General features: G+C 64.6%; 122 protein-coding genes and 1 other annotated feature (1 of these 123 running past the window's edge). Of the genes, 53 read left to right on the forward strand and 69 right to left on the reverse strand.

Annotation, left to right across the window (positions count from 1 at the left end):
- Positions 1–120 precede the first annotated feature (120 nt).
- The gene (locus ACT17R_RS08705) at positions 121–732 is read left to right on the forward strand and encodes a murein L,D-transpeptidase catalytic domain family protein (protein ID WP_062901327.1); all 612 of its coding nucleotides are present in this window, start codon (positions 121–123) and stop codon (positions 730–732) included.
- A gap of 250 nt (positions 733–982) precedes the next feature.
- Here the strand turns inward: ACT17R_RS08705 and ACT17R_RS08710 are convergent, their stop codons facing one another.
- The 13 genes from ACT17R_RS08710 to ACT17R_RS08770 form a co-directional block, all read right to left on the reverse strand.
- Positions 983–1,882, reverse strand: coding sequence for a carbamate kinase (locus tag ACT17R_RS08710; RefSeq protein WP_444809273.1), 900 nt, complete (start codon positions 1,880–1,882; stop codon positions 983–985).
- Positions 1,883–1,884: 2 nt separating this feature from the next.
- Positions 1,885–3,009 (reverse strand): agmatine deiminase, encoded by a 1,125-nt coding sequence (gene aguA, locus ACT17R_RS08715; protein ID WP_444809274.1) that lies wholly within the window; start codon positions 3,007–3,009, stop codon positions 1,885–1,887.
- A complete protein-coding gene (locus ACT17R_RS08720; protein WP_444809275.1) occupies positions 3,002–4,417 on the reverse strand; it encodes an APC family permease in 1,416 nt (471 codons plus the stop codon). Before ACT17R_RS08720 ends, aguA begins: the two co-directional genes overlap by 8 nt.
- 15 nt (positions 4,418–4,432) lie before the next feature.
- On the reverse strand, positions 4,433–5,446 hold the full coding sequence (gene ptcA, locus ACT17R_RS08725; RefSeq protein ID WP_444809276.1) for a putrescine carbamoyltransferase: 1,014 nt from the start codon (positions 5,444–5,446) through the stop codon (positions 4,433–4,435).
- Positions 5,439–5,585, reverse strand: a complete 147-nt coding sequence (locus tag ACT17R_RS08730) for a hypothetical protein (protein WP_444809277.1) — start codon at positions 5,583–5,585, stop codon at positions 5,439–5,441. The genes ptcA and ACT17R_RS08730 overlap by 8 nt, the downstream gene beginning before the upstream one ends.
- A gap of 205 nt (positions 5,586–5,790) precedes the next feature.
- On the reverse strand, positions 5,791–5,970 hold the full coding sequence (locus tag ACT17R_RS08735; protein WP_444809278.1) for a hypothetical protein: 180 nt from the start codon (positions 5,968–5,970) through the stop codon (positions 5,791–5,793).
- 99 nt (positions 5,971–6,069) lie between these two features.
- Complete coding sequence (locus ACT17R_RS08740) at positions 6,070–6,309, reverse strand: hypothetical protein (protein WP_444809279.1); 240 nt, start codon at positions 6,307–6,309, stop codon at positions 6,070–6,072.
- A gap of 76 nt (positions 6,310–6,385) precedes the next feature.
- On the reverse strand, positions 6,386–7,378 hold the full coding sequence (locus ACT17R_RS08745; RefSeq protein ID WP_444809280.1) for a zinc-dependent alcohol dehydrogenase family protein: 993 nt from the start codon (positions 7,376–7,378) through the stop codon (positions 6,386–6,388).
- 96 nt (positions 7,379–7,474) lie between these two features.
- Complete coding sequence (locus tag ACT17R_RS08750) at positions 7,475–8,029, reverse strand: GNAT family N-acetyltransferase (protein ID WP_444809281.1); 555 nt, start codon at positions 8,027–8,029, stop codon at positions 7,475–7,477.
- Positions 8,030–8,394: 365 nt separating this feature from the next.
- On the reverse strand, positions 8,395–9,549 hold the full coding sequence (locus ACT17R_RS08755; protein ID WP_444809282.1) for an efflux RND transporter periplasmic adaptor subunit: 1,155 nt from the start codon (positions 9,547–9,549) through the stop codon (positions 8,395–8,397).
- Positions 9,546–11,912 (reverse strand): ABC transporter permease, encoded by a 2,367-nt coding sequence (locus ACT17R_RS08760; protein WP_444809283.1) that lies wholly within the window; start codon positions 11,910–11,912, stop codon positions 9,546–9,548. The genes ACT17R_RS08755 and ACT17R_RS08760 overlap by 4 nt, the downstream gene beginning before the upstream one ends.
- A complete protein-coding gene (locus ACT17R_RS08765; RefSeq protein WP_444809284.1) occupies positions 11,906–12,634 on the reverse strand; it encodes an ABC transporter ATP-binding protein in 729 nt (242 codons plus the stop codon). Before ACT17R_RS08765 ends, ACT17R_RS08760 begins: the two co-directional genes overlap by 7 nt.
- The gene (locus ACT17R_RS08770) at positions 12,631–12,852 is read right to left on the reverse strand and encodes a hypothetical protein (protein ID WP_444809285.1); all 222 of its coding nucleotides are present in this window, start codon (positions 12,850–12,852) and stop codon (positions 12,631–12,633) included. The genes ACT17R_RS08765 and ACT17R_RS08770 overlap by 4 nt, the downstream gene beginning before the upstream one ends.
- 394 nt (positions 12,853–13,246) lie before the next feature.
- Between ACT17R_RS08770 and trxC the strand changes: the two genes are divergently transcribed.
- Positions 13,247–13,687 carry a thioredoxin TrxC gene (gene trxC, locus ACT17R_RS08775; protein WP_444809286.1) on the forward strand — a complete coding sequence of 147 codons (441 nt, stop codon included), beginning with the start codon at positions 13,247–13,249 and terminating at the stop codon, positions 13,685–13,687.
- Here the strand turns inward: trxC and ACT17R_RS08780 are convergent.
- The 6 genes from ACT17R_RS08780 to ACT17R_RS08805 form a co-directional block, all read right to left on the reverse strand.
- A complete protein-coding gene (locus tag ACT17R_RS08780; protein ID WP_444809287.1) occupies positions 13,635–16,262 on the reverse strand; it encodes a cation-translocating P-type ATPase in 2,628 nt (875 codons plus the stop codon). The two genes, trxC and ACT17R_RS08780, sit on opposite strands and share 53 nt — an antisense overlap.
- 28 nt (positions 16,263–16,290) lie before the next feature.
- The gene (locus ACT17R_RS08785) at positions 16,291–16,710 is read right to left on the reverse strand and encodes a universal stress protein (RefSeq protein WP_444809288.1); all 420 of its coding nucleotides are present in this window, start codon (positions 16,708–16,710) and stop codon (positions 16,291–16,293) included.
- A 168-nt stretch (positions 16,711–16,878) separates the two neighbouring features.
- Complete coding sequence (locus ACT17R_RS08790; RefSeq protein WP_444809289.1) at positions 16,879–17,679, reverse strand: universal stress protein; 801 nt, start codon at positions 17,677–17,679, stop codon at positions 16,879–16,881.
- 290 nt (positions 17,680–17,969) lie between these two features.
- On the reverse strand, positions 17,970–18,368 hold the full coding sequence (locus ACT17R_RS08795) for a response regulator (protein WP_444809290.1): 399 nt from the start codon (positions 18,366–18,368) through the stop codon (positions 17,970–17,972).
- A gap of 142 nt (positions 18,369–18,510) precedes the next feature.
- The gene (locus ACT17R_RS08800) at positions 18,511–19,317 is read right to left on the reverse strand and encodes a universal stress protein (protein WP_444809291.1); all 807 of its coding nucleotides are present in this window, start codon (positions 19,315–19,317) and stop codon (positions 18,511–18,513) included.
- Positions 19,318–19,449: 132 nt separating this feature from the next.
- The gene (locus tag ACT17R_RS08805; protein ID WP_444809292.1) at positions 19,450–20,106 is read right to left on the reverse strand and encodes a BON domain-containing protein; all 657 of its coding nucleotides are present in this window, start codon (positions 20,104–20,106) and stop codon (positions 19,450–19,452) included.
- A 494-nt stretch (positions 20,107–20,600) separates the two neighbouring features.
- On the opposite strand from ACT17R_RS08805, the gene ACT17R_RS08810 reads away from it, so the two are divergent.
- Complete coding sequence (locus ACT17R_RS08810) at positions 20,601–21,095, forward strand: Hsp20/alpha crystallin family protein (protein WP_444809293.1); 495 nt, start codon at positions 20,601–20,603, stop codon at positions 21,093–21,095.
- A 250-nt stretch (positions 21,096–21,345) separates the two neighbouring features.
- Here the strand turns inward: ACT17R_RS08810 and ACT17R_RS08815 are convergent, their stop codons facing one another.
- A complete protein-coding gene (locus tag ACT17R_RS08815) occupies positions 21,346–22,311 on the reverse strand; it encodes a L,D-transpeptidase family protein (RefSeq protein WP_444809294.1) in 966 nt (321 codons plus the stop codon).
- Positions 22,312–22,354: 43 nt separating this feature from the next.
- Positions 22,355–23,047 (reverse strand): Crp/Fnr family transcriptional regulator, encoded by a 693-nt coding sequence (locus ACT17R_RS08820; protein WP_444809295.1) that lies wholly within the window; start codon positions 23,045–23,047, stop codon positions 22,355–22,357.
- A 189-nt stretch (positions 23,048–23,236) separates the two neighbouring features.
- Between ACT17R_RS08820 and ACT17R_RS08825 the strand changes: the two genes are divergently transcribed.
- From ACT17R_RS08825 to ACT17R_RS08835, 3 genes are all read left to right on the forward strand, one after another.
- Entirely contained in the window at positions 23,237–24,844 is a 1,608-nt protein-coding gene (locus tag ACT17R_RS08825; RefSeq protein ID WP_444809296.1) for an MBL fold metallo-hydrolase RNA specificity domain-containing protein, read from the forward strand.
- A 260-nt stretch (positions 24,845–25,104) separates the two neighbouring features.
- Entirely contained in the window at positions 25,105–26,397 is a 1,293-nt protein-coding gene (locus ACT17R_RS08830) for an MgtC/SapB family protein (protein WP_444809297.1), read from the forward strand.
- Positions 26,398–26,603: 206 nt separating this feature from the next.
- Entirely contained in the window at positions 26,604–27,860 is a 1,257-nt protein-coding gene (locus ACT17R_RS08835) for an NRAMP family divalent metal transporter (protein WP_238929748.1), read from the forward strand.
- A gap of 33 nt (positions 27,861–27,893) precedes the next feature.
- Here the strand turns inward: ACT17R_RS08835 and ACT17R_RS08840 are convergent, their stop codons facing one another.
- From ACT17R_RS08840 to ACT17R_RS08850, 3 genes are all read right to left on the reverse strand, one after another.
- Positions 27,894–28,139 (reverse strand): response regulator transcription factor, encoded by a 246-nt coding sequence (locus ACT17R_RS08840; RefSeq protein ID WP_062901308.1) that lies wholly within the window; start codon positions 28,137–28,139, stop codon positions 27,894–27,896.
- Between the two features lie 76 nt (positions 28,140–28,215).
- On the reverse strand, positions 28,216–28,830 hold the full coding sequence (locus ACT17R_RS08845; protein ID WP_440511713.1) for a response regulator transcription factor: 615 nt from the start codon (positions 28,828–28,830) through the stop codon (positions 28,216–28,218).
- Positions 28,820–30,367, reverse strand: coding sequence for a PAS domain-containing sensor histidine kinase (locus ACT17R_RS08850; RefSeq protein WP_444809298.1), 1,548 nt, complete (start codon positions 30,365–30,367; stop codon positions 28,820–28,822). The genes ACT17R_RS08845 and ACT17R_RS08850 overlap by 11 nt, the downstream gene beginning before the upstream one ends.
- Before the next feature lie 15 nt (positions 30,368–30,382).
- On the opposite strand from ACT17R_RS08850, the gene ACT17R_RS08855 reads away from it, so the two are divergent.
- Entirely contained in the window at positions 30,383–30,676 is a 294-nt protein-coding gene (locus ACT17R_RS08855) for a hypothetical protein (RefSeq protein ID WP_238929747.1), read from the forward strand.
- A gap of 258 nt (positions 30,677–30,934) precedes the next feature.
- Here the strand turns inward: ACT17R_RS08855 and ACT17R_RS08860 are convergent, their stop codons facing one another.
- From ACT17R_RS08860 to ACT17R_RS08870, 3 genes are all read right to left on the reverse strand, one after another.
- Complete coding sequence (locus tag ACT17R_RS08860) at positions 30,935–31,420, reverse strand: hypothetical protein (RefSeq protein ID WP_062901306.1); 486 nt, start codon at positions 31,418–31,420, stop codon at positions 30,935–30,937.
- Between the two features lie 235 nt (positions 31,421–31,655).
- Entirely contained in the window at positions 31,656–32,249 is a 594-nt protein-coding gene (locus tag ACT17R_RS08865; protein WP_062901305.1) for a CC0125/CC1285 family lipoprotein, read from the reverse strand.
- Between the two features lie 12 nt (positions 32,250–32,261).
- Complete coding sequence (locus ACT17R_RS08870; protein ID WP_202988427.1) at positions 32,262–32,399, reverse strand: hypothetical protein; 138 nt, start codon at positions 32,397–32,399, stop codon at positions 32,262–32,264.
- 219 nt (positions 32,400–32,618) lie between these two features.
- Here ACT17R_RS08870 and ACT17R_RS08875 point away from each other — a divergent pair, with 219 nt between their 5' ends.
- Complete coding sequence (locus tag ACT17R_RS08875) at positions 32,619–32,903, forward strand: hypothetical protein (protein WP_202988426.1); 285 nt, start codon at positions 32,619–32,621, stop codon at positions 32,901–32,903.
- On the forward strand, positions 32,900–33,484 hold the full coding sequence (locus ACT17R_RS08880) for an NAD(P)H-dependent oxidoreductase (protein WP_062901304.1): 585 nt from the start codon (positions 32,900–32,902) through the stop codon (positions 33,482–33,484). The genes ACT17R_RS08875 and ACT17R_RS08880 overlap by 4 nt, the downstream gene beginning before the upstream one ends.
- Positions 33,485–33,673: 189 nt before the next feature.
- Here the strand turns inward: ACT17R_RS08880 and ACT17R_RS08885 are convergent, their stop codons facing one another.
- From ACT17R_RS08885 to ACT17R_RS08900, 4 genes are all read right to left on the reverse strand, one after another.
- Positions 33,674–34,312 (reverse strand): hypothetical protein, encoded by a 639-nt coding sequence (locus ACT17R_RS08885; protein ID WP_062901303.1) that lies wholly within the window; start codon positions 34,310–34,312, stop codon positions 33,674–33,676.
- A 189-nt stretch (positions 34,313–34,501) separates the two neighbouring features.
- Positions 34,502–35,164: a phosphoribosyltransferase gene (locus ACT17R_RS08890; RefSeq protein WP_062901302.1), complete on the reverse strand. Its 663-nt coding sequence runs from the start codon at positions 35,162–35,164 to the stop codon at positions 34,502–34,504.
- Positions 35,161–35,820 carry a dienelactone hydrolase family protein gene (locus ACT17R_RS08895; RefSeq protein ID WP_062901301.1) on the reverse strand — a complete coding sequence of 220 codons (660 nt, stop codon included), beginning with the start codon at positions 35,818–35,820 and terminating at the stop codon, positions 35,161–35,163. The genes ACT17R_RS08890 and ACT17R_RS08895 overlap by 4 nt, the downstream gene beginning before the upstream one ends.
- On the reverse strand, positions 35,817–37,106 hold the full coding sequence (locus tag ACT17R_RS08900; RefSeq protein ID WP_444809299.1) for an erythromycin esterase family protein: 1,290 nt from the start codon (positions 37,104–37,106) through the stop codon (positions 35,817–35,819). The genes ACT17R_RS08895 and ACT17R_RS08900 overlap by 4 nt, the downstream gene beginning before the upstream one ends.
- A gap of 306 nt (positions 37,107–37,412) precedes the next feature.
- Between ACT17R_RS08900 and ACT17R_RS08905 the strand changes: the two genes are divergently transcribed.
- Positions 37,413–37,655: a hypothetical protein gene (locus tag ACT17R_RS08905; protein ID WP_444809300.1), complete on the forward strand. Its 243-nt coding sequence runs from the start codon at positions 37,413–37,415 to the stop codon at positions 37,653–37,655.
- Positions 37,595–38,044, forward strand: a complete 450-nt coding sequence (locus tag ACT17R_RS08910) for a hypothetical protein (RefSeq protein ID WP_444809301.1) — start codon at positions 37,595–37,597, stop codon at positions 38,042–38,044. The genes ACT17R_RS08905 and ACT17R_RS08910 overlap by 61 nt, the downstream gene beginning before the upstream one ends.
- Positions 38,045–38,234: 190 nt before the next feature.
- Here ACT17R_RS08910 and ACT17R_RS08915 read toward each other — a convergent pair whose 3' ends face one another.
- The 7 genes from ACT17R_RS08915 to ACT17R_RS08945 all read right to left on the reverse strand — a co-directional run bounded on the left by ACT17R_RS08915 (position 38,235) and on the right by ACT17R_RS08945 (position 43,877).
- Positions 38,235–39,731, reverse strand: a complete 1,497-nt coding sequence (locus tag ACT17R_RS08915; RefSeq protein WP_444809302.1) for a SulP family inorganic anion transporter — start codon at positions 39,729–39,731, stop codon at positions 38,235–38,237.
- A gap of 60 nt (positions 39,732–39,791) precedes the next feature.
- Positions 39,792–39,847 (reverse strand) — a sequence feature (sul1 is cis-regulatory element that is thought to sense ions involved in sulfur or methionine metabolism; They are found in Alphaproteobacteria).
- Between the two features lie 127 nt (positions 39,848–39,974).
- Positions 39,975–40,469, reverse strand: coding sequence for a helix-turn-helix transcriptional regulator (locus ACT17R_RS08920; RefSeq protein WP_444809303.1), 495 nt, complete (start codon positions 40,467–40,469; stop codon positions 39,975–39,977).
- 9 nt (positions 40,470–40,478) lie between these two features.
- Positions 40,479–41,138 carry a cytochrome b/b6 domain-containing protein gene (locus tag ACT17R_RS08925; protein WP_444809304.1) on the reverse strand — a complete coding sequence of 220 codons (660 nt, stop codon included), beginning with the start codon at positions 41,136–41,138 and terminating at the stop codon, positions 40,479–40,481.
- 141 nt (positions 41,139–41,279) lie between these two features.
- Entirely contained in the window at positions 41,280–42,035 is a 756-nt protein-coding gene (gene arsH / locus ACT17R_RS08930; protein ID WP_444809305.1) for an arsenical resistance protein ArsH, read from the reverse strand.
- A gap of 8 nt (positions 42,036–42,043) precedes the next feature.
- Positions 42,044–43,102: an ACR3 family arsenite efflux transporter gene (gene arsB, locus ACT17R_RS08935; protein ID WP_263588099.1), complete on the reverse strand. Its 1,059-nt coding sequence runs from the start codon at positions 43,100–43,102 to the stop codon at positions 42,044–42,046.
- Positions 43,103–43,105: 3 nt separating this feature from the next.
- Positions 43,106–43,534, reverse strand: coding sequence for an arsenate reductase (glutaredoxin) (gene arsC / locus ACT17R_RS08940; protein ID WP_263588100.1), 429 nt, complete (start codon positions 43,532–43,534; stop codon positions 43,106–43,108).
- Positions 43,535–43,547: 13 nt separating this feature from the next.
- Entirely contained in the window at positions 43,548–43,877 is a 330-nt protein-coding gene (locus ACT17R_RS08945; RefSeq protein WP_086457539.1) for an ArsR/SmtB family transcription factor, read from the reverse strand.
- A 357-nt stretch (positions 43,878–44,234) separates the two neighbouring features.
- Between ACT17R_RS08945 and ACT17R_RS08950 the strand changes: the two genes are divergently transcribed.
- From ACT17R_RS08950 to ACT17R_RS08970, 5 genes are all read left to right on the forward strand, one after another.
- Entirely contained in the window at positions 44,235–45,317 is a 1,083-nt protein-coding gene (locus ACT17R_RS08950; RefSeq protein ID WP_234179363.1) for a helix-turn-helix transcriptional regulator, read from the forward strand.
- Between the two features lie 443 nt (positions 45,318–45,760).
- Complete coding sequence (locus tag ACT17R_RS08955) at positions 45,761–46,393, forward strand: TetR/AcrR family transcriptional regulator (protein WP_234179362.1); 633 nt, start codon at positions 45,761–45,763, stop codon at positions 46,391–46,393.
- A 119-nt stretch (positions 46,394–46,512) separates the two neighbouring features.
- Complete coding sequence (locus ACT17R_RS08960) at positions 46,513–48,795, forward strand: TonB-dependent receptor (protein ID WP_062901290.1); 2,283 nt, start codon at positions 46,513–46,515, stop codon at positions 48,793–48,795.
- Positions 48,796–48,810: 15 nt separating this feature from the next.
- Positions 48,811–49,698, forward strand: coding sequence for an MBL fold metallo-hydrolase (locus ACT17R_RS08965; protein ID WP_062901289.1), 888 nt, complete (start codon positions 48,811–48,813; stop codon positions 49,696–49,698).
- A gap of 19 nt (positions 49,699–49,717) precedes the next feature.
- A complete protein-coding gene (locus ACT17R_RS08970; RefSeq protein WP_444809306.1) occupies positions 49,718–50,950 on the forward strand; it encodes a cytochrome P450 in 1,233 nt (410 codons plus the stop codon).
- Between the two features lie 4 nt (positions 50,951–50,954).
- Here ACT17R_RS08970 and ACT17R_RS08975 read toward each other — a convergent pair whose 3' ends face one another.
- From ACT17R_RS08975 to ACT17R_RS08990, 4 genes are all read right to left on the reverse strand, one after another.
- Complete coding sequence (locus ACT17R_RS08975; protein ID WP_444809307.1) at positions 50,955–51,929, reverse strand: NADPH:quinone oxidoreductase family protein; 975 nt, start codon at positions 51,927–51,929, stop codon at positions 50,955–50,957.
- A gap of 21 nt (positions 51,930–51,950) precedes the next feature.
- Positions 51,951–53,912 carry a flavin-containing monooxygenase gene (locus ACT17R_RS08980; protein ID WP_444809308.1) on the reverse strand — a complete coding sequence of 654 codons (1,962 nt, stop codon included), beginning with the start codon at positions 53,910–53,912 and terminating at the stop codon, positions 51,951–51,953.
- Positions 53,913–54,015: 103 nt separating this feature from the next.
- Positions 54,016–55,650, reverse strand: coding sequence for an AMP-binding protein (locus ACT17R_RS08985; protein ID WP_444809400.1), 1,635 nt, complete (start codon positions 55,648–55,650; stop codon positions 54,016–54,018).
- A 47-nt stretch (positions 55,651–55,697) separates the two neighbouring features.
- The gene (locus ACT17R_RS08990; protein ID WP_040590218.1) at positions 55,698–56,876 is read right to left on the reverse strand and encodes an iron-containing alcohol dehydrogenase; all 1,179 of its coding nucleotides are present in this window, start codon (positions 56,874–56,876) and stop codon (positions 55,698–55,700) included.
- A 142-nt stretch (positions 56,877–57,018) separates the two neighbouring features.
- Between ACT17R_RS08990 and ACT17R_RS08995 the strand changes: the two genes are divergently transcribed.
- On the forward strand, positions 57,019–58,179 hold the full coding sequence (locus ACT17R_RS08995) for a CaiB/BaiF CoA transferase family protein (RefSeq protein ID WP_263588107.1): 1,161 nt from the start codon (positions 57,019–57,021) through the stop codon (positions 58,177–58,179).
- A 182-nt stretch (positions 58,180–58,361) separates the two neighbouring features.
- On the opposite strand, the gene ACT17R_RS09000 is transcribed toward ACT17R_RS08995, so the two are convergent.
- From ACT17R_RS09000 to ACT17R_RS09010, 3 genes are all read right to left on the reverse strand, one after another.
- Positions 58,362–60,416, reverse strand: a complete 2,055-nt coding sequence (locus ACT17R_RS09000) for an alkaline phosphatase D family protein (protein WP_444809309.1) — start codon at positions 60,414–60,416, stop codon at positions 58,362–58,364.
- Positions 60,417–60,786: 370 nt separating this feature from the next.
- The gene (locus tag ACT17R_RS09005) at positions 60,787–61,041 is read right to left on the reverse strand and encodes a YciI family protein (protein ID WP_263588109.1); all 255 of its coding nucleotides are present in this window, start codon (positions 61,039–61,041) and stop codon (positions 60,787–60,789) included.
- Between the two features lie 70 nt (positions 61,042–61,111).
- On the reverse strand, positions 61,112–62,068 hold the full coding sequence (locus ACT17R_RS09010) for a quinone oxidoreductase family protein (RefSeq protein ID WP_234179378.1): 957 nt from the start codon (positions 62,066–62,068) through the stop codon (positions 61,112–61,114).
- A 115-nt stretch (positions 62,069–62,183) separates the two neighbouring features.
- Here ACT17R_RS09010 and ACT17R_RS09015 point away from each other — a divergent pair, with 115 nt between their 5' ends.
- A complete protein-coding gene (locus ACT17R_RS09015; protein WP_234179352.1) occupies positions 62,184–63,068 on the forward strand; it encodes a LysR family transcriptional regulator in 885 nt (294 codons plus the stop codon).
- On the opposite strand, the gene ACT17R_RS09020 is transcribed toward ACT17R_RS09015, so the two are convergent.
- The 3 genes from ACT17R_RS09020 to ACT17R_RS09030 all read right to left on the reverse strand — a co-directional run bounded on the left by ACT17R_RS09020 (position 63,065) and on the right by ACT17R_RS09030 (position 66,608).
- Complete coding sequence (locus ACT17R_RS09020) at positions 63,065–64,249, reverse strand: M23 family metallopeptidase (RefSeq protein WP_234179351.1); 1,185 nt, start codon at positions 64,247–64,249, stop codon at positions 63,065–63,067. The genes ACT17R_RS09015 and ACT17R_RS09020 overlap by 4 nt on opposite strands.
- Before the next feature lie 43 nt (positions 64,250–64,292).
- Positions 64,293–66,014 (reverse strand): hypothetical protein, encoded by a 1,722-nt coding sequence (locus tag ACT17R_RS09025; protein WP_444809310.1) that lies wholly within the window; start codon positions 66,012–66,014, stop codon positions 64,293–64,295.
- A gap of 84 nt (positions 66,015–66,098) precedes the next feature.
- Positions 66,099–66,608 (reverse strand): DUF4402 domain-containing protein, encoded by a 510-nt coding sequence (locus ACT17R_RS09030; RefSeq protein ID WP_263588112.1) that lies wholly within the window; start codon positions 66,606–66,608, stop codon positions 66,099–66,101.
- A 148-nt stretch (positions 66,609–66,756) separates the two neighbouring features.
- On the opposite strand from ACT17R_RS09030, the gene msrB reads away from it, so the two are divergent.
- Positions 66,757–67,152: a peptide-methionine (R)-S-oxide reductase MsrB gene (gene msrB / locus ACT17R_RS09035; RefSeq protein ID WP_003046857.1), complete on the forward strand. Its 396-nt coding sequence runs from the start codon at positions 66,757–66,759 to the stop codon at positions 67,150–67,152.
- Positions 67,153–67,206: 54 nt separating this feature from the next.
- Entirely contained in the window at positions 67,207–69,417 is a 2,211-nt protein-coding gene (locus tag ACT17R_RS09040) for a transglycosylase domain-containing protein (RefSeq protein WP_412072801.1), read from the forward strand.
- 3 nt (positions 69,418–69,420) lie between these two features.
- Here the strand turns inward: ACT17R_RS09040 and ACT17R_RS09045 are convergent, their stop codons facing one another.
- Genes ACT17R_RS09045 through ACT17R_RS09055 form a run of 3 tightly spaced genes read right to left on the reverse strand, consistent with a single transcriptional unit; the run spans position 69,421 to position 71,224 of the window.
- Positions 69,421–70,143: a M48 family metallopeptidase gene (locus ACT17R_RS09045; protein ID WP_263588113.1), complete on the reverse strand. Its 723-nt coding sequence runs from the start codon at positions 70,141–70,143 to the stop codon at positions 69,421–69,423.
- Positions 70,143–70,583, reverse strand: a complete 441-nt coding sequence (locus ACT17R_RS09050; RefSeq protein WP_263588999.1) for a YcgN family cysteine cluster protein — start codon at positions 70,581–70,583, stop codon at positions 70,143–70,145. The genes ACT17R_RS09045 and ACT17R_RS09050 overlap by 1 nt, the downstream gene beginning before the upstream one ends.
- Positions 70,580–71,224, reverse strand: coding sequence for an SCO family protein (locus tag ACT17R_RS09055; protein ID WP_263588114.1), 645 nt, complete (start codon positions 71,222–71,224; stop codon positions 70,580–70,582). Before ACT17R_RS09055 ends, ACT17R_RS09050 begins: the two co-directional genes overlap by 4 nt.
- A gap of 84 nt (positions 71,225–71,308) precedes the next feature.
- Between ACT17R_RS09055 and ACT17R_RS09060 the strand changes: the two genes are divergently transcribed.
- The 4 genes from ACT17R_RS09060 to ACT17R_RS09075 are packed head-to-tail and all read left to right on the forward strand — an operon-like array spanning position 71,309 to position 74,340.
- Complete coding sequence (locus tag ACT17R_RS09060) at positions 71,309–71,929, forward strand: ankyrin repeat domain-containing protein (RefSeq protein WP_003046841.1); 621 nt, start codon at positions 71,309–71,311, stop codon at positions 71,927–71,929.
- A 56-nt stretch (positions 71,930–71,985) separates the two neighbouring features.
- Positions 71,986–73,260, forward strand: coding sequence for a 3,4-dihydroxy-2-butanone-4-phosphate synthase (gene ribB / locus ACT17R_RS09065; protein ID WP_062901273.1), 1,275 nt, complete (start codon positions 71,986–71,988; stop codon positions 73,258–73,260).
- Positions 73,260–73,685, forward strand: coding sequence for a 6,7-dimethyl-8-ribityllumazine synthase (gene ribH / locus ACT17R_RS09070; protein ID WP_062901272.1), 426 nt, complete (start codon positions 73,260–73,262; stop codon positions 73,683–73,685). Before ribB ends, ribH begins: the two co-directional genes overlap by 1 nt.
- Positions 73,678–74,340 carry a hypothetical protein gene (locus ACT17R_RS09075; protein WP_263588115.1) on the forward strand — a complete coding sequence of 221 codons (663 nt, stop codon included), beginning with the start codon at positions 73,678–73,680 and terminating at the stop codon, positions 74,338–74,340. The genes ribH and ACT17R_RS09075 overlap by 8 nt, the downstream gene beginning before the upstream one ends.
- Before the next feature lie 128 nt (positions 74,341–74,468).
- Here ACT17R_RS09075 and ACT17R_RS09080 read toward each other — a convergent pair whose 3' ends face one another.
- On the reverse strand, positions 74,469–75,554 hold the full coding sequence (locus tag ACT17R_RS09080; RefSeq protein WP_444809311.1) for an alkene reductase: 1,086 nt from the start codon (positions 75,552–75,554) through the stop codon (positions 74,469–74,471).
- A gap of 111 nt (positions 75,555–75,665) precedes the next feature.
- Between ACT17R_RS09080 and ACT17R_RS09085 the strand changes: the two genes are divergently transcribed.
- The 6 genes from ACT17R_RS09085 to ACT17R_RS09110 all read left to right on the forward strand — a co-directional run bounded on the left by ACT17R_RS09085 (position 75,666) and on the right by ACT17R_RS09110 (position 80,510).
- On the forward strand, positions 75,666–76,598 hold the full coding sequence (locus tag ACT17R_RS09085) for a DMT family transporter (protein WP_062901269.1): 933 nt from the start codon (positions 75,666–75,668) through the stop codon (positions 76,596–76,598).
- Complete coding sequence (locus tag ACT17R_RS09090; protein ID WP_202988420.1) at positions 76,598–77,284, forward strand: COQ9 family protein; 687 nt, start codon at positions 76,598–76,600, stop codon at positions 77,282–77,284. The genes ACT17R_RS09085 and ACT17R_RS09090 overlap by 1 nt, the downstream gene beginning before the upstream one ends.
- Positions 77,285–77,347: 63 nt before the next feature.
- Positions 77,348–77,599: a FeoA family protein gene (locus tag ACT17R_RS09095; RefSeq protein ID WP_003046824.1), complete on the forward strand. Its 252-nt coding sequence runs from the start codon at positions 77,348–77,350 to the stop codon at positions 77,597–77,599.
- On the forward strand, positions 77,596–79,467 hold the full coding sequence (gene feoB / locus ACT17R_RS09100; protein WP_062901268.1) for a ferrous iron transporter B: 1,872 nt from the start codon (positions 77,596–77,598) through the stop codon (positions 79,465–79,467). The genes ACT17R_RS09095 and feoB overlap by 4 nt, the downstream gene beginning before the upstream one ends.
- Positions 79,468–79,498: 31 nt before the next feature.
- A complete protein-coding gene (gene ssb, locus ACT17R_RS09105) occupies positions 79,499–80,026 on the forward strand; it encodes a single-stranded DNA-binding protein (RefSeq protein WP_444809312.1) in 528 nt (175 codons plus the stop codon).
- A 13-nt stretch (positions 80,027–80,039) separates the two neighbouring features.
- On the forward strand, positions 80,040–80,510 hold the full coding sequence (locus ACT17R_RS09110) for an MmcB family DNA repair protein (RefSeq protein WP_003046818.1): 471 nt from the start codon (positions 80,040–80,042) through the stop codon (positions 80,508–80,510).
- A gap of 9 nt (positions 80,511–80,519) precedes the next feature.
- On the opposite strand, the gene ACT17R_RS09115 is transcribed toward ACT17R_RS09110, so the two are convergent.
- From ACT17R_RS09115 to ACT17R_RS09140, 6 genes are all read right to left on the reverse strand, one after another.
- Complete coding sequence (locus tag ACT17R_RS09115) at positions 80,520–80,882, reverse strand: hypothetical protein (RefSeq protein WP_062901266.1); 363 nt, start codon at positions 80,880–80,882, stop codon at positions 80,520–80,522.
- The gene (locus ACT17R_RS09120) at positions 80,879–81,505 is read right to left on the reverse strand and encodes a riboflavin synthase (protein WP_062901265.1); all 627 of its coding nucleotides are present in this window, start codon (positions 81,503–81,505) and stop codon (positions 80,879–80,881) included. The genes ACT17R_RS09115 and ACT17R_RS09120 overlap by 4 nt, the downstream gene beginning before the upstream one ends.
- A gap of 8 nt (positions 81,506–81,513) precedes the next feature.
- Complete coding sequence (gene ribD / locus ACT17R_RS09125; protein ID WP_062903051.1) at positions 81,514–82,464, reverse strand: bifunctional diaminohydroxyphosphoribosylaminopyrimidine deaminase/5-amino-6-(5-phosphoribosylamino)uracil reductase RibD; 951 nt, start codon at positions 82,462–82,464, stop codon at positions 81,514–81,516.
- A gap of 26 nt (positions 82,465–82,490) precedes the next feature.
- The gene (locus ACT17R_RS09130) at positions 82,491–82,955 is read right to left on the reverse strand and encodes a hypothetical protein (RefSeq protein WP_234179347.1); all 465 of its coding nucleotides are present in this window, start codon (positions 82,953–82,955) and stop codon (positions 82,491–82,493) included.
- A 276-nt stretch (positions 82,956–83,231) separates the two neighbouring features.
- Positions 83,232–83,693: an acyl-CoA thioesterase gene (locus tag ACT17R_RS09135; protein WP_062901263.1), complete on the reverse strand. Its 462-nt coding sequence runs from the start codon at positions 83,691–83,693 to the stop codon at positions 83,232–83,234.
- Positions 83,694–83,703: 10 nt separating this feature from the next.
- Positions 83,704–85,530: an aminopeptidase P family protein gene (locus ACT17R_RS09140; RefSeq protein ID WP_444809313.1), complete on the reverse strand. Its 1,827-nt coding sequence runs from the start codon at positions 85,528–85,530 to the stop codon at positions 83,704–83,706.
- A 70-nt stretch (positions 85,531–85,600) separates the two neighbouring features.
- Between ACT17R_RS09140 and ACT17R_RS09145 the strand changes: the two genes are divergently transcribed.
- Positions 85,601–87,757: a S9 family peptidase gene (locus ACT17R_RS09145; RefSeq protein ID WP_444809314.1), complete on the forward strand. Its 2,157-nt coding sequence runs from the start codon at positions 85,601–85,603 to the stop codon at positions 87,755–87,757.
- Between the two features lie 8 nt (positions 87,758–87,765).
- The gene (locus tag ACT17R_RS09150) at positions 87,766–88,203 is read left to right on the forward strand and encodes a DUF4279 domain-containing protein (RefSeq protein WP_062901261.1); all 438 of its coding nucleotides are present in this window, start codon (positions 87,766–87,768) and stop codon (positions 88,201–88,203) included.
- Here ACT17R_RS09150 and ACT17R_RS09155 read toward each other — a convergent pair.
- From ACT17R_RS09155 to ACT17R_RS09180, 6 genes are all read right to left on the reverse strand, one after another.
- Positions 88,185–88,799 (reverse strand): HAD family hydrolase, encoded by a 615-nt coding sequence (locus ACT17R_RS09155; protein ID WP_062901260.1) that lies wholly within the window; start codon positions 88,797–88,799, stop codon positions 88,185–88,187. The genes ACT17R_RS09150 and ACT17R_RS09155 overlap by 19 nt on opposite strands.
- 94 nt (positions 88,800–88,893) lie before the next feature.
- Entirely contained in the window at positions 88,894–89,019 is a 126-nt protein-coding gene (gene ykgO / locus ACT17R_RS09160; protein ID WP_003046794.1) for a type B 50S ribosomal protein L36, read from the reverse strand.
- Between the two features lie 184 nt (positions 89,020–89,203).
- Positions 89,204–90,658: an RNA polymerase factor sigma-54 gene (gene rpoN, locus ACT17R_RS09165; RefSeq protein WP_062901259.1), complete on the reverse strand. Its 1,455-nt coding sequence runs from the start codon at positions 90,656–90,658 to the stop codon at positions 89,204–89,206.
- A gap of 14 nt (positions 90,659–90,672) precedes the next feature.
- Positions 90,673–91,485 carry an LPS export ABC transporter ATP-binding protein gene (lptB, locus tag ACT17R_RS09170; protein WP_062901258.1) on the reverse strand — a complete coding sequence of 271 codons (813 nt, stop codon included), beginning with the start codon at positions 91,483–91,485 and terminating at the stop codon, positions 90,673–90,675.
- A 107-nt stretch (positions 91,486–91,592) separates the two neighbouring features.
- Positions 91,593–92,987 (reverse strand): phosphoglucomutase/phosphomannomutase PgmG, encoded by a 1,395-nt coding sequence (pgmG, locus tag ACT17R_RS09175; protein ID WP_444809315.1) that lies wholly within the window; start codon positions 92,985–92,987, stop codon positions 91,593–91,595.
- A gap of 25 nt (positions 92,988–93,012) precedes the next feature.
- Complete coding sequence (locus tag ACT17R_RS09180) at positions 93,013–93,822, reverse strand: division plane positioning ATPase MipZ (RefSeq protein ID WP_062901256.1); 810 nt, start codon at positions 93,820–93,822, stop codon at positions 93,013–93,015.
- Positions 93,823–93,906: 84 nt separating this feature from the next.
- On the opposite strand from ACT17R_RS09180, the gene panC reads away from it, so the two are divergent.
- Positions 93,907–94,746, forward strand: a complete 840-nt coding sequence (gene panC / locus ACT17R_RS09185; RefSeq protein ID WP_062901255.1) for a pantoate--beta-alanine ligase — start codon at positions 93,907–93,909, stop codon at positions 94,744–94,746.
- 142 nt (positions 94,747–94,888) lie between these two features.
- Positions 94,889–95,203, forward strand: coding sequence for a sel1 repeat family protein (locus ACT17R_RS09190; protein WP_062901254.1), 315 nt, complete (start codon positions 94,889–94,891; stop codon positions 95,201–95,203).
- A gap of 4 nt (positions 95,204–95,207) precedes the next feature.
- On the opposite strand, the gene ACT17R_RS09195 is transcribed toward ACT17R_RS09190, so the two are convergent.
- Genes ACT17R_RS09195 through ACT17R_RS09210 form a run of 4 tightly spaced genes read right to left on the reverse strand, consistent with a single transcriptional unit; the run spans position 95,208 to position 97,768 of the window.
- On the reverse strand, positions 95,208–96,356 hold the full coding sequence (locus tag ACT17R_RS09195; protein ID WP_062901253.1) for a GNAT family N-acetyltransferase: 1,149 nt from the start codon (positions 96,354–96,356) through the stop codon (positions 95,208–95,210).
- A 7-nt stretch (positions 96,357–96,363) separates the two neighbouring features.
- Positions 96,364–96,828, reverse strand: a complete 465-nt coding sequence (locus ACT17R_RS09200) for a RidA family protein (protein ID WP_003046743.1) — start codon at positions 96,826–96,828, stop codon at positions 96,364–96,366.
- Positions 96,829–96,857: 29 nt separating this feature from the next.
- Positions 96,858–97,499 (reverse strand): hypothetical protein, encoded by a 642-nt coding sequence (locus ACT17R_RS09205; RefSeq protein ID WP_062901252.1) that lies wholly within the window; start codon positions 97,497–97,499, stop codon positions 96,858–96,860.
- The gene (locus tag ACT17R_RS09210) at positions 97,496–97,768 is read right to left on the reverse strand and encodes a DUF3572 family protein (protein ID WP_082819850.1); all 273 of its coding nucleotides are present in this window, start codon (positions 97,766–97,768) and stop codon (positions 97,496–97,498) included. Before ACT17R_RS09210 ends, ACT17R_RS09205 begins: the two co-directional genes overlap by 4 nt.
- An 89-nt stretch (positions 97,769–97,857) precedes the next feature.
- On the opposite strand from ACT17R_RS09210, the gene ACT17R_RS09215 reads away from it, so the two are divergent.
- On the forward strand, positions 97,858–98,220 hold the full coding sequence (locus ACT17R_RS09215) for a response regulator (protein ID WP_003046733.1): 363 nt from the start codon (positions 97,858–97,860) through the stop codon (positions 98,218–98,220).
- Between the two features lie 30 nt (positions 98,221–98,250).
- Here the strand turns inward: ACT17R_RS09215 and ACT17R_RS09220 are convergent, their stop codons facing one another.
- Positions 98,251–98,592, reverse strand: a complete 342-nt coding sequence (locus ACT17R_RS09220; RefSeq protein ID WP_412072802.1) for a hypothetical protein — start codon at positions 98,590–98,592, stop codon at positions 98,251–98,253.
- Here ACT17R_RS09220 and ACT17R_RS09225 point away from each other — a divergent pair.
- The 18 genes from ACT17R_RS09225 to yihA form a co-directional block, all read left to right on the forward strand.
- Positions 98,503–99,144 (forward strand): TetR/AcrR family transcriptional regulator, encoded by a 642-nt coding sequence (locus ACT17R_RS09225; protein WP_062901250.1) that lies wholly within the window; start codon positions 98,503–98,505, stop codon positions 99,142–99,144. The genes ACT17R_RS09220 and ACT17R_RS09225 overlap by 90 nt on opposite strands.
- Before the next feature lie 33 nt (positions 99,145–99,177).
- Positions 99,178–99,609, forward strand: a complete 432-nt coding sequence (locus ACT17R_RS09230) for a VOC family protein (RefSeq protein WP_062901249.1) — start codon at positions 99,178–99,180, stop codon at positions 99,607–99,609.
- A 24-nt stretch (positions 99,610–99,633) separates the two neighbouring features.
- Complete coding sequence (locus tag ACT17R_RS09235) at positions 99,634–100,317, forward strand: glutathione S-transferase family protein (protein ID WP_062901248.1); 684 nt, start codon at positions 99,634–99,636, stop codon at positions 100,315–100,317.
- On the forward strand, positions 100,314–100,532 hold the full coding sequence (locus ACT17R_RS09240; protein WP_062901247.1) for a DUF4287 domain-containing protein: 219 nt from the start codon (positions 100,314–100,316) through the stop codon (positions 100,530–100,532). Before ACT17R_RS09235 ends, ACT17R_RS09240 begins: the two co-directional genes overlap by 4 nt.
- A gap of 4 nt (positions 100,533–100,536) precedes the next feature.
- Entirely contained in the window at positions 100,537–101,205 is a 669-nt protein-coding gene (locus tag ACT17R_RS09245; RefSeq protein ID WP_062901246.1) for a glutathione S-transferase family protein, read from the forward strand.
- Between the two features lie 35 nt (positions 101,206–101,240).
- Positions 101,241–101,960: a DUF1428 domain-containing protein gene (locus ACT17R_RS09250; RefSeq protein WP_444809316.1), complete on the forward strand. Its 720-nt coding sequence runs from the start codon at positions 101,241–101,243 to the stop codon at positions 101,958–101,960.
- Positions 101,961–102,003: 43 nt separating this feature from the next.
- Positions 102,004–102,804, forward strand: a complete 801-nt coding sequence (locus ACT17R_RS09255; protein WP_062903049.1) for a VOC family protein — start codon at positions 102,004–102,006, stop codon at positions 102,802–102,804.
- Between the two features lie 23 nt (positions 102,805–102,827).
- Positions 102,828–103,241, forward strand: coding sequence for a VOC family protein (locus ACT17R_RS09260; RefSeq protein ID WP_062901245.1), 414 nt, complete (start codon positions 102,828–102,830; stop codon positions 103,239–103,241).
- The gene (locus ACT17R_RS09265; RefSeq protein WP_217372946.1) at positions 103,238–103,741 is read left to right on the forward strand and encodes a VOC family protein; all 504 of its coding nucleotides are present in this window, start codon (positions 103,238–103,240) and stop codon (positions 103,739–103,741) included. The genes ACT17R_RS09260 and ACT17R_RS09265 overlap by 4 nt, the downstream gene beginning before the upstream one ends.
- A complete protein-coding gene (locus ACT17R_RS09270) occupies positions 103,728–104,183 on the forward strand; it encodes a hypothetical protein (RefSeq protein ID WP_062901243.1) in 456 nt (151 codons plus the stop codon). Before ACT17R_RS09265 ends, ACT17R_RS09270 begins: the two co-directional genes overlap by 14 nt.
- Complete coding sequence (locus ACT17R_RS09275; protein ID WP_186401372.1) at positions 104,180–104,839, forward strand: glutathione S-transferase family protein; 660 nt, start codon at positions 104,180–104,182, stop codon at positions 104,837–104,839. Before ACT17R_RS09270 ends, ACT17R_RS09275 begins: the two co-directional genes overlap by 4 nt.
- A 105-nt stretch (positions 104,840–104,944) precedes the next feature.
- Positions 104,945–105,781: an alpha/beta hydrolase gene (locus tag ACT17R_RS09280; RefSeq protein ID WP_444809317.1), complete on the forward strand. Its 837-nt coding sequence runs from the start codon at positions 104,945–104,947 to the stop codon at positions 105,779–105,781.
- A 92-nt stretch (positions 105,782–105,873) separates the two neighbouring features.
- Entirely contained in the window at positions 105,874–106,182 is a 309-nt protein-coding gene (locus ACT17R_RS09285) for a PGPGW domain-containing protein (protein ID WP_051066415.1), read from the forward strand.
- 128 nt (positions 106,183–106,310) lie between these two features.
- Positions 106,311–106,445 (forward strand): 50S ribosomal protein L34, encoded by a 135-nt coding sequence (rpmH, locus tag ACT17R_RS09290; RefSeq protein WP_003046693.1) that lies wholly within the window; start codon positions 106,311–106,313, stop codon positions 106,443–106,445.
- A 41-nt stretch (positions 106,446–106,486) separates the two neighbouring features.
- Positions 106,487–106,825, forward strand: a complete 339-nt coding sequence (gene rnpA, locus ACT17R_RS09295) for a ribonuclease P protein component (RefSeq protein WP_062901240.1) — start codon at positions 106,487–106,489, stop codon at positions 106,823–106,825.
- A gap of 195 nt (positions 106,826–107,020) precedes the next feature.
- Positions 107,021–107,233: a membrane protein insertion efficiency factor YidD gene (gene yidD / locus ACT17R_RS09300; RefSeq protein WP_003046687.1), complete on the forward strand. Its 213-nt coding sequence runs from the start codon at positions 107,021–107,023 to the stop codon at positions 107,231–107,233.
- A 42-nt stretch (positions 107,234–107,275) separates the two neighbouring features.
- Positions 107,276–109,027 (forward strand): membrane protein insertase YidC, encoded by a 1,752-nt coding sequence (yidC, locus tag ACT17R_RS09305; protein WP_062901239.1) that lies wholly within the window; start codon positions 107,276–107,278, stop codon positions 109,025–109,027.
- Positions 109,024–109,031 carry the 5' end (the start) of a ribosome biogenesis GTP-binding protein YihA/YsxC gene (gene yihA / locus ACT17R_RS09310; protein ID WP_003046680.1) on the forward strand. It continues 643 nt past the right edge of the window, so only the first 8 of its 651 coding nucleotides appear in the window; its start codon is at positions 109,024–109,026; its stop codon lies beyond the right edge, outside the window. The genes yidC and yihA overlap by 4 nt, the downstream gene beginning before the upstream one ends.

Consider the following 109,031-nt stretch of genomic DNA (forward strand, 5'->3'; position numbering starts at 1 on the left):
GCGCAGGATCGATGAACCCCCGCCCGGCGAGCACGTATAGGGTTAGTACCTATCTGGAATTGCGCCTCGCAAGCGCCCACTTCTTGCGTCAATCGTGGTAAGATGGGTCGATAGAAAATTATGGCACTTTCCAGGCGCCACCTACTTGGCGGTGGCGGCGCACTGGCCCTGAGCTTCTTCGGGCCAACGTCCAAAGGTCTTGCAGCGCTTCCTGCATTGAGCGAAAATCCGGATCCCCGCCTTTTACGGCGTGCATTGGATGCGCTCGACCGACATCGAGGCGCGATTAGGTACCGCGACGTCGTGGGTCTCGTCGATTTCACCCGGGCCTCTCACGTCCCCCGCTTTCACATCCTCGATTTGATGAGCGGCAGGCACTTTAGCCATCTCGTTGCGCACGGTCGCGGATCGGATCCCGATCACAGCGGCTGGGTGCGCCGTTTGTCCAATGCGCCCGGGTCGGCCGCTTCGTCGGGTGGGGCATATCTCGTCGGCGAGGATTATTACGGCAAGCATGGGCGATCGCGCCGGCTCATCGGCCTCGACCCTGAGAACAGCAATGCCGAGGTTCGCCATATCGTCATTCACGCAGCGGGCTATGTCTCGCCCGCGATCGCGCGTGATGGCAAACTCGGACGAAGTGAGGGCTGTTTGGCAGTGGCAAAGGCGGATATCGCGCAGGTGCTTGAGCGTCTCGGACCAGGCCGGATGATCTATGCGGCAAAATTATAGGCACCCGCGCGCGCCGTATCGCTGAGGAGAATAGCTACCGTCCCTTGTCGCGGCAGAGCTGTAATGTCCGCGCCTGTGGCTGACTTGTGCGCTTATGCTGTGCCAAAGGAGCCTGGCGGAATGATCTGTGCGATGTCCAGCCGCCGATAATGACGATCAGGCTTGAACGCGGGCGGCGCACGCTTCGCGCTCGGCTCACCCCCAAGTTGGCGCGCGGATTTGCCGGTTCGCCGGATACGGCGCTCGAGCGTCACCGACATATGGTGGTTCCGGCATGCCCGCCAACCACCGCGGCGACATCGGAGAGGGCGCCGATCACCGCCGATCGCCCGGTCGCCTCGACGAACCGGACAGCCGCCTCGACCTTCGGCCGCATCGACCCTTCGGCCAGATCGTCGGCGGAAAATCCGGATGCGCTGATCGTCGCGATCGGGCGCTGGGTCGGCTGCCCCCAGTCGGCCTGGACGGCACCGACGTCGGTGAGAATGATAAGGCGGTCGGCGTCGAGTTCGATCGCCAGCAAAGCTGCGGTGAAGTCCTTGTCAATCACCGCCTCGACACCTTCGAGACGGCCTTGCCTGCGGATAACCGGTATGCCGCCGCCGCCGCCGCAGATCGTTACGACCCCGTCGCGGACCAAGCGCTCGATCTCGCTGAATTCCACGACGCCGGTGGGACGTGGTGAGGGAACGACGCGGCGATAGCCACTGCCTTCGGCCGCAAAGATCCAGTCGGGCGGCGAGCTGCGCCGCCCCTCTTCGAGCGAGGCATAGACCGGCCCGATAGGCTTGGTCGGGCGTTCGAACGCCGGGTCGGACGCGTCGATCAGCGTTTGCGTCAGAAGGCAGACGACCCCGCGCGGCGCAACGGCATTTCGCAATTCCTGCGCGACGACATAGCCGATCATTCCCTGCGATTCGGCGTTCAACACGTCGAGCGGGTAGGGAGCCACCGCCGTATAGGCTGCGGCTGTAAGCGCGAGCAGCCCCACCTGCGGCCCGTTGCCATGGACGATCGCCACCTCCTTGCCGGCGCAGGCCCGCGCTAGTGCCGCTGCCGCGGACCGCATGTTGCTTCGCTGGTTGGCTGCAGTCGGGTTTTCTCGCCTTTTGAGCAGGGCGTTGCCGCCCAGTGCGATAACAAGGCGCATGGCTAGGCGCCTCGCTTGCCGACGTCTTTGGGCCGCCCGCGAGGCTCCTGCTGGGTAATGCAATGGACGTTGCCGCCGCCGAGCAAGATCTCGCGACCGGGGAGGGTGATAATATGGCGCGTAGGGAAGAGTGCAGCCAGCGTCTGCCGGGCCCGTGCGTCCTGCGGATCGCCGTAGACGGGCATGACGATCGCATTGTTGGCGATATAGAAATTGACATAGGAAGCTGCGAGCCGGTCGCCCGCCTGTCGAGGCAGAGTGCCAGGGACATGATCGACCTCGGCGGCCTCCTCGGCGGTGATCAGCACGGGGCTCGGTTGGTGCAGCTTGTGAATCTTGAGCGCGCGACCTTTCGCGTCGCGCATCGAGGCGAGCAGGTCGAACGCCTCGGCGGAAATCGCATGTTGCGGATCGGCGGCGTCGTCGGTCCAGGTCAGCACCACCTCGCCCGGCGCGACGAAGCGGCAGAAATTGTCGATATGCCCGTCCGTCTCGTCGAGATACACACCTTTGGGCAGCCAGAGCACGGAGTCGACATTCAGATAGTCGCGCAGCATCCGCTCGATGTCCGCACGGCCAAGGTTCGGGTTGCGGTTCGCGTTGAGCAGGCATTCTTCGGTTGTAATAACCGTGCCCTCGCCATCGACATCGATCGACCCGCCCTCGAGGACGAAATCAGGAGCGTAGCGATCGTCGCGCTCGAGTTCGAGGACCTTCTCGCCAACGAGGTCGTCCTGGTCCCATGGGAAATAGAGCCCATCGTCGAGCCCGCCCCAGGCATTGAATTTCCAGTCGATGCCGCGCACTGCGCCCTTGTCGTCGACTACGAAGGTTGGTCCGCAGTCGCGAATCCAGCTGTCGTTGCTCGTCATCTCGACGACGCGGATCGCGGGATCGAGCATCTCGCGGGCAATCACATATTGGGCGGGCGAGACACAGACCGTCACGGGCTCGCCCTGGGCAATTGCTGCGGCCACCGCCGCAAAGGCGTGCTGCGCGGGTTTGGCGCCTCTCCGCCAGTTGTCGGATCGCTCGGGCCACAGCATCCAGCAACCGCTATGGGGTTCCCACTCGGCAGGCATGCGAAAGCCATCGGACCGCGGCGTGGTCAGAAGCACCCTAGCCATTCGCTGGCGCTTCGGAGACCGGGCGCGTGCCGACACGCACCATGACTTCGCCGACGAGCAGGGTCAGCAGCGTGCCGCCGCCGACTGCGAGCGCGTAGCTCGGGTCGAAGGCGCCCGGCTGGTAAATGAAAAACACAACGGCCTGCGCGATGAACAGCATACAGATCGCACTCAGCGCCGCTGCGGTTCCGTGCCCGCCAGGCACGCGATAGGGTCGCGGAGTGTCGGGGTCCGCGCGGCGCAGTTTGAGGAACGACAGGAACAACAGGAAGTAAGGCAGCAGAAAGACCACCGAGGAGAAAGCAAAGATCGTCCAGAACAAATCCTCTGCGCTCGATGCCAGGAGCGCGTAAAGAATAAGCACGGCGGACGCGATGATGCCGGTCAGGATCGCGGCGCTTACCGGGGTCTGGAAGCGGGAATGCATTCTGGCGAAGATTTCGGGCAGGTCGCCGCGCTGCGCTGCTTCCGCGGCCGAGCGATTGGCGCCGATCGTCCAGGTGACCATATTGGCGACGAAGGTGTAGAGCGCCATCATGATGAGGATCGTCACGATCGTGCTGCCACCGGGACCGCTCCCGAAAAGCTGGCCGAACGTATCCGGCAATCCTTCGATAAGTCCGATCTGCTCTACCGGCAGGGCGAGTAGGATGCCGAGGGTCGCGAGGATATAGAAGAAGGAAATGAGCAGACCGGAAGAGATGATCGCGCGCGGCACGTCGCGCGCCGGATTCTCCATCTCCTCGCCCGCGCCCGACATCAGTTCAAAGCCGAGGAAATTATAGACGATCACCGGAAGGAAGGCGAGGCTGGCCCCCCAGCTTGGGCTTAGCGCCTGCAGATTGAATTCGTTCGCGACGCCATGCCGAGCAGCAAAGGCGATGCCACCAAGGCCGATCGAGAGCATGATGACCGCCTTGAAGACGGCGCCGACGTTCGGCACCCATTTGCCGAGGTTCAGCGTGACGATGCTGATCCCCACCGTGAGCCAGGTAAGGCCCAGCGTGATGAGCAGCTTCGTGGTGAGACGCATGTCCGGCGCGACGAGCTCGGCGAGCAGCCCCGCGAACAGGATATAGACCGACGGCATCCAGAAAGCGACGTTGACCCACCAGAGCCACGCCGTCCGCCCGGCCCATCGCTGGCCATAGGCGCGTCGGACCCAGGCATAGATGCCGCCTTCCTCCGGATAGGCGCTGCCGAGCTCCGATGTGATCAACCCATAAGGGATGAAGAAGAGGATCAAGGTCAACACCCACCAGAAGATCGACTGGACCCCGATCGCGGCAGATGCCGCCAGCTGATCCACGATCAGGATCGCGCAGACGGTGAACAGCGTCATGTCGAGGCGCCGCAGCACCCTGCGGAAGCGCGGTCGGGCGGTAACGGGGGCGACGGTCGTGGCCATGGCGGCCTCCTTTACTCAGACGCTGAGGAAGCTTTCGATCCGACCCCGATGATAGGAGGCGAGCTCGGGCGAAGGCGTTTTCAGCCGTGGGTGCATGAAATGGACGAGGAGGCCCTTCTCGGCGTGCAGACGGTTTTCCGCCTGATCGAAGATGATCGAGCGCGGCCCGTCCATCACCGCATCGGTCACTTCGACGCCGCGCGACGCGGGCAGGCAGTGCATGAATTTGGCGTGCGAAGGCGCGCGGGCCAGCAAGGCGTCGTTGACCTGATACTCGGGCATGAAAGCCGCTTTGCGATCGGGAATCTCATTTTCCTGACCGATCCACCACCACAAGTCGGTATAGATGAAGTCGGCATCGCGCACCGCCGAGACCACATCGTCGGTGACGGTAAGCGCACCGCCGCTTTGCGCGATATTGGCGCGGGCGATCGCTTGCCAGGCGTCGGGTGCCTGATAGCGTCTTGGTGCGGCGTGGGTGAAATGCATCCCCATCCGGGTGCACATCATCATCAACGACGAGCAGACATTGGTTGCGTCGCCGACGAATACGATCTTGAGTTCGGCAAGCGTCTTGCCGGGGGGAGCATGCTCGATCATCGTGAAGAGATCGCACATCACCTGCGTGGGATGATTATAGTCGGTCAGCCCGTTGATGACGGGCACGGTGGCATGGGCCGCGAGATCGAGGACGGTCTGATGCTTCAGCGTGCGCGCCTCGATCACATCGACCATTCGGCTGATTACCTGCGCGGTGTCGCCCGTGCTTTCGCGCGCGCCCAGGTGAATTTCGCCGGGCTTGAGATAGAGCGCGTGCCCGCCCAATTTGGTCATTGCGACTTCGAACGAGACGCGGGTGCGGGTCGACGGTTCCTCGAAGATCATGCCGAGCGAGGCGCCCGTGAGCAACTTCGGGCAGGCGCCATCCTTGTCCGCTTCCTTCAGCAGGCCGATCAGGTCGATGATCCGCAGCAGTTCCTCGCGGGAGAAATCCTGCGTATCGATGAAATGCCGGAGCGGTTCAGACATGGACCGTAGCTCGGAAGGCAAACGGAAGCGTGTCGAGGACGATGTCGGCCAAAAAGGATGCGCCGCGCGCTGCAAAATGAAATCGCCGCAAGCGCCAGCCGCCTTTGCGTTGAGCTGCGATATCCTTGCTGATCATCATAAGCAGTTCCCGGAAATATTGCGTTGGGATCACTCATGGAATTTCGGGCGATGGAGAATCCGCAATTGCACGTATAGGCTTTAGCGGCGACGCGGGTTTCGGGCGTCAACAAATGCCGCCGAAACGTGCCATCGAACCCTCCATTCTCCGTTCGTTTATCGATGGCTGCGAGCTGCAGCGAAGGTGATGCCCGCCTGCTGGAGTTTTAACGCGACGAGCGCCGGCCTGCCAGAATTCGCGCGGCCACAACCCCGATTGTGAGCAGGGGAACGAGAGCGGCGACCGACCGCGCGGTCGGCGACTTCGAGATCCGCCGCAGCCTCTTGCGCGTCCGCCGGGGAATGTCGATATGATCGGTCACTTTCGACAAATGTTCCATTGTCATGATTGCCTCCTTTGCTTTGGCAATCCTAAATCCGCAGGCGAACCGAAAAATACGTAGATGCCGCAGTAGGTGGACCCGGTCCGCCGGGTCGGCAAGCTATCAATCCGGGGCTTCGATTGGCGTATCTTCGGGGTGACTGTCGGGCAGGACCGGAGTTTCGGGCGGCGCGCGGAGGGGCTGGGGATCGGTTGACGGAACGGGACGCTCGGGCGAGTGCTTGTCGGGCCGTTCCAAAGGTTCGCCTTCCGGGCATTCGGGATGGCGGATCGGCAAGGCCGCCGAATGTATTGGTGCTGACAGCATGAGACGCCCCTCCTTGGTCTTGATCGCAAGCGGCATCTGGGCGGAGGGAGGTGCGCTGCGCCATAAGGGAATTCCCTGTGCGGGTCGCCATGCTGCCTGGCCTGATCGCTGGTCAGGGATGAAGAACGAGTGCGCCTTCCACCTTTCCCGAGCGCAGCAGATCAAGCGCCGTGTTCGCCCGGTCGAGCGGGAGAGGCGTGACATGCGTTTCGATCGAGTATTGCGCCGCAAGCGCGAGGAATTGCGCGCCATCGGCGCGCGTGAGATTGGCGACCGAGAGGATCGATCGTTCTCCCCACAAATCGGCATAGGGGAAGGAGGGTATGTCGGACATGTGGATGCCCGCGCAAACGACCCGGCCTCCCTTGCGGACATGCCGGAGCGCCTCGGGGACCAGCGCGCCGGCCGGCGCGAAGATGATCGCCGCGTCGAGCGGTTCGGGCGGCGCCTCGATCGAACTTCCGGCCCACTCGCACCCGAGATGCCGTGCGAATGCCTGTCCGTCGCCGTCGCCTTCGCGCGTGAATGCAAAGACGGTGCGGTCTTCGGCGAGCGCGAGCTGCGCGAGAATATGGGCGGCCGCGCCAAAGCCATAAAGTCCGATGGATTTGCCGTCGCCCGCCAGGCGATAGGCGCGGTAGCCGATCAGGCCGGCGCAAAGCAGCGGGGCTGCGTGCAGATCATCGAAAGCACCGGGTAAAGGAAAGCAGTAACGCGCGTCCGTGATGCAGTGCGAAGCGAAGCCGCCATCGCGTGAAAAGCCGGTGAAAACCGCATGATCGCAAAGATTCTCCCGGCCGCCGCGACAATAGCTGCACGTCCCGCAGGTACCGGCAAGCCAGGCGATGCCCACCCGGTCGCCAAGGCGAAATGGACCGGCGCCGGCGCCCATCGCATCGATGCGGCCGACGATCTCGTGACCCGGCACGATGGGAAGGGGACCGCGAATGTCTCCCTCCGCGACATGGAGGTCGGTGCGGCAGACCCCGCAGGCTGTCACGGCCACACGAATTTCGCCGGGGCCGGGATCGGGCAGCGGCCGTTCGACGCGCCGCAGCGGTTCGCCGGGCGCATCGAGCTGCATTGCGATCATCATCTGCGCCATCGCCCGAGCTTTCCCGCTGATCACTTCCTGCCCGTGTCGCTCGGCCGCGCGAATAAGGCTGCGATAGCCGGGGATCGCCCAGTCCGCGGGCAGCGGTTAACCGGCTTGCCGGCGCAAATCGATTTCGAGCAAAGCGAGCGTCGCATCGCCTTCATAGTCGCTTGACTTGAACCCCAGCGTGCGCTCGATTTCGATCGCGTCGCAATTGGCACGGCTCTCGATCGACCGGAGGCGTGCGATGCCGCGCTCGCGTGCAAGGTCGATCGCATGATGAAGCAGGCTCCAGCCGACTCCGCGCCCCTTACAGGCCGGCGCAACCGAAATCGCGACCTCGGCATTTTCGAACCGGTCGTCGGCCGCGAGGAGCAGCGTCGCGATGAGCTTGCCGCCGGCACGCTCGAAGGCGAGAAGATGCTCGCGGTGGCGATGATCGACCTCGACCAGCGCGGCGAGCTGCGCTGTCGAGAGGTGCGATTGTGCGCTCAGAAAGCGGTACCGCATGTCGTCGGGCGCCAACGCGTCATAGAAGGCGTCGAGAATTGCGGCATCCTCCGGCCGCACCGGGCGAAGCGCTATTTCGAAGCCACTGCGCGTGGTGAGAGGGGTCTCGCCTGCTTCGGAGAGTGTCGCGTCAAGCGATCGGCCGATCATGATATAGGTTCCCGGTGAGCCATTGTTTTGGCCCGCTTCACACCGAGCGTCAGTGTTCCCACGATACGACGATTTGCCTCGCCGACCCTCGCACGGTCAGCGTGAATCGTCGCGTCAGGGTCGCGCGAGCAGCGCGTCCGCCGGGGTGCGATTATGCGGGATGTCATCATCCTGATCCTCCAATAGTCTGCAGTCTAGCGCGTCACTTGGCGCGCGCATTCCGTAATGTTGCGTAAGCCGTCAGGTCGATTTCGACGTCCATCGCCGGCTCGGCGCCGCAGGGCCTTGAAGCATGGCCCGGCGAAAGCGGACTTGCGCGTTCGATCGAATCCAAGGCGCGCCTCTACGCTCGCAGACTGCCGGGATTACCGGCTCCTGACGCGGGTCCCGCTGCTAAGAGAGGCGGAGGGATTGATCGCGACTATTTCGCCTTCGCGGAGGCCGCGAAGTACTTCGCCGTATAGATCGTTCATCTGGCCGACCTCGATAGCGCGCTCTGCAGCGCGTCCTCGCGCAACCACGAAGACCCGCCACTCGCCATCGGCGCCGCGGAAGAGAGCTCCGATCGGCACGCGCACGGCGTCGGGGCGGCTCCACCGGATGATCGTTGCATCGACCTGATAACCGTGACCGAGACGTGCCGCTTGCTGGGCCGATAAATCGTCGAAACGGATGATGACATTGACCCGCTGCTCCTCGACGCCGAGCGCAGAGATCTTCAGCCGGCCGAAGGGTTCGACCCGTGCGACATGGCCAATAAGTGGTCGCGTCCCACCCCATTGTGTCACTTCTACCTGGTCGCCCGGTTTCACGCGCACGGCTTCGCGTGACAAGAGGTCGACGACCAGCTCGATCTTGTGGGGATCGCCGATCGTCACCAGCGGCGTGCCTTCAAGAATAACGCCTTCGCTTTCGGTGATCACGGAAAGCACCTGCCCCGCCGCGGGTGCGCGGACGGGCACGCCGATTTTCGCGCCACCGGGAGGCTGCGACAAGGCGGCGCGAAGCCGGGCGGCTTCACTGCGATTTTGTGCAAGCAAGGCCTGTCCGCTCGCCACGCGCGTCCGGGCGGCTTCTAACTGCGCCTTCGCAAGGAAGCCGCGGACCGCGAGCGCTTCGGCGCGGGTGAGTTCGCTCTTCGCCTGCGCGAGCGACACCTCGGCACCTCGCGTTGCAGCAAGCGCGGCGGCGAGCGACGCCTCCAGCTCTTTGCGGATGCGCGGGTCGAGGGGTGCGGCCGGTCGTCCGGTCATCCTCGCGATCAGCGCGCCCTTCACCACGCGGTCGCCCGCTTCGAGTTCGATACGCGAGAGATACCCGCTTACCGGCGCCGCAACGACATAATATTCCTCGGCGCGGGTCACGCCATCGTCGGTCACGCCGACAGCCATTGCGCCGCGGGTTATCCTGGCCGTGTCCACGGGCTGCGGCGACGGCCAGAAAGCAAAGGCGAGGCCCGCGAGCAGGAGGATTGCGACGACAAGGGGCCAACGCCAGCGTTTGAGCATCTGTTTCATCATTCGCGCGCCTTCAAAACCCTTATCATGTCGAGCCCCAGGACGCGCCGCGCGACGAGCGCTGCGGTCGCCATCGCCGCGGCGAGGACGACTAGGATCGCATAGCCATAGGTCGATCTGGCGGGCGCAAAAGGCAGACGAAACAGGTCCGAACTAAACATTGCGGTCATCAGCTGGGCCATCCAATAGCCGATCAGGCAGCCGACCGGCACGGCGGCAACCACGAGCAGTGCGAGCTCGCCGAGAAGGATGAGGGCGACTTCGCGGCGATGGTAGCCGAGGACGCGCAGCGTCGCGAGCTCGTGCGCGCGCTCGGAGAAAAGGATGCGGGCGCTGTTGTAGACGACGCCCACGGTGATCGCCGAGGCGAAGCCGATATAGAAAAAGAGCATCGTGAAAAGATTATCGTCGATCATCCGCTCAAACAATCGCAGCGCCGCGTCGCGCTCGGTAACGCCAAGCACGGCGGGCATGCCCTTCAGGGCGTTCAATATGCTCTCGCGTGCCGCAGGATCGATACGGAGCAGCGCGGCTCCCACGGGGGCGGCGTCGCGCGCGATGCGATCGAGCGTCGCTTCGCTGGCATAGGCGCGAGCGCCGACAAATTCATCGACGATCGTCGCAACCGGTATGCGAAGCTGGGTACGCCGTCCGCCGAGCATTTCGAGATCGACAGTGTCGCCGGCGCGCACGCCAAGCTGGTCGGCGAGCTGCCGGCTCAGCATCAGACCCGCTGGCGGCAGCGCGATTTCGTGGCCGTTGCGATCGATGTGCGCCAGAAGCTGCGATCGGGCAGGTGCCGCCTCGATCGCGGTCCGTTCGGCCCGGTTTTTGGAGCGCAGTTTCACCGCGATCGCACGGGTCGCTTCGGCACGCAAAACGCCGGGGACCTGCGCGAGCGCAAAAACCGCATCGGGACCGCGCGGCTCGGTGAAGGTCACGATGAGATCGTGGCGCTGCGATCGGAAGAAATAGGAATCGAGCATCGCCCGGCTCGAATCGAGAAATTGCATCGTTGCGAAAAGCAGGCCCATCGACAGCGCCACGCCAAAGATGGTCATCGCCGAACGCGCAGGCCAGCGGGCAATGTGACGCAGGATCATATGGCCAATGACCGAAAGGCCCGCCAGCCGGCCGATGCGTTCGACGGCGCCGCTGCGATAGACCGGGGGAGGCGGCGGGGCCATTGCGACCGCCGGACTCAGCTGGACCGCGGCGCGCATTCCGCCAAGCGCGCCGAGACCCGCCGAGCCGGCGGCGAGTATGGCGGCGCCGACGAAGACAGCGGGCGAGATATGATAGCGCAAAATGGGAAAGCGGTAATATTCCGCATAGAGGCTCGTCATCCCGCGCCCCATCCAGATGCCGGCGAGCGAACCGATCAGGGTCGCGACGAGCGCTGTCACGAGCGCAAATTTAAGGTAATGCCAAGCGATTGCCCGGTCTGGGTAGCCGAAAGCCTTGATGAGGCCGATCAGCGTTCGCTCGGTGCGGATCATGCGTCCCAGCACAATATAGACGAGGAAGGTCGATACGATCAGGAACACCGGCGGAATGACGCGGGTCATCGCCTCGAGCTGCATGAGCTCATTGTCGAGAAAGGCGTGACTGATATGGTCGGCACGGCCATAGGCTCCAGTGCCGCCATAGGGGGCGAGCAAGAGATCGAGGCGGCGGATTATATCGGCTTCCGATGCTCCCCGCTCGACCGTCAGCGTGATGCGGTTGATTGCTCCGCTACGGCCGGTGGCCGCCTCGAGCGACTTCTCGCTCATCCAGAAGATACCAAAGCGACTGTTGTCGGGGATAAGATCGCCCGGTGCGATCGAATAGATATAATCGGGCGAAAGGCCGATTCCGACAATGGTCAATGGTTGCTTGCGGCCGTAGATGACCGCGTCGAGACGCGCACCGAGCGCAAAGCCGTTCGCTTTGACGAAGGCTTCGTCCGCGACGACTTCTCCCGGCCGGTCTCGATCGGGGAGCCGGCCGGCGCGCAATGTCAGACGGTTGAGCACGGTGCTCTCTCTGTCGCTCAGCGAGTTGATGAGCGCACGCGCGGGTGCGCTGCGTTCCGGAAGCACGAGCGTCGCATATTGACGGATCGAACCTTCGGCGCGCCGGATGCCGGGGATTTTGGCGACGCGCGCGACGATGCTTTGCGGTGCGCGCGTCATGTCGGCAAAAATGTCGGCGAAAGCGCTCTGGGCATAATAGGCATCGCGCGTCTCGGTGAGCGAGCGGTGAACGCCGAGCGAAAGGACGAAGGTTGCGCTCGCCGCTGCGAGAACCAGCGCGATCGCCATCACCTGGCCGCGCATGCGCCACAGGTCGCGCACCAGTTTTAGGTCGAGCGCCTTCACCACGAAATTTCCGCGGGATCGATCGGAGCGTCATTGACTTCGACGCGTGCGATGCGCCCGTCAAGGAAGTGGAAGACGCGGTGCGCCATGGCGGCGATGCCGACATTGTGCGTGATGATGACAACCGTACTCCCGAGCGTCCGGTTGGCCTCGGCCAGCGTTTCGAGCACCTGGATACCGGTGCTGCTATCGAGCGCGCCCGTCGGCTCGTCGCACAGCAGCACACCGGGCTGCTTGGCGATCGCGCGCGCGACTGCGACTCGCTGCTGTTCCCCGCCCGACAGCTGCGCGGGATAATGGTCACGGCGATTCGCGAGACCGACGAGGGCAAGCGCGTCGGCGGCGCCCATCGGCTTTTCGGCAATATCCGTGACAAGCCGGACATTCTCCTCGGCCGTGAGGCTCGGGATCAGATTGTAGAATTGGAAGATGAATCCGACGTTGGCGCGCCGGAAACGGGTCAGTTCGGTCTCGTCCATCGCGGCAAGGTCGAGATCACGATAATAGAGGCTGCCCGAGGTCGGGCGATCGAGTCCCCCGAGGATGTTGAGCAGCGTCGACTTGCCGCTTCCCGAAGGACCGAGAAGTATCAGAATCTCGCCAGCGGGAATGACGAGGTCGACGCCGCGGAGCGCCTGAACCTCGGTCTCGCCGCTCCGATAGATTTTGGCGAGATCTGCGCAGCGAAAGGCTGGCGGCGCGCTATCGCAAATCTCGCTGCTCATCGCGCGCCGTCCATCCAGCCCAGCGCCCGGGCCGCATCGCCGAGCACGGGAACGAAAGGGATCGCTGCCAGGCGCGCGGATACGGAATCGGCGGCGCGGGACGGCGCGATGCCGGCATCGCGCCGCCGCGCAGCAAAAGCGATCAGGGGCGATCCGCTCGACACGAGGTCGTTGACGATGATCGCCGGGCGCCCGCGCGCCGGATCGACCCCCGGCACAATAAGCCCAATCTCCCGGTCGCACCGCTATCGGCCCGTCGGGCGCGGAGGCGATCGCCGGTTTCGAAGTTTGCAGCGGCCAGCATGCAATCGCGCTAGCAGTTGGCCCGCCCGCCCCGAATCAGGACTAATACGTATCGGTGGGGCTGGCGCATTTCTGTCAGCGTCGGTCCCGGCGAGATTGCGCGTGCCGCAGGCCATAAGCATGTTCGCATATTTCGGCAAATCGGGGGCGAGCCCCAAACTCCGCACCTGATGGAGGACGAGCATATCGATTGAGGGCCGGTTGCGGCCTACCTGTCTGTCGAGCTGGACGGGCCCTGCCTGGCTCCGGACGCCGCTTGCACAGCATTCCTGTTGGACAAACCATAGAAGCCTGGCGCAAACAGCTGCAATGAGCGAACCCGAGATCCTGATCTGTCCGGCATGCGATGCCGCGAACCGCGTTCCGCGCGCGCGGCTGGGCGATGCACCGCGCTGCGGCCGTTGCAAGGCGGCGCTGTTCGAAGGCCAGCCGCTTGCTCTCGACGCCGGTCGTTTCGACCGGCTGATCGGCACCGGCACCCTGCCGGTGCTCGTCGATTTCTGGGCCGAATGGTGCGGCCCATGCAAGGCGATGGCTCCGGCCTTCGCCGCCGCAGCGCGCGATCTCGAGCCCGGCTTCCGTCTCGTCAAGATCGATACCGAGGCGGAACCGACGCTGGCTCATCGCTATGCGATACGGTCGATACCGACACTCATGGTCGTATCCGGCGGTCGCGAGGTGGCGCGGCAGTCGGGCGTTATGGATCGTGCTTCGCTGGTTCAGTGGGCGCGCGCGGCCGCGACAAGCTGATCTGCTCCAGGCCGGTTGTTCTGCCGCCGCGTCCGGCGTTCAAGAGCCGCTTGAGGGCTTCAAGCAGCAACAGGACGAGTAAGACGGTTACCGCCAGCGCGGCCGCCTCGGAAAGATTGAGCGGTGCGAACGACAGCAATTCGGCGACGGGCTGAACAAATTGGGCCGCCAGGAGGAGCAGAGTGACGGAGGCGGCGACCGCGACAAGGGCGCGGTTCGGGCGCGTTACTGCGCGCACCAGCGAGGAGGAAAAGGATCGGTTGACGAGCACGAGTCCAAGAACGATCGCCACCAGCGCAAGATAGGCGAGGCTGCGCAGCTGGTTTTCCCCGATACCTGCCGTCCATCCCCAGGACAGCAGCACGGCGATCGCCCCGACCGCAATCATGCCCTGACCGAACGACCAGCCGAGCATCGCGCGCGGCATGAGCACGCTGTCTGGGTGGCGCGGTGGACGCCGCATGATGTCATCCTCTTCAATCTCGGATTCGAAAACCAGCGAGCAGACAGGGTCGATGACCATCTCGAGCAAGGCGATATGGATGGGGGCGAGCAGGATAGGCAAGCCGAAGAGCAAGGGTGCGAGCGCCAGACCAGCGATCGGGATATGCACGGCGATGATGAACGCGGTCGCCTTGCGCAGATTGTCGAATATGCGCCGGCCCACGCGGATCGCGGTGACGATCGACCCGAAATCATCGTCGAGCAGCACGAGCGACGACGCCTCGCGCGCGACATCGGTACCGCGCCCGCCCATGGCGATCCCGATATGTGCAGCCTTGAGCGAGGGGGCATCATTGACGCCGTCACCGGTCATGCCGACGACCGCACCCGCCGCTTTGAAGGCGGTGACAATGCGCAGCTTTTGCTCGGGCATGATCCGCGCAAAGACCGTCACCCGTTGGAGGGCCCTGGCGAGTTCGGCGTCGTCCATCGCCGCGAGCATCGGACCCGTAACCACCTCGCCTTGTGCGATGCCCGCCTCCTGCGCGATCGCGCGCGCGGTTTCGGGATAATCGCCGGTAATCATCACCACATGGATGCCGGCGCTGCGACATTGCGCCATCGCGGCGGGAACCGAAGGACGCAGCGGATCCTCAAAACCGACAAGTCCGCGAAAGACAAAGCCGAATTCGCGCGGATTGGCCGGGGGTGTCGACCCCGTCCATCGCGCCTCCGCGACGCCCAGAACGCGCAGGCCCTCGGTCGCCATGGCATCAGCCATATCGCACAACGCCGCATGATCGTGCGATTCGAGACGGCATAATCCGGCGATTGCTTCGGGCGCCCCCTTCGCGGCGACCATTTGCTCGCTGCCCCCCGTTTCCCACAGATGCGACACGGCCAGCAATGCGGGATCCAGCGGATAGCGCTGACGCAGTCGCCACGCCTCGGTGCGTTGCGGTGCAAGCTCGCCCGCGTCGCTGTGTGATTGGAGTTCGTCGAAGGCGATCTCCATCGGGTCGACGGGCTCGGGCGCGCTTGCCAATGCGCCAAGCGTTACCATCGACCGGAAATCGGTGGGCATCGCTTCGCCCCGTCGAAGATCGAAGCTGCGTCCATCGGGCAGGCGCAATTGGGTGATCGCCATGCGGTTCTGCGTCAATGTCCCTGTCTTGTCGGTGCACAGGACCGTCGTCGATCCGAGTGTCTCGATTGCCGCGGCTCGGCGCGCAAGCACACGCACCCGCGATAGACGCATCGCGCCCATGGCCATGAAAACTGCGAGCACCACGGGAAATTCCTCCGGCAGCATCGCCATCCCGAGCGCGATTCCGGCTAGCGCGCCTTCGAGCCAGTTGTCGCGCAGCAACCCGTAGAGCATCACCGCGAGCAAGCTCGCGCCGATCCCGCCGGCCGCAAACAGCAACACGAGACGCCGCGTCTGACGGTAAAGGCGGGGCGTCTCGATCTCGAAGCTGGCGAGCGACTGCCCGATGCGGCCGATCTCGCTCAGCGCGCCGGTCGCCTGCACGGCGCACAGGCCGCTGCCGCCCACCACCAGCGATCCCGAATAGACATAGGGTAGCATGTCGCCGCCGGGGCGAGGCGCCGCGAGGGGAAAGGGCGCGGTGGCACTGGATTTCCGGACAGCGACAGATTCGCCGGTGAGGAGCGACTCGTCGACGGATAAGCCATGCGCTTCGACCAGCCAGCCATCGGCCGGGACCCTGTCTCCCTCGGCGAGAACGAGCCTGTCGCCGCGCACAACTTCGCGTCCAGGAATGCGCCGCCGAACGCCGCCACGGATGACGAGCGCGCGCGGACTCGCGAGATCGCGCAGGGCTTCAAGCGCTCTTTCGCTACGCGATTCCTGGATGACGGTGATCCCAATCGAAAGCCCCGCGAGAAGGGTGAGGATCATGGCCTCCCTGAGATCGCCGAGAGCGAAATAAACGAGGCCGCCGGCAACAAGCAGCGCGAGCATCGGCTCGCGCAGGACTTCGATCACTATGCGCGCGGTGGTTCGCCGTCCTTCACGCGCGAATTCGTTCGGGCCTTCCGCCGCGAGCCGCGCCTGCGCCTCGCTTTCGCTGAGGCCGTTGGTCGCTTCGGCGTCGGCTTCGACCACCATATCAGAGCCGTCCGCATCCGGCGCTCGATCAATCACGGATGATGAAGACCGAAGATAAAGAATTTCGTGCCACCCGCATGGCTGTCGTGCCGAAAAGCCTGTCCTGCCATTTGGGGGCAGGAGAAGACAGCAGGATGACGTCCGCGCTCACGCTTGCCGCAGCGTTCAATATGCCGCGATGGGCTCGGCCCGTCTCGACGAGGTAACGAGCTTCTTCCACCGCCGCGACCGAATGCGCCAGCGCGGCAAGCCGAGCTTCGGCGGCCTCGAATAGCCCCGACGCGCCGACCGAGCGCTCGGCGCGGAGCATCACGCTCCATTCGGACATCACGGTCGCAAGCGTCAGCGTGGCATCAAAGCTGCGGCGAAGTTCGGCGGCAACCTCCAGCAGTCTCGTGGCTTCAGCGCGCCGGTCGGGATCGACGATAACCAATATGCTGCGAAACAAGGGCGTCCTCCTCTATGTGCGAGGCGATTCCTTTCCAGCGAATGGCCCCGCTCACGCCGAAGCTAGGAAAAAGGCAAGCCGCGCGCCGTAGGGAAGACTACGTATCGAGCGCTGACAAGACGATCGGTCTGGGACGGGGCGGGGTTGGCCGGGTCGGCTTTCTCCGGACTAATGACATAATATCAGCGGCACGGGACTTGTCTTGAGAAGGCTCCGCGTCACACCGCCGAAAGTCTCGCGCCAGGCTCCGCGGCCAAAGGCGCCCATCACGACATAGTCGGCGTGCCATCTTTCGCACTCGGCGTTGATGCGCGGCGCAAGCTTCGAACTGCCGTCGCGGATGCGCCGGATTTCGCCTCGCAGGCCGTATTGCGCGAGATACGCCATTGCCTCTTCGGCCGGAACATCTCCACCCGCTATATCTCCCACGGTGAACAGCTCTATCTGTTTAGCCAGCGCGAGGAGCGGAACACTGGCGCGAAGCGCCGCGGCCGCAGACGACCGCCCATCCCACGCGACCAGCGCGCGATCGAACTCGAAACGCTCCTGCGCCGGCGGGACCGCGACGATCGGAGCGCATTGATGTTCGAGAAGCTTGGTGATGATCGCCGGCATGTCTGGAACCCCGTGCTCGTCGAGCGTGCGGTTGAGAATAACGAGGTCGGCAAGCCTTGCCGCCGCGATCGCGCAATTCGCGATATCGCCCTGCACCTCTGTCCAGCTCCAAGCGACATCTTCCCGCGAAAGCCGGTCCCGAACCGCGACCCCGTTCGCTTCGTCGCCGTCGGTTCCTACGGCCAGCATCGATGTTTCGCCGAGGCCGACATATAATTCGCTCGCAATGGTCGTGCGCGGCTTCACTTCGATGCAATTAAGATGGGCATCCAGCGCACGCGCGATGCAGAGCGCAGCCTCAAGCCGCGCATCCTGGCCTTCATCCTCATGGACCAGCAGCAGTATGGATTTCATGATCATCTCCGGTCAATGCCGGTGATGGTGGGGCTGGCGGGAGAGGAGCGCTATCAGCAATGCTACGGACTCGCGCCTTGCCCAAACAATATCTGCTCTCGCGCGAGATTCCACGGTGCGCCGAAAACGCGAAATCGAGAGACTTGTCCGGCTTTGCGAGCGTCAATACAAGATCGGGACCGGATGCGCCGTGGCGGCACGGGATCGCCCGACGCTCGCCGCAAAACAGGCATTTTAGCGCCCTCGGTTGGCCGAAGGAGATAGAACTTGGTCGTCTCCGCTGTTAGCGATCACCTGCCGCCGCTGACCAGTCGACCCACCGCATCGACAAGGGCATGTTCGCGAAGGGGTTTGTCGAAAATCTCCTCGAAACCCGATGCCTTGGCCCGATCGGACAGTTCGAGCGAGCGGTAGGCGGAGATGAGGATAGCCGGACCAGTCCAGCCGCTGCCGCGCATCGATTCCAGCAATGCGATGCCGTCACCATCCTCCAGTCGATAGTCGGCGACGAGGCAGGCGGGTGGTTGCTCGGCGGCATAAGCCAGCGCTTGCGCCATGCTTGGGAAAGCCACTGCGAGGAAGCCGCGGCCCGTCAAGAGCAACAAAAGCGATCGCCGCGTGGCTGGATCGTCCTCGACAATCAGAACGCACCGGTCACTGGAACTGTCATGAAGCGTTGGATCGGTCATGATCGGCGATTCTGGCATAAGTCGAGCTGGCGCATCGAGTATTGTAAATTGCTCATGCAGTCCAAGGCGAGCAAGGTGAACTTGCCGCGCCGCCAAGGTGGAGCGAGGTTCATTGCCGAGCCCCTCGATGTCCTGCGGACGATCAGTGGGCGAGGAAAAGCGGCAACTTGCTGTCACTCAACATCCGTTTGGTTACGCCGCCGAAGGTCTCGCGCAGTCGGCCGCGACCGTATGCGCCCATCACGATATAGTCTGCACACCATGCATCGCTCTCCTTGGCGATCGAGGCATTGGCCCGGCTTTCTGACTTTTCGACAATCTTCACCGCGGCGTGAATCCCGTGGCGTGAAAGATATGTCGCCGCCTTTTCGGGTTCGCTCCGCAAATCTTCGTCATCCCCTTCCCGCGCCATGAAGATTTCAACGTCGCTGGCGAGGGAGAGAAGCGGCACGGCGGCGCGCAGGGCCGCGGCTGCCGAGCGCCCGCCGTCCCACGCCACGAGCGCGCGGTCGAAAGCGAAGCGTTCGAAGGCCTCGGGGACCGCGAGGACCGCAGCATTGGTGCGTTCGACGATGCGGCTCGTGATGTCGCGCATGTTCGGGAGCGGATAGCCATCGAGGGCGCGATTGAGGATGATGAGATCGGCAAGGTCGGCGGCGTCGAGGACCGAGGCTGCCATTTCGCCCATCGTGTCGGCCCAGCTCCAGCTGACATCCTCGTGCGAAAGGCGGGCGGTCAGCGCCGCCTTGTTTTTTGCCTCGCTGTCGCGCTCGTCGAACAGGACGACGCTTTCGCTATACCCCATGACCGTATTGCCGGCGACGACCGGATAAGGGGTGACATCGATGCAGGCGAGATGGCCGCCGAGCGCGCGCGTAATGTCAAGCGCCGCCTGCAGTCGTGCTTCCTGGCCAGCGTCATGATGCACCAGCAACAGAATATTTTTCATGAGCCATCTCCTTCGGGATGGTTCCGACATTAAGAAGCGCAGGCATCACCCGATATGCGCAATGATACGGATAGAAAGCGGCCGCTCCGCGAGCGGAGCGGCCGCAAAGGGCCCGCTGGGGCCGGAGGCTCGTCAAGCGATCGAGAGAAAATCCACGACCTTTGTCACGCCCGGGGCCGACCATGCGGCGCGCTCGGCGATGCTGCGTTCGTTCCAGGCGTGGACCTTTCCGCTGAGCTTGACCGTGCCGCCGTCGGTGGTGACAGTGACCGCGGCGGCGTCAAGATCGGCCTGCCGTTTGAACGCCGACACGATGCGGCTCTTGACGTCGGCGGGCGCGGGCAGCGGTTTGACCTCGATCAGGTTGGTCACTCCGACGACGCCCGAAATCCTGGCGACCGCCTTGCGCGCCTCCATGCTCTGGAAATACCAGTCGACCGTCCCGCTGAGCGTGACCCAGCCATGCTCGACCTTCACCTTCACCTTGTCGTCCGGGATCGACGCCGTCCACGCGATCATGTCGACAATCCGCCTGGCGATTTCATGGTCCGCAATTTTTCTATCGGAGGCGAGGCGCACCTTGATCTCCTCCGCGATCGCCTTGACGCCGGTGATGCGGCGAACGGCTTTCTCGGCCGCGAGCTTTTCGGCGAAGCTCTTGACATAGCCCGAGAGGGTCACGACCCCATCGTTCACCGCGACGCCGATGTCGGCATGGTCGACAGCGGGCTCCCATTCGAGTTCGGCCAGAACGTCATGCTGCAATTGGCTGTCAGTTTTCTTCATCATTCGTCTCCTTTGCATCGCGAAAGGGTGGGGGCGCACCGTGGGGGAGCAACAGCGCCGCGAGGAGCCGGGGTCGCAATCGCCTCCCCGCGGCGCTCGTCCCTGTCGACAGCCGCCCCGATCCGAAATCGGATGCGCGGCTGTATCCAGAGATCGGCTTGGCAAAGCCGCATGCGAGCATGCCCCGAAGACCCGCATCGAATTTGATTGATGCGCTTCCTCCCCAAGCCTGAGCACGGCGATTCTCGAGACCCGCCGCATGCGCTTTGCCAAGTGATCGCCAATCTGATCGTCCGGGCAGACGGGACCAATTCGCAATAGTCCGTAAGGGTTCGAACTCGCGACGCCGACGTCGCTCCCTACGTAGCTTCCCCGATTCAGCCTGCCGCTGCGGCCGCGGTATCCCACAGGCGGCACTTCGGTGGCACGTCGCTGAGTGCGCGACCGCGCGGGCAATGCGTGCGGCGAATCCAAAGCCTTGCTTCAGGAGAGTTTTCATGAACGAAATGAGCCCCGCCCCTGCGGAGAAAAGCACCGCGCCGACACCGGTCCCCGCGGAATTTGGTGCCCTCGACTGGTTTCGAGCCGAAGTCGACCGGTTCATCGACGAAATGGGCAAACCGGGCCGCAGCCTTCTGAGTTTCGTCCCCCGCTTCGTGATCCCCAAGCCCGCGATCGAGCTGACCGACGCCGGCGACATCTATCGGCTCTCGGCCGAACTTCCGGGACTCACCGAGAAGGACGTCAAGATCGAAATCGCCGACGGAATCTTGACGATCTCCGCCGAGAAGCGCGAATCGACGAAGCGCCAGGAGGAAGGCTGCCTTATCAATGAGCGCCGGCACGGCCATTTCGAGCGCCAGATTTCGCTGCCGGTCGATGTCGACGAGGCCAAGGTCAAGGCGAGGTTCAAGCACGGTTTGCTGACGCTGGAAATCGGAAAGGACGCGGGCGCCCGAAAGCCCGTCCGCAAGATCAAGATCGAGAACTGATAATGGCGGTGGTCGGCGGATTGCGTCCGTCGGCAACCGCTCAGCGTCGGCCCCGGACACCCGCAACCTTGGCAACTGAGGAGATCATCTGTGCGAGGAAAAGCGTCCGCCCCCGTTTTGACTGAGGCCGGCCTGCGATTGCGCATCGGCACCAGTCTGTTGTCCCTGATACTCTTGGCCACACTAATGGTCGGGCTGCGCCCGAGGAGCTAGCCTTCTATGATCCGCCGGATCTCCCGCTGCGCGCCGGTCAATCTGGCGGGGTAGAGTCTGCGTCGTCCTCGATACGAAAAGGGAGGGCGCCCGCGGCGCCGCTGCGAAGCGAGTCGGTGGTAATGACCACATTCGCGCCGGGTTGGAGAAGCGGCCCGACCAGGTCGCGAAACGCCTTGTCCACGTGGATTCGTCCAGCAAAGCTCTCGTCGCTCGACGCCGCGAGGGGGTCGGGCAAATGGACGCGGATCCAGCCGCCATCCGGAGCCGTGCCGCCTTGCCGCACGAATACCGTGGTTGCAGCTACCGGCCCGTCGATCCGTACCGGCGCCGAACCGATGGCAATCCCGCTGCGAAGAACAACGACACGCTGGTCGGCCGAGCTGATCACAACCGAAACGGGGCCTGAGGCGGCCCGCTCTGGATGCCAGTCGAACGCCCCATGCGGGCTATCGCCATCATCCCATGCGAGGCCGCCGGCGGGTGCAATGCGCGGTACGGCCGCCTCCTCGGTCACGATGACGGTCATCCCGAGGCGCGTCACGCCGTAAAGCAGACGGGCAAATTCATGCGGCAGGCGGATGCAGCCGTGCGACGCCGGATAGCCGGGCAGCGTCCCCCCATGCAGCGCCACCCCACCCCAGGTCAGGCGCTGCATGTAAGGCATGGGGGCGTTGTCGTAGAGGCTCGAATAATGCTCGACCTTGCGCTCGAGAATGGTGAAGACGCCGGTTGGGGTGCGATGACTGGGCCGCCCCGTCGAAACCGTCGTGATCGCGATCGGGATGCCGTTGCGATAAAGAATGGCGCGCTGCGTGGCGATGCTGACGATGAGCAGCAGCGGGCCCCGCGGTGCAACCTCGGGCGCCCAGAGATATTCGCCCGGCTTGAGGGCCTGTGCGGCGCTCAGGACCGATGCGCCGCGGACGGGTTCCTGGGCGATCGACGCCATGGGCAGCAGCGCGCCGCCGACCAGTATCGCGACCCAGGAGGCGCGCTTCATCTCGGTCTCTCGATGTCGCGGCGCGGAGGGAGGTTCTGTCTCCTCATCCCGCTAAAATCGCCATGGCTCGCCGATCGCGGATCACGACTTCGCGGCGCGAGGGGAGATCGAGCAGGCCATTGGCCCGCATTCGCGTCAATTGCCGGGACGTCGTCTCGATCGTCAGACCCAATATGTCGGCGATCTGCTGGCGACCGAACGGCAGCTCGAACGCCGTCCGCGATCGCGCTGGCTCACCGTCCTCCATGGGCAGGCGTTCGGCCATTTGCAGCAGGAAGGAGGCGACTTTTTCGGTAGCCGATTTGCGGCCGAGCAGCATCATCCAGTAGCGCGCACGGTCGAGCTCGTCGAGGGTGCGGCGCAAGAGCTTGTGCTGAAGATGCGGATGCGCTTCGGCGAAGGCGTCGAAGCTGTTGCGATTGTAGATGCAAAGTTCGGAGTCGCTCATCGCGGTGACGCGGTAAGGGCTTTCCTTGCCGAACGGCCGGCCGATGAAATCGGAAGCAAAGACGATCCCGACGATCTGTTCGCGCCCGTCGGTAGCGGCGACGACCAGCTTGAGAACGCCGCGCAGCACATTCGCGATCAACGGAGCGTCGTCGCCCTCCCACAACAGCGTGTGCCCCGCCTTTACGCGCTGGCGGCGTCCCATGCGGCCCAGCTCGGCGAGTTCCGCGCTATCGAGGCTCGCACATATCGCGCGGCCACGCACCGTGCAGGACGAACAGTCGCTCATCGAAGGGGCCGGCGATTGGTGGAGACATGCGTCATCTCCTGGCTTCTAGGCAAGTTGATCGGCAGTGTGAGTCAGGAACAGTACGTATTAGGAATAGAGGGCGCCCGGGTCATTTTGGCGGCGCGGGAATGTCCTTCCCGATGGTTCCACGTCCGCGCCGCAAGGGGCGGCGCACCGGTGCGGAGCAATATGGGCAACGAAGTTTCAGTTACATTTCATGGCGCCGCGGGCACGGTCACCGGGTCGTGCATGGAATATTCCCACGACGGCAAGCGCTTGCTCGTCGATTGCGGGCTGTTCCAGGGTTCGCGCACGCTCGAAACCCTCAACCGCAGTCCCTTCGCCTTTTCAGCGAAGCAGGTCGATGCGGTCATTCTCACTCACGCTCACATCGATCATAGCGGGCTGCTGCCACGGCTCGTCGCCGAGGGATTCGACGGCGATATCTGGTGCACCGCGCCGACATCGGATCTGCTCCAATTCATGCTCGCCGATGGCGGACGCATTCAGGAAAGCGATGCGGCGCGGCGCAACCGACGCCGCGATCGGGCAGGTCAGCCGCCTTTCGAGCCGCTCTACACCGAAGAGGACGGGCTGGCGGCGTGGCGCCAAAGCAGGGCCGTCGCGCTTGAACAATGGTTCGAACCGATACCGGGATTTCGGGCGCGGCTGTGGAACGCGGGGCATATTCTGGGTTCGGCTTCGGTCGAGCTAGAGGTCGCCGGCGTCCATATTCTGTGCTCCGGCGACCTTGGTCCCGAACACAAGGCTTTCCATCCCGATCCGCAGAGTCCCGCGGGCTTCGATCATGTGATTTGCGAGGCGACCTATGGTGACCGCAAGCGCGATCATCTCACGATCGAGGAGCGGCGCCGCCTGCTGGGCGCCGAAGTCAATGCTGCGCTGCGCCGCGGCGGCAATCTCGTGATTCCCGTTTTCGCGCTCGAACGGACGCAGGAACTGCTGCTCGACCTTGCCGCCCTCATTGCCAGCAACAGCATACCGGCCACCGAGATATTCATCGACTCGCCGCTTGCGAGCCGCGCGACGGGGGTCTTCGCCAAATACGCCGAGGTGCTGGAAGATCTCGATGGCGCCGTCTTCAATCATCCCGCCTTTCATTTCGTCGAAGATGTAAACGCCTCGATCCGCCTCAACAGCGTTTCGGGCGCGATCATCCTGGCCGCGTCGGGCATGTGCGAGGGCGGGCGGATCCGTCACCATCTCAAGCATAATCTCGCCCGGCGCGACTCGACGATCCTGTTCGTCGGCTACCAGGCCGAAGGGTCGCTTGGACGGATAATCCTCGACGGAGCGACCCGCGTCCGCCTTTCGGGCGAAGACATCGCGGTACGCGCCGAGATCCGCCGCATCGACAGCTATTCGGCGCACGCCGATCAGGACGATCTGCTCGCCTGGCTCGGCGCGCGCAAGCCGATCGCGGGCAGCCTCTTTCTGTCACATGGCGAAGCTCCCGCGATCGAAACGCTTCGACGCTTGGCGCAGTCGCGCGACTATGCGGCGACGATCGTCGCCCCTGCGATGGGAGAAACCTATCGTCTCTCCGCGGGCGGGCCAGCAAGGCGAACGAAAACCGGTGACCCGGCGCTGCAAGCGGCGATCGGACGCGACTGGCAAAATAGCTACGCCGACTTCGTGACGAATCTCAAAGCGGAACTGGCCCAGATCGAAGACGCCGCGACACGCGCGAGAGCGGTCGCGGCGATGCGCGAGGTGCTGATCAGCTATCAGCAGGCACGCGCTGCTCGAAAGGGCGGAGACGATCGACGGCCATAAGGGGCATTGCGTAGCGACGTGCGCGCGGTTTCGCCGCATCAACGAGCGAGCGCGCCGTTCGGCGGACGGCGTCAGCGGCGGCATTTCGGAACGCGTTGATCGAAGAGCAAGGATGATGAGCGACGTCGGCAACGATCTGCCCGCCCTGTTTCTAAGGGACGTCGCGCATTTGCACCGCCACGCCGATCTTTGACGGATCACAGCTGGCCGGAAAGTCGAGGGCCGGTTCCATAGGCTCGCTATTGCGTCAGGAGGCCTGAATGTCAGCGCCAGGGACGATTTTGGCTACGCCGGACCAATGGTCCGTCCTGGCCAGGCTCGGAATAGCGCTCGGGCTGGGACTGCTTATCGGTATCCAGCGCGGCTGGACACTTCGTCACGCGGCTGAAGGCAGTCGCTTCGCCGGAATCCGGACCTTCGGGCTCCTGGGGCTGGCGGGGGGTCTTGCCGGCGTTCTGGAATCCGCCAGCCCTACGACCGCGACGATTGTCTTCGCGGCGTCTGCACTACTCGTTCTTTCTGGCTATGCACGAACGCAGCCGCGCCGTGGCGGGGTCAGCGGCACTGCGAGCTTGGCTGCGTTGATTGCGCTGGCCTGCGGCTTTCTAGCGACGCGGGGCGAGGCCCAAATTGCGGCGATCGTCGCCGTCGGTACCACGCTCCTTCTGACGCTGCGACCGCAGCTTCACCACTGGGTCGCAGGCCTGACCGAATCCGAGGTCAGCGCGATCGCCCGCTTCGCGCTGATTGCGCTTGTCATTCTTCCGCTACTTCCGGATCGCTACCTTGGACCCTATGCGGCCTGGAATCCGCGCCAGCTCTGGCTTGTCGTGGTGTTTGTTTCGGGCTTCTCCTTCGCAGGATATATCGCGACCGTGCGGCTTGGTGCGACGCGCGGCACGCTGGCACTGGCTGCGACGGGCGCGATGGTTTCATCGACGGCAGTGACGACGACCTTGGCAACCCGTCTGCGCGATGATCACGAACACGCAGCCACGCTGATTTCTGGCATTGCCGTGGCATCGGCGGTGATGCTCGTGCGCGTCATCTTTCTCGTCGCACTCATCGCGCCCGTCGCGCTGTCTACTCTCGCGCTCGTGATAACCCCCGCCGCGCTGGTCAGTATCGGCGCTGCGGTCTGGGGGTTGTTGGCCGCGCGACGTGCGCCTTCCGCTCCGGCGAGCACCATGGTCTTGCGCAATCCGCTCAATTTCGGTTCGGCGCTTGTGCTGACCGGGCTGGTCATGGCGATGGCGCTGCTCGCGCGGTGGCTGATGACGTGGATCGGCCAGTCCGGTATTGCGATCATATTGGCGGTCTCGGGGATCGCCGACGTCGATGCAGCGATTATCACGATCGGCGGAATGCCCGGCGGCGTGTTCGACGCGCGGACAGCCGGGCTGGTGGTAGCGGCGCCTGTCCTCGCAAACACATTGTTCAAAGCCGCGATCCCCCCCATGCTCTTGCGATCGCGCCTTGGCTGGCTCGCATCGCTACCGCTGCTGGCGAGCGTCGCGGCCGGACTGGTAATGGTGCTCTTCATACTTCGGTAAATCGTCATGGTGAGGCGCCGCCGCCGCTGGCAGGCATCGCGCGATGCCGTCCGCCTCGTGCGCGATCAACAGCGACGCGGGATAAGTAATTTCCCGCATGGGGGAAGCGGAACGGTGCGGCTAACGCGTTTGGACCGCAACAAGACAGGTCGTTGGTCATCAAGGACGATTCTTCGCCTCGCCACTCCGCCAGCGACAATGGCGGCGTGCGCGACTTCCTTCGCGCGCTGGGGCCTGGTCTCATCACCGGGGCGGCCGATGACGACCCCAGCGGGATCGGTACGCACAGCCAGGTCGGGGCTGCTTTCGGTTATGGTCTGGCCTGGACATTTGTTCTCAGCTTTCCGCTCATGGTCGCGATCCAGCAAATCGCTGCCGAAATTGGCCGTGTGACGGGCGCCGGGATCGCCCGAAATCTCCGCCGCCATTATCCGCGCCCGCTGTTGTGGACGATGGTCTCGTTGCTGATCGTCGCCAATATCATCAATCTCGGTGCCGATCTCAGCGCCATGGGCGCCGCGCTCGCGCTTCTGGCAGGGGGAAGCAGCGGGCTTTACACGCTATTGTTCGGCATCCTGTGCATCGTCCTCGAAGTGGGACTGAGCTATCCGCGTTACGCCGCGATCCTCAAATGGTCGACGCTGAGCCTGTTCACCTACGTCGCCGTGCTATTCGTCGCACATGTGCCATGGGGAACGGCACTCAAGTCGCTGGTCGTTCCCGACATCCGCTTCAGCGCTGCCTATGCCACGGCCTTTGTCGCCATTCTCGGTACGACAATCAGCCCCTATCTGTTTTTCTGGCAGGCAGGTCAGGAAATCGAAGAGCAACATCGCCGTCACGCCAAGCCGCTCTGCCTGACACCTTCAACAGCCGGTCCCGAGCTTCGGCGCATCCGGCTCGACACACTCACCGGCATGGGCTTCAGCACGCTCATTTCGCTTGCCATCGTGTTTGCCACCGCTGCCACCCTTCATGCTGGCGGAATTCGCGACATTACAACCTCGTCGCAGGCGGCCGAGGCTTTGCGACCCGTTGCGGGGCAATTTGCCTTTGCAATGTTCGCGCTCGGGATCGTCGGCACGGGCCTGCTCGCGGTGCCCGTACTGGCCGGCTCGGCAGCCTATGCGGTGACCGAGATGGCTGGACGGACCGGAAGTCTCGATGCCAAGCCGCTGTCCGCCCGGCTCTTCTACGGCACGATCGCCGCGACGACACTTGCGGGAGCCTCGCTCAATGCCGTCGGTATCGACCCGGCGCGAGCGCTATACTGGGCCGCCGTCGTAAATGGCCTGCTGGCAGGTCCGCTGATGATCGTGATGATGCTGATCGCGCGCAACAGACGCGCGATGGGCCGACTGACGATCTCGCGAGCGCAGCATTGGGCCGGTTGGGCAGCGACGGCGGTCATGTCCGGCGCTTCGCTGCTGTTCCTGGCATTTGCTGTGGCCCAGGCAGGCTGACGACCGCCGACTTCGGCGCAATCGAAAAGCCCGTCAGGAAGGGTGACGGGTTTCGAGCTTGTTGCGCTGCGGCAGCACGAAGGCGAGCAGCGCGGCGAGAGTCGGCGCGCCCAGTTTTCGCATCACGCGCGCGCGATGGATTTCGACGGTGCGATGACTGATGCCCAGCTCCTGGCCGATCTGCTTGTTGGTCAGTCCCCGCACGAGACCCGCGACCACCTCGCGTTCGCGCTCGGTCAGGTCGCCAAGCGAAGGATGGGGACGCGGCGAGCCTTTCATGTGCGAGTAGCGTTTCTAGCCATGCCTTCTTCTAGAAGCAGAAACCGCGGGCCGCGCTACGTATTGGTCCCTATATTCAGGCGCCCAACCCCGCGGCGAAGGCGAGGCGAAGTGCGTCCGAGAGGCTTCGCACGTCAAGCTTCGCCATCAGATTGGCGCGGTGCACTTCGACCGTTCGCGGCGAGATGCCGAGGTCATAGGCGATCGTCTTGTTCGGCAGGCCTTGCGCGAGCCCGTCGAGCACTTCGCGCTCGCGCGGCGTCAGTACGCCGAGCACGACATTGGCCTCAGTCGCTCGCGTCGCCGCGCTGTCGGCCTGCGCCAACCGGTCAAACGCCGCTTCGATCGCTGATATGAGCACCGCCTTTTCGAAGGGCTTCTCGAGGAAGTCGACGGCTCCCGCTTTCATCGCGCGCACTGCAATCGAGACATCGGCATGACCCGTCAGCACGATCACCGGCATGGTGACGCCGCGGTCTCGCAGCGCCCGCTGGACCTCGAGCCCGTCCATTTCGGGCATGCGCACGTCCAGCAGGATACAGCCTTCGGGCACGTGCCGGATTTCCTTCAGGAAGGCGACGCCGGTCGCCCAGGTCTCGACCGCATATCCGGATGTCTTGAGCATGAAGCTTGCGGAACGCCGGATGGCATCCTCATCGTCGACGATATGGACCAGCTTTCTAGTCGTCATCCTGTCCCCCCGTTTTCGCGCTCACCATCGTGAAATGAAATTCCGTGCCGCCTTCTTCCCCCGGCTGCATCCAGATCCTGCCGCCATTGGCTTCGACGATGGTGCGGCAAATGGAGAGCCCAAGCCCCATGCCATCTGTCTTGGTGCTCACGAAGGCGGTGAAAAGCTGTTCGGCGATAGCCGGAGCTACGCCGGGACCGGTGTCAGCGACGGTCACGCGGATGAAACCAGGCTGCTCGGGCCGACTCGACACGGTAAGCCGGCGGTGTGGCCAGCCGGTCATCGCTTCGACCGCGTTGCGAATGAGGTTGATCAGCACCTGCTGGATCTGAACCTTGTCGACGAGGACCGGCGACGCATAGGGATCAAGGTCGAAAACAGGTTCGACCCCTTTCTCGCGCGCGCCCATCAGCCCAAGGACCGCCGCCTCGTTGATGAGCGCGGGCAATTTCTCGATCGTCTTTTCAACCTCGCCGCGCGCGACGAAATCGCGCAGCCGGCGCACGATATGGCCTGCACGCAGCGCTTCCTTCGCGGTATCGTCGAGCGCCTCGCGGATCATCGGAAGATCATCGGGCTCGGGCTTCGCGAGCATATCGCGGATCGCTTCGACATAATTTGCGACCGCGGTGAGCGGCTGATTGAGTTCGTGCGCGAGCGTGGAGGCCATTGTTCCCATCGCGCTAACCCGCGAGACATGAATGAGCTCGGACTGCAGGGATTCGAGCCGCGCCTCGGTCTTCTGGCGTTCGGTGAGGTCGCGGATGAATCCGGTGAACAAGGGGTGCGCTTCGCTCGCGGCCTCGCCGATCGACAGTTCCATCGGAAAAGTCGACCCGTCCTTTCGCTGCGCGAAAACGACGCGTCCGATGCCGATGATGCGCTTTTCCCCCGTCGCGAGATAACGCGCGATATATCCATCGTGGCGATCGCGGTCGGGCGAAGGCATGAGCGCGCTGACATTGGCCCCGAGCAGTTCGGCTTCGCTGTAGCCGAACAGCCGCTCGGCCGCGGCGCTGAACGACAGGATCTTGCCCTGGTCGTCTATAACGATCATCGCGTCGGGGACCGTCGACAGGATCGAGCGCAAATGGCTTTCCTGCGCGCGCAGCGCGTCCTCGGTGGCGCGGCGGCTCGTGATGTCGGCCAAGGCGACGGCGTAGCATCGCACGCGGCCGTCGGCGCGGCGCAATGTCGACATCGAAATCTGAGCCAGAAATTCGGAACCGTCCTTGCGAACGCGCCAATCCTCGGTTGAAAATTTCGCAACCTGCCTTGCCCGCGCGATATCGCGCGCGGGCGCGCCCGCTTCGATGGCATCGGCCGGGTAGAAGAGCGCAGCATCGCGCCCGATGATTTCATCCGCGTCCCAGCCGAGCAACCGGGCGGCTCCCTGGTTCCAGATCGAAACCTTACCCTCGGCATCAAGCATGTAAATGGCGTGGCCTTGTGCCGCATCGATCAGCAGACTGAGTTCTTCGGCAACGATGGCCGTTTCGGCAGCGCGCTGCGCCGCGCGCCCCTCGCTCGCGGCCATTCGGACGCGCGTCCGATGAAGTCCGCGGCTCAGGAGTACTATCCCGGCTGCGATCAGCACAAAGGCGCTGCCTTCGAGGACGTCGGGGGTATGAATGCCTTGCTGCATTGCAAATCCGACGCCAAAGCCGATGGAGGGAATGATTGCGATCGCGGCCGCCCGCGATCCTACGGCATAGGAAGCGCCGAGAACGGCAAGAGTAAAGAAAAGGAAGGGCGCCCGTCCGCCAAGCCAAGGATTGAGGGCGTAGCGAAACAGCGCGGCAGCGCAAACGATTGCGATAGCGACCGCAACCCGGATCAAAAATGATTTGTGCGCCGTCGACATCACGATTGCCGTCTCCCTCCGGAGGAGCCGCGTCGCCCTGTGGCCGACTATTGCGTACAAGCTTATATCATAGTGACGCCTCTACGGGAAATAGCCAAGTATATCGCGCAAGGCCTGACTGGATCCGGCGGCAGTCCTCCAACGGGATTCCAATCAAGCATCACAGGCGCGGTCAGGGACAGGCCGTCCGCTGAGACGCCCGACAGCCCTTTCATGGAGGCTCGATGGCGCGACGCCTTTCTAACGAGGCCCTATCCCCTGTCCGTACCATTCAGGCACATCGACGGCCAATTCACGCGCGCGCTGCCGAGCTGCAGCGTGAATCTCGTTGCGGATCTGCTGGCGCTCCTGATCGGTCTGTGCCGCCTGCAGGCGGCGCCGGAATTGGGCTCGCTCCTGATCGCTAAGCATCGTCATCATCATATAGCCCGAGCGGTTTCCATTGCCGGTCCCAGCGCCGCCGCCGGCGCCAAGCGGCGCATCGATACCCATCTCGCGCGCGCGCTGCTCGATCGTCTGTCGATGCCGGGCACGAATGCGCTCTCGCTCCTCGGCGGTTGCTGCCGTGCGCATCTCCTCGCGGAACTGCGCGCGCTCGGCGCTTGTCAGCAGGCTGAAGCGCGCGAGCTCGTCGTCGATGGCCTGCGACGCGTTCAGCCGGTCGCGATCCTGGTCCCGGTCGCCGGTTCGATCCTTGTCGCGCAGGCGATCCCGATCGTTGTCCATATCGGTCCGGTCCTAGTCACAGCTTTCTCCCGGCGTGCACAGGCGGTGGCGCGTAAGGTCGAGATCGCCGCCGGGTATCGGCGGTCTGGGTGTATTCGCCCCTGCGCCCGGTCCGCGCTGGGCATGGGCCGCGCCCGGGACCATGCCGAGTAAGGCGACAGCGGCTATCGATGCCGTCCATTGACGGTTCATGATGACTACTCCTTCGTCAATGCTGGAAAGAATGGGCTGGCGCTCAGCTTTTGGGGCGCTCGATCTTTGGCCCCAGCGTTCCGACGACGTCGCGGGCATCGAAGGACTTGCCATTGCCCTCGGGCTTTGGTCCCCGATGCATAACGATTTCGGCCGTCGCCTCGAACTGTTCGACCGTCCGGACGTCGATACGGCTCGCCCAGAAGGGGTCTCCTCCATAAGGATACCAGGAGCGCCAGCCGTAAGGCCGGCCATAATATCGCCATTCGGGCAGCCAATAGGCGTAGGCCGAGCCATACCACGGACGATAAAATGGATCGGGTTCGACGCGGCGTTCCACGCGATGCTCGGTTTCGCGCTGGACGATCGAGAACCAGTCATAACCTTGGGCAAGCGTCAGCTCTGCCGATCGGTACAGCAGATAACCCTCCACCGTATCGCGCGAAGTCAGGTTGTTGCCCTCGAAGGTCACACGATATCTGTCGGACGCCAGTTGGACCTCCGAATATCCGCCTTTGACCTTGCTTGAAGCCGAAGCGGGCTGATAGGGCGTCGTCGTTGCGGCGCAGCCGCCCAGTGCCAACGCCAGCCCCGCCAGAGCGGGGAGAACCAGTGCCGAGAAACGATCATTCGCCATCGCTTGATCCTCTCAGTTCTGGGGGGCGGGCAAGTCCGCCAGCACCCCATATTCGTGGATGTAGTTGACGACCGCCCGGGCGTCGTCGACCACGGTCAGCCCGCTTGCCGTCGCCAGGATCATAACCTTGAAGCCCTTGGAAATGCGCATTGCCGACCCGATCGCAAAACCATCCTGGGCAAGGCGCTATGCGGCTTTTGCATCTCTTGCTTTACGTATTGATCCCAATCGGAGCGGCGGCCCGAAGGCCGGGCTCCGCCTTTCGTTCCCGACGCTTTCCTTCGCGTGCGGATATTTACGGATAGGCGAAGGATGTCGGTACGGCGCATCCCCAAGTGGCGTTCGGCCCCGTCGTGAAAGCTCCCCTCCGTGTCGATCAGAAATTTGCAGCCTCTCCTCCAGCCGCGCAGCCTCGCCCTCATCAGCGCGTTGGGGCGGTCGAATTCTCTCGGCGGCTTCGCGGGGTCATCTGCCGAATATCGCGCCGAAGCGGAACGCATAGGGTCGGTCAAAGCGATCGAGTTCGCCGATCATGACGCTGCGCTGCGCATGGAGCGTGAACCGGGCTTTACCTGCCACGCCGATCCGGATGATCCAACGATCAGGATTCTGCGCCGAACTTTCGAACCGACACCTCTGGGAGCACGGGCATGACCGTCAGACGCATCCTCATTGTTGACGGTCATCCCGACCCCGACCGCGGCCGTTTCGTCCATGCGCTTGCCGATCGCTACGCCGAAGGGGCCGAAGCGGGGGGCCATGCGGTGCGCCGTATCGACATCGCGACGATGGCGATCGATCCGCTGACATCGCGTCACGTGTGGGAGGAGGGTTCGCCGTCGCCCGCGATTGCAGCCGCGCAGGCGGATATTGTCTGGGCCGAGCATATCCTTCTGCTCTACCCGTTGTGGCTGGGCGACATCCCGGCGCTGTTCAAGGCGTTTTTCGAACAGGTCATGCGGCCGGGCTTTGCCTTTCGCTATCGCGAGGGCGGTCTGCCCGAGAAAAAACTGAAGGGCCGAACCGCGCATGTCGTGGTGACGATGGGGATGCCCGCGCTATTGTATCGAACCTTTTATGGCGCCCACAGCCTAAAGAGCCTCGAGCGCAACATATTGAAGTTCGTCGGCATCACGCCGGTGTGCCGCAGTGTCATCGGCAACGTCGAAGGCGACGAGGATATTCGCGCCTTCTGGCTGAAACGCCTGACGGCGAGCGGCCGGGCAGGTCGATAGAGCGTCGCGCCAGATGATAGCGACGGAGCATTGCGTATTCATGGGCGCCAGCGCCGATGCCAGTCCCTGAACGTTGCCGGGGCTTCGGCCAAGGCGGCGAAAGGACCGAGAACATTGGAGACATTGCTCCCGGTTTGCCTATTGGCCGCTGGCGCAGAACGCGGCGGAATCTCGTGTAAAATCTGACCTTTAAGCAGATGGCGGACCCGTATCTGCGTTCTCCTTTTGCGAGACGCTTTCCGCAGCCTCCTCGCGCAGCGCGGCGCGTAAGCCGTCGAGACGGACGCGATAGCCCTCGGCATCGCCATATTCTAGGAAGTCGTAGTAGCGCTGATGCGGGTCGGTTATCCGTACCGCATGCTTGATCGGGCACCAATATTGCTCAGTCCGGCTTGAAATCTCGCGGGCATAGGCGACGACGCCATTGCCATAGCCGCAATAGACGCAGTTGAGCGCCTCGATCCAGTTGAGGTAGGCGAGCCGGCCACGGTCGAGCGCGATATAGTCCGCGCGGCGGACTTTCGGAATACAATAGACCCGAAAGCAGATCGCTTGAAAGATCGTCGCCCATAGATCGAGCAGCGCGAGCGGTACGATCATCGAATAGATGATGGGTGCCGTCATGATCGTTCCGAGCGATGCGCGGCGCACCAGATCGGTTACGCCGATCCGAAAGTGCCGCTGCTGCGCGACAATCCCTTCCTCGAAACGGACCAGCCGCCCCTTGATCGACCAGCCGAGTTCGCGGCGCCGACGCTCGATCTCGCGATCGAGTTCAGTCTGGAGGCGGACGATCTCGCTCGCTAGCTCCCTCATTCGGTTGGTCACGGCCGATCGGCTCCGGCGCGCGCGACCGTCATGTCGTAAGGATGACCTCGAGCGCGCCGGTTTCGGCGGTAGGCCATGATAGACGATCGCTTCATATTGCCGCCTCCATCGGTCGATCCGGGTGAGATGTACGAGGGCTGCCTCCATCGCGTCGCATGCGTGCCTGCGACGCGGTGGGCATGCTCCGCTTCAAGGCACGCCGCTCCGCGCGCTTTCGAGGAGCGCGCGAACTTCAGCATCTCCAGTCTGGCTGAAATCGCGATAGTGGGCACCGACCGCGAAAAAGGGCTCGGGTACGGCGAGAACGACAATCCGGTCGCACATCTTGCGTAGTTCGGAAAATACCGAGGCGGGAGCGACGGGCACCGCGAGCGTAACGGAGCGAGCGCCCGCAGACGCAAGCGCCTTCAGCGCTACCCGTACCGTCCCGCCCGTCGCGATCCCGTCATCGACCAGAATGAGGTTGCGGCCCGCGAGCGGTACCGGCTCGCCGACATGATATGCGGAACGGCGGCGTTCGATCTCGTCGAGCTGGCGCGCCACTTCGCGTTCGATATAGGCCGTATCGGCGCCCGACGCCCGAGCGGCCTGCTCGTCGAGAACCAGTTGCGGCGCCGAGCCATCGACGATCGCACCGATACCATATTCCTCGTGGCCGGGCGCACCGATCTTGCGGGCGATCAGTATATCGAGCGGGGCGTGCAGCCTCCGGGCGATTTCATAGGCTACCGGAACGCCGCCACGCGGGAGCGCGAGGATGACGGGGTCGGCGAGCCCCAGCGGCGCGAGTGTCGCGGCAAGGCGGCGTCCCGCGTCGCGCCGGTTCGCAAAGGGAAGCTCGGTGTCGATCATGCGGGCACTCCTGGAAGAAAGCGGCCGAGCCAACTGACCGCGAGCGCTACAACCAGGTCGAGCGTTCCCGGCTCTTCGAACAAATGGCCCGCGCCCGGGACGATCGCCAGTTCGCGCGGGCATCGCATATGGGAGAGCGCCTCGCGATTGAGATCGATTACGCGATCGTCGCGGCCCCCGACGATCAGCAGCGTCGGTGCCATGACATGCTCAAGCGCCGAGGTGCCCGCAAGATCGGGGCGTCCGCCGCGCGAAACGATCGCAGCGATGCGCGGGTCATTTGCCGCAGCGCGTAGCGCAGCCCCGGCCCCTGTACTCGCTCCGAAATAGGCGGGTCGCAGCATTGCAGTAGCGGGATAATCCTCGCACCAGTCGCACGCCATCCGGAGGCGTCCGGCCAGGAGACCGATGTCGAACACGTTGCGCCGGTCACGTTCTTCGCCGGGGATGAGTAAATCGAGCAGGAGGGTAGCGAAGCCTGCGTCCCGCAATTTCCCGGCGACATGATTATTGCGCGGACTGTATCTTCCGCTGCCGCTCCCGTGGGCGAAAAGCACGATGCCCCGGGCGCCGGGCGGCACGTCGAGGATCGCGCCGAGTCCGAGGCTGCCGATCGTCAACTCGCCCCGGTCCGCGATGATCTGGCGGGCGCTCATAGGCCGAACGGCCAGGTTTCCGGTGCGCCTTGCGGGCGCTCGGCGCCGATCGGCGTGACCGCGCAGCTTTCCTCGAACCAGACATAGGCGTCAAACTGGTCGGCAAGCGCAGCCTTGAAATAATGGCTCGCAAGCTCACTTTGGGGACGGTAGACGACGCCAATCGCCCGTTCGAGGCGCGGCTGCGACAGGACGGAAAGCAGCTCGCCTTTCGATCGCGTTCGCCAATCGAGAAGGCCTCGAGCGACGCCGGTGCCGCGAAAGGCGCCTTCCCAGCTGTCGTCGCGCGCCGGACGCACCTGCATGACCTGCATGGCTGCGCCCCAGTCGGGCGCGGCCGCCACGGTGCCCCTGTCGGTGCCGAAGCCGATGAGCACGCAGCGATCACCATAGGTTTTGCGGACAAGTTCGCCGATGTTGAATTCGCCTTGCCAGCCCATCGCCGTGGCAGCGGCATTGCCGACATGACTGTTGTGCGCCCAGATCACCGCGCGCGCTTCCTTGCGATGCGCCATCAGGGCCTGGAGCGTGTCGAACATGTGCCGATCGCGCAGATTCCAGCTGGCGGAGCCGCCGCGGTACATGGCGCGATAATAAAGTTCGGCGGCTCGCACGATCCGGGCATTCTGTTCGGCATCGAAATAGGCCTCGCCATCGCCGCCAGCAGTGTCCCCTATCAGCGCCATGCGGCGCTGGAGCAGGTCGCCAAGCTGCCTCACAACTGCGGCTTCGCACGGCGCGAGCAAGCCTTGCGTCACCGCACGCCCATAATGTTGCGGCTCCGCCTGCCAAGGCGTGAGGCAAGCATAGCGTCGCCGTGCTTCGATAGCGGCCGCGGGCGCATGTGCCTCCAGATAGTCGATGACCGCGTCGATGGATTCGCCAAGGCTGTAGATGTCGAGCCCATGCATCGCGACCCGCTCGGTTTCAGGCAGCGCGGCATTGCGATGACGCAGCCAGTCGGCGAAAATGCGAACATCCTCATTGCGCCACAGCCAGGTCGGGAAGCGAACGCGCGTGTCGCCGCTTTGCGGACGCGGTGCGCCATGACGCACATAGCCGTCGAAGCGGGCGATGTCGGGCCAGTCGCCTTCGACCGCCACGATATTGAATCCGTGGTGTTCGATCAGCCGCCGTGTAATTCGCGCGCGCGCAGCATAGAATTCGTGCGTTCCGTGGGTTGCTTCGCCGAGCAGCACGACGCGCGCGTCGCCGAAGCGGTCGAACGCGTCGCCGAAGCCCGGTGCATCGACGTCGGGCAGTATCTCCAAGTTCCTGCGCAGCATCCCGGCGCATTCGCGCATAGTGGGAGCGAGGGCGGAATGTGCCGACATGACGCTATCCTATTCACCGGCGAAGGATGCGCCCATACGTAATTCAACGGTCAGCCCTTGCTCTGCGCTTTCCGCGTATAGAATAGGGAATGCGGTTTGGATTTGCCCACAACAGGAACCGGACCGGCGCCGCGGCCTGCCGCGCTGCGGAACGGCTCCACGCAGAACGGCGCGGTCTTATGACAACTTCCTCGACCCCTCAGCGCGTCAAAAGGGTCTGCGCTTGATCTGGTCGCAACGATTCAAGCACAAGACAATATGCGCCCGTCATTCACGCTCGATCGCGCCAGCGATACCACATTGCAGGATCAGATCCGCAAGGGCGTGATCGAATTGATGCGATCGCAAGCCTGGTCGGCAGGGCACAGGCTGCCCTCCTCGCTCACTATGGCGTGGCTCCTGGGCGTTTCCCGCAGCACGGTAACCATTGCCTATCAGCAGTGGCAGATGGCCATGTGGTTGCCCGGGAACGCAGCGGTCCGTTCATCTCTGGCGACCTGACCGCCGGACGGACCGGGTTCGGCGAGGTTACGGGGATTGCCGAACGCGCGACGCCAAACCGCGTGCCCTGGTCCGAACGCCTTCCACGCCTTCCCGCGCTTCCGGAGCCGCGGCCCGCCACCTGGCAGCACTATCCCTATCCCTTTCTCGACGGTTGCTTCGACGACAGTCTTTTACCTGTCGGCGATTGGCGAGAGGCAGTGAGCCTGTCGTTGAAACGGCGGCAGGTCGCGTCGTGGTCCGGGATCGCTGACGATGATGCGGCGCTGACCGAAGAGATCCGGACCAAGATATTGCCGCGTCGCGGCATTTACGCGCGCCCGGATGAAATACTGCTGACGCTCGGCATCGGGCGTCGGACGAGAAGGCTCACATTATGGCATCAATGATTATCTCGAGATCTAAAATGTCCGCATCGGTGACGTGATCTGATCCGGCAGAAAGGTCCGCTGGCGGCGCACGAGCAATGCTGAGCGGAAGGTGATTGCGATAGGCAATGGTTTTTCGGCCTCGCGGCAGCGTATGTCCGCTTCAACGAAGACCAGCCGTGGAAGCTGCTCTTCCTCGACTGACCGCTCTTCAATGAGGTACGGCACCGAGTTCGAACCCCGTATTATCGTGCAATGCAAACCTGTCGACGATGTCGGCGCTGGCGCGATTGTAACCGACGACCTCCACCGTGCGGCCTTCGCGGCGCAGGCGCGCGATGATCTTGTCGAGCGCGCCGACACCCGAGATGTCCCAGAAATGTGCGGCCGACACGTCGATGAGGATGTCGGGTGCGGCCTCATCAGTCTGGAAGCTCCGTGTGAAGCGGTCGACCGAGGCGAAGAAAATCTGGCCAGTCACGAAATAGGTAGTGCGGCTCGCGTCATCACTGGCCTCGCGCCGAACCTCGAACATCCGCTGCACTTTTGCGGCAAAGAATATCCCCGACAGCAGCACGCCAGCGAGCACGCCCAGGGACAGGTCGTGTGTCGCCACGACCACAACCACCGTGGTCACCATCACGATCGACGAGGTCGGCGGATGGCGGCGCAGGTTCGCGATCGAGTTCCAGCTGAAGGTGCCGATCGACACCATGATCATCACCGCGACCAGCGCGGGCATCGGCATGCGGCCGACATAGGGGCCGAGCAAGGCGAGCAACATCAGGAGCGTGGCGCCGGCGGTGAAGGTCGAAAGACGGGTCCGCCCGCCCGAGGTGACGTTGATGACGGACTGACCTATCATTGCGCAGCCGCCCATCCCGCCGACGAAGGCGGCGGCGATGTTGGCGGTGCCTTGTCCGGCGCATTCGCGGCGCTTGTCGCTATCACTGTGCGTCATGTCGTCGACGATCTGCGCGGTGAGGAGCGATTCGAGCAGGCCGACTGCGGCCATCGTCAGCGAATAGGGCAGGATGATCCGTAGCGTTTCCAAAGTCAGCGGTACATCGGGCAGGACGATGTTCGGAAGACCTTCCGGAAGCTTGCCCATGTCGCCGACCGTGTTCACCGGCAGGCCGAACCCAATGCTGATTGCCGACAGGATCAGGATGGCGACGAGCGGCGAGGGAACGGCCTTCGTCAGCAGTGGGAGCAGGTAGATGATGGCAAGCCCGCCCGCGACCATCGCATAAGCCTGCCACGTCACATCGATAAGCTGCGGCAGCTGTGCCATGAAGATGAGGATGGCGAGCGCGTTGACGAACCCGGTGATCACCGAGCGCGATACGAACTGCATGACGAGGTCGAGCCGTAGCAATCCGGCGATAATCTGGATGATGCCCATCAGGATCGTCGCGGCAAAGAGATACTCAACGCCATGTTCGCGGACGAGCGGAATGACGAGGACGGCCACCGCGGCGGTCGCCGCCGAAATCATCCCTGGTCGCCCTCCGGTAAAGGAGATGACGATCGCGATCGCGATCGATGCATAAAGGCCGACGCGCGGATCGACCCCGGCGATGATCGAAAAGCCGATCGCCTCGGGGATCAGTGCGAGTGCGACGACAATGCCGGCAAGGATGTCGGCGCGTGCGGTCGCGGCGCCGGCGAACCATTGCTGGCGGTAAGCGGTAAATCCGTTGAACATGAAAAGCTCACATCAAAACACATGGCGCCCGGGCGGACGCGATCATATTTGCATGTGCGATGTTGTCCGGCGGATCGGCGGCCGGAATAGCCACCCGGAGTTGCACCGGGTCCTTGCGAATGGCGGCCCTCTATCCTGATGCCGGGCTCCTTTGCAATCGATCGCTTTGTTCGCTTTCGTGCCTGGCATCATAAAAGCCGACCCTCTCCAGCCGGCCAGTCCCTGCCGAGTGCTGGACCGGCGCTAATTGGGGGCTTCGACCAGATCTTCGACCATCGTGGCCATCAGGCCGACCTGCGAATGGACACCGGCCTTTGCATAGATGCTCGCAAGCTGCGCCCGGATCGTCCCCGACGCCGCGCTGCGGAGGCATGCGATCTCTGCGGCATCGAAGCCCTTGAGTGCGAAGAGCGCGACATCGGCCTCGGCACCGGTCAACTGCCAGTCGAGGAACCGCTGCCGGACGAGATCTGACATCGCGCCGCGCGCGGTTGCGACCGCAGCTTCGTCAAGCCTTGCGCGAACGACCAGCCAGCGCAGCTGCAGCGTGCCGAAGACCACGCCAGCCAGCAGGGCGGCGGTTGCGCAGGATTCAACGAACAGGTGCATGCTCCATCCATCCGCGGCGATGTCGCCTGCGACGTCGGCGACGAAGAAGATCGTCGCGAGCGTCTGCAGCGCCACAAGGAAGGTGATGGCGACTGCCCGGCGTTCCAGCGCTTTTCGTCTTTCCCGCATGGTCACGGTCTACGCGCGTCCGGGCAACATGGCCAACAGGATTTCCCGGCCGCTGCGGCGCGTCTCGAAGACTGTTCCGGCGATATGCAGGGCAATCAGAATATAGAGCAGGTTGACGCTGGTCTCATGCACTTCTTCCCACATGCTTTCGCTACCCTCCGCGCCTTTCACCTCGTCTTCCTCCTCATCGTCGTCCTGTTCGGCGACCAAATGGCGGCTGACCTCGCCCGCCTGATCCGCAGAGCCGGGGAGCGCGCCCGAAGGTGGGCCTGCCATCGCTATTCCGCTGGCAATGATAAGGCCGAGCACGCACCAGATGGCGTAGACCATCAACGCGCCAAGCGGATTGTGCGAGCGATGGATCTCCTTTCGGCCGACCCTTATATCGCGCAGATGCCCCACAGCCCGGCGCAAGCTCGGCGGGAAAGCCGAAAAGCGAGCTTCGGCCGGACCTATCAAACCCCACAGCAGGCGCAGCGCGAAGACCGCGGCCAGCGCATAGCCCACCCAGATGTGCGCCCCCGATCCTTCTTCGGTAACCAGCGCATTGGCGATGATTGCGGTGACAATCGACCAATGGGCGATTTTCACGACGGGATCCCAGCTGCGACGCGAGCGAGCGGGGGCTGGGGAAAATTCTTCGAGTTCTAATTGTTGCGCGTGTGGCATGCTCTTTTCCTTCGTTGCTCGAAGGATCCGATCATGGCTGACGCCGCCGGGCCATCGGTCAGATGCTTATGCTCGCGGATTTAAGCATCTGCTTACGCCAGGAGCACCGTTGCGTAAGTTTCCGGGCGCGCTTTGCGAACATTATGTGCCCGGAATTCCCGCGAGCTCTGCTGGCGTGACGACGGGTTCGTTCCGGTCCTTCCGCTCCGAGTAGCGGTCGACGAGCTGGTCGGCATGGCCGCGCGTGAGCACGGTGAAGCGCACCAGCTCCTCGGCGACGTCGACAATCCGGTCATAATAGCTCGATGGCAGCATCCGGCCCGCCTTATCAAACTCCTGATAGGCCTTCGCGACGCTCGACTGGTTGGGAATGGTGATCATCCGCATCCAGCGGCCAAGGATGCGCAGCGTGTTGACGCTGTTGAACGATTGCGATCCCGCCGAGACCTGCATCACCGCAAGCGTGCGGCCCTGCGTCGGGCGGAGTCCCTTATAGGCGAGCGGCAGGTGATCGATCTGCGCCTTCATGATCCCGGTGATCTGACCATGGCGTTCGGGGCTGCACCAGACCTGGCCTTCGGACCAGAGCGAATGCTGGCGAAGCTCCTCGACCGCCGGATGATCATCATCTGCGATCTGGTCAGGAAGCGGAAGGTCGGAGGGATCGAAGATCCGCGTTTCGCAGCCGAACAGCTGGAGCAGCCGCGCGCTTTCTTCGACGACGAGACGGGAGTAGGAGCGTTCCCGCAAGCTGCCGTAGAGCAGCAAAATGCGCGGCGCGGGATCGAGCGGGCCGAGACCGAGCGCCGGTTGTGCGCGCAGATATTGGGGCCCGAGCGCCGGAAAGTGGTCGGGGTCGACGAGTGCGCGCAGGCGCGCGAAGTTTTGGTCTGACATGAGCTAGTCTACCGTGGGGTGGTTGCGGGGAACCAGCGGCGGCCGAGGCGAAACGCCACACCGACGAGGAGGATGAGGACGGGGACCTCGACGAGCGGGCCGATTACTGCTGCGAAGGCGACGGGCGAGGCGAGGCCGAAGGCAGCAATCGAGACGGCAATCGCGAGTTCAAAATTATTGCCTGCGGCGGTGAAGGCGACCGCGGTCGTGCGCGGGTAATCGGCGTCGATGAGCTTACCCATCCAGAAGCTGATCAGGAACTGGATGACGAAGTAGATCGTAAGCGGGATCGCGATGCGAACAACGTCGGCGGGAATGCTGACGATCTCGCCGCCCTTGAGGCTGAACATCGCGACGATGGTGAATAGCAGCGCGACGAGCGTGATCGGGGCGATCCGCGGCAGGAAGCGTGTCTCGTACCAATCGTTGCCTTTTGCCTTCGCGAGAATATGGCGCGTCAGATATCCGGCGAAAAAGGGAATGCCGAGATAGATTAGAACCGCTTTAGCGATCGTCCAGAAGCTCACGTCGATGACGCTGCCTTCGAGCCCGAACAGCGGCGGCAGGATGGTGAGGAAGAACCAAGCATAGACACTGAAGAAGAGAATCTGGAAGATCGAGTTGAAGGCGACGAGCGCCGCGACATATTGATTGTCGCCTTTCGCGAGCTGGTTCCAGACGATGACCATCGCGATGCAGCGCGCAAGGCCGATGAGGATCAGGCCGGTCATATATTCGGGTCGATCCGCAAGAAAGAGGATGGCGAGCGCGAACATCAGCGCCGGGCCGATGATCCAGTTCTGGACGAGCGAGATCGCAAGGACGCGTCGGTCGTCGAACACGCGCGGAAGCTCGCTATAGCGCACGCGGGCGAGCGGCGGATACATCATCAGGATCAGGCCGATCGCGATCGGGATGTTGGTCGTGCCGATCGACAGCGCCTCGATCGCGCTTGGGAGGCCCTCGAAGATGGTTCCGAGAAGCACCCCCAAGGCCATCGCCAGGAATATCCAGAGCGTCAGATAGCGGTCGAGGAACGACAGGCGTTCGCCTTTGATCTGCGGCATCGATCAGTCGCCGATGCGGTTGCCGGCGTCGTCGACCACCTGCTCGCCGTCCTCCTTGGCGAAGGCGCCAAGCTGCCTCGCCGGAAGGATGTCGAGTACGGCCTCGGAAGGGCGGCAGAGCCTCACACCGAGCGGAGATACGACGAGCGGACGGTTGATCAGAATGGGATGCGCCATCATCGCGTCGATGATTTCCGCATCGCTGAGCGCGGGATCGTCGAGGCCGAGCTGGAGGTAGGGCGTACCTTTCTGCCGCAGGAGGTCTCGCGGTGCTATACCGGCGCGGGCGATCAACTGTTCGAGCAGCCTACGCGTGGGCGGCGACTGCAGATATTCGACGATATGCGGTTCGATCCCCGCGTTGCGGATGAGGCCAAGCGTGTTGCGTGAGGTGCCGCAGTCGGGATTGTGATAGATGAGAATGTCGGCCACGGCTCAATCCCGATCAGCAGCAGGCGAGTTCGGCGAGCAGCGGTTCACAGAGTTCGGCGCGCCCGTCACAGCAATCCTTGGCGAGGAAAAGCATCAGGCCGCGAAGAGCATCAATGTCGGCGCGCTGGATGATGTTGCGTCCGCGCTTCTCTGACTGCACGAGTCCAGCCTTGGCGAGCACAGCGAGATGCGTCGAGAAGGTGCTCTGCGTCAGTCCAGAATGTTCGACGAGCTGTCCTGTCGAAAGTCCTTCGGGCTCGTGTCGCACAAGCAAACGGAAGGCATTGAGCCGGGTCGGATGCGCGAGCGCGGCGAGCGCCAGCAGGGCTGCGTCAGTGGTCATTCATCGAAATTACCCGATGGATTTCCATCTGGCAATAACAATCGCAAATTCCCGATGCGTTAATATCACTTTCCTCGTTTCGGTGCCCGAAGCAGATGAGGTGGATGGCTCCCGCTCGCGGCATCTATGTGCCAAGATGAGTTTACCCTAACGCGCGGATGGCAACTCTCAGGCCGTCAAATATCCGGCGCTATGTGTGGCTTCAGCCACATGCCCGACAATCTTTGCTTGGGAGAGCCGGCCGCCGTGTAAAGCCTTAACCGGGTTGGACAGATGCGCTTTACGGGCTGCGCTCCTTACTCTTGCCATTTGGACCAAGGTGACGACAATGCCTCCATCTGCCCGCGGGGATCAAGAATGCAAGACGGACTTGTCGATCGGATTTACGAATGCTCGGTGGTCCCGGAGGCATGGCCGGCGGTTCTCGACGAGGTGGCAGCGCTCGCGGGTTCGGCGGGTGGGCTTCTCTTCTCGGCGCGCAAGGCCCTGAACTGGACCGCTTCCGAGCGCGTAGCCGACGTCTTTGCGGCCTATGTGGAGGAAGGATGGTTCGGCAAATGCAGCCGGCGCGTTTGCCTGATGGGCCGCGAGGAACCCTCCTTTTTCGTCGAGCATGATTTCTGGAGCGACGCGGAAATCGATGCCGATCCGGTGTATCGCGATTTTTTCCGTCCGCGCGGGCTGGGATGGTCGGCGGGAACCGGGGTCCAGGTGCCGACCGGCGACAATATCGTGTTCAGCGTCGAGCGCGCCTTTTCTGAAGGCCCCGTGGCGGCCGAAAGCGTGGCACGGCTCAATCTGCTGCGCCCGCATCTGGCGCGCAGCGCGCTCGTGAGCGCGCGTATGCAGCACAAGCGCGCGCAGGGCGCCGCCGAGGCGCTGACCGCGATGCACCTGCCTGCCTTTCTCCTGCGCGCAGGCGGTGAAGTTGTCGAGATGAGCCCGCTTGGCACCGATGTGTCACCGCTTGTGATATTGGGTGCCCACGGCCGCCTGCGACTGGCGGACAGGCAGGCAGATGCGCTCCTCGACGACGCCCTGGCATCGCTGACCTCGGCACCCGCCATCAGCGCGCGATCGTTTCCGGTACGTGACGCGGCGGGAATGCCCCGGCAGGTCGCGCATCTGATCCCGGTTCAGCGCGGTGCGCACGATGTTTTTGGGGATTCCTATGCCTTGCTGATGATGGTGCCGGTCGCTTCGGATAGCGTGCCTTCGGCAACGCTGATGAAGTCGCTTTTTGACCTGACGCCGTCGGAAGCGCGCGTTGCCAGTGGTATCGCACGCGGCGAAACGCCAGAGGCAATCGCGGCATCGGGCTGTGTCGCCATCAGCACAGTGCGCAGCCAAATTCGCAGTGTGCTCGAGAAAACGGGCACGTCACGGCAGTCCGACCTTGCCGGGCTGCTGGCGCGGCTCGGTGCAACCGCTCCGAACTAGTCGAAAAACTCCGTCCCATCCTCCATCTGGAGGATGAACCGCATGCAGGCTTGGGCTCTATTCGCAATCGCTGACGGCGATCTGCGACCCACAGTCGTCAGCGGGCGGTGCGCTTGACCCATCGGGCCAGGCGCACCGCCGCCAGAACCCGCCCGATCGGCAAAAGGTCAAGGCAACGGGTGCAAGACTTGATCGGCTGACCGCATCATTCGCAGCCTGACTGGTCGCGGCGGCAACGCTTTTCGCGACTGCCCCCATGGTAACCCCGGCGGCGTTTTCGCCGCAGTTCCGCAAAAATACCGACATCCTGTAAAAACTACTAGCAGGTAGATAATTTTTGCGGCATAGTTATCCCAACGGCTCGCCATCGACAGAATGGCACCGCGGAGGGAGATTTTGGTGTCACTATCCGACTGCCTTGGGTCGATGCTATGACGGTGGCCGTGTCCAGTGATTCCATGATCAATCCGCGCGCCCCCGGTGCCTCGCTCAAATCCGAGTTCGTTGCCTTCAAGGTCAACCGCATCGTCGAGGCTGCGAGCCATCTTTTTTACGAGCGCGGCTACAGCAGCTGCACCCTCGACAATGTCGCCAACCAGCTCAGCGTCACCAAGCCCTTTCTCTATTCCTATTTCCGGAACAAGGAAGCGATCCTTGCGGCTATCTGCGAGGTCGGCATCAGCGAGGCCCTCGCGGTGCTCGAGGATGTGCTGGCGCATCAGCATGAGAGCCACCGTGCAAAGCTTGCCGAAGTCGTGCGTAAGGTCGGGCGGATTGTCATCGACCGGCAGGAATATGTCGTCGTCTATCAGCGAGAGATGAAGCATCTCTCCGCTGATGATTACAAGCGCATCCTCCGGCTGCGGCACAGCTTCGATCACCAGATCGGCACGATGATTCGCGAAGGCGTCGCAAGCGGCGAATTCCGCGCCGACATTGATCCGTTCATCGCGGTCTGGATTGGCGGCCTCATCAGCTGGATCCCGACATGGTATTCGCCGACCGGCCAACGCACCGCTGACGAGGTCATCGAATATCTGGTCGAGGCCGCGCTGCGGCTGGCAGGCGCGGAATAGCAAAGGGAATCTGACACAGGCGGAAAACGGAGCGGGTTTCGATACCCGATTGGCCCAAACAGATAATCAAATACTGACGGGTAGATAATTATAAGCCCGGTATATCAGGGAGAGGCGATATGAATTTCAAGGTCAAGCTACTGCTGTCGGCGGCTGCCACGGCTTCGATTGCCGTCGCAGCGCCAGCGTTTGCCCAAGAGACCGCGCGCGATAGCGGCACCGAGGCCGGCGAGGATGGTGCCATCATCGTAACGGCAACCAAGTCCGGCAAGTCGCTGGAAGATACAGGGGGCTCGATTTCGGTTCTCGGTGCTGGCGATGTCGGCGCGGGCGGCATCGAAGACGCCGGCGATCTCGCCTCGGCGGTGCCCAATGTCTCGGTCGGCGATCAATTCGGCGTCAACCGCACCTTCATTCGCGGCATCGGCCTCACCAGTATCGACCTTGGCGCCGACGGCGCCGTGGCCTTCCTGCAGAATGGCGCGATGATCAGCCGTCCGGCGGCGCAGCTCAGCGGCTTCTACGACGTTCAGCAGATCGAAGTGCTGCGCGGACCGCAGGGCACGACATATGGCCGCGGCGCGACCGGCGGCGTCATCAATATCGTCACCGCGCGGCCGACCTCCCAATTCGGCGGCTATGCCCGTGCCTCTTACGGCAATTATGACGCGCGGACGCTCGAAGGCGCGCTGGGGGGACCGATCACCGGCGAAAATCTGATGTTTCGCGTCGCGGGCAAATATGAAAAGCGCGACGGCTACGGCACCAACTTGTTCACCGGCAATCCTGTCGATGACCGCGATGCCTATGCCATTCGCGGATCGCTGCTCGCAAAATTCTCCTCGAACCTTGACCTGCTGATTGTCGCCGATCACTTCAAGGAGGACGACAACAATTATGCCTTCCACTATTTCGGTCCGACCGTGGTTCCCGAGGCGGGGCTGGCGTCGTCGCTTCTCGGCGGCAAAACGATCTTCGACTATTATGCGGCGCGCGGCGAAAAGCCCAACCTGCGCAACATCTACTCCGACGAAGACGCGGTCAACAAGCGCGACGGATCGAGCGTTCAGGGCATTTTGACGTGGGATTCGGGCGATCTCTCGGTGGTTTCCACCACCGCCTACCGCAAGTTCAAGCGTTTCAATCGCGACGATCTCGACGTCAGCGATATCAATGCCTTCGGTCAGAACAACTATACCGAGGACAGCAAGTCGTTCAGCCAGGAGGTTAATTTCACCTACAAGACCGGCGGCTTGTCGCTCTTGGGCGGCGCAACCTATTTCGACGAACGTCTGTTCGGCGAGGTTCGCGTGCCGACCGTCAACCTAGCATCCTATTTCAACATCGTTCTGGGCACCAGTTTGCCTGCCGACCAGTTCGACAACGGCAATTATCTCCAGCGCGGCACCGTCAAGACCAAGGCGGCGGGCGCCTATCTCGAAGCATCATACGAGCTGCTGCCCGACCTGACGCTGACGGCCGGCGCACGCTATAATTGGGAAAAGCGCAGCGGGGTGGGGCGTTTCACCTTCGAGGCGCAGGGCCTCGATATCCCGACCGACAAGAGCGGCAGCTGGGATGCGATCACGCCCAAGTTCGCGATCGAATATCGCACCCCGGGCGGCACGCTCTTTTACGGTAAGGTCACGCGCGGCTTCAAATCGGGTGTCGTCAACATCGGCAGCATCAACTCGGTCATCGACCCCGAATATGTCTGGAGCTACGAGGCGGGCTTCCGCGGGGAAACCGCCGACCGCAAATTCGGCTTCGCCGGTGCCGTCTTCTATTATGATTACAGCAATCTGCAGGTCGGTTTCGTCAACGCCAACAGCATCGTCGAGACGATCAACGCCGCGTCGGCGCGCAACTACGGGGTCGAGCTCGAAGCCAATTTCCGTCCCGGAGAGAACACCACGATCCGGGTCTACGGCACCTATCTCAACGCGAAATACAAGGAATTCTGCAACGGCTATTATGGGGCGGGCAGTCCCGGCAGGCCGCAGTATCCGGCCTGTCCGACCGACCCGGCCCTCGTCGATCTGTCGGGCAACCGCTTGTCGAACGCGCCCAAATTTACGGTCGCGGCCTTTGCCGACCAGCGTTTCCAGCTCGGCAGCGCCGGCTTCCTCGACCTTTCCGCCGACGTCAATCTGCAGGACGAGGTCTTCTTCACCGAATTCAACAACCGCGACGCGCGGCAGCAGGCGTTCGCGCTGGTCAATGCGAGCATTACCTACCGGTCGCCCGACGAACGCTGGTCGCTCGCGCTGTGGGGCAAGAATCTGACCGACAAATATGCGCTCGCCAACACGATCATCTCCGCGCCGCTCTACAGCTTTGTGTCGGTGGGATCGCTGCGACCGCCGCGGACCTACGGCGTGACGCTCGGGGTCGATTTCTGATTGGAGTATTGCGGCATGGAGGCAGCGTTCAATATCGGCCGCTACCGTGTCTTCCGTCTCGAGGAGTGGCAGGGCGGCTTCAGTCCGCCCGAGGCACTCTTCGCGGAATATGAGGACGCTGCCTTCGCCGCCCAGGTGGCGGGTTTCGAGCCCGCCTTTTTTCGTGACGGGATGATCTACGGCTATCTGCAAAGCTGGCTTATCGATACCGGAACCGAGCGGATCATTGTCGATACCGGCGCGGGCAACGGCAAGGATCGTCCCGGCATTCCGATCTTCGGCAATCTCGCGACGCCATTTCTTGCGGAGTTGGAGGCGGCAGGGTTCGCAGCAGGCGATATCGACAAGGTCTTCTGCACGCATCTTCACATCGACCATGTGGGGTGGAACACCGAATGGCGCGAGGACAGCTGGCTGCCGACCTTCCCCAACGCGCGCTACTATTTCCCGCGCGCGGACGAAGCGGCCTGGAATCCCGAAAAGCCACTTTACGCGACCCTCGCCGGTGCGGGGGTCAACGCTAATGTCTTCGAGGACAGCGTCCTGCCGATCATCGACGCGGGCCTCGCCGAACTGATCGACGATGGCGCCGAGATCGCCCCCGGGATGCGCGCCCGGACCTTTCCGGGGCACACGCCCGGTCACATGGTCCTCGAAGTCGAGGATCAAGGTCAGGTTGCACTCTTCACCGGCGACATATTGCATCACCCGATGCAGGTGCTGCGCCCCGATTGGAACAGCGTCTATTGCGAGGACAGGGTGCAGGCGGCCGCGAGCCGGCGGCATCTGCTCGAGCGCGCGAGCGCCAGGGGAGCGCGCATCGTCCCCGCGCATTTCGGGGCCCCTCATTCGTTGTTCGTGGCGCGCGCCGATGACGGGACATATCGGCCGCGTTTTGCATAGCATTGACCGAGGCGCTGCGATGACCGAGCTTGCCTTGCCGCCCTTTTCGCCCGGCGATGCGTCGCTGAAGGCCGATCCTTACGACGCTTTTGCCCGGCTTCGCGAGCAGGATCCGATTCACCGGTCCGCGCATGGCTATTGGGTGGTCAGCCGTTACGACGATATACGCTCGGTCCTGATGAACCGCGAGGCGTTCGGGCAGGGCGATTTTGTCGAGAATATTCGCCTTTTCTATGGCCCGGATTTCGATGTGATGGGACAGCGAGGCTATAAATGGCTGTCCGAGGTGTTTCTGATGCAGGACCCGCCGCATCACACGCGCGTGCGCGGACTGGTGACGGGGGCGCTGACCGCACGGCGGGTTCGCGCCATGGAGCCGCGGATTCGTGAAATCACCGATCGCTTGATCGACGATTTCGCCGCCGACCGGGAAGGCGATCTGATTGCGCGCTTCGCTTATGAACTTCCGGTCCGCGTCATGTGCGACATGCTCGGCATTGATCCCGAAGATGCCCGTCTCAAGACGGTAATCGATGCCATTGCGCAAAGCTTCATCGTCTTTGAAGCGCGCGCGCTCACCGACGCGGAACTGGCAACCGCGAATAGGCAGATTGCCGTGCTGCAGCAATTTTTCGAGACGCTGTTCGACGAGCGAAAGGCGGCGCCCAGGGACGATCTCGCCACCGCGCTAGTCCAGGCCGGAGGTGCTGAGGATGCGCTTTCGCACGATGAACTGGTCACCGTCGCCATCGGCCTGTTCGGGGCTGGCTTTGAGACGACCGCGCACATGATCGGCAACGGCCTGCTCTGCTTCAGCCGCTTTCCCGATCAATGGCGGCGTCTTGTCGGCGAACCGGAAACCCTTGCTGCAGGCGTGGTCGATGAAGTGCTGCGCTACGAAAGCTCGCTCATTGCAACCTATCGCACCGCACTGCTAGCAACCGAAATCCGCGGACAGTCGATCGCGCAGGGCGAGAAGGTTCTCACCCTCATCGGCGCCGGAAACCGTGACCCGCGGCTGTTCGACGATCCCGACCGCTTCGATATCGGTCGCGGCAATGCGGCTCGGCACCTCAGCTTTGGCGGCGGCATTCATTTTTGCGTCGGCGCCGAACTGGCCCGGCTCGAAGGCCGGATCGCCTTCGAAAGGCTGGCGACGCGCCTGCCGGGGCTGACCGTCGACATCGACGCGCCGGCATGGCGCGAGGGATTTCTGTTCCGTGGCATGAGCGCGCTTCGCGCGCAGTGGTGACGCGTCAGGGGGTGACAATGATCTTTCCGATCCGCGTACCCGACGCGAGAGCGCGTAGCGCGGCGGGGGCGTCGGACAGCGCGAAGCGCTGATCGATGACGGGCCGGATCCGGCCGCGCTCGGCAAGGCGGAAGATGATGGCGAGGATCGTCCGCACCCGCGCCGGATCGCTTTCGCCAAGATAGCGCGCATCCACGCCCGCCAGTTCGCCCGACTTGAGCAGCGGCAGATTGGCAGGAAGCCGCGGGATTTCGTCACCCGACGCGAAGCCGACGACCAGGTGCCGGCCATGTTTGGCGAGCGAGCGGAAACAGGGCTCGAACAGCGCGCCGCCGACCGGATCGAACACGCGATCGATCCCGCCGGGATAGCGGGTCTTGAGGACGGCGCGCCAGTCGGGATTGCGATAGTCGAGCACCAGCTCGGCGCCGAGGCCCGCAACATGGCGTATCTTGGCGTCTCCCGAGGCCAGGGCGGCGACGCGGCCGCCGCTGGCATAGGCGAGCTGGACCGCCGCCGATCCCACCCCGCCCGATGCTCCGGTCACGAGCAGCGACTGGCCTGCTTCATAATGGCCGCGATCGAAAAGCCCGTAATAGGCCGTCAGGAAGTCGAGGATAAGTGCGGAAGCGCCTGCGGCACCAAGGGCATCGGGCACCGCCACGCTGCTTGCGGCGCTGACGATCGCCTGTTCGGCAAGCCCGCCGCCGAATTGCCAGCTCGCGATGCGCTGGCCTTCCGTAAAGCCCTCGACATCATCGCCCACCGCCTCGATGCGACCGACAATCTCGCCTCCCGGAATGAAGGGCAAAGAGGGCTGCAACTGGTAAAGGCCGCGCATCACGAGTGCATCGACAAAACCGAGCGCGGTCGCTTCGACATGGACGCGGATTTGACCGGGACCCGGCGGGAGGCTGGCCTGCTCCTCGATCGCGAAATCCTCGATCGCGCCGAGGCGGCGGCCTTGAAAGACTTTCATCGGTTTTGGCCTCGCCGCCGCCTAACCGGCTTCGGCGCGGGCATCGAGCCCGTCGCTGTCCTGCCGCCCGAAAGCCAGGTCGTCCGCATTGGGCGAGCGGGTCATGCGCCAGAAGGCGTCGTTACGCCACGGCGTGATTGCAATCACGCGGCCCTTCGCGTTTCGGTACCAGTTCTCGGTCCCAGGATGCGTCCACACGAGCTTCTCATGCGCTTCGTCGATCTGCCGCCGATAGTCCTGATAAACCTCATCCTTCACCTCGACCGTTGCGGCCCCGCGGGCGGCGCTTGCAAGAACGACCTCGCCCGCAAAATGCATCTGGTTTTCGATGTTGCGGATCATGCTGCCGCCATGGCCCGAACCGACATTGGGACCGAGCAGAATGAACAGATTGGGAAAGCCCGGCACCAGTGTTCCGAGATAGGCAGCGGCGTCATCTTCGCCCCAGATGTCGCGCAGCAACGCGCCGTTCCGTCCGATCACCTCATAGGAGCCGAGAACGCGGGTGGTCTGGAATCCGGTCGCAAGAATGATGACGTCGGCGTCGACCTCGATCCCCGACGACGAGATCAATCGATTGCCCTCCACCCGCGCCAGATGTTCGGGAATCAGCTGGACATTGGGCTTGAGGAGCGTGCGATACCAGCCGTTGTCGAGCAGCATCCGCTTCGCGAAGGGCGGATAGTCGGGAAGAACATCCGCTATCAGGTCGGGCCGTTCGGCCAGCTGCTCTTCGACGTAGCGGGTGAAATGGCGGCGGTGACCATCGTTGATCGCATTGACCGCGCGTTCGGGGTGCGGCCAGTCGGGATCGCGTCGAAGCGTGCCATGGACGCGGTCATTGAACGTCCACGACAGACGCTGTTCGAGCCAGGCCCGATAGAGCGGCACGGCCTGCATCAGATAGCGCACGCCGTCGGGAACCGATTTTCGGAACTGCGGAAACGGCGCCGCCCATTGTTTCGACCGCGCAAAAAGGGTGAGCGAACGCACCTCGTCGACAATCGCCGGAGCAACCTGCATGCCCGATGCGCCATTGCCGATCACCGCTACCCGCTTGCCCGAAAGATCGGCGCCTTGCGGCCAGCGGCTGGTGTGGATCACTTCGCCCTCAAAGCCGTCGAGACCTTCGATGCTCGGATATTGGGGGATGTTGAGAATGCCCACCGCGCTGAAGAGATAGTCCGCGCGATGCGCGGCCGTGCTGCCATCGGGCTTCGAGACCACGACCTCCCACTGCTGCGCGTCGTCGATCCACCGCGCCGACTCGACCTTCGAATTGAACTGTGCGTGCGCCGCCAACCCATATTCGCGCGCGGTTTCGAGAAGATAATTCTCGATCTCGTCGCGCAGCGGGAAATATTTCGACCAGTCGTTGGGCCGACATGAGAATGTATAGGTCAGCGAAGGCGTATCCACCCCGCATCCCGGGTAGCGATTCTCGAACCAGGTGCCGCCGAAATCCTCGTTCTTCTCGAACAGCACATAATCGATGCCCAGCTGCTGAAGCTCGATCCCGGCGCAAATGCCAGAGATTCCGCCTCCGATCACGATCGCCGACTTGGTCTTGAGCAAGGGCGGTATCGCACGCGGCGTCGGCGCGTACAGCATCCCGGCGGCGACGATATCGCCATATTCCTCGGGAACATGCTCGGTCATTGCCACGCTCAGCATCCTGGCGAGATGCGCATTGTCGGGCCGCGGCAGGGCGAGCGGCGTGCCCGTCAGCCAGGCCTTGATTGCCAGCCGTGCGGCTTCGCGCACCTCGCGCTGGATGTCCTCGGGCAGCTGGCCGCTGTCATTGTCATCGAGGCCCGGTGCGCGCGCCGGCCGATAGGGATCTTCGAGCCACTTTTCCTCGCCGGTCATCTGGTGAAGCAGCATCAGCAGGGCAGGGATGTTCGCCTGCTCCACCCCCGATTCCAAAAGCGGCCAGTCGATCCGGTCCGCAGCGATCGGGCGGTCGGTTATCGGTTGGGTCATCTGACAAATATCCTGAAAGTAGCGGAAAGAAGAGCGCCCGCGCCCGCCGCGAGGCCGGTGAAGCGAGGGCGGTGCCCCGCGCGCGATGCGGAGGCCGGAAGGATCATGGCGAGAAGGATTCGCGGCGAACCCGCAGGCCGGCCGCCTCGCGATCCCAAGTGTCGTGCGTGACGCCCTCGCGCCGCAGATCGGTCTTCAACACTTTTGCCGACGGCGTCTTGGGCAGTTCGTCCAACACGCGAAAATAGCGCGGGACCATGAAATAGGGCATGGCTTCGATCAGGAATTGCGCGAGCGCGCGGCAGTCAATCGACCGGCCGGGCACCGGTGCGACAATGACCATCACCTCATCCTCGGAATATTCGCTCGGCACGGCGATAGCAGCCGCCTCGCGAACGTCGGGGTGGCGGCAGACTTCGGCCTCGACTTCGAAGGACGAGATATTCTCGCCTCGGCGCCGGATCGCGTCTTTGACCCGGTCGACAAAATAATAATAGCCATCCTCGTCACGGCGAAAGGCGTCGCCGGTGTGAAACCAGCCGTTGCGCCACGCCGCCGCGGTCGCCTCGGGGTTCGCATTATAGCCGCTGTTCATCGCCCAGGGCCGGTCGGTGCGGACGAGCATCTCGCCGATTTCCCCGATGGCGACCTCGCAATCATCGCCGTCGACGAGGCGGACCTCGACCCCCGGGCGCACCCGCCCGCAGGTGCCGACCTTCACCGGATTGGCTTCCGACACGATCGGCGAGGAAATCTCGGTCATGTTGAAGATCGTGTAGATATCGATGCCGAACCTCTCGGTGAAGGCGGGCGCATCGCCGGTCAACGGCACCATGAAGGCCTTCTTGACCCCGTGGTCGCGGTCCTGCGCGGTCGGAGGCGCCTTGAGCAGGAATGTGGCCATGACGCCGAGCAGAAAGACGACGGTGGCGCCGGTTCGCTTTGCGACTGCCCAGAATTCGTCGGTCGAAAAATTGTCGATCAGCGCGACCGAAGCGCCGCGCGCGAGCATGACGAACGGCGGCCCCATCCCGCCGATGTGAAAGATCGGCGCGACACACATATAGCGGTCGTCCTCGCCCACCATCGGCCAGCTTTCGGGTCCGGCATTCGAGAACATGTGAAGATAGGACGACAGCACGCCCTTCGAGGGACCCGTCGTGCCCGACGTGTAGATGATCGACTGGATGTCCCAGGGTTCGATCGGTCGTTCGAGCGGCAACCCGTCCGAGGGGTCGCCCTCCACATCGTCGTAACGCACCACCGGAAGAGGCGCTTGCGCCGCGGTGCCGGCTGTCGTGACGACAAGGCGTTCGAGACCGCCAAGATCGACTTCGGCGAGGCGCGGAACAAGATCGGGGTGAACCAGCAGAAGCCGCGCCGACGCGTTGGCAAGCACATGCTCGAGCAAGCCGCCCCGATAAGCGGTGTTGAAAGGCACGAAGACGGCGCCGAGGTAGTTGATCGCATAAAAGGCCAAAAGCGCGTCGGGTCCATTTGGCAGCCACACCGCCACATGATCGCCCTGCTTGACGCCGAGCGCGCGCAGGCCGGCGGCCTTGGCGCGAACGCGGGCGTGGATGTCAGCAAAGCTCCATTCGGACCCGTCCGGAAAGACGATATGCGCCTTGTCGGGCCGCTCGGCCGCCCAGCGGTCGAGCAGGTAGCGCAGCACGCATTCGTCGCGATTGGGAATGCGCGGATCCTGAAAGTCTCTCGCTCGCGCGGCGTCCGGCATAGTCACCCCCCTGTCTTCCTTGGCTATCGTCCCGGCTCCGGCCATCGTCAGGCGGCGCGCCGAAGGATTTCGAGGATGTCGGCGGCCGAGGTGACCGGCCGGGGATTGGTGCGGCCCCAGATGTCGAGAAGCGTATATTCGGCGACCTGCTGGAAGCGGCTTTCGTCTACTCCCACCTCGCTCAGCCTCCGCGGCATTCCCAGCCCCGCGATGAAGGCATCGAGCGCTGCCGAAGCGCTCGCATGCTCGCCCCCGAGCACCGCGAGCGTGCGCCCCTGACGGCTTGCATCATGCTCGGCGTTCCACGCCAGGACATAAGGCGACATCACGCAGGAGGTATATCCGTGCGGGACATCGCAGGTGCCGCCCAGAATATGGCCAATTGCGTGGCTTGCGCCCATTGGAACGCCGCCGATGATGCTGATCATCGACTGCCATGCGCCGATCTGGCATTTCAGGCGGCCTTCGAGATCGCCCGGATCCGCCTTCACGCGCGGAAGTCCCTCGACAAGCAGTCGCAGGGCGCTTTCGGCAAGACCGTCGGCAAAGTCGTTCGACTGGTAGGAGGACAAGGTCTCGACCGCATGGTCTACCGAACGGACGCCGGTCGAGAGCCAGAGCCATTCGGGCGTGTGGCGCGTGATGGCGGGATCGAGAACGACCATGATGGGCGCCATGTTGCGGTGCTCATAGCCCTGCTTGTGCTGGGTGACCTCGTCGGTGGCGCCCGACAGCGCGTTGAACTCTCCGCCGGAAAGCGTGGTCGGCACGCAGATGACGGGAATATCGGGACCGATCGTGATCGGGTTGATCACCTCGCCTGCATCGGTGACAAAGGTGCGCAGCGGTTCGAACGCCTCGACGCTTCGCACGTCATGCTTGATCAGCAGGGCGACGATCTTTGCACTGTCGGTGACCGAACCCCCGCCGACCGAGACGATCAGGTCGGCACCCGCGGCGCGTGCGGCATCGGCGGCCTTGAGGACATCGCTGCGCGGCGCGTGCGGAGCGACCCCGCTGAAGGTTGCGGCATGACGGTCGCCAAGCGCCGCCTCGATCAAGCCGATTTCGCCGGTTTGTTCGCGCAGCGTCGCCGATGCCAGCAGAAAAACCTTGTTGCACCCCATCTTGGCGGCCTGGTCGGCAATCGCCTCAGCCGTGGGGACGCCCATGGTAACCCGCTCGGTCCGGGTGAAGCGCAATTCGCTCGGGGTGATCTTAGACATGATCTCACTCTCCTCTGATCGTCCGGTCTGCGCCGGTCTGGTGAATCAGATAGTGACAGGAGAAGCGTATACTGGCTAGTATATTTTTCAACTGATGGGAATATGGGCGGCGAGCCCGCCAGGGGAGACGGATGACAAGCCTATGATAGAAAAAGAAAATGGCTCTGCGCCGCCGGCTTCCGGTATTCGGATTCTGGAATTTTCCGGGCTTGGCCCGACGCCTTTTGGCGCCATGCTGCTCGCCGATCTGGGCGCCGACATCCTGCGCATTGAACGCTTCGGCGCCGGGCGCCCGCTTGGCGGCGATCCGCAGTTCGACTTTCTTTATCGCAACCGCCCCTCGGTGGCGGTCGACCTGAAATCGCCCGACGGACACAATCTCGTTCGCGATCTGGCGATGAAGGCAGACGTTCTTATCGAAGGGTATCGACCGGGCGCGATGGAACGGCTCGGACTCGGTCCCGAAATACTCTGCGAAGCCAATCCGCGTCTGATTTATGCGCGCATGAGCGGGTGGGGGCAGGCCGGCCCTTTGGCGTCGCGCGCAGGACATGACATCAACTATCTCGCGCTCGCCGGCGCCCTCTATCCTATCGGGCCGAGTGACGCGCCGCCGACGCCGCCGCTCAATCTGGTCGGTAACTTTGGCGGCGGCGGCACATTCCTCGCCATGGGGGTGCTCGCTGCGCTGGTCGAGCGGCAGCGCTCGGGCAAGGGCCAGATTCTCGACGTGGCGATGGTCGACGGTATTTCGGTCCTGCTGACCCAGATGGCGGGCTGGATGCAGATGGGCCTTTGGAAGCGGGAGCGCACCGGCAATCTTCTCGACGGAAGCGCCTATTTCTATCGCTGCTATGAAGCCGCCGATGGCCGGCACATGGCTGTAGGCGCGCTCGAGCGCGAGTTCCATGATGCGTTTCTGGCGGGGCTTGGTCTCGACCCCGGGGATTTTCCCGACTATCTCAACCCCGACGTCTGGCCCGACCGCGCGCGCCGGATCGAGCCGATATTCCGCTCGCGTTCGCAGCGCGAATGGTGCGCAATTTTCGATCGGCTCGATGCCTGCGTCTCGCCAGTGCTGACCTTTGACGAGGCGGCCGATCATCCCGCGAATCGCGCGCGTGAAGCGCATGTTCATTCGGGCCGCTCATTGCAACCGGCACCCGCGCCGCGATTTTCGCGGTCCATCCTCCGGTCACCGGGCCCCGTGGTTTCGAGGCCCGATTTGCCCGGCAGCCTGATCGACTGGGCTGTCAGCGAAAATGAAATCCGATCGCTGCAGCAAAAGTCCATCATAGAATAGCTGCGCGGATTTCAGCGGCCGCCGGAAACTTGATCTGCGCCGAGCTCCTTCTGCCGACAGGCATTCAGCGCTCAGATGAGCATTGTTGCGATCCAAATGGTCTCGGTGTCCTCCGATGACCGCTTTTGGTGGATGCGCGCAATTCGTCCGGGCTCGTTGCAGCCGATTATCCGAAGAGAGCTTCAGATCGAGAGCTTCGCGTCCCCCTCGACAATGCGCTGTTCGAGCCTGGGCCGCGCCCCTGGCCGCCACATTTGGGCGTGGTGTGAGACGCGGTAGCGAAGCGGACCGCCATCGGGGGCTTTCGCCCGCGCGATCGGGCGGACGATGCACACGAACTCGGTTTCGATGGTGTCGGGCCCTGCGCTGACAACAGCATAGCCGTGACCGGCCATGTCGACGAATTCGAGATGGGGCGCAACGTCGGGATTGGTCAGCGCCCGGGCGGCTTCGATGTCGCCGCTCGCCGCATATTCGAGCGCCGCGCGCACCCCGCGCTTGATTGTGAGGTTGATCGTGTGCTCGGGCGGAGCGCCTTCGACCTTTCGAACATAGAGCGGGCGCAAGGCCGATTCCTTGAAGAACTCGGCAGCTTCGCCAAGGCCGGGAGCGGATATCGAACCGGTGATGAAGCTGAGTCCGACCGGCGCGAATTCCGCGGGCGGCAGGGCAGGCGCTGCATATCCGGCCCAGAAGCTGTGGCGGTCGCCGGAAACCGTAACGAAGCCCGGGATCTTCGCGTCGCGAACGAGATCGTAGATTTCGGCGCGTTCGGCGAAGGCTCCGCTCATATCGCCGCCGCCGAAGGTGCCATAATCCCTGCCCGGCCATCGGTCCTTCACCAGCCCCTCGGGCAGGTTCTGGGGATCGGTGCGCATATCGAGCGTGCCGTTGGTCGCGCCCCAGATCTTCCAGGTCGCAGTCGACTGGGTCAGCCGCGCCTTGAGCCACGCCTTTTGTTCCCGGCCGAGCACAGTATGCGCGGGTTCGTCCTTGCGATAATTGGGAATGCTCCTGTCCCCGATCGCGATGATCGCAGGCGGCTTGCCGCCCGCATAATCCCGCCCGCCGTCGACGATTTCCAGCCACTCTTGCGGGATCACCGGATAGTCGCCGGAGTCGAGCGCCGCCGCCTCGGGCCGATCGGTGGGGTCCGCCGCCTTGTAACTGTGCAGGTCGGTCAGGATCAGATCGACATGCTTGCCGTACCGCAGCGCGCGGTAGGTCGTCATGCTGCCGACCGCGATGCGGTTGTTGATTTCGGTGCCGAAGCCATCGTCGTCGAACGTGTCGATCGCGGCCTTTTCGACGGCAGGCGGGCTAAACTGCTCCAGCGCGGCGCCGGATGCCTTGCGAACGCGCGAGGGGATATATTCCCACCACGCTTGGTTGGCCGCGACGCGCAGCGGCTGCGCGGGCTCGACGGTGGCGCCATATTTGATGAAGCTCTGCCAGCCCTGCCAGGAGAATTCGTGATTGTCGCCCATGCACACGAAAGGAAGATAGGCCCGTGCATCCTGGATATCGGGATCGTCGATATGCGCGCGATAGACGTGGCGGTAGCCGGCGAGATTGGTCGGCACATAGAAATTGCCGACCTTGCGCGCGTCGGGAATGTGGCCGAGATCATAGACCGTGCGCGAATAGCGGTGCGGCGTTTCTTCAGGATATTCGACCACTTCGTAGATGAAGTCGCCGAGATGGAGCACAAAGCCGAGCTTGCGGTCGGCCGCCGCGCGCTCGTCCTCCCAGATCATGCGGGCGTAGGCGTTCTGCGCGCCTTCGTTGACGCTGTTGCAGGACACGAAGGCAAAGCGAACGGGTCGCTGGTCGCTGGCGCGCGGGGCCGTGATCGTCCGCCCGATCCGGCTGCCCGCGCCGCTTTCATCGGCGAAACGGTACCAATAGACCGTCGCCGGCGAGAGTCCGCCGACCAGCGCCCGGCACGTCCAGTCGGCGGCCGCCAGCACCGGCGTGCGCGCCGCCGCGACGACGCGGCGAAAGTTCGGATCGAGCGCCACCTCGACGGTCAGTTCATGACGGTCGCCCGCGTCGAACGGCCGCCGGGTCCACAGGACGATGCTATGTTCGTCCGGGTCGCCCGACGCCACACCCTGGGGAAAAAGGCGGCGATCCTCTCGCCATGCCATTTGCGAGGGCGCCGCGGACAGACGGGACGCCCAGATGCCGCTGATCCCGATCGAAGCCGCACCCGCCATAAATTTCCGTCGGTCCATCGCTTGTCCCCCTCCTGACCCGTGCCGATCAGGTCGTGATGCAAACTCTAGCCGGGTTGGCCAGACCCGAAAGATTTAGGTCACGAGCGCCCCTGACTTTTCGACCAAGGGTGGAATGCGAGCGGCGCGCGGCTGGCAGAAGTGCAGACGGCGGCGTCGGATGCGTATCTAAGGGGCCTAGGAGAACCCGGGTCGGGAGTTTATCCCGCGCGCGCGGCCTGGCTTTCACGATGACGGTCGCGCAATCGAAATGGGAAGAGCGGAGATCCGGGTTGGCGGCCGCGGCCCCCATGCCGAACGGATCGCTCTTGCTGACTTTCACCGAAAAGAGACCATCCTCCAGGCACGATCGGAAGACGGCCGCAATGACTCAATCCGCGTTCCATTCGAAGACATCAAGCTGGGAACAGCCTTGCGTGTGCAACGGATCTTTGAAGGCAAACTGCTTCGCCTCGTCCAAGCTGGCGGCAATCAATATATAGGCGCCGCCGGATTGGTCGGTGAAGGGGCCGGCGCATTCGAGCCGTCCTGCATCGCGCAGGCGGTCGAGAAAGGCATAGTGCTCCCCAAGCACTTCTCTACGAAATTCCGGCGTTCGCCGTGAAAGGACGAGGTACTTCATCATCAGGTTCCTTTTCTTTCGGTGATGGCGGACGAAATCCAGTCTTCCATCGCTCAAATCTTCCTGCTCAGGGTCAGAACGTCAGCAAGACGGAACCGGTGGTTCGTCCGGCCTCGAGGGCAGAATGCGCCTTGGCCACGTCGGCCAAGTCAAATTGCGCGCCGATCTCGACGTGCAGTCCGGCTTCCAGCTCTTCGAACAATTCGGCCGCGGCATTCCGATAGGAATCAAGGTCGGCCATATAGGCAAGGACGCTGGGCCGGGCCAAGGCGAGCGACCGCCGCGGGCCCAGTTCGGATATATCGATTGCCGGGAGCGACCCCGAGGCTTGGCCCACACTAACCACCAGGCCAAAGGGTCGGACGCAATCGAGGGTTCGCAGCAAGACGTCGCCCCCGATACCGTCGAAGGCGACATCGACGCCCCGGCCGCCGGTGATGTTCAGAACCTCGCGGACAAAATCGCTCTCTTTGTAAAGCACCGCATGGTCGAGACCGAAGCTCTTGGCCAGCGCCGCCTTTTCGGGCGAGCCGACGGTCCCGATGACGCTTGCTCCGAGTTTGCGCGCCCACTGGCTCAATATCAGGCCAAGGCCGCCTGCGGCGGCATGAATGAGGATGATATCTCCAGGCGAGATGCGTGCGACGCGCGTCAGCAGCATGTGCGCCGTGATACCGCGCAACATGGAAGCCGCAGCGACCGTATCCGAGATATGTGACGGGAGCGGCACCGCCCGGTTTGCCGCCAGCAGGCGCGTTTCGGCATAGCCGCCCATCGGCAGGCCCGCCCAAGCGACCCGGTCGCCCCGACGAAGATGGGTGACGCCATCGCCCAGCGCTTCGACCACTCCGGCCCCTTCGACACCGAGGACGGCGGGCAGGTGGGCTACGGGGTAGAGACCGGTTCGGTGATAGATATCGACATAATTTACCCCCGCTGCGGCGTGACGGAGGCGGATCTCGCCGGGACCAGGATCGCCGACATGCTGGTCATCGACGCGCAGAACAGCCGCATCCCCCACGGCGTGCATTTTCACCACTCGTGCCATCTTCTCGCTCCTTCGCTTTGAAAGCGGGCTACTTAGGGCATGGGTGCGCGCACAGTAATTCCTTTAGTATGCCCAGTTATTGTGCAAAAATGCACAGATGCAGTGGGATGATCTGAAATATTTTCTGGCGCTTTTTCGGTCGGGGACACTCTCGGCCGCGGCGCGCACTCTGGGCGCAGAACACAGCACGGTCGCGCGCCGTATTGCGTCGCTCGAAGAAGGGCTTGGCATGCGTCTATTCGAACGGTCCGGTCGCGGATTCAGCCTTACGGCCGAAGGCGAGGCGATCGCGGATATTGCGGCGCGCGTCGAAGAGGAAACGCTCAACATCACGCGCGTGGCGCAAGGCCGGCAGTCCGATCTGGCAGGCGTGGTGCGCATCAGCGCGCCGCCCACATTCGCCAGCCGATTTATCGCGCCCCGCCTGACGGCGCTTCGGCGCCGATATCCCGGGATCGAGCTCGAACTTGCCGGCGACAGCCGCGCCATCAGCTTGTCGCGCCGGGATGCCGATATCGCGATCCGTCTCAGTCGGCCGACGACGGGTTCGATCGTGACGCGGCGTGTCGGAACGATGGCTTTCGGTCTTTATGGCCAGCGGGACTATCTTGCGAAAGCCGCAGCCTGCGACCGCGATTTTCTCGGCTATGACGATAGCCTCGATCATGTGCTCCAACAGCAATGGCTGCGACGTCTGGAGCCGGACTTGCGCCTGGCATTTCGCAGCAACGAATTGACCACGCTGCACGAAGCGGCGGCTGCCGGGATGGGTTTGGCGGTTCTGCCGCGTTTTCTCGGCGACCCCGACGAGCGGCTCGCGATGGTGGCCACACCCTCACCGCCACCGAGCCGCGAGCTTTGGCTGCTTGTTCATCCCGATCTTCGTCGGTCTCCGCGCATCCGGGCGGTCCTTGATCATATTGTGGACATTGTCCTTGCCGGGCGCGCGATACTCGATCCCGAGGGGGCAGCGAGCGATTAAAAGGCGATGACGGCCAGATCCGTGGGCAGTTCCTTATGTCGCGTATCGACGCCGGATGTTGTGGGGCCGGTCCACCCGCCGGGGTTTTCGAGAATATCGAGCGACGGCGCATAGCCTTCCTGCCGGAAGGTGCGAAACGCGAAGGGCAGACCATCTGCACCCAGCGGCGAGGCTGCATCGGCGACATGGATATGAAGGTGCGGAGCATCGGATTGCCCCGAGTTGCCGAGCGCCGCGAGCACCTCGCCCATGCGCACCCGCTCGCCTTCCTTCACTCTGATGCTGCCGGGCTTGAGATGTCCGTAAAGGACGCGGTTTCCACCCGGCAGCCGAAGGACGATATGATTGCCGGCAATCGTATCGAGGCCGATCTTGATGGCAGGCGGGGCCAGGGGTTGGTTGTCGGGCAAGCCATCAAGGATGCCCTCGACGACCGCATCGGCGACCGCCAGAACCGGTTCGCCATATCCGGACCAACTTTCGTTCCTCGAAGGATCGCCCGTAAAGGCACGGCCATGCGCATCGACCTTCACGAAGTCGATTGCATAGCGCTGCGCGATCCGGGCCTGGCCATCCACGACCGCGATCGTTCGGCGGTGATCGGAATCGTTCGACAGCGCATTGGCTGCGAGCCAGTGGCCCGGCCCAAGGGGCGCGTTCACCACCAGCGGAGCCTCGCCGCTCACCGTCAGTGGCGGGACTTCCAGAATAGTGCGCGATGGGTCGGGCGGCCCGCTTGATGCCGATGCCACATGGATATGGTGACCAAGACGCAACCCGGCCCCTGTCCCCTTGGGAACCGCCGTGTCGAAATATACCATGACAAAGCTGCCAGGCCCGATCTGAAGACGGTCGGCGCCCTCTTTCTGCTGTCCGGGCGTCGCAATCATCGTCGCTAAATCCTTCGCCGCAAATGCGCCGAGTGGACGGCCGCCGTTGCTGTCGAAGACGTCGATTTCCGTCAGGATGATCGTGCGCCCCGAATAGTTGGTCAATCGCATCTCGTAGAGAAGATGGTCGCGGCCGGACGCCTCGACCGGCGCAGGCGCTTTACCGAACTCAACATCAAGGGGGACTACCGAGGGCGCCGGCTCTTGACGGGCGGCGGCAATCTCACTGCCCAACAAGGAGGGCGCTATGGTGCTGCATAGCAGCAACAAGGCGAACTTCACCCGAGCCATAGTTGCGATACTCCCATCACTTTGCTGCCAAATCGACATCCGCTCAGCGCCGCGTAAATGCCGGCAGATCGCCGATCTGCCGATGGAATCGGGCGATTTCGCTCGCCTCCCCAGACGTAAGCTTCGCCCTCGTCACGGCTTCGTCGATGCTCGAAAAGCGCGCGCTGTCGCGCGCCTTGACCAGCCGCGATGCGAGATCGCGCTTGCCTGCGAGGAGATAGGCGAGGCTGGTAGCGTCGGCCGTATTGAGGTCGACCACCAAGGGTTCAGTCAATTTCTCGTCCCACGGCGCCGCGGGAATATGGACGTCGGGGTTCGTCATCCAGAGTTCCGGAGCGAGGTGCGCATCAAGCGCGAACTTGCCCGCCGCGACTTGATCGGTAGCTGCGGCGAAGGCCTGGCGATAGAGCGGCAAATTGCGAAGAAAGTCGGCAAGCTTGCCATGCGCACCGGAACAGGAAAGCCGCGCAGTGGCGTCGCGCAAGTCCGCGCTCGCCGTCGCGCCGCCGGTGGCCTCGAGAAAAATACGAGTGACCTGCTTTGCATCGTCGGGATAGAGCCGGGCCCAGTCGCGAACCAGATCGACCAGCGGCGCGCGGCCATGCCAGTCCGCGCGCCGAGCGAGAATCGTGAACAGCTTTTCGTAGCGAGCGAGCAAAGCCTCGCGCGTCATGCTTTTTGCGAGGAGCCGGTAGAAGACGGTCGCGGCGACGCCTTCGGACGCCATCTGCGCCTCGCCCGATCTGACGCTGCAGGGGTCTAATGAATAATCGGTTTGCGCGAGGCGCCATCCCTCGATCCCCGAAGCTTGCGGGTCCGATCGGACCGATCCGAAGAGAAAGCCGCCTTGCGGGATCGCCGTCTCGCGCAGCCAAGTCTCGCGGCGGCTGAGCCAATAGTCGGCGGGCGATGGTGCCCCGAACCGCGCGCGGGCGCGAAACCCCTCCGACGCCGTCAATGCCAGCGCCAGGGGCTGGAAATGTTCACCGAAACCCTCGTCGAAAGCGGTCGTCGGATCGGTCGTGACAAGCACCGAATGGCCATTTCGCGACAGCGTCGGGGGGATCGGGCCAAGGAGCCGGCGCAAAAGCACATGGCCGAATTCATGCGCGAGCACCTCTTCGAACTGGCCGTCGGCGATACTGGCTTCATCGACCGTGAGATCGATGAAATAGTCGCGGCAAAGTGCGCGGCGCCCCTTGCCGTCCTCGATGAACAGGTCTTTGCGGGCGAAACCGCCGTCTTCGTCGGAAAGATAGACGATGATGCCGCCGCCGATCGAGGGGCAGTCGAACGTCTGCCGGCTTCTGGCCCGCGCCATCCGATCGAGATCGGGAAGCAGGGCAGCGACCCCGCTCGCCGTCGCTGCGAGTAGCCTGCGTTTCAGCGGGCCTTCGGCGATCGGCATGCCAACCGGCAGCTCCCGGCCATCAGACAGCCGCTCGGTGATGGCCTGGCCCGCCGCATCCCGTGCCGGAACGAGAAAGGTCATTTCAACTTCGAGCGCTTGCGCCGGCGCCGCAACGGAGAGTCCGAAAAAGGTCAGTGATGAAAGAATAGTTTTGAACATCGCGGTTTCGATTCGCAGGGCGTCAGAACGGCCACACTGTATTGCTTGATTAATACAGGCACAAGGCTTGGAATCGCGGTTTTGGCAACAATTCACGGTCGCTCCCGAGGCAGGAATTGAAGTCTGGGCGTCGATGCCCCTTCCCGAATCTGGGTCCTCGGAGCAATGGACGGGCTGGAGAAGCGGCGGCGCCACGCCCGGCCTTGAAAGAACGTCGGCGCGGAGCAGCTATTTTGCGGCGTTGGCGTTGCGGCTTTTCTCGCCTGAACGCGGGCCTGTTTACGGATATTCGACCGTCACCGGAATGCGGCCGCGGTAGTCCCCGTCGGTGGCGCCGGCAACCTGCAGCCGTCCGCCGAAGCGGAAGACGAGGCGGCCGTCGGGGCCGAGCCGCGGCGCCGCGCCCAGGTCGGTTGCCAGCCCGGTCACGCGCGCGCTCGCGCCGCTGCCGCTCTCCAGATCGACCGACGGGGGCAGAGTGACACGCACTTCGGCGCCGGGCTCACCGCTGACGGTGACGACGCCGGTAACCGCAAAGCCGCCGAGGTCGCGCACGTCGCCGCGCAGGCGGCGCGCGCCGGTGAGCGGATCGATCTCGATCTCGCCGCCGCTCGCGCCGACCGCGACGCGGCCCAGGTCGAGCTGGGTGTCGACCTCGACGCGCAGCGGCATGCTCGCCTTGCGCGCCACAATCGCGGCATCTTTGCCGTCTTGGCCGCACAATTGGCACTGGGCGGCCAAGGGGGCCGGCGGCGCGCCGAACAGCAGGAGGGCAAGGAGGAGACGCATTATCACCCCTTGGGCATAGCGCGATCGTGGTTAATCGGCGGTAAAGCAGGCCACGCTACCCCTTGCGGGGGCGCGGCATCGCGCCGATATTCAGGCCATCATGCGGCGCCCTTCCCCACCCCCGTGCGCCGCCCAGGAGTAGCCCATCATGACCGACAAGCAACTCGACCCAATGGCCCATCATGTACTGCGCGAAGGCGGCACCGAGCGCGCTTTCACGGGCAAATATACCGATTTCAAGGGCGACGGCCTCTATCGCTGCGCCGGTTGCGGCACGCCGCTGTTCGACAGCCGCACCAAATATGACAGCGGTTCGGGCTGGCCGAGCTATACGGCGCCCGCCAGCGATGCGTCGGTCAGCGAACATCGCGACATGAGCCATGGCATGATCCGCACCGAAGTGCGCTGCGCCAAGTGCGAGGGGCATCTGGGCCATGTCTTTCCCGACGGTCCCGGGCCGACGGGGCTGCGCTATTGCATCAACAGCGCGGCGCTTGACTTCGCCGACCGCGGGCAGGATGAGGCGGGGACCGGCGAAGGCTGATCCCCGCCGGGCCGGCTGCCGCATCGCCGCGCAGCGAAAGAAGGAATCTGGATTTTGCGCCGCGAGCGACAATCGTCATCCGCCCCCAAATCGTCATCGTCAGGCAAAGGCTCGGGCAAGGGCCCCGGCTCCGGGGGACCGTCGGGCCTGCGCCTCTGGCTCCGCCGTCTGTTCCGCTGGGGCCTCGCGCTTGCGCTGGTCGGGGTCGTCGCGGTCGCGGTCGCGGTCGGCATTGCGGCGCAGCGCATCCCGAGCTTCGAGGAGCTGAAAAAGTCGCCGGCGGGCCAGACGATTCGCGTCCACGCCGCCGACGGCACCGTCTTCCTGTCGCTCGGCCCCAATTACGGGCGCTGGCTGACGCTGCGCGAAACGCCGCAGGTGATGCAGGATGCGATGGTCGCGGTCGAAGACCGGCGCTTTCGCTATCATCCCGGCGTCGATCCGGTCGGAATGACGCGCGCTGCTGTCTTCGCGGTCGAACATTATGGCACCGGGCGCCGGATGCAGGGCGCATCGACGATCACCCAGCAGCTGGCGCGCAATATCTTCCTGTCGAACAGCTACACCTGGTCGCGCAAGCTGCGCGAAATGATCCTGTCGCTCGCGCTTGAATGGAAATTCTCGAAGGACGAGATCCTCGAACTCTATCTGAACAAGGTCTATTTCGGCGGCGGCAGCTACGGCATCGACGCCGCATCGCGGCGCTTTTTCGGGCATAGCGCGACCCAGATGTCGCTGTCCGAAGCGGCGGTGGTTGCGGGGCTGGTCAAGGCGCCGTCGCGCTATTCGCCGACTGCCGATGCCCAGGCCGCGCTCGGCCGGTCGGGGGTCGTGCTTGAAACCATGGTCGATGCGGGCTTCATCACCCAGGCGCAGGCCGACGGTGCCAAGCCCGCCGATGTCCAGCTGGCACAGGAAACGGGCCAGAACAGCGCGCGCTATTTCACCGACTGGGCGCTGCCGCAGCTCGACATGCTGATCGACGAAGGCACCGAGGCGCTCGATGTCTACACGACGCTCGACCTCGGCATGCAGCGCGCCGCGACCGCGGCGATCCAGGCCGACACGCCGAAGGGCGTGCAGGGGGCGCTCGTCTCGCTCGATCGCGACGGCGCCGTGCGCGCGATGGTCGGCGGCACCGACTATGTCGCCTCCAACTACAACCGCGCGACGCAGGCGATGCGCCAGCCGGGGTCGGCTTGGAAATTGTTCGTCTACATGGCAGCGCTCGAAGCCGGCTATAAGGTCGACGATCAGGTGGTCGACGAACCGGTGACGATCAACGGCTGGAGCCCGAAAAACTCGTCGGGCCGCTTCGCCGGGCCGATGAGCCTGCGCACCGCTTTCGCTTATTCGGTCAACACGATCGCGGCGAAGCTGGGCAATGAAATCGGCTTTTCGTCGGTCGCCAACATGGCGCGCCGCTTCGGCATCACGACCCCGATCAACACCCACCCGTCGATGGTGCTGGGCAGCGCCGAGGTGCGGGTGATCGACATGACCGCCGCCTTCGCCGCCGTGTCGCGCAAGGGGGTGTCGGTGCAGCCCTATGGCATCACCAAGGTGACGACCGCCGACGGGCGCCTCCTTTATCAGAAGCCGGCCGAGCGCGGGCAGGTGCTCGTCGACAATTGGGTTGCCGCGGGCATTACCGACCTCTTGCAGACCGCAGTCGCGACGGGGACAGGGCGCGCCGCGCAGATCGGCCGACCGGTGGCAGGCAAGACCGGCACGACGTCGAGCAACAAGGACGGCTGGTTCCTCGGCTTTTCGAGCGGCCTGACCACCGGCGTCTGGATGGGCCGCGACGATGCCAAGGCGGTCGGGGGGCTGCAGGGCGGCCGCGCGCCGGCCAAGGCCTTCGCCGACTATATGCGCATCGCTGTCGCACGGCGCCCCGTCGAGCCCTTCGATACCGAGGTCAAGCTGCCCGAATGGCAGCTTGAGGGCGATGACGAGGCCTATTTCGGCGCACCTGAGGAAAATGGCGGCATGGTCGATGAAAATGGCATGCCGATCGAACTGCCCGCTGCGCCCGACACCGCCCAGGGCGACGTCCCGCCGCCGCCCGCCGATGGCCCTGTGCTCAACCAGCAATGGATCGAGGAGCAGACGGGGCGCCGGCCGCCCGCCGACAATGGCGCCGCCGCGCCAAAGGCGGCCCCGCAGCAGCTACGTCCCCCCGCACCAGCACCGCCCAAGGCGCCGCCACCGGTGCTGAAGGTGCCGCCCGCGCGTACGCCCGCCAATGGCGAGGGCAATTAAGGATCAGGTGAAACGGTAGCGGTGCAGCCCGCGGCCTTCGCGGCGCAGCCACGCGCGCGCCGCGCCAACGTCGCCATCGTGCAGATCGTCGACCAGCGCGTGAAAGGCGGCGCTATGGTCCATATGCCGCAGATGCGCGACCTCGTGCGCGACGGTGGCGCGGCGGACATGGTCGGGCGCCATGACGAGCCGCCAGCTGTAGCGCAGGTCGCCGTCGTGGGTGCAGCTGCCCCAGCGGCTGCGCGGATCGCCGACCCCGACGCGGCCGACGGTCAGTCCTGCGCGCGCGGCAATTTCCCGGCTCTCGCGCGTCATGATGTCGAGCGCCGCGGCCTTCAGCCAGCGCTCGATGCGGCGCCCGACGGTTTCGGCGGGGCCGCCGACGCTCAGCCGGTCGCCCTCGGCGCGAACCGCGCGCGGAGCGGTCGCCGTCCATTCGATCCGGCGCTCCATGCCGAACAGTGGGAGCGCCGTGCCGGGGCCGACCTGGACCGGCGCAGCGGTCTTGCCGACCTGTTCGGCGAGCCAGTCCTGTTGCTCGCTCGCCCATTTGATCGCGCGCGCGGCGCTTGCCCGGCGCGGCAGCGTGAGCCGCAACTCGCCGCGCGCGCCATCGAAGACCAGGCGATAGCGCCGCGATTGCGCATGCGGGACCAGCCGCACCGGCCACGGCGTATCACCGACCCAGATACGCGGCCGCTCGTCGCTGGCCCGTTCGCGGCGCATCAGACGACGCGCTCGACGAGATGATTTTCGAGCGGCCCGGCGCGATCCTCGCTCACCGTCCAGCCGACGATCGACTCGCCCGCCCGGTGCACCGCGTCCGGATCGCCGCAGACCAGATAATGCCATGCGGGCAGCGGCTCGCCCTCGGCGCGCAGGCGGTAGGCACAGGTTTGCGGCAGCCATTCGATGTCGGCGACGCTGCGCTTGGTCAGCGTCAGGCAATCGGGGACATGGCGGCGGCGACGCTTGTAATCGCCGCAGCGCGCTGTTTTCAAGTCGAGCAGGCGGCACGCGACATTGGTCGGATAGATGCGCCCGCTGTCTTCATCCTCCAGCTTGTGGAGGCAGCATTTGCCGCAACCGTCGCACAGCGCCTCCCACTCGCCCGCGTCGAGCGAGGCGAGCGGCGCTTCCCAGAAGCGGCGCCCCGCCCCGGTCACTTCACCCACTTGCCAAGGTCGGCGGCGACCTTGTCGGGCGCGCCTTCATCGACGTCGGTCGACGGGTCATCGAGCGGCAGGAGCGCGAGCGGCTTGCCGGCCGGGTCCATCAGGAAGGCGAGCTGCGTATGCGCCATCAGATAGCGGTCGGGCGCCGATCCCTCCACCTTGTGGAAGGACACGACATATTCCTTCGCGACCGCCGCGATCTGTTCGGGGGTGCCGGTCAGCCCGATCAGGCGCGGGTGGTACCGGCTGACGAAGGCCTTGAGCACGGCGGGCGTGTCGCGCGCCGGGTCGACGGTGATGAACATCGGCTGCACCTTGGCGCCGCGCGCCGGATCGGCCTTCTCGAACGCCGTCAGCCCGCGCATCAGCTTTTGCACATCTACCGGGCAGATATCGGGGCAATAGCTGTAGCCGAAATAGACGATGCGGTAACGGCCCGCGAAATCACTGTCGCGTACCGGCTTGCCATCCTGATCGATCAGGCTGAACGGCCCGCCGATCTTCGCGCCGGCGAGCGGCGGGGTCGCGTCCTGCGTCGCCGACGGAGCGTTGCACCCAGCGAGCGCCGCGCCAAAAATCAGAAGCAGGCTTGCGCGACCGGCGTTTCGGACCATATTCGGGATGTTCATCATGCGGCCAGCCTTGATGGGCTAGGCCACGAAAATCAACCTTTCTCGTCGCGCCGTGCGACGATCATCGCCAGGGGTCGCCCAATCATGTTTCGACGCGCGGAGCTCCGCCTCGCCTCCTTCCTCCTGCTGATCGCCGCCGCGCTCGGCGCCGGCACCGCGGCGCATGCGCAATTCCGCGGCGGCTACGCCTTTCTGCAGGCCGTGGAGAACCGCGACGGGACGAAGGCGACCGAGGCGCTGAAGGACGATTCGACGCTGGTCAACACGCGCCATCCCGACACCGGCGAAACCGCGCTGATCATCGTCACCAAGCGCCGCGACACGACGTGGCTGCGCTTCCTGATCGGCAAGGGCGCCGACCCCGAAATCGGCGACCGCCAAGGGGTGACGCCGCTGATGCACGCGGCGCTGCTCAACTATCCCGACGGCGCCGAGGAACTGATCGAAGCCGACAAGTCGATCGTCGACATGACCAATCGCCGCGGCGAGACGGCGTTGATACTGGCGGTGCAGGCCAAGAATGCGGCGATGGTCCGGCTGCTGATGCGCCACGGCGCCAATCCCGACAAATCGGATCATATCGCGGGCATGTCGGCGCGCGATTATGCCAAGCGCGACGACCGGACCGGCCAGATGCTGCAATTGCTCGACGCCAAGCCCGATGCCCCGCTGCGCGATCTTGGACCGATCTTCGGACCCAAATAATAGCGCAATGTGATTTCTCTATTGGGAATCACATTATGATGTGATAATTGCGGGGCATGTCTACGCAACTTATTGATCGCATCCGCGCCATCGTCGACGACGGCAGCATGTCCCGCTCGGGGCTTGCGCGCGCGGCCGGCCTCCACGCCAACAGCCTGCGCGACATGGAATCGCCGGGCTGGAACCCCACCGCCGAAACGTTGCGCAAGCTCGAGAATTGGCTCGCGCACGGCAGCGACCTGTCGCCGATGGCGACGCCGGAGGAAATCATCGCCGAGGCGCGCAACGGCCGCATGTTCATCCTTGTCGACGACGAGGATCGCGAAAATGAGGGCGATCTGGTCATCCCGGCGCAGATGGCGACCCCCGATGCGGTCAATTTCATGGCGACGCACGGCCGCGGCCTGATCTGCCTGACGCTGACGCGGTCGCGGGTCGAAACGCTGGGCCTCGAGCTGATGAGTCGCAACAACGGCACTCGCCACGAAACCGCCTTCACCACCTCGATCGAAGCGCGCGAGGGCGTGACCACCGGCATTTCCGCCGCCGACCGTGCGCGCACCGTGTCGGTCGCGATCGACGCCGCCAAGGGGCGCGACGATATCGTCACGCCCGGGCATGTCTTTCCGCTGATCGCGCGCGACGGCGGCGTGCTGGTGCGCGCCGGCCATACCGAGGCGTCGGTCGACATCGCGCGCCTCGCCGGCCTCAATCCCTCGGGCGTGATCTGCGAGATCATGAACGACGACGGGACGATGGCCCGGCTCGACGACCTGATCCCGTTCGCGCGGCGCCACGGGCTGAAGATCGGCACGATCGCCGACCTGATCGCCTATCGCAGCCGCACCGACCGGCTGGTGGAATGTGTCGCCGACGAACCCTTCGAATCGGATTATGGCGGCGACTGGCGGCTCAAATCCTATCGCAACAAGGTCGACGGCAGCGTCAATCTGGTGCTGCAGAAGGGCGCGGTCGATCCCGATGGCGTGACGCTGGTGCGGATGCACGCCGTGTCGATCTTCGACGATATCATGGGCCGCCCGGGCCCCCGCAAGCGCCGCCTGCAACGCTCGATGGAGGCGATCGGCGCCGAAGGATCGGGGGTCATCGTCATGCTCATGCGCCCGCTCCCCGGCTCGGCCGCCGCCGACGCGGCCCCGCCGCCGACCGGCGGCATGGATCTGCGCACCTACGGCATCGGCGCGCAAATCCTCGTCGACCTCGGCGTTCATGCGATGGAGCTTCTGACGCCTTCGCATAATAATCTCGTCGGGCTGGAAGGCTATGGCCTGTCGGTCGTCGGCGAACGCGCAATCCCCGGAGAAGAATGATGGCCCATATCCTGATCGTCGAAGCGCGTTTCTATGCCCATCTCAACGACATGCTGATCGATGGCGTGCGCAGCGCGCTCGAGGCCGAGGGGCACAGCCACGAGGTCGTGACCGTTCCCGGCGCGCTCGAGGTTCCGGCGGCGATCGCACTTGCCGATCAGAGCGGCCGCTTTGACGGCTATGTCGCGCTTGGCGTCGTCATCCGCGGCGAAACCTATCATTTCGAAGTGGTGTCGAACGAAAGCGCGCGCGGCATCATGGCGCTGACGCTCGACGGCCTTGCCATCGGCAACGGCATCCTGACCGTCGAGGATGAGGAACAGGCGCTTGCGCGCGCCGACAAGACGCGCAAGGATAAGGGCGGCGAGGCGGCGAAGGCCGCACTCGCGATGCTCGCATTGAAGGATCAGTTCGGCGTTGCTTGATCGCACTCCTCCCGGCCGATATTCCGTCGTCGAACGCGGCGGCCGGCTGGTGGTGATCGACCGCGCGACCGGCGGAACCCCGCCGACCGCGGCACAGCGCATGGCCGAACACGATCGGCGCCGGGGCCTCGAACCCGCCCTGCCGGCACCGCGCGAAGAGATACCGGAACCTATCAAAGCCCCCGCTACGATTGCCGGCACAGCTCCCGCTGATCGGCTGCGTGAGGCGATCGCTGCGCGCGGCGCCCAGGCCAGGGCGCGCCAGCCCTGGGGCGACACGCCCGCCGCGCCGCCAGCGCGCGCCTCCGTGCCGGCGCGAATCCCGGCGCATGTCCCCGAAGCCGCTCCGATCCCGGCATCGCGGTCTCGTCCGGCGCCGCAACCAGATCGCGGTTCGCGCAAGACGGTGGTCACGTCGAAATGGTGGGATGCAAAGGGGCCGCGGACGATCGAACTCGGCGCGAGCGGGCAATCGACCCTGAGCGGCGGCTTCGTGACGATCTTCGCGATCGGGCTCGCGATCTTCGTCTTCCTGCTGCTCATCATGCCGGTAGCGGCCTTTGTCGCGGCCTTTCTGCTGTTCCAGTTCGGCGGCAAGATATTGGCGCCGATCGGTGCGGGAATCGTCGACAAGGCGGTCGCCGAGAGGGGATAACGCCCGTCGACTGAAGATAGCGTGCCCCGCGAAGGCGGGTGGCCCATCTTCAGCCGGCGCAATCTGAAACCGACCGGAAGTGTGTCCCCGCCTTCGCGGGGACACACGAAATTGTTGTCTGATCTGATCTAGGCGGCGACCAGCGCCGGATAGTCGATATAGCCCTCGGGCCCGGGCGAGTACCAGCTCTGCGGATTGTCGGTGGCCCAGGCCGCGCCGGTGCGGATGCGTTCGACCAGATCGGGATTGCCGATGAAGGGCCGCCCGAAACTGATCGCATCGGCGAGGCCGCTCGCCAGATCGGCTTCGGCCTTCGCCACGTCATAATCGCTGTTGAGCACCAGCGGCCCCTTGAAGACCTGACGGATCGCCGGCGACTGCTTGGGCACGTCGGTTTTGCCGAAGGTGCCGTCGGGGCCGGGTTCGCGCAGTTCGAGGAAAGCGATGCCCAGCGCGTCGAGCGCCTCGGCGGCGGCGGGGAACAGTATTTCGGGCGCGCTGTCGTCGACACCCTGCGTCTCGCCATTGGGCGACAGGCGCACCGCGACGCGATCCTTGCCCCACACCCCGATCAGCGCTTCGGTCACTTCGCGGAGCAGACGGATGCGGTTTTCGACCGGACCGCCATAATCATCGTCGCGCAAATTGGTGCCGTCGCGCAGGAACTGGTCGATCAGATAGCCGTTGGCGCCGTGCAGTTGCACACCGTCGAACCCGGCGCGCTTCGCATTTTCGGCAGCCGCGACATAATCGGCAATCACGCGCGGAATCTCGTCGAGGCGCAGCGGGCGCGCTTCTTCGAGCTCGAGCCGCCCGACCGGCGTGTGCGCGCGACCTTCGCCCTTCGTTGCCGAAGCCGACACCGGCTGCTTGCCGTCGTTGAACACCGAATGGACGAGCCGGCCCATGTGCCACAGCTGCGCGACGATGCGCCCGCCCGCGGCGTGGACCGCCTCGGTGACGGGTTTCCAGCCTTCGACCTGTGCGTCGGTCCACAGTCCCGGCGCCGAGGGCCAGCCGAGCCCTTCCTGCGAAATTCCCGTCGCTTCGGAGATGATCAGCCCGGCCGAGGCGCGCTGGCGATAATATTCGACCGCAAGTTCGTTGGGGACGAAACCGGGGCCGGCGCGGCCGCGCGTCAGCGGCGCCATGAGGATGCGGTTGGGCGCGTCGATCGCGCCAAGCTTGATCGGGTCGAGAAGCGATGCGGGCATAGATTCCACCTTTCACTTTACCGGCGACGGCCCGTGCTGTCGCCGCTATGGCCGCCGAAGCTATGGATGCGGCGGCCGCTGCACAATGGTGGGTAGCAAAAGAAAATCTAAATGAGCAACAAGCCAATCAGCCCGCCCACCATTTCGCCGGTCGATCCGGTGGCCAAACCGGTCGCCGCCACGGTGAACCGATGGGCCTTTGCCGCGCTTGTCGGTGGCAATCTGGCGCTGTCGCTGACCGCGATGGTGGTGCGCTTCGCCGATACCGGTCCCGTGGCCGCGGCCTTCTGGCGACTCGCGCTCGCGCTGCCGCTGCTCGCGCTGCTGATGCGGCGCGAAACGGGCGGTCGCCTGCCGCCGCGCGGCGCGCTGACGGTGGCGGCGGGGGCGGGGCTCTTCTTCGCGCTCGATCTTGCCGCCTGGCATCTCGGCATCCTTCAGACCAAGGTCGCCAATGCGACGCTGTTCGGCAACAGCGCCAGCCTGCTCCTCGTGCTGTGGGGGATTGCGGTCGCGCGCACCCTGCCGCGCGGGTGGCAGGCGGTGGCGGTGCTGCTAGCCTTCGCGGGGTCGGCGCTGCTGATGGGGCAGAGCTATGAAGCGTCGGCCGCCTATCTCGTTGGCGATCTGCTCAGCCTTTTCGCCGGGGCGCTCTATACGGGCTATGTTCTGATGATGCAGCGGGTGCGCGGCGACATCGGCCCCTGGTCGGCGCTCGCCATATCGTCGGCGGCGGGGATCCCGGTGCTGCTCGGCACGGCGCTGCTCTTCGGCGAAGCGATCCTGCCGCACGACTGGACCCCGCTGATCGTGCTGGCGCTGATGAGCCAGCTGGTCGGGCAGGGGCTGCTCATCTGGGCATTGCCGCGCTTCTCGCCGCTCGTCGTCGGCCTGACCCTGCTCGTCCAGCCGGTGGTCGCGGCGACCGCGGGGTGGCTGATCTTCGGCGAGACGCTCAGCGCGATGGAATTGTTCGGCGGCGCGATGGTTGCCGCGGCGCTGGTGCTGATTCGGTTGCCGAGCCGCCGCGCGGCGCCTATCTGATGGTCATGGCTCAGCATCCGTCCGCCGCAACTCTGCCCGCCGATCCGACGCTCGACGAGATTCGCGCCGCGCTGGCGCCGCTTGTCGCGGCTTCCGCTGCCTTCGACGGCTTCACCGCCGCCACGCTCGACGAAGCTGCCGACGCGCTCGGGGTCGACCGCGACGTCGCGCGGCTAGCCTTTCCGGGCGGTGCGCGCGACATGGTCGACGCCTGGTTTGCGACGATCGATGCCGCGATGGCGGAGCGCTGCCCGGCGGAAACGCTCGCGACGATGAAGATTCGCGAGCGCATCACTCGGCTCGTCGAAACCCGGATCGATCTGCTCGCGCCCAACCGCGAATCGCTGCGCCGCGCGCTGGCCTTGCTCGCGCTGCCGGGCAATGCCCCGCACGCGGCCAAGCTCGGCTGGCGCGCCGCCGACCTGATGTGGCGCCTCGCGGGCGACACCGCGACCGACTATAATCACTACAGCAAGCGCGCGATCCTGACCGGGGTCTATGGATCGACGATGGCGGTCTTCCTCAACGACGAGAGCGAAAATTTTGCTGAAACGCGTGCCTTCCTTGCGCGGCGGATCGACAATGTGATGCGCTTCGAAGCGTGGAAGCACCGCCGCGCTGCGCACCGCATCGAACGGCCCAGCCTCGCGCGCTTCGTGGGGCGGCTGCGCTACCCGGGACGCTGAGGCGGCGGCGCCGGCAAATTTTGGGGCTGGCGCTTCGCTGCTGTTATTGATAATCGCTCGCAAATGATCGCGAAGCTCGATTCCTCCCCGCTTGGCATCGCGGTGCGCATCGCGCGCATCGACTGGACGTCGATGTCGCACGACGAAGGGCGCCGGCTGCGCGAGTTCGGCTTGCTGGAGGGGAGCGAAGTCACCCCGCTGCATCGCGGCAGCCTGTTCTCGCGCGATCCGCTCGCGCTGACGATCGGGCGGATGAAAGTCATCATCCGCAGCAAGCAGGCCGCCGCCATAGAGGTCGAACCGGCGACGACATGACCGGCCCCGCACCCACGATCGCACTGGTCGGCAATCCGAACGCCGGCAAATCGAGCCTGTTCAACGCGCTGACCGGCGCGCGGCAGAAGATCGCCAATTATCCGGGCGTCACGGTCGAACGCAAATCGGGCCATGCGAGCTTTGCCGACGGCCGGCCGCTCGCGCTGGTCGATCTGCCGGGCAGCTACAGCCTGTCGCCCGCCAGCCCCGACGAGGCGGTGACGCGCGACGTTGTGCTCGGCCGCCAGACGGGCGAGAAGCGCCCCGACGCACTGATCGTCGTCGTCGACGCGGCGAACCTCGACAATCATCTCTGCTTCGCGCTCGAACTGATCGCGCTCGGCCTGCCGACCGTCATCGCGCTCAACATGCTCGACTTGGCGGAGCGCGACGGGCTGACGCTCGATCCCGACCGGCTTGCCGCCGAACTCGGCGTGCCAGTGGTGCCCACCGTTGCGGTGCGCAAGCGCGGCCTGACCGAATTGCTTGCGGCGGTCGATGGCGCGCTCCTCTCGCACGGCCTGTCGGCGACCGACCAGCCGGCGCCGCCGCCCGGCGACACCGCGCTGCACCAGCGCGCTCGCGCCATCGCGCGCGCCGCGACGCTCGCCGAAACGCCGGTGCGCCGCTGGACGCAGCGCGTCGATGCGGTAGCGCTACATCCGGTCTTCGGGCTGCTGATCCTGCTCGCGCTGATGTTCGTGATGTTCCAAGCGGTCTACGCCTGGTCCGAAGCACCGATCGCCTGGATCGAGGACGGCATCGCCGCGTTGCAGGCGCTGGCGAGCGATCACATGGCCGCGGGCTTCCTGCGCGGGCTGGTGGTCGAAGGACTGCTCGCCGGCGTCGGCGCGGTCGTCGTTTTCCTGCCGCAGATCCTGATTCTCTTCCTCTTCATCCTGCTGCTCGAAGCCTCGGGCTATATGACCCGCGCCGCCTTCCTGATGGACGGGATCATGGCAAAGGTCGGTTTGTCGGGACGCGGGTTCATCCCGCTGCTCTCCAGCTTCGCCTGCGCGGTTCCCGGTATCATGGCGACGCGCGCGATTCCCGATGCGAAAGACCGGCTGACGACGATCCTGATCGCCCCGCTGATGACCTGTTCGGCGCGGCTTCCCGTCTACACGCTGATCATCGGCGCCTTCATCCCGAACCGCAGCGTCGGCGGATCGCCCGTTGGCCTGCAGGGACTCGTGCTGTTCGGCCTCTATGTGTCGGGCATCGTCGGCGCGCTGGTCGTCGCCTTCGTGCTGCGGCGGTCGGTGACCAAGGGCAATGCGGCGGGCTTCATGATGGAAATGCCGCGCTATCAATGGCCGCGGCTGCGCGATGTCGGCATCGCGCTATGGCAGCGGGCGTGGATCTTCCTGCGCCGCGCGGGCACGATCATCGCCGCGACCACCGCGGTGCTGTGGCTGCTGCTCAGCTATCCGCAGGCGCCGGCGGGCGGCGACGTCCGCCAGGTCGATTACAGTATCGCCGGCCGCATCGCGAGCGGACTGGAAGTCGTGGTCAAACCCATCGGCTTCAATCACGACATCGCACTCGCGCTGATCCCTGCGATGGCGGCGCGCGAGGTGGCCGTCTCGGCGCTCGCAACCGCCAATGCGATCGACGCGGGCGATGACGAGGATGCCGTTGCGCAATCGCTCAGCGAGCGGCTTCAGGGACGCTGGAGCATCGCGACCGCGCTCGCCTTTCTCGCCTGGTTCGTCTTTGCCCCGCAATGTATCTCGACGATCGCGATCACCCGGCGCGAGACCAATGGGTGGAAATGGCCGCTGTTCATGGTTGGCTATTTGTTCGCGCTCGCCTATGCCGCGGCAGGTATCACCTACTGGACAGCCGTCGCCTTTGGACTAGGCTGATCCTTCCAACATTCAAGCGGAGCGGAGCGGCATGGCTGGCAGCGTCAACAAAGTTATTCTGATCGGCAATCTGGGCGCCGATCCCGAAATCAAGTCGTTCCAGAACGGCGGCAAGATTGCCAATATCCGCATCGCGACCTCCGAACAGTGGAAGGACCGCATGACCGGCGAGCGCAAGGAGCGCACCGAATGGCACAATGTCGTCATCAACGGCGACGGCCTCGTCGGCGTCGTCGAGCGCTACCTTAAAAAGGGCTCGAAGGTTTATATCGAAGGATCCTTGCGCACTCGCAAGTGGCAGGACCGTGACGGCAATGATCGCTACACGACCGAAGTCGTCGTCGCTGGCATGGGCGGCACCTTGACCATGCTCGACGGTGCGCCTGGCGGCGGCGGCGGCGGCTCGCGCGGCGGCGATAGCTGGTCGCAGGGCGGCGGATCGAGCGGCGGCTGGGATCAGGGTGGCGCCGCGTCCGGCGGCAGTTCGGGCGGCGGCTGGAACCAGGGCGGCGGACGTCCGCCGTTCGACGACGATCTGGACGACGACGTCCCCTTCTGAGGGTTTCTGAGCGATGGCGAGTGACCTGCTGACCGCCGCGGACGTCGCGCGCGGCGTGTGCCGGCTGTTCGCGCAGCAGGGGCTCGTCGCGATCCCCGAGGTGACGCTCCCCAACGGCCGCCGTACTGACCTCACCGCGATCGACGCGAAGGGCCATATCACGATCGTCGAGATAAAGGTTAGCCGCGCCGATCTGCACGGCGACGGCAAATGGCCCGACTATTGCGACTGGTGCGACCGCTTCTATTGGGCGCTCGCGTCTGGCCTCGACCCCGCGATCCTCGAGACCGAGGGCTACCGCCCCGAAACCTCGGGCCTGATCGTCGCCGACCGCTATGGCGCCGCCGTGGTGCGCGAGGCCGCGAGCTGCAATCTCGCGCCCGCGCGGCGCAAGGCCGAACTGCTGCGGATCGGCCGGCTCGCGATGCGCCGTTCGATGATTGCCGCCGATCCCGAAATCGCGGCCGGCTGGGCCGAGCGCTGACGGCCTGTTTCAGGGGCGGTCGAGCGGCTCGGTGCGCTCATACTGGATGCACCAGGCAAGCCCGGCGGCGGTAAAGCCGACCCAAAGCAGCGCACCGATCCACATGATGCCGTGCCAATAGGCAGGCAGCGCGATGAACAGCAGCGCCGCCGCCGCCGATGCGACCACAACCCGCGCATAGCTTTTGGCCGGCCGCTGCAGACGCGTTTCGACATGCTGGACCGCCGCGGCGAGCAGCACGAGCGCAAGCGCCATCGCGGGCAGGAACAGGCCGATTGCGTGATGGACGAACTGGATCGCGAACAGCAGGATGGCGCAGGCCCAGATCGCGATGCGCAGCCGGACGATCGCCTGGCGGCGCGGGTCGCTCATCCGCGCGCCTGCATCCGAGCGAGATAGCGCGCGAGGACGTCGATCTCGAGATTGACCGGACGTCCGACCGCCACTTCGTTCAACGTCGTCATCTCCTGCGTGTGCGGGATGATGTTCAGCGTGAAATGCGCGGTACCCTCCGGCTGGTCGGCCACATCGTTCACGGTCAGCGATATGCCGTCGAGCGTGATCGACCCCTTGGGTGCAATATGCGGCGCGAGCGATGCCGGCGCCTCGACGGTCAATTTGACGCTGTCGCCGACGGGATCGACCCCGACGATCCGGCCGACTGCATCGACGTGCCCCGTCACGATATGTCCGCCCAGTTCATCGCCGACGCGCAGCGCGCGCTCCAGGTTCAGACGGCGCCCTGCATCCCACATGCCCGGTGCGGTGCGCGCCAGCGTTTCGCCGCTCGCGTCGATCGCGAACCAGCCGCCGGGACCGTTGCTGCCGTCATCGACGCCCTTGTCGACGACGGTCAGGCACGCGCCCGAACAGGCGATGGAGGCGCCGAGGTCGATCGTGTCGACGTCATAGCCGGTGCCAATGACGAGGCGCGTGTCGCCGCGATCCTCGCGGCTGCGGATGGTGCCGATGTCGGTGATGATGCCGGTAAACATGGGGGCGGTCATTCCTTCCTGATGCGCTCGTAGACGTCGATCCGGTCGCTGCCAAGCATCCGACTGTCGGCCGGTCGCCAACGTCCGTGCGCGCCCGCCAGATCGCCGAGGCCGATGTCACCAAGCGCGCGGCGGCCGGCACCGATCAGGATCGGCGCGCGATAGAGAAGCAGCCGGTCGACGCGGTCGGCGGCAAGAAAGGCAGCCGCCGCCCCGGCGCCGCCCTCGACGAGCAGCGAATCGATCGGCAGCGCATCCACAGCGTCCGGCGCAGCGAGCGCGGTCCAGCCGTCGGGGGCATCGCCGTGCGTCAGGAGCAGGCGCTGCGGGCTCCGCGGCGCAAGTCCGGGCAGGCGGACGTCGAGTGTCGGCGCGTCGGCCTCGAAGGTACCGCGCCCGACCAGGATCGCGCCATGCCGCGCGCGTTCGAGATGCGCGTGCGCGCGTGCAGGGGCGCCGGTGATCCAGCGGCTCGAACCGTCGGCCATCGCGATGCAGCCGTCGAGCGAAGTCGCGAGCTTCAGCGTGACGAACGGCCGGCCGCGCGTCGCGCGCGACCACCAGGGGGCCATCGCCGCCTGCGCTTCGCCGCAAAGCAGGCCGCTCTCGACCGCGATTCCTGCCGCGCGCAGCCGGGCGATGCCCTGTCCGTCGGTGCGCGGATCGGGATCCTGCGCGGCGACGACGACGCGTGGGATGCCAGCGGCGATCAGCAAGTCGGCGCAGCACGGGCCGCGGGTGCTCGCATGGGCGCAGGGTTCCAGACTGACATAGGCGGTTGCGCCGTGCGCGGCGTCGCCCGCCGCCGCCAGTGCCATCGCTTCGGCATGCGGCCGGCCGCCCGCCTGCGTCCAGCCGCGCGAGACGACGCGGCCGTTCTTGACAATCAGGCAGCCGACATTGGGGTTGGGTGCGGCATCGGGGCGCCCGCGCTGCGACAGCGCGATCGCCGCGGCCATCCACTCGGCATCGGCGCGCACCGGGGTCAGGGCTGGGTCGCGGGCGCCGCCGCGCCACGCGCTGCCCGCTCTGCGAGCGTCGAGCGCTTTGGCGGCTCGGGTTTCTTTTCGATGGCGTCGGCTTCCTTGCCCAGCGTCTCGCGCGTCACCTTCTCGGCTTCGCTGGCGTCATACTCGACCCCCATCATGTCCGCGAGCCGCTGGAATTCGGCGCGGCGCTTGGCGTTGGCGCGCGTCGTTTCCTTGGCGCGTGCCACCCAGTCGGCGCGTATCTCCGCTTCGCTGCGGTCGGCCTTCCAGTTTTCGAAATAGATGATCTGCGGCTTGGGCCTTTCGTAGGGCACAAGATATTTGGAAAAGCCGTAGAAGATCAGCAGCGGCAGCACGATCGCGAGGCCCCACACCGTCCAGCGGTGCGGGCGCGGTTCGCGGATGTAGGCCCAGAAATCCGACAGGCCGCCGCCGACATCCCAATTTTTGAGCATAGACATGGCGCCAATCTAGGCGATGTCGCGCCGATTTGCGAGGGGGTGTGCGCGCGGAGAGGATTGCATGCTTTGCATGCTATCGATGCCAACGATTGCAAATTTTGCAATGCCGGATGCTTATTTCGCAGTTGCACAATCAATTGTGCAGTGCAATATCACACTTGCCTTTTAGGCATCCTCTCCCAAAAACTTTCAAGGGTCGCCCTCGGGCGGCCCTTTTTTTTCGACCTTTTTGGTGGAGAAACGCGAATCGGCGACGTTCGGCGCGAACCGCCTACCTCAATCCTGAATGGGCAAGCGGGTTTCGAATCGCCGGACTTCGGCGATAAAGCTCCCCGGAAGCGCCGTCGGCTTGCCCGTATCGAGGTCGAGATGGGCGTAGCTGATCTCGATATCGGTCAGCCGTTCGGCGGCGCGAAATATTGCACAGTGCAGCGTGAAGCTCGTCCGCCCGAAGTGGCTGACGCGCGCCGCGATGGTGATCAACTCATCGAGCCGGGCCGGCGCGTGATAGTCGATTTCGCTATGTACTTCGCGGATATCTGTACCATATTGGTGAAAATAGGGGCCCGGCTGCCCTTCGCCCAGCGCGCGAAAATATTCGGTCACGCCGATGTCGGCGTAGATCAGATAATTGCCGCTGAAGACGATATTCTGGCCGTCGATCTCGTTGAAGCGGACGCGCACATCCTGCTGGACGCGAAAATCGGCGCGCGGGACTGCCCAGTTGGCCCGGTCCATGCCGCGCCCCTCAGGCCGCGAGCGCGGCGACGCCGCGATCGATCGGCGCGCAGGCGGCGGCCAGCCATTCGCGGTCGGCGGCGACCATCCCCGGCGACAGCTTCTCGACCACCTCGGCATGATAGGCGTCGAGCCAGTCCGCCTCGGCGGGCGACAGCATCGCCCCGACGATCAGATTGCGCGCGATCGGGGCGAAGGTGATGGTTTCAAAGCCCAGCATATCCTCCTCGGCCCCCTCGATCCGGACGGGTTCGACCACCACTAGATTCTCGATGCGGATGCCGAAATGGCCCGCCTTGTAATAGCCGGGCTCGTTCGACAGGATCATGCCCGCGTGGAGCGGCTCCTCGGTTCCTGCCTGCCCGCCGGCGGGCTTGGCAATTCGCTGCGGCCCTTCGTGGACCGCCAGATAGGCACCGACGCCGTGGCCGGTGCCATGCGCATAATCGACCCCGTCGGCCCACAGATACTGGCGCGCGAGGATGTCGAGCTGGCTTCCGCGCGTCCCCTTGGGAAAGCGCGCGGTTGCGAGCGCGATATGCCCCTTCAGCACCTGGGTGAAGCGGCGGCGCATTTCGGCACTGGGTTCGCCGATCGCGATGGTGCGCGTGATGTCGGTCGTGCCATCGGCATATTGCCCGCCCGAATCGACGAGATAGAGCGTGCCCGTCTCGATCGCGCGATTGGTCTTTTCATCGACCTTGTAATGCGGCAGCGCGCCATTGGGACCGGCGGCCGAGATGGTATCGAAGGACAGATCCTTCAAAACGCCGCTTTCGTCGCGAAAGGCGCGCAATTTCGCCGCCGCGCCGAGTTCGTCGAGCCCGCCCTTCGGCGCGACCTCTTCCATCCATTTGAGGAAGCGCGCGACCGCGACGCCGTCGCGGACGTGCGCGGCGCGCGTGCCGGCAAGCTCGGCGCTGTTCTTGATCGCCTTGGGCAGCACCGCCGGGTCGCGGTGGCGCGCGATCTTTGCGCCCGCGCCTTCAAGCGCGGTGAAGATTGCAGCGACCGCGCGGTCGGGATCGACCGCGACACGCTTGCCCGCCAGTGCGGCGAGCGCAGGATCGAAGGCGGCGCGGTCGTGGATGCGCACGCTGTTGCCGAGATGCGCGCGCACCGCGTCGGTAATCTTTTCGGGCGCAACGAACAGGTCGGCGGTGGCGTCATCGTGGAGCAGCGCAAAGGCAAGCCCGACGGGCGTGTGGCTGACGTCTTCGCCGCGGATGTTGAAGGTCCAGGCGATCGAATCGAGCGCGGTCATCACGGTGGTGTCGAGCCCCTGCCCCTTCAGCCAGTCGGCGATCACGCCGCGCTTGTCGGCCGCCGACTGCCCCGCCTGCTCGGTATCATAGACGGCGATCGGCGCGGCGCTCGGCGCCGGCTGGTCATCCCACACTGCGTCGATGGGGTTGCTGTCGACTGCAATCAGGCTGGCGCCCTTTGCGGTCAGCGCCGCCGCAAGGCCACGCGCCCAGTCGATGCCGTGCAACCAGGGGTCATAGCCGATCTTCTGCCCGGCGCTGACATTGGCGCCCAGCCATTCGGCGACGCTCGACTGCGGCACCCCGACATAGTCATAAAGCGATCCGTCGACCTGGTCGCGCACCTGCACCGTATAGCGGCCGTCCACGAACACCGCCGCCTTCGCCGGCAACACTGCGGCGGTTCCGGCCGATCCGCCGAAGCCGGTTAGCCACGCCATGCGCTGTGCATAGGCGCCGACATATTCGCTCAAATGCTCATCGCTGATTGGCACGACAAAGCCGTCGAGGCCCCGGCGCGCGAGTTCGGCGCGCAGACGGGCGAGGCGGTCTGCATGGTCGGGGGTGGACATGCGCTGTTCCTTGTTTCTACATCGCAGCCAATTCCTGCCCGACCGGGGCGACGCTGCGGGGGTTTTCTTGATGCGCGCTATTTGGATGTTTCTGGCCGCAATTACCACCCCGCTTGTCGCGCCCGGCAGCGCGTTCGCCGAAGAGAAAGAGACGATATTGACCACCAGCCCCGCCGCCCCGGTCGCCGACAGGCGGCCGCACGAAGTCACGCTGCACGGCAAAACGCTGTCCGATCCCTATTTCTGGCTCCGCGACCAGAGCTATCCGGTGATCGATGACGCGGACATCCTCGATTATGTGAAGGCCGAAAACGCCTATTTCGATGCGGCGATGAAGCCGCACGCGAAGCTGGTCGAGACGTTGTTTCAGGAGATGAAGGGGCGCATCAAGGAAGCCGATTCGTCGGTGCCGCAGAAGGACGGCGACTGGCTCTATTGGGTCGAATTTGACGAGGGCGCCGAATATAAGAAATGGTATCGCAAGCCCGCGTCCGGCGCGGGCCAGACCCAGCTGATCCTCGACGAGGTCGCGATGGCGGAGGGCAAGGAATATTTCCGCCTCGCCGAACTGTCGATCAGCCCCGACGGCCGGCTGATGGCCTATTCCTTCGATGACAATGGCTCCGAACGCTTCGAGGCGCGCATCCGCAATCTCGAAACGGGCGAACAGCTGCCCGACGTTATCCCGGGCACGCTGTCCTCGCTCGTCTGGACGTCGGGGAACGACGCGATCCTCTATGGCCTCGCGAACGAGAATTGGCGCACCGACAATGTCCGGCTGCACAAGCTCGGGACGAGTGTTGCCGACGACAAGCTTCTCTACAAGGAACCCGACATCGGCTTCGGGGTGGGGATCGGCAAGACCGCCGCCGACAATTATATCGTGATCGCGACGGGCGATAACGAGACGAGCGAGGTCTATCTTCTTCCCGCCGATAACCCGGAAGCGCCGATGCAACTGGTGTCGGCGCGCCAGAAGGGCCGCGAGTACAGCGTCGATGAGCGCGACGGCACGCTCTACATCCACACCAATGACGAGCATCCCAACTTCCGCATCGCCACCGCGAGCGTGAAGGATCCGGGCAGGTGGACCACGCTGATCCCCGGATCGGACCATAGTTACATCACCGGCCTGTCGATATTCCGCGACTATTTCGTCATCGAAGCGCGCGAGGACGGGCTCGATCAGGTCGATATCCGCCGCTATGACGCGCCGCTGATCCCCGGCCGGATCAAATTTCCCGAGGCGACCTATGTGGCGGGCCTCGGCGACAATCCCGAATATCATCAGGACAAGCTCCGGCTCGATTATGAATCGATGGTCACGCCCGACACGGTCTACGATTATGATCTGGCGACAGGAACGCTCGAAACGCTGAAGGTGCAGGAAATCCCGTCGGGTTACTATGCAACGCAATATGTAACCGAATGGGTTAATCTTCCGAGCCGCGACGGCAAGACGATGATCCCCGCCTCGCTCGTCTACAAGAAGGGCACCAAGCTCGACGGCAGCGCGCCGATGCATCTCTATGCTTATGGCTCGTACGGCTATCGCGTCCCGCCGGGCTTTTCGACCACGCGGCTCAGCCTCGTCGATCGCGGCATGATCTATGCGATCGCGCATGTCCGCGGCGGCGACGATCTGGGCCGCGGCTGGTATCTCGCGGGCAAGACGACCGAGCGCAAAAACACCTTCAACGATTTCATCGATGTCGCGAGGGGGCTGATCGCGAAAAACTACACCAGCGCCGGCAAGATTTCGGTCGAGGGCCGCTCGGCGGGCGGGCAGGTGATGGGCGTGATCTATAACGAGGCGCCCGAGCTGTGGGGCGCGGTCCTTGCGGGCGTGCCCTTCGTCGACGTGATCAACACGATGGTCGACGAAACGCTGCCGCTGACCCCGGGCGAATGGCCCGAATGGGGCAATCCGGTCACCGACAAGGCCGCGTTTGATTATATGCTGTCGTACAGCCCCTACGACAATGTAACTGCGAAGGCCTATCCGCCGATGCTGGTGTCGGCCGGCCTCAACGACCCGCGCGTGACCTATTGGGAGCCCGCCAAATGGGTCGCCAAGCTCCGCGCGACGCGCTTGGGCGACGCGACGCTGCTGCTGCGCACCAACATGGGCGCGGGCCATGGCGGCAAATCGGGCCGTTGGGGCGCGCTCCACGAAGATGCCGAGGAATATGCCTTCGTGCTGACGCAGCTGGGGGTGGAGAAATAGGGGGGAAGATGGTCGAGCTTAATGAAACCGCAGTCTCGCTAGGTTTCTTTGGCGACGATCTCGATCCGGCCGACATTTCCAACCGGCTTGGAGCAACGCCAACCTTCAGCGTTGCGAAAGGTGCCAAGTGGAAGACGCCCCGGGGCAGTGAGCGCATCGCTCGCACCGGATCTTGGAGGCTGCAGGTACCGAGATCGATTCCCGGTGACTTGCCGGGCCAGGTAGAGGCCATTTTCGCACCGCTGACCCGCGATACGGCCATTTGGCAGGAACTTGCTGCACGCTTTGCTGGGCGCCTCTTCTGCGGCCTCTTCCTTGAAGAGAGAAACGAAAGTTTGCGGATATGTTCCCAGACGTTGGCCGAAATAGCAGATCGCGGCTTGTATCTGGATCTTGATATCTACGCGCCCGAGGGCAGCAAAACCCATCAGGTGGCTGACAAATAGCCCCGCGCCACCAACTCGCGCTCCAGCGTCGCCGCATCGACGAACCGGTGCCCCGCGATGCCGACCGCCTTGGCGCCCGCGATATTGTGCGCGACGTCGTCAATGAAGAGGGCGCCAGCGGGATTGATGCCGAATCGCTCGATCGCAAGGGCGTAGATCTCGGGGTCGGGTTTCATCAGCTTCTCGGTACCCGAGACGATGATATCGCGGAAGCGGTCGAACACCGGCTGGGTCGGGCGGAAGCCTTCCCAGAATTCATGTCCGAAATTGGTGATCGCAAACAGCGGCACCCCCGCCTCGTCAAGCCGCTCGACCAGTTCGAGGCTGCCGGGCATCGGCCCCGGAATCGTCTCGTTGAAGCGCGTCGCATAGGCGTCGATCAGGGGCGCATGCGCCGGATATTCAGCCTTCAGCTCGGGCAGCATGTCGGCGAGCGGCCGGCCCGCATCGTGCTGGAAATGCCACTGCGGCGTGACGACGTGGGTCACAAACCATTCGAGCTCGCCCGCATCGTCGATCAGCTTCGCGAACAGGTAGCGCAAGTCCCAGTCGAACAGGACGCGGCCGACATCGAAAATGACGCTCTGGTGAATCATGGCTGCTCCGGACACGCGAAAGCGCCGCCGGAAGCATCCGACGGCGTTACGCTTACTCGCAAATGCGCGGGGACACGCGGTCCCGGCAAGGCGTTTAGCCCTGGCGCGCCTTGAAGCGGCGGTTGGTCTTGTTGATCACATAGGTGCGGCCACGGCGGCGGATAACGCGGTTATCCCGGTGGCGGTCCTTCAGCGACTTCAGGCTGTTGCGAATCTTCATTGGTCTGTTCCGTAAATCTTGGCGTTGTTACGCGAAGCGGCGCAACTATGGGGAAGCGGGTGAAAAGTCAACCGCCTCCGCCCTTAATTTCGTCATCCCGGACTTGATCCGGAATCCGCTATTCCGGCGCTGTGGGAATGGACCCCGGATCAAGTCCCGGGCGACGAAGAGGGGGCGTAAAATTTCACCCCGCCAGCGCCTTCTGCCGCCGCCGTTGCACCGACGAGCCATAGCCCATCGCCTCGCGATATTTGACCACGGTGCGCCGCGCGATGTCGTGGCCTTCTGCCGACAGCTTCTGTGCGATCGTCTCGTCGGACAGGATCGCCTTGGGGTCTTCGGCCTCGATCATCGCCCTGATCCGGCTCTTGACCGCTTCGGCCGACACCGCGCCGTCGCCCTCGGTCGCCGAAATCCCCGACGAGAAGAAATATTTGAGTTCGAACAGGCCGCGCGCGCAGGAGAGATATTTGTTGCTGGTAACGCGGCTGACGGTCGATTCGTGCATCCCGATTGCCTCGGCGACCTGGCGCAGCGTCAGCGGGCGCATATGCGCGACGCCGTGGAGGAAAAAGCCCTCTTGCTGCTTCACAATCTCGCTCGCGACCTTGACGATCGTGCGTTGACGCTGGTCGAGGGCGCGCACCAGCCAGTTGGCCCCCGCGAGCTGCTCGGATAGCCACGCCTTGCTCTTGGCCGCGGCGTCCTTTGCCAGTTCGGTATAATAGCGGCGATTGACGAGCAGCCGCGGAAGCGTGCCGCTGTTTACCTCGACCGCCCATCCCTTTGCGGTCTGGCGGACATAAAGGTCGGGCACGACCGCCTGCGTCGCGGTGCCGCCGAAGCGCAGACCGGGCTTCGGGTCATAGGCGCGCAATTCGCGGATCATGTCGGCCAGATCCTCGTCATCGACGCCGCAGATGCGCTTGAGCTGGGGGAAGGCGCCCTTCGCCACCAGGTCGAGATGCGCGATCATCGTCGCCATGGCGGGATCGTAGCGGTCGGCCTCGCGCGCCTGGATCGCGATGCATTCGGCAAGGTCGCGCCCGCCGACACCCGAAGGGTCGAAGCTCTGGACGCCCGCAAGCACCGCCTCGACCAGCGCGAGCGGCACGCCGAGCCGCTGCGCCAGCTCGCCGAGATCGGCGCGCAGATAGCCCGCCTCGTCGATCAGCGCGACGATCTGTTCGGCGACCATCGCCTCGATGCCTGAAAAACGTTCACCGACCTGGGCGAGCAGATGGTCGTAAAGCGTGCCGTCGTCGCCCGCGAAGCTGTCGAAATCGATGCCCTCACTATCGCCCGACAGCCCCACCGAATCGCTCGCGCTGTCGTGGTGGAATCGTTCCTCGGCAAAATCGACGTCGAGATCGTCGGCGGTACCCGCTTCGGACGACAGCGCCAGGTCGGTGTCGGCGGGGGGGCCGTCGGACGGCGGCGCTTCGTCGCCGCCTTCGTCATCGCCCGGTTCGCGGTCACCCGGCGTCGCATCGAGCAGCGGATTGCCTTCGAGCGCCTCAGCCAGATAGGCTTCGAGTTCGAGGTTCGACAGCGCGAGCAGCTTGATCGCCTGCTGCAGCTGCGGCGTCATCACCAGCGATTGCGACTGGCGTAAATCGAGGCGTGGACCCAACGCCATCGGCAACTACCGCATCAAAGCGAAAAGCCCTCGCCAAGATACAGGCGGCGGACCTCTGGGTCGGCCACCAGCTCGGCGGGCGATCCGGCAAGCAGCACCTTGCCGTCGTAGATGATGCAGGCGCGGTCGACGAGGTCCAGCGTCTCGCGCACATTATGGTCGGTGATCAGCACGCCGATGCCGCGCGTCTTTAGGTCGGCGACAAGGTCGCGGATATCGCTGATCGAAATGGGGTCGATGCCGGCGAAGGGTTCGTCGAGCAGCATGATCGACGGGTTGGCCGCGAGCGCGCGCGCGATTTCGGCGCGTCGTCGCTCGCCGCCCGACAGCGCCATCGCCGCCGCGCTGCGCAGCCGGGTCAGGCCGAATTCGTCGAGCAGCTCGTCGAGCCGCTGCTGGCGCGCGATCTTGTCGGGCTCGGCGAGTTCGAGCACCGCGGCGATATTCTGTTCGACCGTCATGCCGCGAAAGATCGAGGTTTCCTGCGGCAGATAGCCAAGGCCCAGGATCGCGCGGCGATACATGGGAAGCGCGGTGATGTCGGCGCCGTCAAGCATGATGCGTCCAGCGTCGGGTTTGACCAGCCCCATGATCGAATAGAAGCAGGTCGTCTTGCCCGCGCCATTGGGACCGAGCAGGCCGACGACTTCGCCTTTGGCGACCGACAGCGACACGTCCGACAGGACGGTGCGCTTGTCATAGCTTTTGGCGATCGAAATAACCGCCAGCCCGTTGCCCGCCGCGGCGTCCTGCTGGACGTGCGCGGTATGCTCGGCGACGCCGTGATTGGTGTCGGAAAGCGTGCCGGCGGTGGACTGGTCGGTCATAGGATCTTCGGTTCCGTTCTGGGTTCCTGTCTCTGCCCCCTTGCGCGCGTTACCCCAGCGACGCAGCGAAGGTCAATCTGGCAAGATTTTTGCAGGCAGATGAGCGGTCAATGCGCCGCCTGCGGCCCGCGTACGACTCCCGACGCCGCAAGCTGACCGTCGATCGCGGCCATCAGCCTCGCGAGCGCCGCTTCGTCCTTCGCCTCGGCGCGGGCGACGAGAACGTCCTGCGTGTTCGATGCGCGCAGCAGCCACCAGCCATCGTCGGTCAGCACGCGCGCGCCGTCGGTGCGGTCGACCGTTGCGCCCGCCGCGGTCAGCCGCGCCAGAACCTCGTCCACAATGGCGAATTTGCGCACCTCGTCGACCTGGAAGCGCAGTTCGGGGGTGTTGACCATCGCGGGCATTTCGCCGCGCAATTGCGTCACGCTCTTGCCGAGCTTCGTCGCCGCCTCGATCAGCCGGACCGCCGCGTAGGGCGCGTCGTCATAGCCGTAATAATGGTCGGCGAAGAAGATATGCCCGCTCATCTCGCCCGCCAGCGGGCTGCCGGTTTCCTTCATCTTCGCCTTGATCAGGCTGTGTCCGGTCTTCCACATCAGCGGCTTGCCGCCGAGTTCGGCGACCCGGTCGAACAGCGCCTGACTGGCCTTCACATCAGCGATCACCGTCGCCCCCGGCCGTTCCTTCAGCACTGCGACGGCATAGATCTGCAGCAGCTGGTCGCCCCAGATCACCCGGCCTTCGCCGTCGATCGCGCCAATGCGGTCGCCATCTCCGTCGAATGCGACGCCGAAGTCGAGCTTCTTCGCCGCGACGAGCGCCTTCAGGTCGGCAAGGTTCTTTTCCTCGGTGGGATCGGGATGGTGATTCGGAAAATGGCCATCGATATCGGTGTAGAGGAGATGATGTTCGCCGGGCAGGCGCGCGGTGAGCTTTTCGATCACCGTGCCTGCGGCGCCGTTGCCCGCATCCCAGCCGATGCGGAAGGCGCCGCCGGCAAAACCTTCGACCAGCCGGTCGACATAGGCATCGACGATGTCGATGCTCTGCGCCGTGCCTTCTCCCCCCGGGTTGACAGCTTCCCAGTCGCCTTCCGCGGCCATTTCGCCGATCCGCTGGATATCGGCGCCGAAGAAGGGGCGGCCCTGAAACACCATCTTGAAGCCATTATAGTCGGGGGGGTTGTGGCTGCCGGTTATCTGTATACCGCCGTCCACATCTTGGGTTGATGCGGCATAATAGAGCATCGGCGTCGGCCCCAGCCCGACATTGAGCGCGCCGATGCCCGCAGCGTTGATCCCGGCGATCAGCGCGTCGGCGAGCATCGGCGACGACAGCCGTCCGTCATAGCCGACCGCCACCCGCTTGCCGCCGGCACGTGCGATCAGCGTCGCGAAGCTGCGCCCGATGGCATGGGCGTCCGCATCGGACAGCGTGTCGCCGACCACCCCGCGAATGTCATATTCGCGCAGCATCGTCGGGTGGAATCGATGGGTCATGGATGCCTCTCGGGAGGATGGAGGGTCAGGCGACGGCGAACAGGTCGCCGTCGGGGTGGAGCCGTTCGCGCTGCGGCAGGTTCAATCCCGCCATCGCCTCGCGCAATTCCTGCCGCGCGACGACATGGCCGATCCCCATGCCGCCGAGATGCGCCTTGTCGAGCAGGGTGAGGCCGGCCGGGAACAGCTCGCGATAGATCACGCGCTCGCCCAGGCCAGGAATGACGCGAAAGCCGACGCGCCGCGACAATTGGTTCAGCGCTTCGCCGACTCGGCGCATATTGTGCGCGTCGACGTGCTGCAGACGGTTGCGCAGGATGATCCAGTCGATCGTCCGCCCGTCGCTTTTCGCCCGCGCCTTGCGCGTGTCCCAGATCAGTTCGGAGTAGAAGCTGGGTCGGGTGACCTGAAAACTCTCGGGGTCGACCTGACCGATCAGGTCGAAATCGATGAAGCTGTCGTTGATCGGGGTGACGAGCGTATCGGCGGTGGTCGCAAGGTGGCGGGCGAACACATCGTCGCGGCCGGGCGTGTCGGCGACGAAATAATCGACCCCGTCGGCCAGCCGCGCGACCTGTTCGTCGAGTTGCTCGACTGTCGAGCCTTCGAACACCTCGAACTGTGGCATCGGCAGGTCGATCCCGCGGCGCTTGGCGGTGTTGGTGCGGTTTTCGAGATAGCGGTGGAAGGTGCGCTGGCGCGGGTCGAGGTCGATCCCCGCGACGCGCCAGCCCTGGCTCGCCAGCGCGACCGCGAAATGCACCGCGCAGGTCGATTTGCCCGTGCCGCCCTTTTCATTGGCGAAGATGATCCGGTGCGGGGGGGCTTTCGTCATGACCGTTGCGATTTTCCTGTTGGCGCGGCATGGCGGCCGCATGAAGGGCGTATTGGCGCCGCCAATATCGGAGGCAGGGCAAGCGTGCAAATCATCCGTGACATCGCCACGCTCCACCGCGCGGTTGCGGCGCTGAAGCAGGGCGGCAAGAGCGTCGCGCTGGTGCCGACGATGGGCGCGCTGCACGCCGGGCATCTGTCGCTCGTCCGCATGGGTCGCCGCGTGGCCGACCATGTCGTGGTGTCGATCTTCGTCAACCCGACCCAGTTCGGCCCGAACGAGGATTATGCCGCCTATCCGCGCGACGAGGCGCGCGACGCCGCGCTGCTGGTCGAGGAAGGCGTGGCGCTGCTATGGGCGCCCGATGTCGCGACCATGTATCCGGGCGGCCATGCCACGCATATCGAGGTGGCCGAACTCGGCGCCGACTATTGCGGCGCGGCGCGGCCGGGGCATTTCGACGGCGTCGCGACCGTCGTCGCCAAATTGTTCAACCAGGTGCGCCCCGACGTCGCCATCTTCGGCGAAAAGGATTGGCAGCAGCTGGCGATAATCCGCCGCATGGCGCGCGACCTCGATTTCGCGCTCGACATATTCGGCGCGCCGATCGCACGCGATGGCGACGGGCTCGCGCTGTCGTCGCGCAACGCTTATCTGTCGCCCGAACAGCGCGCCGCCGCGGCGGCTTTTCCGGATGCACTCAAGGCCGCGGTGGCGGCAATCGCGGGCGGCGCTGATGTTGCGAAGGCGCTGGCCGATGCCGAGGCGGCAATCGTCGCGGGCGGGTTCGACAGCGTCGATTATGTCGCGCTCGCCGATGCCGAAAGCCTCGAAAGATTGACGATATTCCGCGCGCCGGCACGGCTTCTGGCGGCGGCGCGGATGGGAAAAACGCGCCTGATCGACAATTATGCGGTCGATTGATCAAACGAAAAATTGGCGGATTTCTGTCATTTGCTCCGCCTATGGCCAAAAAAATCACCGCGCCATTAACGCTTTGTTGACCATAAGTCGCAAGGTTTGACCCCGAAGTCTCCATGTGGGGTGGAGGCGACAGGGGGTTATCATGGCTAACAGTCTGAAGTCTGCCCAGTATCTGATCGAAAGCCGGCTGCTCGATGCGGCGCGCGGCGATGCCAATGCCTATTTCGACCTTGGCGTGGCCTTCTCGACCGGCACCGGCGGTGTCGATGTCGATCTGATCCAGGCGCATAAATGGTTTAATCTTGCGGCGCTCGGCGGCAATATCGAAGGCCAGCAGTGCCGCGCCGACGTTTCGGCCGAAATGAGCCGCGACGAGATCGCCGAGGCACAGCGCCAGGCGCGCGCATGGCTCGACGAAACCGCCCGCCGCCCGGCGGCGCGTCGTTACGCCGCCTGATTCCTCAGCCGCTCCGCCGGAACGGCATCTGTCCTTCCAGCCATTGCATTTCGCTTTCCTCGGCCGCCCGTTCGCGTTCCAGAAAGTCCGCGACCGCGCGGCGGAAGCCCGGATCGGCGATGAAATGCGCCGACCAGGTCGCAACGGGGGCATAGCCGCGGGCCAGCTTGTGTCCGCCCTGTGCGCCGGCCTCGACCCGCGCGAGACCGCGCGCGATCGCAAGGTCGATGGCGCGGTAATAGCATAGCTCGAAATGCAGATAGGGAATGTCGATCAGGCATCCCCAATAGCGGCCATAAAGCGTGTCGGCGCCGATCAGGTGCATCGCGCCCGCGACCGGCCGCCCGTCCTGCCACGCGATGCTCAGCAACACCTTGTCGGCCATGCGCGCACCGATCATGTCGAACGCCGCGCGGGTCAGATAGGGATGCCCCCATTTGCGCGCGCCGGTGTCCTGATAAAAGGCCCACATCGCGTCCCAATGTTCGGGGCGGATCGCGTCGCCGCTGACATCCTCGATTCGCAGACCCTGTACCGCGCGCGCGCGTTCCTTGCGAAGCTGCTTGCGCTTTGCCGAGGTCAGCGTGGCGAGGAAATCGTCGAAATCGCGATAGCCGCGATTGGCGAAATGGAACTGGATGTCGCGGCGCAGCAGCCAGCCCGCCGCCTCGAACAGCGGCATCTGGTCGGGCGCAACGAAGGTCGCATGCGCCGACGACAGGTCGTTCTGCCGGACCACCGCCTCGGCCGCGCGCAGCAGCAGCGTCGCATCGTCGGCCTCGGCCGCGAGCAGTCGCGGTCCGGGCACGGGGGTGAAGGGCACCGCGATCTGAAGCTTGGGATAATAAGCGCCCCCGGCGCGCTCCCACGCGTCGGCCCATATATGGTCGAAGACATATTCGCCCTGGCTGTGCGTCTTCAGATAGGCGGGCGCCGCGGCGACGAGTCGGCCCGCACCGTCCTCGACCAGCAAGGGCGCGGGCTGCCATCCGGTCCCCGGCCCAACGCTTCCCGATTCTTCGAGCAGCGCCAGAAAGGCATGACCGACGAAGGGATTGCCGCCGCCCGCCAGCGCGTCCCACGCCGCCGCATCGATCGCGGCGACGCCGGTGCCGAGCGACAGGGTGCGGGTGGGCGGGTCAGCCTCGGCCACGATGGGCTTACGCGGGCTTCACCGCGACGATCGCATCGACTTCGACCGCCGCGCCGAGCGGCAGCACCGACACGCCGACGGCGCTGCGCGCGTGGCGGCCGGCTTCGCCGAACAGCGATTCCATCAGCTCGGACGCGCCGTTCGCGACCTTGGGCTGCTGCGTGAAGGCGGGGTCGCTGTTCACGAACACGCCCAGCTTGACGATCTTTTCGACCCGCGACCAGTCGCCGTCCAGCGCCTTGCCGATCTGGGCGACGAGCATCAGCGCGCAGCGCCGCGCGGCGTCATAGCCGCTTGCCTCGTCGGTGTCGGCGCCCAGCCGCCCGGTCACGACCTGCCCGTCGCGGAAGGGAAGCTGGCCGCTGATATGCAGCAGCCCGCCCGCCTCGACGACGGGGACATAGGCGGCAACCGGCGCGGCGGGTTTGGGAAGCTCGAGGCCGAGGTCGGCGAGCTTGGCGGCAATATCCATGGTGATTCCTTCTGTCTCGATTGGGGGGATTATACGGCTTCCGGCGCCGGGGCCGGAGCCTTTTCGGCAAGCCGCGCCAATATCCAGTCCTGCGCCGCCGCCCAGTCGTCGATACGGGCATGGGCATGGCGCGCGGCGGGTATCTTGTCCGCGATCGCGGGCTCACCGACCATGTGCAGGCGCCACACGTCGGGCGCCTCGATCGCGACCGAATGATGATGGTTCGCGAGATCGTCGATAAATACCGCGACCGGCGGCCGGCGCTCCTCGATCAGCGCGCGCACCGGCTCGCCCTTGCCGCCGCGGCTGCCGATCACCGGTGCGTCGAGGCCAAGGGCCGCAAGCTGCGCCATGCGCGCCGCCTGATGGTCAGGGCCGACATTGGTCAGCACGACGATGTCGGCATGGCGCGCGATTTCGGCCATCGCGGAAAGCGCGCCGGGAATCGGATATTGGCGCGGCATTTCGGTGCGGAAAAAGCCGTCGAGCAGCGGCCAGACCTCGGCCGCTTCCAGCGGCGTGCCGCATTCCTTGCGCTTCAGCGCGCCGGCGAAACTCGTATCTTCCATGCGAAAGATCACGCCATGTTCCTCGTCGACCCACTGCGCGAACGGGACGACCATGTGCATCAGCACCTCGTCGCAATCGGTGATGACGAGCGGGCGGGTCATGGCATTGGTCCTTCCAGTCCTTCGAGGCGGCGCGCGGCAGCGGCCAAGGCTCCGGCGTCTATATCGAGTGCTTCGGCGCAGGCGACAAGGTCGGGTTCGTGCGCGGCAAGAAAGCCGAGGATCGCCGCCAGCGTTGCGCGATCGCCCAGCGCGGCGCGCAGTCCCTCGGGCGACAGGCCGGTCATTCCAAGCAGCCGTTCGGCCCGCGGCTCGTCGGTCAGGATCCAGCCGAGCGCGTGCAGCGCCAGCGCCGCGTCGCCGTCATTCACGCCGAAAATCCTTCCCTGCGAAGCAATTGTGTCGCGCCGCCGATTCGCCTAAACCGGCCGCGGACGCAAGCGGGGAAAGCTTCAACATCATGGGAAAGACCGTTCTGGTCGTCGAGGATAATGAGCTGAACCTGCGCCTGTTCTGCGACCTACTCAACGCCCATGGCTATAGCGCGCACCCGGTGCGCGACGGCCGCGATGCGCTCGCCAAGGCGCGCGAAATAGCGCCCGACCTCATCATCATGGACATCCAGTTGCCCCACGTCAGCGGGCTCGAATTGATCGGCCAGATGAAGGCCGACCTGACGCTGCGCGCGGTACCGATCATGGCCGTCACAGCCTATGCCGGGAAGGGCGACGAGGAACAGATTCGCGCCGCGGGTGCCGAGGCCTATGTCTCGAAACCGATTTCGGTCATCAAATTCATCGAAAGTGTCGGCGCTTTCGCCTGATCCTGGTGTCGTGGCACCTGCCAAGGTAGCTCAGCGATTCGGCGGTATGAACCCGGCCGATCGAGTCGGGCCCGCAAGATCGGCGATCGTTCGCTCGAGGCATAGCATGCGGGTGTAGCCGCGCGCTGACAGCCGCATCGCCTCTGTCGCATGCGCCAGCACCGGCCGCCCCGGTTCGCCTGGTGTCGCGACTGCTTCCAGCAGCTCACCCTCGATCGCGGCATTGGTGCCTCGTTCCCGTGCCTCTTTACAGCATACCAACCAGTTGGTATGTAGACGTTCATGACCGCGACTCACTCTTCGTCCGACCCGGCTGCGGCCCCTCGCGCACCGCGTGGCAGCGCGCGCGACAGGCTGATCGCCGCCGCGCATCAGGAGGTGCGGCGTCAGGGCTATGCCGCGACCACGGTCGACCAGATCTGCGCCGCCGCCGGCGTGACCAAGGGCGCCTTCTTCCATCATTTCGAATCGAAGGAGGCATTGGCGGTCGCCGCGGCCGAAGCCTGGACCGAACGGGCACGGCCGATGTTCGACATGCTGCCGCATACGAAACTGGACGATCCGCTCGACCGGCTGCTCGGCCATATCGATTTTCGCTTTTCGCTGCTGCACGGCCCGGTCGACGGCTTCACCTGCTTCGTCGGGACGATGGTGCAGGATGCCTATGCCACCAGCGAGCCGATCCGGCTGGCGTGCGAGGCGAGCATCGCCGCCTATTGCGAGGCGCTTGCCCCCGACATCGAAGCCGCGATGCAGGCCTATGGCGCACCCGCGGGGATGAGCGCGCTCGATCTCGCGCGGCATATCCAGTCGGTGCTGCAGGGCGGCTTCGTTCTGGCCAAAACCACCAACGACCCGGCGATTGCCCGGGAAAGTGTCGCGCATCTGACGCGTTATGTCCGCATGCTGTTCGGGCGGACCTGACGAAAAATCCCCCCAGGAAGAGGAGTGCCGCCCATGTCCAAGATGATTTTCGTCAACCTGCCGGTTCGCGACCTCGCGAAATCCATGGCCTTCTATGAAGCGCTCGGCTTCACCAACGAACCGCGCTTCACCGACGAGACTGCGGCGGCGATGGTCTGGTCCGACAGCATTTTCGTGATGCTGCTGACGCACGAAAAGTGGAAAAGCTTCACCGATCGTCCGATCCCGCCGACGAGCGCCAGCGAGGTGTCCCTCGCGCTCGCGATGGAGGACCGCGAGGCGGTCGACGCGATGATAGCCGCCGCCGCGGCGCACGGCGGCACCGCCGACATCAACCCGGTGCAGGATCATGGCTTCATGTACGGCCGAGACCTCCTCGACCCCGACGGCCATGTCTGGGGGCCGTTCTGGATGGACCCCGCCGTCGCGAACGGCGAGGCGGCTGTCCAAGCCGCCGGCGCCTAGGCCGCGCGCGCGAGGAGAGAAGCGATGCCCGTCGATCCCGAAGCGCCGATTATCCTCTCGGTCTTTGAAGCTTCGCCAGACCGCGGGCGCGGTCTGGCGCGCGACATGCCCGTGAGATGGGCACTCGAAGAGGCGGGGCTCGCCTATCGCGTCCGTCCGCTGCCTTTCGCCGCCATGAAGCAGCCGGATCATGTCGCGCGTCAGCCATTCGGTCAGATTCCCGCCTATGAGGAGGACGGCCTCGTCCTGTTCGAATCGGGTGCGATCGTGCTGCATATCGCTACGCGGCATGCCGGCCTGCTGCCCGACGACACCCATGTCCGTGCGCGGGCCATCAGCTGGATGTTCGCGGCGTTGAGCACGGTCGAGCCGCCGATCGTCAACTATGCAATGGCGTCCTTGGTGGAACGCGACAGCGACTGGTACGAACGGCGGCTGCCGATGCTCGTCGATGCGGTCGACGCGCGGCTCGCCGCGCTCGCGATGCGGATAGGCGATGCCGAATGGCTCGAGGGAAATTTCACCGCTGGCGATCTCATGATGATCGCCGTGCTCCGCCGGCTCAAGGCGTCCGGGTTGCTCGATGGGCACCCCCGGCTCGCCGCCTATGTCGCGCGCGGCGAGGCGCGACCAGCCTTTCGGCGCGCCTTCGATGCGCAGTGGGCTCTATTCGCCGATCGGTCCGAAACAGAAGGAGTCTCGTCATGAGCTTTCAGGCCTATCTCGACAATGTCGAGGCCAGGACCGGCAAGTCGGCCGAGGCGCTGCGCGCGCTCGCCATCGAACGCGGCCTTGCCGACGCAGGCGGGCTTGCTGCGGGCGTCAAGGCCGGCGCGGTGGTCGACTGGTTGAAGCAGGATTTCGGGCTCGGCCATGGGCACGCCATGTCGATCGTCGCGTTCATCAAGGGCAAGAGGGAGTAGGGCAATGGGCGTCAAATCCGATGCGGCGATCGAAATCACCGCTTTCGACTGGGTACCCGATTTCGCGCGCGGCTTCGTCCGCGACCTGCGTCCGCGCTGGGCGTGCGAGGAAATGGGCGTCGATTATGCCGAGCGGCTGATCAGCGCGGTCAACCGGCCCGCGGATCATTTTCTCGACCAGCCGTGGGGGCAGGTGCCGGTGCTGCGCGACGGCGATGTCCGCCTGTTCGAAAGCGGCGCAATCCTGCTACATCTCGCCGAAAAGGACGCCGCGCTGCTGCCGCGCGACGCGCAAGGGCGCGCGACGGTGACGAGTTGGCTCTTCGCCGCCTACAACAGCGTCGAACCGCTGATGTTCGAACTGTCGAACATAGAGATTTTCGCGGCGGGCGAGGAATGGGCACGGCTGCGCCGTCCCGGCCTGCTCGAATTCATTCGCACCCGGCTCGGCAAGCTTGCCGAGGCGCTGGGCGACCGGCCGTATCTCGCGGGCGACTTCAGCGTCGCCGATATCGCGATGGCGACGGTGCTGCGCGAAGGCATAGAAGCGGGCGTCGTTGCCGAACATCCTCGGCTCGAAACCTATCTCGCGCGCTGCCTCGATCGCCCCGCCTTCGGCCGTGCGCTCGCGTCGCAGCTCGCAGCCTTCACCGAGGAGCCGAGCGCCGCATGACCTGATCCCCCTGGAAAGAAAAATGGAGAGAGACGATGACCTATGTCGAAGGCTTTGTGCTGGCGGTGCCTGCCAATGCGAAGGACGCCTATCGCGACCATGCCGCCGATGCGGTGGCGCTGTTCAAGGAATTCGGCGTCCGCCGCCATGTCGAATGCTGGGGCGCTGACGTCCCCGTCGGCAAGGTCAACGACTTCCGCACCGCGGTGCAGGCAAAGGAAGGCGAGGAGATCGTCTTTTCCTGGTTCGAATATCCCGACCGCGCGGCGCGCGACGCCGCGACCGAAAAGATGATGAGCGATCCGCGCATGCAGGCGATGGGCGCGGCGATGCCCTTCGACGGCCAGCGCATGATCGTCGCGGGCTTCGCCTCGATCGTCGAGGAGGGGCTGGGCGGCCCGATGGGGTATACCGACGGCTTTCTGGTCGCGGTTCCGACCGCCAATCGCGACGCCTATCGCGCGCTCGCCGAAAAGGCCGCGGTCGTCTTGCTCGACCATGGCGCGACGCGCGTCCTCGAATGCTGGGGCGACGATGTGCCCGACGGCAAGGTCACCGACTATCGCCGCGCGGTCCACGCCGGAGCGGACGAAAATATCGTGTTCAGCTGGATCGAATGGCCCGACAGGGAAACGCGCGTCGCGGGTTGGGACAAGATCATGGCCGACGATCGCATGCGGCACGACCCGGCCGACCAGTGTTTCGACGGCAAGCGCATGATCTACGGCGGCTTCGCGCCGATTCTCGACGCCTGACCTCAGCGCCTTTCCTTCCCCAGATGTGAAACGGAGAATGATGATGACGAACCCCAAGGGCAGCTTCATCTGGTACGAACTGATGACCGGCGATCCCGACGGCGCGGCGCGCTTCTATGGCGCCGTCGTCGGCTGGACGATTGCGGGCGCCGCCGATCCCGCGGCGCCCGGCGGGGTCGATTATCGCATGATCGGGCGCAGCGACGGCGGCAATGCCGGCGGCATGCTGGCGCTCAATGCCGATATGCTCGCGGGCGGTGCCCGCCCCGGCTGGCTCGGCTATCTCTACACGCCCGACGTCGATGCGGCGGTCGCCGCGATCGTCGCCGACGGCGGCGCGGTCCATATGCCCGCGACCGATCTTCCGGTCGGCCGCATCGCGATGGTCAGCGATCCGCAGGGCGCGCCTTTCTATGTCATGAACCCCGCTCCGCCGCCGGGCATGGAGGGCATGACGAGCGACGTCTTTTCGGTGACGGAAGCGCAGCATGTCCGCTGGAACGAGCTGTCGACCGACGACCCCGACGCCGCGATCGCCTTCTACCGCCGCCACTTCGGCTGGGGGCAGGAGGGCGCGATGGATATGGGCGCGATGGGCAGCTACCGCTTCCTGCAACTCGGCGACATCGGCATCGGCGCGGTCATGCCGCGCATGCCGCAGATGCCGGTATCCGCCTGGACCTATTATATCGGCGTCGACGACATCGACCGCGCGCTGACCGCCGTTGCCGCCGAGGGCGGGCAGCTGCTCAGTGGGCCGCATGAAATCCCCGGCGGCGAATTTTCCGCAACCGGGCTCGACCCGCAGGGCGCCGCCTTCGGCCTCGTCGGCCCGCGCCGCTGAACCCTAAAGAAGGGAGAGAGACGATGGAGAATCAAGGACCGACCGGCGGACTGACCCCGCATATCGCGATCGCCGACAAGCGCGCGAGCGAGGCGATCGAATTTTACAAACAGGCGTTCGGCGCCGTCGAACAGGTGCGCATGCCGGCCGAGGACGGCGTGCGGCTGATGCACGCGCATCTGCTGCTTAACGGATCGTCGCTGATGATGCACGACGATTTCCCCGAATATTCGGGCGAGGCGATGGCCGCGCCGTCGGGCGTGACGCTGCACCTGCAGGTCGACGATGCCGACCGCTGGTACGACCGCGCGATCGCGGCGGGCGCGACGTCGGTGATGGCGCCCGACAACATGTTCTGGGGCGACCGTTACGCGCAGGTGAAGGATCCCTTCGGCCACCTCTGGTCGATCGGCCATCCGCTGAAGGGAGACGAATGATGGGCAAGCCCCCCGTGACGCTGTGCCTCTGGTACGACAAGGACGCCGAGGAAGCGGCGCAATTTTACGCCGCGACCTTTCCCGACAGCTCGGTCGGACCGGTTCACCGCGCCCCCGGCGATTTTCCCGGCGGCAAGCAGGGCGATGCGCTGACGGTCGAGTTCACCGTTCTGGGCATCCCGTGCGTCGGGCTGAACGGCGGCCCGATCTTTCCGCACAGCGAGGCCTTTTCCTTTCAGGTGTCGACCGAAACGCAGGAAGAAACCGACCGCTATTGGAACGCGATCGTTGGCAATGGTGGCGCTGAAAGCGCGTGCGGATGGTGCAAGGACAAATGGGGCCTCAACTGGCAGATCACCCCGCGCGTTCTGATCGAAGCGACGACGAGCAGCGACAAGGGCGTGGCCAAACGCGCCTTTGATGCGATGATGACGATGAAAAAGATCGACATCGCGGCGATCGAGGCGGCGGTGCGGGGCGACGCCGTTGGCGCGGCGTAACCCCTTCCTCTTCGCCTGGGCGCTCTGCGGCACGCTCGACATCCTCTATGCTGCGGCGTGGAGCGTGCTGGCGGGCAGCGATCCCGGGCGGATGCTGCGCGGCGTCGCCAAGGGCCCCTTTGGCGACGGTGCTGCCGACTGGGGCGCGGCGGGGGCGCTCGCCGGGCTCGTCACCCATTACGCGATCATGGCGGCGATGGTCGGCGTCTGGTTCGCCGCGGCGGCGCGAATCCCCGCGCTGCGCAGGCTGTGGTGGCTCAGCGGCACACTTTACGGTGTCATCCTCTATCTGGTGATGAACGCTATCGTGCTGCCACTGCGTTTCGGAGCCCCGTTTCCGCCTGCCGATCTCGCCCGGGGCGCGATCGCATTGTTTCCGCATATCGCCTTCATCGGCCTGCCGCTCGCTTGGCTGTCGATGGAGCAGGAGAATGACCGATGATCCTATATGGCCACCCCTTTTCCTCCTATACGTGGAAGGCGCAGATCGCCTTTTACGAAAAGGAGGTCGCGCACGAATTTCGGGCGATCGAAACCGCGCCGCCCTTCACCAATTATGACGAACTGCGGGCGCATTGGCCGGTCGGGCAGTTTCCGCTGATCGTCGATGACGGGCGCCCGCTGTTCGAGGCGAGCATCATCGCCGAATATCTCGATCAGCGCTCCGACGCCGGCCCGCGGCTGATTCCCGCCGATCCTCGGGCGGCGCTCGAGGTGCGCTTCCTCGACCGGATATTCGACAATCATTTCCAGGCGCGCTTTCAGGCCGCGGTCGCCGAATATCTGCCCTTCATCACCGAAACGCCCGATCTGGCCCGCGTCGCCCGCGCGCGCGATCAGCTCGAACAGGTCTATGGCTGGCTCGAGGCGCGGCTCGGCGATGGCGACTGGGCGACGCCCTACGGCTTCACGCTGGCCGATTGCGCCGCGGCGCCAGCGCTCTTCTATGCCGACTGGGTGCATCCGATCGATCCCGCCCACGCCAAATTGCGCGCTTACCGCGCGCGCCTGCTCGCGCGGCCGTCGGTGGCGCGCTGCGTCGAGGACGCGCGGCCCTATCGAAGCTATTTCCCCCTCGGCGCTCCCGACCGCGACTGAGCCTCCGCGTTCCGAACTGACTGGGGGCGTCCCGATATGCGGTTAACGCCGCGCTGACGGTGCTGCTTTGCCATTTGGGAACGGCGCGCGCGCGAAGGCGGGTCGATGGTTTCGCCTGTCGCCCCCGCCGCGCTCGCCCGGACGCTTCTCGTCGCGTTGTTCGCGGCGCTGCTCGCCTTCGCGCCGCAGGCGCGGGCGCAGCAACTCGTGACGGTCACGACCACGGTGACGACCACCGTGACATGGATCGATGACAACGCGTCCGACGCCGGGAATGCGGGCGCCCAATTCGCCGACGATGCGGACGAATTCGCGGCTGACGACGACACCGCCGCCCTGCTCGGCGATACTGCGGTTGCCGGCGAGGCCGATCTGGGCGCGACGCGGCGTTATGCGCCCGGCGCCGGGCTGGCGACGCGCGGCCCGACGCAGGCGCGCTTTGGCCCCTTTGCGGTCGTCGACGGTACGACGGTGCGAATGAGCGGCGATGTCGACGGTGCGACACCGCGCCAGTTCGCTGCGATGCTCGCGGCCTTTCCCGGGGTGAGGCGGCTCGAGATGATCGACTGCCCCGGCAGCCTCGATGAAGAGGCCAATCTGATTCTCGCCCGCGCAATTCGCCGGGCGGGTCTGGAAACCGTCGTCCCGAGCGGCGGTTCGGTGCGGTCGGGTGCGGTCGAGCTCTGGCTCGCCGGTTCCACCCGCCGCGCCGCTCCCGACGCCGAATTCGGTGTCCACAGCTGGGCTGACGAATATGGACGCGAGGCAAAGGACTATCCCGCGAGCGATCCGGTTCACGCTGAATATATCGGCCTCTACCGCGAAATGGGCATGGACGACGCCCATGCGCGCGCCTTCTATGCGCTGACCAACGCCACCCCCTTCGATCAGGTGCGCTATCTGACCCGCGACGACATGGCGCGCTTCGTCCCGCTGAACTGAACGCCGATCAATTTAAATCGTTGCCACCGCCTTCGCGGGAACGACGTGTTTTAGTCTTGTAACCCACCCGCCCGCTCCCCACATCGCCCGGCATGGCAAAGCGCGGCTTATACCAGCGATTGCGATCGAACGCGCAGGTGCGCAGCGCGCTCTTCTGTCTCGGTGGGCTGCTGATGATCGTCGCGGTGCTTATCGGCCCGCTGCCCGGCCCCGGCTTCATCATCCTGTTTCCGGTCGGACTGATGCTTGTCTTGCAGAACAGCGCGTGGGCGAAACGCCGCTATGTCCGCTTCAAGCGGCGCCATCCGCGCTATGGCGCCTGGACCGACCGTGTCATGCGCCGGGTCAGCGCCGCGCGCCGCCGCGCCCGCGCCGCGCTTGAGGCGCTCGATGCGGATTGATCGCGATCGGGCATCGAGGGCGATTGACTTTCGCCCGACTCTCGCTTATCCGCGCCTCGATCAGCGGCCGCCCTCGCTTGGCGGCCCTTTTTCGTTGCACCGATTGAAGAGAATTTGGGGATACCGCGATGAAGCGCACCTATCAACCGAGCCGCCTCGTGCGCAAGCGCCGTCACGGCTTCCGCGCCCGCAAGGCGACCGTCGGCGGCCGCAAGGTTCTCGCCGCCCGCCGCGCGCGCGGCCGCAAGAAGCTGTCGGCCTAATCGCCGACGCTTCGCCGCCAGCCCAAAAGGAGCTGGGGCTGGTGCGATCGCTTTCCAAACGCAGCGAATTTCTGGCCGCCAACCGCGGCCTTCGCTTTCCCATGCCCGGCTTTGTCCTGCTCGTGCGTCCGCGCGGCGACGGCGACGATGCGCCGGGCATAGGCTTTACCGTCAGCAAGAAGGTTGGCAACGCCGTCACCCGCAACCGGATGAAGCGCCGTTTCCGCGCGCTCGCCCGCGCGGCGATCCCCGCGCGGGGAATCGCCGGCGCCGACCATGTGATGATCGGGCGGCCGGGCGGCAACGACATCGCTTTTGCCGAGCTGGGTGAGCATCTCGATTCGGCGCTGCAGCGCGCGGCAAGGAAGCTGGCGAAATGACCGGCTGTCCTACATTGTTGCGATGGCATAGCGTCCAGACATGATCCCGCCCGCGCCACACCGCAAACCGCGAATCGCGAATGAAGTTGCGCAGTTTTCTGCGGATATGCGCGCCGGGCCCCTTCCCGACGCGGGTCATGGCGCGGCAGTTGGTGCAATCGCGTGTGAAGTTGCTCAGTTTTCTGGGTGTTTCCAATGATTGCCCGCTTGCTCATCTTGATCGCCCGTGCCTGGCAATTAGGCCCGTCGCGCATCCTGCCGCCGACGTGCCGCTATGCGCCGTCGTGCAGCGAATATGCGATCATCGCGCTGAAACGCCATGGTGCGATCAAGGGTGGCTGGCTGGCGACAAAGCGGCTATTGCGCTGCCATCCTTGGGGCGGCCACGGCTACGACCCCGTACCTTGATGCGGCATTTCCCCACATTGACCAGAAGAGAGACCGAAGAGCGTGGACGACAAGCGTAACCTGATCGCGGCAATTTTACTGTCGGTGGCGATCCTGCTCGGCTGGAATTTCGTTTCGGAGAAATTCTTTCCCACCCCGGCAAAGCCCGACGTGACCAAGACCGTCGCTGGCGCGCCCGGTGCGACCCCCGCGGCGCCACAAGGCCAGCCCGCCAGCGCGCCCCCATCCGGCACGCCCGCGGGCGCGGCGCCGGTCGCCAAGACGACGATTCTGCCGGTCGAGGCGGCGCTTGCCACGGGCAATCGGGTGCCGATCGAAACCCCGTCGCTCGCGGGGTCGATCAACCTTGTGGGCGCACGCATCGACGACATCACGTTGACCAAATATCGCCAGACGATCGAAAAGAATGCGCCGCCGGTGCGTCTGTTCGCGCCGGGCAACAGCAAGGCCGCCTATTTTGCGAGCGTCGGCTGGTCGGCGCAGGGGATCGAGGTCCCGGGGCCGACGACGCTGTGGGCCGCCAGCGGCACGAAGCTGACCCCGGCGACCCCGGTGACGCTCAGCTGGTCGAATTCGACCGGCCAGACTTTCCGCGTCGAGTATAGCATCGACGACAAGTATCTGATCACCGCGAAGCAGACGATCGCGAACGCGGGCAGCGCGCCGGTCGCGGCAAGCAGCTTCGCGCTGATCGACCGCCTCGGCAAGCCGACCGACCCGCACGAAAAGGACAGCTGGACGATCCACGTTGGCCCGACCGGCTATTTGGACGGCAAGTCAGTGTTCGATGTCGATTACAAGAATCTCGATGAAAGCGGCGCCTTCAAATATAATTCGGCGGCGTGGCTTGGCTTCACCGACAAATATTGGCTCGCCGCGGTGATCCCGGCGAAGGGCGAGCGCGTCACCGCGTCGATCACCGCTCCGGCGGCGGACAATTATCAGACGCTGTTCGCGCGCGACTTCAAACAGGTGGCGCCGGGAACGCAGGTGTCGACGACCAGCCGTATCTTCGCCGGCGCGAAGGAAGTCAGCATCCTGTCGCATTATCAGGACCAGCAGGGCATCACGCGCCTGTCGAACGCGATCGACTGGGGCTGGTTCGAATTTTTCGAAGTGCCGATCTTCAAGCTGCTCGACTGGCTGTTCCGCCAGATCGGCAATTTCGGCGTCGCGATCATGCTGCTCACCGTCATCATTCGCGGTCTGATGTTCCCGATCGCGCAGCGTCAGTTCCATTCGATGGCGCAGATGCGCCTCGTCCAGCCGAAGATGAAGGCGCTGCAGGAACGCCACAAGGACGACAAGCCGAAGATGCAGCAGGAGCTGATGAAGCTCTACAAGGACGAAAAGATCAATCCGCTCGCGGGCTGTCTGCCGATCGTCATCCAGATTCCGATCTTTTATGCGCTCTACAAGGTGCTCATGCTGACGATCGAAATGCGGCACCAGCCCTTCGCATTGTGGATTCGCGACCTGTCGGCGCCCGATCCGCTGCACTTCCTGAACCTCTTCGGCCTGCTGCCCTTCACGCCGCCGTCGCTGCTCGCGCTCGGGCCGCTCGCGCTGCTCCTGGGCATCACCATGTTCCTGCAGTTCCGCCTCAATCCGCAGGCAACCGATCCGGTGCAGCAACAGGTGTTCAAGATCATGCCGTGGATGTTCATGTTCATCATGGCGCCCTTCGCGGCGGGCCTGCTGCTTTACTGGATCACCAACAACTGCCTGTCGATCGCGCAGCAGCAGTGGATGTATCGCAAATTCCCGCAACTCCGGGCGGCGCCGGTAAAGTGAGCGA

Origin of the sequence: Sphingopyxis sp. Q841 (assembly GCF_052384365.1) — a bacterium.
Classification (GTDB): Bacteria; Pseudomonadota; Alphaproteobacteria; order Sphingomonadales; family Sphingomonadaceae; genus Sphingopyxis; species Sphingopyxis terrae_A.

Coding starts and splice junctions, on each gene's coding strand:
- ACT17R_RS08880 (WP_062901304.1), top strand. CDS start 32,900: ATGACCGTCAGACGCATCCTCATTGTTGACGGTCATCCCGACCCCGAC.
- ACT17R_RS09115 (WP_062901266.1), bottom strand. CDS start 80,882: ATGAGCGACCCGCGCCGCCAGGCGATCGTCCGGCTGCGCATCGCGATC.
- ACT17R_RS09055 (WP_263588114.1), bottom strand. CDS start 71,224: ATGATGAACATCCCGAATATGGTCCGAAACGCCGGTCGCGCAAGCCTG.
- ACT17R_RS08975 (WP_444809307.1), bottom strand. CDS start 51,929: ATGAAAGTCTTTCAAGGCCGCCGCCTCGGCGCGATCGAGGATTTCGCG.
- ACT17R_RS08905 (WP_444809300.1), top strand. CDS start 37,413: ATGCGCCCGTCATTCACGCTCGATCGCGCCAGCGATACCACATTGCAG.
- ACT17R_RS08850 (WP_444809298.1), bottom strand. CDS start 30,367: ATGGCCGCGAGCGAGGGGCGCGCGGCGCAGCGCGCTGCCGAAACGGCC.
- ACT17R_RS09005 (WP_263588109.1), bottom strand. CDS start 61,041: ATGATGAAGTACCTCGTCCTTTCACGGCGAACGCCGGAATTTCGTAGA.
- ribD (WP_062903051.1), bottom strand. CDS start 82,464: ATGGCCGCGGCGATCGCGCTGTCGCAGCGCGGGCGCCCCGATGCCGCA.
- ACT17R_RS09110 (WP_003046818.1), top strand. CDS start 80,040: ATGGCGAGTGACCTGCTGACCGCCGCGGACGTCGCGCGCGGCGTGTGC.
- ACT17R_RS09130 (WP_234179347.1), bottom strand. CDS start 82,955: ATGTCTATGCTCAAAAATTGGGATGTCGGCGGCGGCCTGTCGGATTTC.
- ACT17R_RS09000 (WP_444809309.1), bottom strand. CDS start 60,416: ATGGACCGACGGAAATTTATGGCGGGTGCGGCTTCGATCGGGATCAGC.
- ACT17R_RS09020 (WP_234179351.1), bottom strand. CDS start 64,249: ATGGCTCGGGTGAAGTTCGCCTTGTTGCTGCTATGCAGCACCATAGCG.
- ACT17R_RS09260 (WP_062901245.1), top strand. CDS start 102,828: ATGGAGAATCAAGGACCGACCGGCGGACTGACCCCGCATATCGCGATC.
- trxC (WP_444809286.1), top strand. CDS start 13,247: ATGAGCGAACCCGAGATCCTGATCTGTCCGGCATGCGATGCCGCGAAC.
- ACT17R_RS08735 (WP_444809278.1), bottom strand. CDS start 5,970: ATGACAATGGAACATTTGTCGAAAGTGACCGATCATATCGACATTCCC.
- ACT17R_RS09280 (WP_444809317.1), top strand. CDS start 104,945: ATGGTTTCGCCTGTCGCCCCCGCCGCGCTCGCCCGGACGCTTCTCGTC.
- rpmH (WP_003046693.1), top strand. CDS start 106,311: ATGAAGCGCACCTATCAACCGAGCCGCCTCGTGCGCAAGCGCCGTCAC.
- ACT17R_RS08945 (WP_086457539.1), bottom strand. CDS start 43,877: ATGACCACTGACGCAGCCCTGCTGGCGCTCGCCGCGCTCGCGCATCCG.
- ACT17R_RS08965 (WP_062901289.1), top strand. CDS start 48,811: ATGGAGGCAGCGTTCAATATCGGCCGCTACCGTGTCTTCCGTCTCGAG.
- ACT17R_RS09220 (WP_412072802.1), bottom strand. CDS start 98,592: ATGCGCGGCGGCGATCAGCCTGTCGCGCGCGCTGCCACGCGGTGCGCG.
- ykgO (WP_003046794.1), bottom strand. CDS start 89,019: ATGAAGATTCGCAACAGCCTGAAGTCGCTGAAGGACCGCCACCGGGAT.
- ACT17R_RS08765 (WP_444809284.1), bottom strand. CDS start 12,634: ATGAGCAGCGAGATTTGCGATAGCGCGCCGCCAGCCTTTCGCTGCGCA.
- ACT17R_RS08860 (WP_062901306.1), bottom strand. CDS start 31,420: ATGGACAACGATCGGGATCGCCTGCGCGACAAGGATCGAACCGGCGAC.
- ACT17R_RS08740 (WP_444809279.1), bottom strand. CDS start 6,309: ATGCCGCTTGCGATCAAGACCAAGGAGGGGCGTCTCATGCTGTCAGCA.
- ACT17R_RS08705 (WP_062901327.1), top strand. CDS start 121: ATGGCACTTTCCAGGCGCCACCTACTTGGCGGTGGCGGCGCACTGGCC.
- ACT17R_RS08855 (WP_238929747.1), top strand. CDS start 30,383: ATGAAGTCCGCGGCTCAGGAGTACTATCCCGGCTGCGATCAGCACAAA.
- ACT17R_RS08970 (WP_444809306.1), top strand. CDS start 49,718: ATGACCGAGCTTGCCTTGCCGCCCTTTTCGCCCGGCGATGCGTCGCTG.
- ACT17R_RS09140 (WP_444809313.1), bottom strand. CDS start 85,530: ATGTCCACCCCCGACCATGCAGACCGCCTCGCCCGTCTGCGCGCCGAA.
- ACT17R_RS08845 (WP_440511713.1), bottom strand. CDS start 28,830: ATGACGACTAGAAAGCTGGTCCATATCGTCGACGATGAGGATGCCATC.
- ribB (WP_062901273.1), top strand. CDS start 71,986: ATGTCTACGCAACTTATTGATCGCATCCGCGCCATCGTCGACGACGGC.
- ACT17R_RS08820 (WP_444809295.1), bottom strand. CDS start 23,047: ATGAGCGACTGTTCGTCCTGCACGGTGCGTGGCCGCGCGATATGTGCG.
- ACT17R_RS08915 (WP_444809302.1), bottom strand. CDS start 39,731: ATGTTCAACGGATTTACCGCTTACCGCCAGCAATGGTTCGCCGGCGCC.
- ACT17R_RS09205 (WP_062901252.1), bottom strand. CDS start 97,499: ATGACCCGCCCGCTCGTCATCACCGATTGCGACGAGGTGCTGATGCAC.
- ACT17R_RS09145 (WP_444809314.1), top strand. CDS start 85,601: ATGCGCGCTATTTGGATGTTTCTGGCCGCAATTACCACCCCGCTTGTC.
- ACT17R_RS08825 (WP_444809296.1), top strand. CDS start 23,237: ATGGGCAACGAAGTTTCAGTTACATTTCATGGCGCCGCGGGCACGGTC.
- arsH (WP_444809305.1), bottom strand. CDS start 42,035: ATGTCAGACCAAAACTTCGCGCGCCTGCGCGCACTCGTCGACCCCGAC.
- ACT17R_RS08750 (WP_444809281.1), bottom strand. CDS start 8,029: ATGATCGGCCGATCGCTTGACGCGACACTCTCCGAAGCAGGCGAGACC.
- lptB (WP_062901258.1), bottom strand. CDS start 91,485: ATGACCGACCAGTCCACCGCCGGCACGCTTTCCGACACCAATCACGGC.
- ACT17R_RS08980 (WP_444809308.1), bottom strand. CDS start 53,912: ATGACCCAACCGATAACCGACCGCCCGATCGCTGCGGACCGGATCGAC.
- ACT17R_RS09235 (WP_062901248.1), top strand. CDS start 99,634: ATGCCCGTCGATCCCGAAGCGCCGATTATCCTCTCGGTCTTTGAAGCT.
- ssb (WP_444809312.1), top strand. CDS start 79,499: ATGGCTGGCAGCGTCAACAAAGTTATTCTGATCGGCAATCTGGGCGCC.
- ACT17R_RS08865 (WP_062901305.1), bottom strand. CDS start 32,249: ATGGCGAATGATCGTTTCTCGGCACTGGTTCTCCCCGCTCTGGCGGGG.
- ACT17R_RS08745 (WP_444809280.1), bottom strand. CDS start 7,378: ATGGCGCAGATGATGATCGCAATGCAGCTCGATGCGCCCGGCGAACCG.
- ACT17R_RS08780 (WP_444809287.1), bottom strand. CDS start 16,262: ATGGTGGTCGAAGCCGACGCCGAAGCGACCAACGGCCTCAGCGAAAGC.
- ACT17R_RS08920 (WP_444809303.1), bottom strand. CDS start 40,469: ATGCGGGAAAGACGAAAAGCGCTGGAACGCCGGGCAGTCGCCATCACC.
- ACT17R_RS09155 (WP_062901260.1), bottom strand. CDS start 88,799: ATGATTCACCAGAGCGTCATTTTCGATGTCGGCCGCGTCCTGTTCGAC.
- ACT17R_RS09275 (WP_186401372.1), top strand. CDS start 104,180: ATGATCCTATATGGCCACCCCTTTTCCTCCTATACGTGGAAGGCGCAG.
- ACT17R_RS09200 (WP_003046743.1), bottom strand. CDS start 96,828: ATGGATATTGCCGCCAAGCTCGCCGACCTCGGCCTCGAGCTTCCCAAA.
- ACT17R_RS09010 (WP_234179378.1), bottom strand. CDS start 62,068: ATGCACGCCGTGGGGGATGCGGCTGTTCTGCGCGTCGATGACCAGCAT.
- ACT17R_RS09190 (WP_062901254.1), top strand. CDS start 94,889: ATGGCTAACAGTCTGAAGTCTGCCCAGTATCTGATCGAAAGCCGGCTG.
- ACT17R_RS09135 (WP_062901263.1), bottom strand. CDS start 83,693: ATGGACCGGGCCAACTGGGCAGTCCCGCGCGCCGATTTTCGCGTCCAG.
- ACT17R_RS08900 (WP_444809299.1), bottom strand. CDS start 37,106: ATGCTGCGCAGGAACTTGGAGATACTGCCCGACGTCGATGCACCGGGC.
- msrB (WP_003046857.1), top strand. CDS start 66,757: ATGACCGACAAGCAACTCGACCCAATGGCCCATCATGTACTGCGCGAA.
- rpoN (WP_062901259.1), bottom strand. CDS start 90,658: ATGGCGTTGGGTCCACGCCTCGATTTACGCCAGTCGCAATCGCTGGTG.
- ACT17R_RS09180 (WP_062901256.1), bottom strand. CDS start 93,822: ATGACGAAAGCCCCCCCGCACCGGATCATCTTCGCCAATGAAAAGGGC.
- ACT17R_RS08710 (WP_444809273.1), bottom strand. CDS start 1,882: ATGCGCCTTGTTATCGCACTGGGCGGCAACGCCCTGCTCAAAAGGCGA.
- pgmG (WP_444809315.1), bottom strand. CDS start 92,987: ATGACCCATCGATTCCACCCGACGATGCTGCGCGAATATGACATTCGC.
- ACT17R_RS08815 (WP_444809294.1), bottom strand. CDS start 22,311: ATGAAGCGCGCCTCCTGGGTCGCGATACTGGTCGGCGGCGCGCTGCTG.
- ACT17R_RS09255 (WP_062903049.1), top strand. CDS start 102,004: ATGACGAACCCCAAGGGCAGCTTCATCTGGTACGAACTGATGACCGGC.
- ACT17R_RS08950 (WP_234179363.1), top strand. CDS start 44,235: ATGCAAGACGGACTTGTCGATCGGATTTACGAATGCTCGGTGGTCCCG.
- ACT17R_RS08990 (WP_040590218.1), bottom strand. CDS start 56,876: ATGTCTAAGATCACCCCGAGCGAATTGCGCTTCACCCGGACCGAGCGG.
- ACT17R_RS08800 (WP_444809291.1), bottom strand. CDS start 19,317: ATGAAAAATATTCTGTTGCTGGTGCATCATGACGCTGGCCAGGAAGCA.
- ACT17R_RS08840 (WP_062901308.1), bottom strand. CDS start 28,139: ATGAAAGGCTCGCCGCGTCCCCATCCTTCGCTTGGCGACCTGACCGAG.
- ACT17R_RS08790 (WP_444809289.1), bottom strand. CDS start 17,679: ATGAAATCCATACTGCTGCTGGTCCATGAGGATGAAGGCCAGGATGCG.
- ACT17R_RS09120 (WP_062901265.1), bottom strand. CDS start 81,505: ATGTTTACCGGCATCATCACCGACATCGGCACCATCCGCAGCCGCGAG.
- ACT17R_RS09015 (WP_234179352.1), top strand. CDS start 62,184: ATGCAGTGGGATGATCTGAAATATTTTCTGGCGCTTTTTCGGTCGGGG.
- ACT17R_RS09030 (WP_263588112.1), bottom strand. CDS start 66,608: ATGCGTCTCCTCCTTGCCCTCCTGCTGTTCGGCGCGCCGCCGGCCCCC.
- ACT17R_RS08805 (WP_444809292.1), bottom strand. CDS start 20,106: ATGATGAAGAAAACTGACAGCCAATTGCAGCATGACGTTCTGGCCGAA.
- ACT17R_RS09240 (WP_062901247.1), top strand. CDS start 100,314: ATGAGCTTTCAGGCCTATCTCGACAATGTCGAGGCCAGGACCGGCAAG.
- ACT17R_RS09250 (WP_444809316.1), top strand. CDS start 101,241: ATGACCTATGTCGAAGGCTTTGTGCTGGCGGTGCCTGCCAATGCGAAG.
- ACT17R_RS09285 (WP_051066415.1), top strand. CDS start 105,874: ATGGCAAAGCGCGGCTTATACCAGCGATTGCGATCGAACGCGCAGGTG.
- ACT17R_RS09230 (WP_062901249.1), top strand. CDS start 99,178: ATGTCCAAGATGATTTTCGTCAACCTGCCGGTTCGCGACCTCGCGAAA.
- ACT17R_RS08830 (WP_444809297.1), top strand. CDS start 25,105: ATGTCAGCGCCAGGGACGATTTTGGCTACGCCGGACCAATGGTCCGTC.
- ACT17R_RS08895 (WP_062901301.1), bottom strand. CDS start 35,820: ATGAGCGCCCGCCAGATCATCGCGGACCGGGGCGAGTTGACGATCGGC.
- ribH (WP_062901272.1), top strand. CDS start 73,260: ATGGCCCATATCCTGATCGTCGAAGCGCGTTTCTATGCCCATCTCAAC.
- ACT17R_RS08870 (WP_202988427.1), bottom strand. CDS start 32,399: ATGCGCATTTCCAAGGGCTTCAAGGTTATGATCCTGGCGACGGCAAGC.
- ACT17R_RS08720 (WP_444809275.1), bottom strand. CDS start 4,417: ATGGCCACGACCGTCGCCCCCGTTACCGCCCGACCGCGCTTCCGCAGG.
- ACT17R_RS08985 (WP_444809400.1), bottom strand. CDS start 55,650: ATGCCGGACGCCGCGCGAGCGAGAGACTTTCAGGATCCGCGCATTCCC.
- ptcA (WP_444809276.1), bottom strand. CDS start 5,446: ATGTCTGAACCGCTCCGGCATTTCATCGATACGCAGGATTTCTCCCGC.
- aguA (WP_444809274.1), bottom strand. CDS start 3,009: ATGGCTAGGGTGCTTCTGACCACGCCGCGGTCCGATGGCTTTCGCATG.
- ACT17R_RS08890 (WP_062901302.1), bottom strand. CDS start 35,164: ATGATCGACACCGAGCTTCCCTTTGCGAACCGGCGCGACGCGGGACGC.
- ACT17R_RS08995 (WP_263588107.1), top strand. CDS start 57,019: ATGATAGAAAAAGAAAATGGCTCTGCGCCGCCGGCTTCCGGTATTCGG.
- ACT17R_RS09245 (WP_062901246.1), top strand. CDS start 100,537: ATGGGCGTCAAATCCGATGCGGCGATCGAAATCACCGCTTTCGACTGG.
- ACT17R_RS09150 (WP_062901261.1), top strand. CDS start 87,766: ATGGTCGAGCTTAATGAAACCGCAGTCTCGCTAGGTTTCTTTGGCGAC.
- ACT17R_RS08795 (WP_444809290.1), bottom strand. CDS start 18,368: ATGACCGATCCAACGCTTCATGACAGTTCCAGTGACCGGTGCGTTCTG.
- ACT17R_RS08755 (WP_444809282.1), bottom strand. CDS start 9,549: ATGATGAAACAGATGCTCAAACGCTGGCGTTGGCCCCTTGTCGTCGCA.
- arsB (WP_263588099.1), bottom strand. CDS start 43,102: ATGCCGCAGATCAAAGGCGAACGCCTGTCGTTCCTCGACCGCTATCTG.
- ACT17R_RS09090 (WP_202988420.1), top strand. CDS start 76,598: ATGGTCATGGCTCAGCATCCGTCCGCCGCAACTCTGCCCGCCGATCCG.
- ACT17R_RS09215 (WP_003046733.1), top strand. CDS start 97,858: ATGGGAAAGACCGTTCTGGTCGTCGAGGATAATGAGCTGAACCTGCGC.
- ACT17R_RS09045 (WP_263588113.1), bottom strand. CDS start 70,143: ATGCGCCGCGAACGGGCCAGCGACGAGCGGCCGCGTATCTGGGTCGGT.
- ACT17R_RS08730 (WP_444809277.1), bottom strand. CDS start 5,585: ATGATGATCAGCAAGGATATCGCAGCTCAACGCAAAGGCGGCTGGCGC.
- ACT17R_RS09095 (WP_003046824.1), top strand. CDS start 77,348: ATGATCGCGAAGCTCGATTCCTCCCCGCTTGGCATCGCGGTGCGCATC.
- ACT17R_RS08960 (WP_062901290.1), top strand. CDS start 46,513: ATGAATTTCAAGGTCAAGCTACTGCTGTCGGCGGCTGCCACGGCTTCG.
- ACT17R_RS08925 (WP_444809304.1), bottom strand. CDS start 41,138: ATGCCACACGCGCAACAATTAGAACTCGAAGAATTTTCCCCAGCCCCC.
- ACT17R_RS09060 (WP_003046841.1), top strand. CDS start 71,309: ATGTTTCGACGCGCGGAGCTCCGCCTCGCCTCCTTCCTCCTGCTGATC.
- ACT17R_RS08810 (WP_444809293.1), top strand. CDS start 20,601: ATGAACGAAATGAGCCCCGCCCCTGCGGAGAAAAGCACCGCGCCGACA.
- feoB (WP_062901268.1), top strand. CDS start 77,596: ATGACCGGCCCCGCACCCACGATCGCACTGGTCGGCAATCCGAACGCC.
- ACT17R_RS09080 (WP_444809311.1), bottom strand. CDS start 75,554: ATGCCCGCATCGCTTCTCGACCCGATCAAGCTTGGCGCGATCGACGCG.
- ACT17R_RS09265 (WP_217372946.1), top strand. CDS start 103,238: ATGATGGGCAAGCCCCCCGTGACGCTGTGCCTCTGGTACGACAAGGAC.
- ACT17R_RS09085 (WP_062901269.1), top strand. CDS start 75,666: ATGAGCAACAAGCCAATCAGCCCGCCCACCATTTCGCCGGTCGATCCG.
- yidD (WP_003046687.1), top strand. CDS start 107,021: ATGATTGCCCGCTTGCTCATCTTGATCGCCCGTGCCTGGCAATTAGGC.
- ACT17R_RS09225 (WP_062901250.1), top strand. CDS start 98,503: ATGACCGCGACTCACTCTTCGTCCGACCCGGCTGCGGCCCCTCGCGCA.